The organism is Variovorax sp. PvP013 (assembly GCF_050435945.1).
In the GTDB taxonomy this organism is placed as follows: Bacteria; Pseudomonadota; Gammaproteobacteria; order Burkholderiales; family Burkholderiaceae_C; genus Variovorax.
The window spans coordinates 280,066-395,408 of the sequence record NZ_JBNDLF010000004.1; the positions used below are offsets into that span (position 1 = coordinate 280,066).

Genomic DNA, 115,343 nt, shown 5'->3' on the forward strand with positions numbered 1-115,343 from the left:
TCGACGCCCGGGCGCTGGCGCGCGACCGGGTCGTGCCGGTGGTGGCGGGCGCCGCCGATGCGACCGACGCGGACGGCGGGTCCGACGCGAGCGGCGTGCGCGTGCTCGCCGGCTGCGGCCGGCCCCTGCGCGACACCGAGCTCCTGATCGTCGATCCGGTGACGCTGCGCGGCGCCGCGGCCGACGCGGTGGGCGAGATCTGGGTCGGCGCGCCCGGCGTGGGCGACGGCTACTGGCGCCAGTCCGGACCCTCGGACGCGACCTTCGGCGCCCGGCTGGCGGACGCGCCGGCCGACGGCCGCAGTTTCCTGCGCACCGGCGACCTCGGCTTCGTGCACGGCGGCGAGCTGTTCGTCACCGGCCGGCTCAAGGACCTGGTGATCGTCCACGGCGGCAACCACTACCCGCAGGACCTCGAATGGACCGCCGAGCACGCGCACGCCGCGCTGCGCCCCGGCTACGGCGCCGCCTTCTCGGTCGACGGGCCCGACGGCGAGGCGCTGGTGCTGCTGCTGGAGACCGAGCGCCGCGTCGGCGCGGCGGTCGACGCCGACGCCATCGCGGCGGCGGTGCGGCGCGCGGTGGGCGAAGTCCACGGCCTGGCGGTGAGCGTGGTGGCCCTGGTGCGCTCGGGCTCGCTGCCGCGCAGCTCCAGCGGCAAGGTCCAGCGCCGCCTGTGCCGCCAGCGCTGGCTCGACGGCGAACTCGACGTGCAGGCGATCGCGCCGCTGGCCGGTGCCGACGCGTCCGCCGGTGCCACGACCGCCGACGCCGCGCGCGCGCTGGTCGTGATGCCGCGCGACGCCACCGAGCAGGCGCTGTGGGAGATCTGGCGCGACGTCTTCGGCCGCGCCGCCTTCGGCGTCCACGAGAGCTTCTTCGAGCTCGGCGGCACGTCGCTGCTGATGACGCAGGTGGCCTCGCGCATCGGCCAGCGCTTCGGCGTCGAGCTGCCGCTGGCCGAGCTGTTCGACCACACCAGCATCGCCGCGCTGGCGCGCCACGTGACGCTGGCGGCGGAGGCGCAGGCCGACGGCGCGCCGCAGGCCACGGCCCCGGCCGCCATCGCACGGGTGGCGCGCGGCGCACCGCTGCCGGTGTCGCTGTCACAGCGGCGCATGTGGGTGATCCAGCAGTTCGATCCGGCCTCCTCGGCCTACAACGTGGCGGTGACGCTGCGCCTGCGCGGCACCCTCGACGCCGACCGGCTGCAGCGCGCCTTCGACCTCGTCGCCGCGCGCCACGAGGGCCTGCGCACGCGCTTCGCATTGGGCACCGACGAGCCGATGCAGCTGATCGATCCGCCCTCGGCCGCGCCGATCCGCGTGCAGCGGCTCGACCTGCGCACGCACGCCGCGCCGATCGCGCACGCGCGCGAGCTGCTGTCGGCCCGGCTCGCCGAGCCCTTCGACCTCGCGCACGCACCCCTGCACCGCGCGATGCTGCTGCGCCTGGACGAGCGCGACCACGTGCTCTCGTGGGTCATGCATCACGCCATCACCGACAACTGGTCGTTCTCGGTGCTGATGCACGAACTCTTCACGGCCTACACCGCCTGGGAGGCGGGACGCGAGCCGGCCTTCGAGCCGATGCCGGTGGAGTACGCCGACTACGCCGCCTGGCAGCGCAGCCCCGAAGCCACCGCCCAGCGCCGTCCGCAGATGGACTACTGGCTCGAGCGCCTGCGCGGGCTCGCGCCGCTGGACCTGCCGACCGATTTCGCGCGCCCGCAACGCGCCGGCTTCCAGGGCGGCCGCGTGGCCGCGACCCTGCCGCCGCGCCTGCGCGACGCCATGCGCGCCTTCTGCGCCCGCACCGCCTCGACGCCGTTCGTGGTGCTGCTGTCGGTCTTCAAGCTGATGCTCTCGCGCGCCGCGCGCACCACCGACGTCGCCGTCGGCACGCCGGTGGCCAACCGCCACCGCTTCGCCGCCGAGCACTTGGTGGGCACGCTGGTCAATACGCTCGTGATGCGCACCGACCTGTCGGGCGACCCGAGCTTCACCGGGCTGGTCGAGCGCGTGCGCGCCACGGCGCTGGCGGCCTACGCGCACCAGGAGGCGCCGTTCGACGAGCTGGTCGAGGCGCTCGGCCACGACCGCGCCACGCATCCCGAGGGCCTGGTGCGGGTGCTGTTCAACGTGCTCAATGCGCCGCTGCGGCGGCTGGCCTACACCGGGCTCGACGTCGAGGAATTCGAGATCGACCGCGCCACGGCGCAGTTCGACCTCGCCGTGCACGTCGACACCGAGTTCACGCACCAGGTCCACGTCGAGTACGCCACCGACCTCTACGCGCCGGAGACCGCCGCGCGCCTGCTGGAGAACTACCTCGGCCTGCTGGAGCGGCTGCTGGTCGCGCCCGAGCGACCGCTGTCGGAGAACGCCATCGTCGCCACGGCCCAGCTCGCGCGGCTGCGCGACGGCTGGAACGCGACCGCCGTGCCGCTGCCCGCCGAGACCACGGTGCATCGCTGGCTGCCGCTGGCCGACCCGGCGCGCCGGGACGCCGTCGCCGTGAGCGACGCCACCGGGCGCATGCTGACCTACGCCGAACTCGACGCGCGTTCGAACGCGCTGGCGCGGGTGCTGCGCGCGCGCGGCATCGGCCGCGGCCAGCGCGTCGGACTGGGCGTGGCACGCGACGCGGTGATGGTGGTCGCGCTGCTGGGCGTGCTCAAGTCCGGCGCCGCCTACGTGCCGCTCGACCCCGGCTTCCCGGCCGAGCGCCTGCATCACATGGCCGGCGACGCCGGGCTCGCGGCGCTGCTGGTGCGCGGCGTGCCGCCGGACTGGCTCGCCGACGCGGGCGTGCCGGTGCTGACGCTGGGCGACGACGGCCGACCGGTCGAGGCGTCGTCGGCGACGGAGCCGGTCGGGCCGGACGACGCCGATGTCGACGCCGCGGCGCTGTCGCCCGACGCCGCGTTCGACGCCCGCGCGCTCGACGCCGCCTACATGATCTACACCTCCGGCTCGACCGGCCGGCCCAAGGGCGTGGCCGTGCCGCACCGGGCGGTGGTCAACTTCCTCGCCAGCATGGCGCGCGAGCCCGGTCTCGCGGCCGGCGACCGGCTGGTGGCCGTGACCACGCTGTCCTTCGACATCGCCGTGCTGGAGCTGCTGCTGCCGCTGGCCGTCGGCGCGCACGTGGTGCTGGCGAGCGCGGCGCAGGTGCACGACCCGCACGCCATGTGCGCCTTGCTCGCCCGGCACGACGCCACCGCCATGCAGGCCACGCCGACGCTGTGGCGCACGCTGGCTGACGCCGGCTGGGCGGGACGCCGCGCCGGCTTCAAGGCGCTGATCGGCGGCGAGCCGCTGCCCCTCGCCCTGGCCGAGCGCCTGCTGGCCACCGAGGGCGTCGAACTGTGGAACATGTACGGGCCGACCGAGACCACGGTGTGGTCGACGCTCTGGCGCGTGGCGTCGCCGCGCGCGGGCATCGTCATCGGGCGGCCGATCGACAACACCACCGTGCAGGTGCTCGACGTCGCCGGGCACCCGTGCCCGATCGGCGTGCCGGGCGAACTGTGCATCGGCGGCGCCGGCGTCACGCTGGGCTACCACCGCCAGCCGGTGCTCACGGCCGAACGCTTTCCGCCCGACCCCGAGTCGCGCGACGCCACGGCCCGTCTCTACCGCACCGGCGACCTCGGCCGCTGGCGCCACGACGGCCGGCTGGAGCACCTCGGCCGGCTCGACCGGCAGGTCAAGCTGCGCGGCCTGCGCATCGAACTGGGCGAGATCGAGTCGGCGCTGCTCGACCACCCGGACATCGCCGACGGCGTCGTCGTGACGCGCGCCCAGGGGGAGGGTGGCGGCGACGCCGGGGACGACCGCGACGTGCGCCTGGTCGCCTACGTGGTGACGCGCGACGCCAACGCGGCGGGGATCGACGCGGCCGGATTGCGCCAGCACCTGCGCGCGCGCCTGCCGGAGTACATGCTGCCGCAGCACGTGGTGCGGCTCGACGCGCTGCCGCTGCTGCCCAACGGCAAGATCGACCGCAACGCCCTGCCGGCGCCGCAACCGGCGCGCGCCGCGTCGGCGGCGGACGGTGCGGCGGTTGCCGACATCGCGGGGCCGTCTGCCCGTGCGCCCGGCCGGGGCGTGCCGACCCGGCCGGCGGAGGTCGCCATCGCCGCCATCTGGCGCCAGCTGCTCGACGTGGAGGAGGTCGACCTGCGGGACAACTTCTTCGACCTGGGCGGGCACTCGCTGCTGGCGATGCGCGCGGTCGTCGCGATCCGCGAGGCGATCGGCCGGGACGTCGATCCGCCGCGCCTGGTCTTCGAGACGCTGGAGCAGATCGCCCGCGAGCCGGGCTGACGACGGCGCGGCGGGGCGCCGCGCGGCCTATTCGGCGAAGCCGTTGGCCAGGACGAGGAGGGCGCCGAGGCCCATCGCCACGCCGGGGAACGACCAGCCGGCCTTGCCTTCGGGCGCGGCGGTCGGGGAAGAGGGGGCGGCCGGGGCCACCGGCTCGAGTTCGACGCCGATCTTCGGCCGGCGCGCGTCGACCACGCGCACGCCGGCGCCGTGGTCGCGCTTCAGGCGCAGCGTCAGGTCCGCGAGCGGACCCTGGGCCAGCATCGGCGTCACGGCGTCGCCGGGGCGGCTGAGCAGCGGCACGACCTGGTCCTGCGTCTTGGCGAACCACTTGCCGCGCCAGTTCTCGCGCGCGCTGTGGCTCACCCACTTGCTGATGCGGTGCGTCATGCGCGGCGCGCAGGCCACCAGCATCCAGTGGCGGGCGCCATCGCCGCCGACCTGGTCGGCCGTGGCGCGGGCCAGGAACTCGCGGGCATAGGCCGCGTCGTCGACGTACAGGATGATCTTTTCCAAGTCGGTCTCCTCGAGGGTTCCAGAAGCTGAAAAGTCCGGCGCCGTGCGGGATGCAGCGGCGCCGGACGCGTCGGTCATGCGTCGCGGCGGCGGCCTTCGGCCGTCATCGCGACGCGGAGGGCGGGTCTCAGACGCCCGGGGCGTGCGTGACCTTGGGACGGCGCGCGGCCACCATCTTGCCGATCGCGAGCACCAGCAGGGCACCGGCGATGCCGGCGGCGTACTTGATCGTGTCGGTCTGCGGGATCTTCGGCACCCAGGTCCAGGCGTCGGGTCGGACGACGGCCGGATCGGAGATCAGCATCGTGCCGGCGATCCAGCCCAGCAGCATGCCGCCCAGCGTGATGATCAGCGGGAACTTGTCCATCAGCTTGATGACCAGCTGGCTGCCCCAGACGATGATCGGGATGCTCACGAGCAGACCGAAGATCACCAGCGGCATCTGGTGGCCTTCGCCCGCGCCCTGCGCGGCGCCGGCGATGGCGATCACGTTGTCCACGCTCATCACCAGGTCGGCGACGATCACGGTCTTCACGGCGGCCCACAGCTTGTCGCTGCCGGCGATGTTGCCGTGCGCGTCGTCGCTCTCCGGGGCCAGCAGCTTCACGCCGATCCACAGCAGCAGCAGCGCGCCGACGATCTTCAGGAACGGAATGGCCAGCAGCGTGAGCGCGAAGAAGATCAGGACCACGCGCAGCACGATGGCGCCCGCGGTGCCCCACAGGATGCCCTTGGTGCGCTGGGCCGGCGGCAGCTTGCGGCACGCCAGGGCGATGACCACGGCGTTGTCGCCGCCGAGAAGGATGTCGATCATGATGATCTGACCGACTGCGACCCAGAATTCCGGGGTCATGAACTGTTCCATGGAGAGCGTCCTCTTAGTGTTTCGAGCCATCCCGCGCGGACTGGATCGAAGCCATCGGTCGAGGACCGGCGGGGGCCGTCGCCTGCGCGGCGGCAAGGCGGTGTCCTGGTGGCAATTGCTTCGATCAAACCTGCACAGGTCAAATCGAAGGTCTTGCTCGACCGCCCGATGAGGCGGTCCGGCAGGCCGGAAGTTTTTTGTGCTTCGTATTGACGACCTGTCGATACCCGCCGTCGGGTCGACGTTGGGCGGGAGCTACTCCCCTTCGTGGCGCGGATTAAAGCATCGGCACCGTGCCGTCGCAACAGGGATTTGTCCTCGCTTCGAGAAAAAGCGTCCTGCAGGCCTCGCGGGGACTCGTTCCGCCGCTATCGATTCGAGAGCGGACGTTAATCCCCAGAGCTTCGCGGGACTTTGCGGCACTATCATCCCGGACGACCGCCCGGGCCGTCCGTCGCCCGACCGCCGTCTCCGTTCCTCATCCGCTCTCCGTCCCTGTCTGCCCATGGCCGCCATCCACATCACCGACATCGAGGCCGCCGTCAACTTCTGGCGCGCCCGCAGCCCCTCGCCCGACGGCGTGACGCTGGCGCCCGAGCTGCGCGCGTTGGCCGAGGTGTACGCGTTGATGGTCTATCACCACGAGGACGAGGTGGCCGAGCAGGGCTTTCCGGCCGAGGCCTGGGCCGCCTGGCTGGCCTGGTACGAGACCACGCCCGACACGCCCTGCATCGCCATCTGCTCGACCAGTCAGGGCGACGAGGAATGCAAGGGGTGCGGGCGCAGCTTCGGCGAGGTCCAGCACTGGCCGGCCATGACGCCGGCCGAGAAGCGCCAGACCTGGCGCCGCATCACGCTGGAGGATTCGGCCTGGCGCTTCAACACCTATGCCGAACGCGCCCGCGAGACCATCGACGCGAAGCGGGCGGAGGAGGCGGCCGGCCTGGCGGCCGAAGCGCCGGCCGAACCTGCACCCCCCGCGATCGCCAATGCAGCCTCGGCGCCGGGCGGCGCGCGAGGCGGCTGAGCGGAACGCGCCGAACGCCCCATGCGCCGGCTCGCCCAGGCCCCCAACCTCGCCATCGCCACGCTGTGGGCGCACGCCCTGCGCGCCGACGGCATCGCCGCCACCGTGCAGCGCGAATTCCTCGGCGGCGCCATCGGCCAGCTCCCGCCCGACCAGTGCCTGCCCGAGATCTGGATCGACGACGACGCCCAGTTCCCCCGCGCCGAGGCCGCCCTGCACGACCTCCGTCACCGCCCCCAGCGCACCTGGCGCTGCCCCGCCTGCGGCGAACTCATCGAAGGCGGCTTCGAACAATGCTGGCACTGCGGCCGGATGATGGAATTCCTTCCTAGTCCCTGACCTTCGCCCTCGCCAGTGCCGTCCCCGCGCCCTGGCCGCGCGAAGCGCCGGCCGCGCCCCAGGGCACCGCGGATCCGGCTCCGCCGGTCCGCCAGTGCCGCCCCCGGAAGGGGGTTGGCGAAGCGACACGCAGTGCGCGCAGCCTGGGGGAGAGCCCGTCTACCTCCAGCGGACGGGCTCGATGTCGATGCTGTCCTTGCCGTCGCCCAGCATCAGCGCGCCTTCCTGCACCGTCGCCTGCAGCTGCATGCTGCGCTGGGCCAGGGCCGCCAGCGCCTGCGAGGCGGCCGTCGGGATGCGGTAGACGCTCAGGTTGCGCAGGCGCGTGAGCTTGGTCTCGATGCCGCGCCACCAGATCTCGGCGGCGTGGTTGAAGCAGTAGAGCAGCACCTCGTCGCCCTTGCCGCAGGCCTTGATCAGCGGCTTGTCCTCCGGCTGGCCGACCTCGATCCACACCCGCGTGCGGCCGGTGAAGTCCTTGAGCGAGACGTCCGGGTCGTCGGTGTTGGACAGGCTGTCGCCGAAGCCCAGCACGCCGTCGCCGCCGAGCACGTCCTGCAGCTTGTGGGCGTTGAGCGCCAGCGCGACCAGGCGGATCATCATCCGCTCGTCGGTCTCGCTCGGATGGCGCGCCAGCGTCAGCGCGTGGTCGGCGTAGTAGCCGTGGTCGATGTCGGCGACCGCGAGGTTGGCCTTGAAGATGGTGGATTTGAGGGCCATCGCGTGGGTCGGCCCGCTCAGACGCGCCGCGCCAGCTCGGCGGCCTTGCCGACGTAGCTCGTCGGCGTCATGGCCAGCAGGCGGTCCTTCTCCTCCTGCGGGATCTCCAGCGAACGGATCAGGCCGTGCAGCGCCTCCGGCGTCACGCGCTGGCCGCGCGTGACCTCCTTGAGTTGCTCGTAGGCGCCCTGCACGCCGAAGCGGCGCATCACGGTCTGGATCGGCTCGGCCAGCACTTCCCAGGCGGCGTCGAGGTCCTCCGCCAGCGCGTCCTGGTTCAGTTCGAGCTTGCCCAGGCCGGTCGCGAGGCTCGCATAGGCGAGCACCGCGTAGCCCAGCGCGACGCCGACGTTGCGCAACACCGTGCTGTCGGTGAGGTCGCGCTGCCAGCGGCTGATGGGCAGCTTCTCACTCAGGTGGCGCAGCAGGGCGTTGGCCAGGCCGAGGTTGCCCTCGGCGTTCTCGAAGTCGATCGGGTTGACCTTGTGCGGCATCGTGCTGGAGCCGATCTCGCCCTTCTTCAGCCGCTGCTTGAAGTAGCCCAGGCTGACGTAGCCCCAGACGTCGCGCGAGAAGTCGATCAGGATGGTGTCGGCGCGCGCCACGGCGTCGAACAGCTCGGCCATGTAGTCGTGCGGCTCGATCTGGATGCTGTAGGGCTGGAACGAGAGGCCCAGGCCGGCCGGTACCGGTGTCTCGACGACCTTGCGGCTGAAGGACTCCCAGTCGAAGTCGGGCCAGGCCGACAGGTGCGCGTTGTAGTTGCCCACCGCGCCGTTCATCTTGCCCAGCAGCTTCACCGCCGCGATCTGCTCGCGCGCCTTGGCCAGCCGCACCGCCACGTTGGCGATCTCCTTGCCCACCGTGGTCGGACTGGCGGTCTGGCCGTGGGTGCGCGAGAGCATCGACACGTCGGCGAACTGGTGGGCCATCTCGCGCAGCCGGGTGACGATGCCGTCGAGCGCGGGCAGCAGCACCTTGTCGCGCGCGGCCTGGATCTGCAGGGCGTGGCTGGTGTTGTTGATGTCCTCGCTGGTGCAGGCGAAATGCACGAATTCGGCCGCCGCGAGCAGTTCGGGGCGGGCGTCGAACTTGCCCTTGATCCAGTACTCGACGGCCTTGACGTCGTGGTTGGTGGTCTTCTCGATCTCCTTGATGGCCAGCGCGTCGGCCTCGGAGAAGTTGGCCACCAGGCCCTGGAGGTATTTGCGCGCGCCCGGCGTGAGCGGCTTGAACTCGGCGAAGCCGCAGTCCGACAGCGCCACGAACCAGGCCACCTCCACCTGCACGCGACGGTGCATGTAGCCCTGTTCGCTCATCAGCGGGCGCAATGCCGCGAGTTTGGCGGCATAGCGGCCGTCGAGGGGGGAGAGGGCGGAAACGGTGGAGAAGCTCATCGCGGGGATTTTAGGTGGGTGGGTCGTGCTGACGATTCGAGTGACAAATGCGTCTTTTTTCTTGCACGATTCTGAGTTGATTCGACTACAGCGAATGCGTATGGAGTCGCCACACTAGAATCAAAACGCTACAACCAAGTCCCCTACGGAGAGAGAAAACGCATGAAACTGATCGGATCTGCCGCCAGCCCCTACGTGCGCAAAGTGCGCGTGGTTCTGGGCGAGAAGCGGCTCGACTATCAGTTCGTCGTCGAGGACGTCTGGTCCGACGCCACGACGATCGCCAAGTCCAATCCGCTGGGCAAGGTGCCGTGCCTGGTGATGGAGGGGGGCGAGGCGATGTTCGACTCGCGCGTCATCGTCGAGTACCTCGACACGCTCTCGCCGGTGGGCAAGCTCATCCCGCAGTCGGGTCGCGAGCGTGCCGAGGTCAAGACCTGGGAGGCCCTGGCCGACGGCGTGATGGACGCCGGCGTGCTCTGGCGCCTGGAGGGCACGTGGAGCGGCCGCGCCGACGGCGAGCGCAGCCAGGCCTGGATGGACCGCCAGCGCGGCAAGGTCGAGGCCGGCATCGCCGCCATGGCCAAGGGCCTGGGCGAGAAGCCCTTCTGCATCGGCATCCACCTGACCCTGTCGGACATCGCGGTGGGCTGCGCGCTCGGCTGGATCGGCTTCCGTTTCCCCGAGATCGACTGGCGCACCACGCACCCGAACCTCAAGCGCCTCTACGACAAGCTCAGCCTGCGGCCGAGCTTCGCCGACACGCAGCCGTGAACTGAGCTCGCCCCCAGGCTGTGCGCACTTCGTGTCGCTTCGCCTACCCCCTGCCGGGGGCGACACCAGCGGCCCGGCGAAGCCGGTTCCGCGGTATCTCTGGCTTTTGAAAAGTCACGCAGCCGCGCGAGCGGGCTTGACCGCCTGCGGCCGATCGTCACCCTCGCCGCGCCAGGCCGCCATCAGGCCCGCCCAGCGCGTGCGGGCCGCCGCCAGGTTGCGCTCCTTCACGTGGCCGTAGCCGCGGATCTGGTCGGGCAGGGCGGCGATGTCGACGGCCAGGGCGTGGTGGGCGGCGTCCAGGCCGGCGAGCACCTCCTCGATGGCGGCGCGGTACTCGTCGATCAGCGCGCGTTCGGTCCGGCGCTCCTCGGTGCGGCCGAAGACGTCGAAGGCCGTGCCGCGCAGGCCCTTGAGCTTCGCCAGCACCTTGAAGCCGGTCAGCATCGACGGGCCGAACTTCTGTTTCTGCAGCTCGCCCTTGGCGTTCTTCTTCGCGATGCCGGGTGGCGCCAGGTGGTAGTTGAGCTTGAAGCCGCCCTCGAACATGCCGTTGACGCGTTCGAGGAAGGCGCGGTCGGTGTGCAGGCGCGCGACCTCGTACTCGTCCTTGTACGCCATGAGCTTGAAGAGGTTGCGCGCCACGGCCTCGCCCAGGCCGCTGCGGCCGGGCGTGGCGGTCGCTTCGGCTTGGCGCACGCGCTCGACGAAGGCGCGGTAGCGCTCGGCGTAGGCGGCGTTTTGGTAGTCGGTGAGGAACTCGACGCGGCGCGCGACGAGGGTGTCGACCGTCTCGCGGCGCTTGAATTCGATCACCTGTCCGGGCGACACGCGCTGCTGCACCGAGGCCGGGTCGTGCGCGGCGCGGCGGCCCCATTCGAAGGCGGCCTTGTTGTTGTCGATGGCGACGTCGTTGAGTTCGATCGCGCGCATGAGCGAGTCGTGCGCGAGCGGCACCCAGCCGCGTTGCCAGGCATAGCCCAGCAGCATCGGGTTGGCATAGAGGCTGTCGCCCATCAGCGAGGTCGCGGTGGCGTCGGCGTCGAAGCCGCCCACGGCGTCGGCGCCGACGATGCGGGCGATCTGGCCGGCGCAGTCGTCCTGCGGGTTGACCCACTGGGCGTTGCGCACGAAGGCCGCCGTGGGCGCGCCGTGCGTGTTGAGCGCGACGTGCGTGCGGCCCTCGCGCAGGCGCGCCAGGGTCTCGGCGTTGACGGCCACCAGCGGGTCGGCCGCCAGCACCAGGTCGGCCGCGGCGGTGCCCACGCGGGTGGTGCGGATCGATTCCTGGCGGTCGCCGATGAGCACGTGGCTCCAGGTGGCGCCGCCCTTCTGCGCCAGGCCGGCCGCGTCCTGCGTGACGATGCCCCGGCCCTCGAGGTGCGAGGCCATGCCCAGCAGCTGGCCGATGGTGATGACGCCGGTGCCGCCGACGCCGGCGACCACGATGCCCCAGGTCTGGCCGGGGGCGAGCGTCGGCACGGCGGGCTCGGGCAGCGCCGGCAGCTCGCCCATGGACGCGGTCGCCGCCGAGCGCTTCGCACGCTTCATCGTGCCGCCCTCGACGGTCACGAAGCTCGGGCAGAAGCCCTTCAGACAGCTCATGTCCTTGTTGCAGGTGCTCTGGTTGATGGTGCGCTTGCGGCCGAACTCGGTCTCCAGCGGCTCCACCGACAGGCAGTTGCTCTTCACGCTGCAGTCGCCGCAGCCCTCGCACACCAGCTCGTTGATGACCACGCGTTTCGCCGGATCGACGGCGGTGCCGCGCTTCCTGCGGCGGCGCTTCTCGGTGGCGCAGGTCTGGTCGTAGATGATGGCCGTGGTGCCCTTGATCTCCCGGAACTCGCGCTGGATCTCGTCGAGCAGGTCGCGGTGCTTCACATCCGGGTCGCCCGCCACCTTCACGCCCTGGTACTTCTCGGGCTCGTCGGTGACGATGACGACGCGCACGGCGCCCTCGGCCTGCAGGCTCTGCGCGATCTGCAGCACCGAGTGGCCCTCGGGCCGCTCGCCGACCTGCTGGCCGCCGGTCATGGCGACGGCGTCGTTGTAGAGGATCTTGTAGGTGATGTTCACGCCCGCCGCGATGCTCTGGCGGATGGCCAGCAGGCCGCTGTGGAAGTAGGTGCCGTCGCCCAGGTTGGCGAAGATGTGCTGGTCGGTCGTGAAGGGCTGCTGGCCGACCCACGGCACGCCCTCGCCGCCCATCTGCGTGAAGCCGATGGTGGAGCGGTCCATCCAGGTCGCCATGAAGTGGCAGCCGATGCCGCCCATGGCGCGCGAGCCTTCGGGCACGACGGTGCTGGTGTTGTGCGGACAGCCCGAGCAGAACCACGGCTGGCGGTCGGCGCCCTGCACCGCGCCGCCGGCCACGCCGCCGAGCTTGAGCACGTCCATCGAGCGCTCCTTGGCCTCCAGGATGGCGAGCTGGGCGTCGATGCGCGCGCGCATGTCGGCGCCGGCGCGGTCGAGCAGGCCGGTCTTGCGCAGGCGCTGTGCGATGGCGCGCGCGATCAGGGCCGGATTGAGGTCGGCGTTGGCGCGCAGCAGCGTGTGCGCGGTCGGGTTGGGCATCGACCACTCGCCGCCGGAGTAGCCCTCGGCGGCGTGGACCTCGCCCTCGTCGAACTTGCCCACCACGTTCGGGCGGACGTCGGAGCGCCAGTTGTAGAGCTCTTCCTTCAGCTGGTACTCGATGACCTGGCGCTTCTCCTCGACCACCAGGATCTCCTGCAGGCCGGTGGCGAACTCGCGCGTGAGCTGGGCCTCCAGCGGCCACACCACGCCGACCTTGTGCAGCCGGATGCCGATCTGCCGGCAGGCCGCGTCGTCCAGGCCCAGATCGATCAGGGCCTGGCGCGTGTCGTTGAAGGCCTTGCCGCTGGCCATGATGCCCAGGCGGTCGTTCGGACCCTCGACGACGTTGTGGTTGAGGCGGTTGGCGCGGATGTAGGCGAGGGCGGCGTACCACTTGTAGTGCATGAGCCGCGCCTCCTGCTCCAGCGCGTGGTCGGGCCAGCGGATGTGCAGGCCGCCCGGGGGCATCTCGAAGTCGGTGGGGATGACGATGTCGACCCGCTCCGGGTCGATCATGGCCGTGGCGCTCGACTCGACGATCTCCTGGATCGTCTTCATGCCCGACCACACGCCCGAGAAGCGGCTCATGGCGAAGGCGTGGATGCCCAGGTCGAGGATCTCCTGCACCGTCGCCGGGAAGAACACCGGCGTGCCGCAGGCCTTGAAGATGTGGTCGCTCTGGTGGGCGGCGGTGCTGCTCTTGGAGATGTGGTCGTCGCCGGCCACCGCGATGACGCCGCCGAACTCGGTCGTGCCGGCCATGTTGGCGTGCTTGAAGACGTCGGAGCAGCGGTCCACGCCCGGGCCCTTGCCGTACCAGATGCCGAAGACGCCGTCGTAGCGGTTGGTGCCCGGCGGCGAGAAGCCCAGCTGCTGCGTGCCCCACAGCGCGGTGGCGGCGAGCTCCTCGTTGACGCCCGGCTGGAAGACGATGTTCTGCGCCTTGAGGTACTTGCTGGCCTTCCACAGCGCCTGGTCGTAGCCGCCGAGCGGCGAGCCGCGGTAGCCGCTGATGAAGCCGGCGGTGTTCTTGCCCTGGCGCTGGTCGCGCAGGCGCTGGAGCATCGGCAGCTTCACGAGGGCCTGCACGCCGCTCATGAAGGCGCGGCCGTGGTCGAGCGAATACTTGTCGTCGAGCGTGACGGTCTCGAGGGCCTTGCGGATGTGCTCGGGCAGGGGGGCGTTCATCGTCTCTTGCTCCTGGTGTGGCGTGGCCTCGTGGGCCTGGCTGGGTGGATCGAGGGAGGCTTGGATCGAGCGCCGAGTCCCGTGACCGCTTGAAAGTGTAGGACCGCGAGGCAGACAGGTGCTTCCATTTTTTGGCCGGGAAACCCTAGTTTCTGGAAGATCCTTTCTTAAGATGGCGGTCTATGGAAAGCATCGACAAGTTTGACCTCGCCATCCTGAAAGAGCTGCAGGCCGACGGCCGCCTCACCAACGCCGAATTGGCCCAGCGCGTGGGCCTGTCGGCCGCGCCGTGCTGGCGCCGCGTGCGCGCGCTGGAGGAGTCCGGCTACATCAAGGGCTACCACGCCGAGATCGACCGCCGCAAGATCGGCCTGGGCGTGCTGGCCTTCGTGCGGCTGGACACCGAACGCGCCAACAGCGAGGTCACCCGCAAGATCGAGGAGGCGATCCGCAAGCTGCCCGAGATCGTCGCCTGCCACTACATCAGCGGCACCGGCATGTTCGAGCTGCAGGTGGTGGCGCAGGACCTCGACGCCTTCTCCCGCTTCGCCCTCAACAGCCTGATGAACCTGCCCAACGTGAAGGACCTGCACACCAGCTTCTCGCTGGGCGAGGTGAAGGCGGGGGCGGCGCTGCCGCTGGGGCATCTGGTGGCGAGGTGACATCGGTCCACAATCCTTCCCCGATGCCGCCCCTTTCCCCCGACGAATCCCCCATCCCTCCCATGCGCGCCGAGCCGCCCCGCGTCGGCGCCCTGGTCCCGCTCAAGCTGCCCGTCTTCCGCATGCTGTGGAGCACCTGGCTGATCGCCAACGTGTGCATGTGGATGAACGACGTGGCGGCGGCGTGGATGATGACCTCGCTGACCACCTCGCCGATCTGGGTGGCGCTGGTGCAGACGGCCTCCACGCTGCCGGTGTTCCTGCTGGGGCTGCCCAGCGGGGCGCTGGCCGACATCCTCGACCGCCGGCGCTGGCTGATGGCCACGCAGTTCTGGCTGGCGGGCGTGGCGATCGTGCTGTGCGGGGCGGTGGCGCTGGGCTGGCTGACGGCGCCGCTGCTGCTGGCGCTGACCTTCTTCAACGGCATCGGGCTGGCGATGCGCTGGCCGGTGTTCGCGGCCATCGTGCCGGAGCTGGTGCCGCGGCCGCAGCTGCCCGCCGCCCTGGGTCTCAACGGCATCGCCATGAACGCCTCGCGCATCATCGGCCCGCTGGCCGCCGGCATGCTGATCGCGAGCGCCGGGGCGCTGTGGGTGTTCGTGCTCAACGCGGTGCTGTCGGTGGCCTCGGGCTTCATCGTGCTGCGCTGGCGGCGCGAGCACACGCCCGATCCGCTCGGGCGCGAACGGCTGGTCGGCGCGATGCGGGTGGGCGTGCAGTTCGTGCGCCAGTCGCAGCGCATGCGCGCGGTGCTCGCGCGCGTCTCGCTGGCCTTCCTGCATTCGACCGCGCTGCTGGCCCTGTTGCCGCTGCTCGCGCGCGGCCTGGACGGTGGCGGCGCCGGCACCTTCACGCTGTTGCTCGCGGCGATGGGCGCGGGCGCCATCGTGGCGGTGATGTTCCTGCCGCGCCTGCGCCAGGCCTACGGGCGCGACGCGCTGGTGCTGCGCGGCACGCTGCTGCAGTCGGTCTCGACCGCGGCGATGGCGCTGGCGCCCAACGCCTGGCTGGCGGTGCCGGCCATGATGCTCTCGGGCGTGGCCTGGATCACGGTGGCCAACTCGCTGTCGGTCTCGGCCCAGCTCGCCCTGCCCGACTGGGTGCGCGCGCGCGGCATGTCGATGTACCAGATGGCGATCATGGGCGCGAGCGCGCTGGGCGCCGCGCTGTGGGGCCAGATCGCCACCGTCGGCACGCTGCAGACCAGCCTGCTGGTGGCCGCCGCCAGCGGCGTGCTGACGATGCTGCTGGCCCTGCGCTTCGTGGTGGACGGCGGCGGCGACGACGACGTGAGTCCGGCGCGCGCCGGCTGGTCCGACGCGCCCGCCGACGCGCACGCGCCGCCCGGCGAGGGGCGCCTGGTGATCACGGTCGAATACCTCATCGACCCGGCGCGCGCCGCCGCCTTCCAGAACGTGATGCAGCAGACGCGCCGCACGCGCCTGAGCGAGGGCGCGATCGGCTGGGAGCTGCTGCACGACATCGCCGAGCCGGGCCGCTACCTGGAGCAGATCGTCGACCCGTCCTGGACCGACCACCTGCGCCGCTTCCAGCGCGCCACCGCCGCCGACCTGGCCCTGCGCGAGCGCCGCCTGGCCTTCCACATCGGCGAGGAGCGCCCGCGCGTGACGCGCTACGTGGTCAAGAGATAGCTTGCGCCAGCCTCATGCCGGGCGGGGCATCCAGCCCAGGCCGTCGGTGGTGCCGCCGGGCACGGCGCCGCGGCGGGGGCGGTATTCGCAGCCGATCCAGCCGTCCCAGCCGCATTGCGCCGACACCTCGTCGACGACGTCGAACAGGTAGGAGTGGTTGAGCTCGCCCAGGTCGGGCTCGTGGCGCATGGGCACGCCGGCGATCTGCAGGTGGCCGACGCGGCCGGTGGGCAGGTACCGGCGGATCTTCATGGCCACGTCGCCCTCGACGATCTGGCAGTGGTAGAGGTCCATCTGCACCTTGAGGTTGGGCGCGCCGACGGCCTCGACGATGCGGTGCGCCTGGTCCTGCCGGTTGAGGAGGAAGCCGGGGATGTCGCGCGTGTTGATCGGCTCGATCAGCAGGTCGCGCCCGCCCGCCCGCGCCGCGCCGGCGGCCCAGCGCAGGTTGTCGACGTAGACGGCCTCGGCGGCGGCGCGGTCGGCGCCGGCGGGCAGCAGACCGGCCATGACGTGGATGCGCGGGCAGTCGAGCGCGTCCGCGTAGCCGAGCGCGCGCTCGATGCCGGCGCGGAATTCGGCCTCGCGCCCCGGCAGGCTGGCCAGGCCGCGCTCGCCGCCCTCCCAGTCGCCGGGCGGGCCGTTGAACAGCACCTGCCGCAGGCCGTTCGCGCGCAGCCGCGCGGCGAGCTCGCGGGCCTCGAATTCGTAGGGAAAGAGGTACTCGACGGCCTGGAAGCCGTCCCTCGCCGCCGCCTCGAAGCGGTCGAGGAAGTCGTGCTCCGGATAGAGCATCGAGAGGTTGGCGGCGAAGCGGGGCATGGCGGATCAGTCCTTTTTCTTCGGCAGTTCGATGCCGGGGAAGATCTTGATGACCGCGCTGTCGTCCTCGCGCGCGAAGCCGGCGGTCGAGGCCTGCATGAACATCTGGTGCGCGGTGGAGGCCAGCGGCAATGGGAATTTGCTCGCGCGCGCGGTGTCGAGCACCAGGCCCAGGTCCTTGACGAAGATGTCCACCGCCGACAGCGGCGTGTAGTCGGCCGCCAGCACGTGCGCCATGCGGTTCTCGAACATCCAGCTGTTGCCCGCGCTGTGCGTGATGACCTCGTAGAGCGCGGCGGCGTCGACACCCTCGCGCAGGCCCAGCGCCATCGCCTCGGCCGCCGCGGCGATGTGCACGCCGGCGAGCAGCTGGTTGATGATTTTGACCTTGCTGCCGGCGCCGGCGCGCTCGCCCAGTCGGTAGACCTTGCCGGCCATGGCGTCGAGCAGGTCGCCGCAGCACGCGTAGGCCGCCGGGGTGCCGGCGGTCATCATGGTCATCTCGCCGCTGGCGGCCTTGGCAGCGCCGCCGGAGATCGGCGCGTCCAGGTACAGCACGCCGAGCGCGGCCAGGCGGGCCTCCAGCGCGATCGACCAGTTCGGGTCGACCGTCGAGCACATCACGAAGACGCTGCCGCGCGGCATCGCGGCGGCGGCGCCGTCGGGGCCGAAGAGCACCGCCTCGGTCTGCTGCGCGTTGACGACGACCGAGACGACGACGTCGCAGCCCGCGGCCAGCTCGGCCGGCGAGGCGCAGGCGGTGCCGCCCTCGTCGGCGAAGGCGCGAGCGGCCTCCGCGCGCACGTCGAAGACGCGGATCGCGTGGCCGGCGCGCCGCAGCGAGCGCGCCATGCCGCTTCCCATGGCCCCGAGGCCGATCAGTCCGATGGTGGTCATGCGGCCCATTGTGGCGACCGCCCCGGTGTCGGCGCCAGCAGGAAGACCCGGGGATGGGATCGCGATCGGGCGGATCCGCGACGAAGAAAAGGGCCGCTGTCGGCGGCCCTTCGTCGGTGGCTGCGTGACGCGGCGCCCGGGGCGTCGCGCAGGTCACGGCATCGAAGGCCTCAGAGCCCGATCAATCCGCCGTCGTTGCGCGTGATGACCACGGTCGCCGAGCGCGGGCGGGCGTTGCCGCCGTCGGGCCAGTGGCTGCCGAAGCTCGCCGGGTTGGCGTAGGTCGGCGCGGTGTCCTCGCCCGGGTGCTGGATGTTGACGAACAGCGCGCGGCCGTCGCCCGACTCGGCGATGCCGGTGATCTCGCACTCCTTCGGGCCGACCAGGAAGCGGCGCAGGCCGTCGGTGCCGGGCGCCTTGCCGACGATGGTCGCCTGCGTGGCGGTGGTGGCGCCGTCGACGTTGGTGATGGTGCGGGCGCCGCCGTCGCCGACGCGTCCGGGCAGGGCGGCCAGCAGCATGCAGTTGGTGACGTCGGTGTAGGCGCCGTCGTCGGTCTCCAGCCACAGCAGGCCGGGGGCGGCCTGGCTGAACCACATGCCGTCGGGGCTGGAGAAGTCGTTGCTCGCGGCCAGGCCCGAGAGATTGACGTCGCCGGACGCCGTGGCGCGGGCGCCGAACAGGTAGACGTCCCACTTGAAGGTGGTCGCCGCCGGGTCGGCGCCGTCGTCGGCGAAGCGCACGACGTGGCCGTTGGGGTTGCCGCGCTGGGCCGTCGCCGCCGCGCCCTTGGGGTCGTTGTAGAAGCGCGGGTTGGCCGCGTCGGTCGCCGTGATCGGGCGCGAGGCCGCGTTGGTGTTGGTCAGCGTGACGTAGACCTCGCCGGTCTTCGGGTTGACGGCGGTCCACTCGGGGCGGTCCATCTTGGTGGCGCCGGCGGCGTCGGCGGCCAGGCGGGTGTTGACCAGCACGTCGGCCGCGTCGGCGAAGGCGTAGGTCGCGTTGGCGGCGGTGATGCCGTTCACGCCGAGCCTGATCTCCAGCCAGCGGCCGGTGCCGTCGGCGTTGAACTTGGCGGCGTAGAGGCGGCCGTCGTCCATGTACTTGTCGCCGGCGGCGGTGCCGCCGCCGATGTCGGCCGCGTCCCAGGCCTTCGTCGAGACGAACTTGTAGACGTACTCGTTGCGCGAGTCGTCGCCCATGTACCAGACCAGCGGCTTGCCGACCACGACCGGGCCGAGGCAGGCACCCTCGTGGTTGAAGCGGCCGAGCGCGGTGCGCTTCTTCGGCGTCGAGGTGGGGTTGAACGGGTCGATCTCGACCACCCAGCCGTACGTGTGGGCGCCGTTGCGGTAGTCGGCGACGGCCGAGGCGCCGCGCACCTCGGTGTTCCAGCGGCCGTAGAGGTCGTCGGCGGTGTCGGGCGTGACGGTGGCCCACAGCTCGCGGCCGTTGCCGGCGACGCCGTAGCGCGCGAACGAGACCAGCTCGCGCGCCGTGCGTTTCGCGTTGTCGGTGGCGGCGACGCGGCGGAAGTAACCGGCCCAGTTCTCCTCGCAGGTCAGGTAGGTGCCCCAGGGCGTGGTGCCGTTGGCGCAGTTGTTGACCGTGCCGCGCACGCGGCTGCCGTCGGCCGAGTACTTGGTCTTCACGGCGTCGGTGCGCGCGACGGGGCCGGAGAAGGCCATCTCGGTGAGGGTGTGGACGCGGCGGTTGAAGGCCGATGCCTGGCGGTAGCTCCAGGCGCCGTTGGCGCGCACGGTTTCGATGACGCTCACGCCGTGCAGGTAGAACTCGCGCAGCACCTCGTCGGCCACGGTGCGCACCTGGGCGGTGCCGCTGCCGGTGCTGGTCTGGCCGGTGGGGTGCAGGAACGACGGCGTGATGGCCTCGTGGTTCATCACCAGCAGGCCGCGGTCGGCGGCCGTGGGGCTCCAGCGGCCGTTGCCGTCGACGCCGAAGAAGGTCATGCCGTCGTGGTGGTCGCCGGCGCGGCGGTCGTAGGTCGACGCGGCGTCGGTGCCGTCGTTGGCATAGGCGGCGATGCCGGCGGCGATCGGGTCGCCCAGGCGGTAGAGCACGCTGGCGGTGTAGCCGGCGGGCACGGCGACGGCGTCGGCCAGGTTCTTGGCGACGGCGTCGAAGCCGAGCTTCTGCGCCGCTGGTGCGGGCGCGGGCGCGGGTGCCGGGGCGGGAGCCGGCGCCGGTGCGGGCGCCGGGGTGGACGTGTTGTCGTCGCTGCCGCCGCCGCAGGCGCTCAGCAGGGCGGCGCCGGCGGTGCCGACGCCCAGGCCGAACAACCGGCGGCGGCTCAGGCGCGCGGCGATCAGGCCGTTGAATTCGGGGTTGGGAGACGCGTTGTAGCCGACGTCGTCCGGGTCGATGGCCGGCGCGGCGTGGGAGATCTTCGTGTTCATCTGTGGGGTTCTCGTGGGAATGCGGGAAGGACCGGGTCCAGGGCCCGTACCGTAGGAGCGTCGTGTGACGGTTCGAAGGCAATGGCCGTTCGACCCCCCGGGACAACTTCATCCGGATGTCACGAAATCCTGGCAGGCGACGAAGCCGTGCCCATGCCGACGGCCGCTCCCCCGAGCGTTGCTCCCGATCCGATGCGGGTGCGGCCTCAGCCGCCGGTCACTTCGGCCACAGCGCCCACAGCCGCAGCGGCTGGTTCACGGTCGCGGCCAGCCGGCCGGCCTCGGTGCCGGTGCCGGCGAAGTAGTCGGCGCGCACGGCGCCCACGATGGCGCTGCCCGTGTCCTGCGCCACCACCAGGCGGTTGAGCTGCACCGACGGTCCCGGCGAGGCCAGCCAGACCGGCGTGCCGTAGGGGATGCTGTCGCGGTCGACCGCGATCGAGCGCCCCGGCGTCAGCGGCACGCCCTGCGCCCCGCGCGGGCCGGAGGAGGCGTCGATGCCGTTGAGCGACTCCTCGCGGAAGAACACGTAGCGCGGGTTGCTCCACATGAGTTCCTGCACGCGCAGCGGGTTCTGCGCCACCCAGGCCTTGGTGTCGTCGGGCCAGCGGCTCACGCGCCCGGCGCCCTGGCCGATGAGCCACTGCTGGATGCTGCGGTAGGGCTGCTCGTTGGTGGCGGCGAAGGCCACGCGCACGGTGCGCTGCGAGCCGTCGGGCTCGGCGATGCGCAGGCGCCCCGAGCCCTGGATGTGCAGCATCATGGCGTCGACCGGATCGGCCATCCAGGCGATCTCGCGCCCGCGCAGTCCGGCCTGCACCTCCGGCAGGGTCTCGATCTGCTGGCGCGTGTACCAGGGCCGGCGCGGCACCAGCCCGGCCGGGGCGGCGTAGAGCGGCACGTTGAACTGCGCCGTCGGCCGGCGCGAGGCGTCGTAGACCGGCTCGTAGTAGCTGGTGAGCTGGCCGTCGGGGAGGCCGGTGTGCGACTCCACGCGGTAGGGCTGCAGGCGCTCGGTCATCCACTGGCGCTGGGCGTCGGCGTCGGCGATGGCCAGGCGGCGCACGTCCTGGCAGAGCGGGGCGAAGACCGCGTTGGGCCGGGCGCAGTTCGACACCATCGCCGCCCAGCCCTCGTGCGTGGGGTCGTCGGCGAAGCCGGGCAGCTCCGACCAGGCGACCGGCACCCAGCGGCTCTTGGGATGCGTCAGCGAGATGTTCAGCGGCCCCGGGGGCGGCACGGCGCCCGCGCCGGCGCCGTGCGCACCGGGGGTGTTGGCGTTGTTGTCCAGGCGCGCGCCCGTCGAGCAGCCCGCCAGCGTTGCTACGATCGCCAGCCCCGCCAGCCACCACCGGAGTCCTTGTGTCATGGGTCTGATTCTGCTCGAAGCGCTCGGGGCCCTCGTGCTGCTCGGGGTCATCGTCTGGTGGACCATGTTCGCCGGCCGCCGGCGCGGCGAGATCGACGATCCGGCACCGCCCGAGGAGGCGCCCGCTCCCGTCGCCGCGCCGGTGCCGAAGCCGCCCGAAGCGCCTGCACCGCGCGACTGATCGGGCCGTCCCGCCTGTCGGGCAAGGGCGCATCGTGCCGTCGGGCAACGGTCGGGGCGCTATCGAAGAAGTAGCATCATGATCAACATCCATCGGGTTTTTCGAAGGATCGGTCTCGAAGAGGGGAGGTCGCCGACCGCTGCGCCGGAGGTCGGCGGGCCGGTTTGGCCGGGATAATCGAACGTTCGTGCTGCGGTCCGCCGCGGCGTTGTACCCCCTTCGTTTTCAGGAAAACACGCCATGAAAAAACTCGTCCTCGCCACCGCCGCCCTCGCCGTCGTCCTCACCGGCTGCGCCGGCATGACCGACACGCAGCGCAACACCGGCATCGGCGCCGGTGCGGGCGCCCTCGGCGGCGCAGCCATCGGCTCGATCACGGGCGGACGCGCCGGCACGGGCGCGGCCATCGGCGCCGGCGTCGGCGCGCTGGGCGGCTACCTGTGGTCGCAGCGCATGGAAGCGCAGAAGCGCGAGATGGAAGCCGCCACCCGCGGCACGGGCATCGGCGTCACGCAGACCGCCAACAACGAACTCAAGCTGGCGATCCCCAGCGACGTCTCGTTCGACACCGGCCGCTCGGCGATCAAGGCCAACTTCGCGCCGGTGCTCAACCAGTTCGCCAACGGCCTGCGCAACAACCCCAACGCCGAGGTGCGCATCATCGGCCACACCGACAACACCGGCAGCGACGCCGTCAACAACCCGCTGTCGGTCGACCGCGCCGCCAGCACGCGCGACTACCTGATCGCGCGCGGCGTGCCGTCCACCGCCTTCCGCATCGAGGGTCGCGGCTCGCGCGAACCGATCGCCGATAACGGCAGCGATTCGGGCCGCGCCCAGAACCGCCGCGTCGAGATCTATGTCGGGGAACGGGGCTGACCCCCAGTCTTCGCGCACTGCGTGTCGCTTCGCCTACCCCCTTCCAGGGGGCGACACCGGCGGCCCGGCAGAGCCGGTTCCGCGGTGTCCTTGGCTGACCCCCAGGCTTGCTCGCTGCGTGTAGCAGCGCCTAACCCCTTCCAGGGGCGACACCGGCGGCCCGGCGGAGCCGGTTCTGCGGTGTCCTTGGCTGACCCCCAGTCTTCGCGCACTTCGTGTCGCTTCGCCAACCCCCTTCCGGGGGGCGACACCAGCAGCCCGGCAAAGCCGGTCCTGCGGTGTCTCAGGCGAAGGCGCCATTGCTTGATTACTCCCGCACAGTGGCCGTGGTGTAGCCCGGGCTCGCGGCGATCTCGGCGTCGGTGAAGGGCATGCGCACCCATTGCTTGGCGCCGTAGGCGCGGGTGTAGTCGCCGTAGTGCGCGGAGGCCGGGTCGTCGGACAGCGAGAAGGTCAGGAAGGTGTATGCCTGGACCGTGTTCGACGGGAAGCTCACCACCTGCATGTAGCTGTTGCCTTCTGCCAGCCCGTCCATGGTGTAGCCGCCTCGCTCGATCGGATTGTCCGAGCAGGTGACGGTGAAATAGCCGATCTCGCTGCAGCCGCCGTACAGGGGAATCCTGCCGCCGCGGGTGGCATAGAGGAGGTCGCCGCGCTGCGCGTCCGGCGCGAAGCCGCCGGCCGCCGCCTTGGCGACGGCGGTGCCGAAGGCCTGCCGCAGGGCGTCGGCCGCGCTGGCCCGGAGGTCGCGCGGCGTGTCGATCGGGTTCGCCGGATCGAAGGGCACGGCGTAGAGCTGCGCGCCGGTCAGCGGGATGGCCCGCCAGAACTCGTCCCACAGGTGCGATCCGCGCGCGGTGGCGTTGCCGGTGTTGTCCCAGGCGCGCAGCGCGGCGCACGCGGCCGTCACGTCCACCGCGCCGGTGCCGGCGACGGTGATCTGCGGGGCGACGCACACCAGGTCCAGCGCCTGGGTCTTGAAGCGCTCGGCGCTGAAGACGCGGCTGTTGAGCACCATCTGGCGCACGACGGCGCTGCCGGCCTGGTTGCCCGAGTAGCCGTCGGTGCCGGCCAGGCGCTGGAGCGCCATCTGATGGCCCAGGCGGGTGCGCAGGGTCAATGCCTGGGTGCCCGCCGGGCCGAAGATCGGCGGGAACCCGGTCAGCGGCGCGCGCACGTTGGTCGACCAGTAGCTGTCGTTCATGTTGCCCACGTAGTCGTCGCGCAGCAGGCTGGGCATGCGCGCGGGGCCGATGGCGCCCGGCTGCACCGAGTCCGCGTCGGTCTTCCAGTCGCAGGCGCTGCGCGAGCCGTCGAAGAAGGGCGCGTTCGGGATCGCCGCCGCCACCGCCTGGCCGAAGGCCGTGGTGCAGCCGGCCACCTGCTCGGGCGAGACGTTGGGCACGGCGCCGATGTCGGCGTACCAGGCCTGGGCCCGGCTCCGGCCCACCGCCACGGTGTTGACCCAGGGGATGGCCGACTCCTCGCGCTGGATGGCGATGAACTCGTCGAGCGACTTCGCCTGGTTCCAGCGCAGCCAGTTGCGGAAAGTGCGGTAGTTCGCGCCGTTGATGTCGCGGATGGCGAAGGCCGTGGTGCCGTTCCAGGCCAGTGCCGGGTTGAGCGCCGCCAGGTTGATCATCGGGCCGTGCTCGGACGCGTAGAGCGTGCGCGTGACGGCGTCGGTGGTGCCGGCGGCGTTGCGCACCTGCACGGTGATGGCGCGTGGCGTCATCTTCACGTTGCGGCCGTCGCGCTGGTAGCTGGTCGGGTCGCCCGGCACCAGCTGGAGCTGGAAGAAGCCGAAGCGGCGCGCCGTCGACACCGTGTGGCTCCAGGCCACGCTGTCGTTGAAGCCGATCAGCATCACCGGCACGCCCAGGAAGGACGCCCCGCTGACGTCGAGTTCGCCCGGGATGGTGAGCTGCGCCTGGTAGAAGCGGTCCGGTCCCTTCCAGTACCAGTGCGGATTGCCGAACAGCACGCTGCTGCCCTCGCCCGTGACGGCGCTGCCGAAGCCGTACATGTTGCTGCCCACGCCCCGGGTGCCGCCGACCTCCAGGTGCGGCGGCACGGTGGCGGCGGGGTCGAGCGCGGCGAGCGCGGTGGCGCCGGCGGCGGATTTCGAGGTCGAGGTGCCGCCGGCCGTCCGGATCGCAGTGGTGGTGGCCGTCGGCGGCGTCGCGTTGGCGATCTCCGCGACGAAGTTGCTGTAGCCGCCGGCCAGGTTGGCCGCGACCATGCGTCGCCAGATGTCCTGCGTGGCGATGGGCTGCACCCAGTCGGCGGACCGGCAGGCCGCGTGGGCGCCGTTGCCGGCGCGGGCTTCCGACACGTACCGGTTGTAGCCGGCCGTGAAGCCCTCGACCAGCTGGCGCAGCCGCTCGGGCTGGGCCGCCGCCATGGCGTCGACCACGTCGGCGGCGAGCACGTGGCGGTGGAAGAAGTCCGAATCGATGTTGCGCGGCCGCGCGATGGTGCTGTCGTAGACCACCTGCGCCTCGCCGCCGAAGTAGCGCGAGCGCTCGCCCCGGTAGGTCAGGAAGGAATCGGCCATCGTGCAGAGGTTGTCCTGGGCCTGCGCGTAGCCGTAGCCGTAGCCCGCGCCCGACCAGTTCGCCGCCTTGATGTGCGGCACGCCCATCTCGGTGCGGCGGATCTCGGCGCTGTAGCGGGTGGCGGCGACGCCACCGCCGCCATTGCCGGCGCCATTGCCGGTGCCGGTGCCGGCGCCGCCGGCATTGCCGCCATCGCCGTCGCTGCCTCCGCAGGCGGCCAGCACTGCGGCGAGCAGCAGGGAAAGCGGCCGGGCGCCGCTCGTTGTCGGATGTCTCATGGTTGCAAGTCTCCTGACGCCCACCGGATCGGGGCGCGAGCAGCTTAGCGGGCATGGAGCGCGAAAAGAATCCCCGTCGCACCCGATGGCGCGCGGCGCGGCGGCATCGACGACCGACCCGGTCGTGTCCCTCAGAGTCCCCGCAGCAGGTTCGCCAGCTCGACCGCCGAGCGCACTTCCATCTTGTCGAAGACCCGCGCGCGGTGGACCTCCACGGTGCGCACGCTGATGGCCAGCTGGTCGGCGATGAGCTTGTTGGGCAGGCCCTCGACCACCAGCCGCATCACGTCGCGCTCGCGCTCGGACAGCTCGGCCACCTTGGCGCGCAGGCCCTGCAGCTGCTCGCGCAATCGCAGGGCGCGCAGCGAGGCGCCCAGCGCACGCTCGATGCGATCGACCAGGGCGTTGTCGGAGAACGGCTTCTCGCAGAAGTCGAAGGCGCCGCGCTGGATCGTCTCGACGGCGGTGGGCACGTCGGCGTGGCCGGTCAGGAAGATGACCGGCATGGTGTCGAGCAGGCCGCGCTCGGCCAGGCGGTCGAACAGCACCAGCCCGCTGGTGCCGGGCATGCGCACGTCCAGCAGCAGGCAGTGCGGCTCGGCCGGCAGCCGCGTGTGGGCCAGGTGGTTCTCGAAGGCGTCGGCGCTGCCGAAATGCTCGCTCGCCAGGCGGCGCGAGCGCAGCAGCCAGGCCAGCGCCTCGCGCACGCTGGCGTCGTCGTCGACGATGAAGACCAGGCCTTGGATCAGGGGTTGCATGGCGGAATTCTCCGTGTCTCAGGCCACCGGCAGCGTGAAGCGGAACACCGTGCCGCGCGGCGCGTGGGGCTCGAAGGCGAGCACGCCGCCGTGCTGCTCGACCACGGTGCGGCACAGGCTCAGGCCCAGGCCCATGCCGTCGGCGCGGGTGGTGAAGAAGGGCGTGAACAGGCGCCGGGCGACGTCGTCGGCGATGCCGCTGCCCAGGTCGGCGACCGAGAAGCCGAGCCAGCTGCGCTTCTCGCTGGCGCCCGAGCGCGCCACGCGCAGGCGCAGCACGCGCGTCGTGCAGTCCGGCGCGTCCATCGCCTGCATGCCGTTGCGCGCCAGGTTCAGCAGCACCTGCTCGACCAGCGTGCGGTCGCACAGCACGTTGGGCAATCCGTCCTCCAGCGCGATCTCGACGCGCACGCCGAGCTTGCGTGCCTGCAGGTGCACCAGGGGCAGCACGGCGTCGAGCAGGGCCTGCGGCGCCACCGGCTCGCGCGTGCGGTCGCGCCGGCGCACGAAGTCGTGCACGCTGCGGATGACCTGGCCGGCGCGGTCGGCCTGCTCGGCGATGCGGCGCACCGCCATCGCGACGTCGGCGCGGTCGGCGTCGGGCAGCGGCGCGCCGGGCGGCTGCGCCTCGTCCTGCAGCAGGTTGAGCGAGCCGGTCGCGTAGCTGGCGATGGCCGCGAGCGGCTGGGTCAGCTCGTGGCTCAGCAGCGAGGCCATCTCGCCCACCGTCGCCAGTCGCGCGCTGGCCTGCAGCCGCTCCTGGCTGGCGCGCGAGAGTTCCTCGATGCGGCGCTGCTCGCCGATGTCGACCACCGCGCTCATCCAGCCGGTCTGCTCGCCCTGGGCGTTGATCAGCGGCGCCTCGAAGATCAGCACCGGGAAGCGCGTGCCGTCCTTGCGCATGAAGACCGACTCGAAGCCCTCGCGCGGGGGCGTGCCGCCGGCCAGGCGGACGTTCTGGCGCTTCCTGTACTCGTGCGCCAGCTCGGTCGGCCAGTAGGGCGACTCGTCGGCCCCGGCGGCCATGATCTCGGCGGCGTCGAAGCCCACCATCTCGCAGAAGGCCGGGTTGACGTAGGTGGTGCGGCCCCGCGTGTCGCGCGCGCGCATGCCGGTGATGACCGAGTCCTCCATCGCCTTGCGGAAGGCCAGCGCGTCGGCCAGCTCGCGCTCGGCGCGCAGCCGGCGGCGCGTGTCGCTCGCCAGCAGCGCCAGCACCGACACCAGCGCGATCGAGATCGCCGTGACCAGCGCGGTCAGCAGGTTGGGGAACACGTCGGGCGCGGCGCGCCAGCCGTCCACGCGCAGGGCGAACGCGGTGCCGGCGAGGTCGATCTGCTGGCGCGCGGTGAACACGCGGCTGCCGCCGCGCCGCGCGGTGCCGACCGAGGCGAGCCGCGTGCCGTCGAGCTCGGTGAGCGACACCTCCTGGCCGCGCCGCAGGGTCGGCGCGACCAGCTCGATGAGCACGTCGCGCAGCGCGTAGATGGCCACCAGGTGGCCGCCGCCGTCCACCGGCACGCACACCGCCATCACCTCCAGCCCGCTGGTGCCGGGCAGGGGGGCGTAGACGCTGGGCGAGTAGGCCGCCACGCCGAGCCGGCCGGCGGCGCCGCAGGCCGCGAGCGCGCTCTCCTCGAGCGCGGCGTCGGCGCCGGCGACGGGCGCGCCCTCGGGCAGGTCGGCGCGCTGGATGCGGTAGGGCGTGTCGGTCACGGCCAGCCGCTTCAGGACGTCGTCGCGCCATTCGAGCCGCAGCCATTCGCGGTGGCCGCGCATCAGCGCCGCCGATTCGACCGGCCAGCGCTCCAGGGCCAGGCCGTTGGCCTGGAACGCGCGCAGCCCCTGCACGTTGCGCTGCAGCCCGGTGCGCAGGTCGGCGGCGGCGTCGGCGGTGTCGCGGTCCAGGATCTCCTGCACCTGCTCGGCCTCGTGGCGCCCGGCCAGCCAGACCACGGTGGCCAGCAGCACCAGCACCAGCACCGCCAGCACCACCCACAGGAACCAGCGCTGCCACACCGCGCGCAGGCTCAGGAAGGCCTGGCCGCCGATGCGGATCGCCAGCCGCGTGGCGAGGTTCTCGCGCGGCGGCGCGGTGGCGGGGGGAGCGGCGATGTCGGGCGGGTCCACGCGCGGCTCGCCCGGCTCAGAGCACGGCGTGCGAGAGCGCCGGCAGCCGCGTGCGGGCGGCGGCGATCGCCGGGGCGTCGAGCTCGAACGTCACCACGCCCGCGCCGGTCGCGCGCTGGGCGACGATGCGGCCCCACGGATCGATCACCAGCGACTGGCCCCAGGTCTCGCGGCCGTTCTCGTGCGTGCCGCCCTGCGCCGGCGCCGCGACCCAGGCCAGGTTCTCGATGGCGCGGGCGCGCAGCAGCACCTCCCAGTGCGCGGCGCCGGTGGTGCGCGTGAAGGCGCTGGGCACCAGCAGCAGCTCGGCGCCCCGGCGGGCCAGTTCGCGATACAGCTCCGGGAAGCGCAGGTCGTAGCAGACCGACAGGCCGATGCGCCAGCGGTGGCCGTCGCGCGAGGGCAGCTCGAACAGCACCGGTTCGCTGCCGGAGGCGACCACGCGGCGCTCGTCGTAGCGCTCGGTGCCGTTGTCGAAATAGAAGAGATGGATCTTGTCGTAGCGCGCCACGCATTCGCCCGTGGGGGCGTACACCATCGAGGTGTTGAAGACGTGGTCGGCGTCGTCGGTCGCCAGCGGCAGCGTGCCGCCGACGATCCACAGGCCGAGCTCGCGCGCCGCGCCGGCCAGGAAGTCCTGCACCGCGCCCGCGCCGGGGTGCTCGCGCAGGGCGAGCTTGTCGGTGTCGCGCGCGCCCATGACGCAGAAGTACTCGGGCAGCACGGCGAGCTCGGCGCCGGCGGCGGCGGCCTCGGCCAGCAGGGCGCGGGCCTGCGCCAGGTTGGCGTCGCGGTCGATGCCCGAGACCATCTGGATGGCGGCGACTTTCATGGCGTTCTCTCCTTGGGTGCGTCGCCGGCCGACAGGGCGCGGCGCGGGACGCGGGTGATCTTCGGGTCGACCCAGGTGCCCTCGATCTGGAACTCCTGCGTGGCCGCGGCCGACAGCGGCCGGCTCAGCAGCCACTGCGCGATGAAGGTGCCCAGGCCGACCACCGGGTTGATGGCGGTGGCCACCAGGGCGGCCGTGCCGGCGGTGATCTCCGGCACCACCACCACGCGCAGGTCCTGCGTCTCGCGCACCAGGTCGGCCGAGCCGTCCATCAGCACGGCGGCGTTGACGCCCTTCATCTGCAGGTTGTTGGTGGTGGCGCGGCCCTGCACGATGCCGGCGTCGCCGCGCACGACGTCGAAGGCGAAGCCCTCGCTGAAGACGTCGCGGAAGTCCAGCACCAGCCGGCGCGGCAAGGCCTGCAGGTTGAGCACGCCCAGGAGCTTGGCCAGGCCGGGATCGGCCTTCAGGAACTGGCCGCTGGCGACGTCGATGTGCAGCTGCCCGCCCAGGCTGGCCGTGTCGAGCGACAGCGGCGAGCTGCGCCAGTCGACCTCGCCGGCGAGCGAGCCGTGGCCGCGCCGGATCACGCCGGGCATGCCGAAGCGCGCGAGCAGGGCGCCCGCGTCGGCCATCTCCAGCCGGAAGGTCATGGCGGTGCGGCGCCGGTCGGTGCCGGCCGTCGGGGCGCCGTCGGCCGCCGCCCACGCGCCCTGCGCCGTGAAGCTCGCCTCCGGCAGCGTGAAGGCGAGCCGGTTGAGCCGCCATTCGCGTCGCGCGCCGCCGCGGTTGACGGCGTCGATCTCGGCGCGGCCCAGGTGGCGGCCGAGCAGCTCGAAGTCGTCGATCACCACGTCCAGCGCCGGCAGCGTGCCGGGCTGCTCGTCGAGCAGCGACTCCACGCCCTGCGCGGTCTCGCCCGGCGCGATCTTCAGCCGCGCCAGGCGGGCGTGCAGGCGCCCGGCCTGCGCGGTGTTGTATTCGACATAGCCGTTGAGCTCGGCGGCGTCGACGTTGGCGCGCCAGAGCGAGCCCTCGCGCGAGCCGCCGAGCACCACGTCGTGCAGCGTGCGTCCGCCGCCGACGGCCAGCGCCTGCGTCCGCACGGCCAGGGTGGTGGGCAGGTAGTCCTGCAGCGCGGCGTCGTCGTCGGCTGACGCCGTCGATGCCGCCGTCGCCGGGCTCGCCTTCGTGCCGCCCGCGCCGCCGTCCGGCCCGGCCTCGCCCGCGAGCGCCTGCCAGTCCGGCACGCTGAACGCGGGCAGCGCCAGGTCGAACAGCACGCCCTCGTCGGGCAGCGCCGGCCCGCCCCCGGTCGGCGCGCCGATGCCGATGGCACCGCGCAGCACGCGCGTGCGTTCGGCCGAGACGTCGCGCAGGTACTGCGCCGACGCCACGCCGCCGAGCGTCGCCGACAGCGTGTCGTGGACGCGCTCGACGCCGCCCGCGGTCTCGCGCAGCACCACCTTCTGCGCGATGCGCAGGGGCAGCGTCGTGCCGGCCGCCTTGGCGAGCGGGGCGGGCAGGTCCAGGGCCAGGCCCTGCAGGCTGCTCGCGAAGGTGAACTCGGGCACGCCGCCGCGCAGGGCCAGGGTGGCGTCGTAGCGCATCGCGCCGCTCGCGCGCCGCGCGACGGCGGCCAGCGGCGGCACCTCGCGCAGGGTGCGCAGGCCTTCGGCGGTCGCCTGACCCTGGGCGGTGAACGCCAGGTCGGTCCCGGCCGGACCGGCGTAGCGGCCATGGCCCTCGATGCGCGCCTCCCCGCCCGCCAGGCGCGCCTGCACGCCGGCGAGCGTGAAGCCGGTCTCGGTGAAGTCCAGGGTGCCGCGCGCCTGGCTCAGCACCGGCGCCTGCGGCAGCAGCCGCAGGTCGTTGCCGCCGAGCACGACGCCCGCGCGGACCCGCGCCTGGTCCATCGCCTCCAGCGGCAGGTCGATGCGCAGGGCGTAGTCGGCCGCGCCGGTGGCGTGCATGCGCGCCACCGCCTTGGCGCCCCCGCCCAGCAGCGGCGCGCCCACCTTCAGCAGCTCGTCGAGCGGTCCCCTGGCCCGCGCGTCGATCTCCAGCATTGGCGCGTGGTGGGCCATGTCGGCGATGCGCACGTCGGCCTTCGTGACCTCGATGCCCGGCGCGCCCGCGATGCGCCCGCGCGCGTCGCGCACCTGCAGGCCCGCGCGCTCGAAGATCAGCTCGCCCGACACGCCGACGAGCCCCGGCCACGGCGCCGCCTTGCCCGCGGCGATGGTCGAGGGCATCACGTAGGCGTAGTCGACGTCCTTGACGCGCGCGGCGATGCGGAACTCGCCCTGGCGCGCGCGGGCGACGTCGGCGGCGCTCGCCGTGCGCGCCTCGGCGGCGTGCGCGCCGGAGAACGGCACGTCGTGCAGGTCGCCCTTGACGCGGAAGTCGACGCCGGTGGCCACGCCGCGCGTGACCGTCTCGCGCACGTAGTCGCGCGTGTGCTTCGGGATCGACAGCGGCAGGTAGCGGGCCACGCGCGTGCCGTCGGCGCGCGTGAGCTGCCCCTGCAGGTCGAGCACGCCCGGGAAGCGCGAGCGGCCGAGCGAGACCGCCGGGTCGGCGGTGCGCCAGCTCGCCTGCGCCTCGCCGGCGGCGTCGGCGTTGGCCAGGCGCAGCTTCGTCACCTGCAGCTGCGCGCGCTCGCCCTCGAGCTTCCACTGCAGCTGCGCCGACAGCGTGTCCAGCGGGATCACCGGCTCCTCGAAGATGCCGGGGAAGTCGAGCGCGCCCTGCGCGATGTCGAGCGAGGCGCTGCCGCCCTGGTGGGTGGCGTCGAACGCGACGCTGGCCCCGCGCAGGCCGGGCATGCGCGTCGCGGCCTGCGCGGCCAGGCTCAGACCGCTGGCGCGGCCGCGCGCCTGGTACCTGACGGGGTCGGCGAGCGGCCCCTGCCAGGTCGCGTCGATGGCCTCGACCACGCCGCGCGGCGCGTAGGCGGCGATGGCGCGGTGCGTCGCCTCGCCCAGCGGCAGCCGGCCGGCGACCAGCGCCAGCGCGCCGAGGTCGAGCCGGTCGGCCTTGAAGGCGCCGCGCTCGGGGCGGCGCGCGCGCGCGGGCGTGTGGCTGAAGGACAGGTTGCCGCCCGGCCAGCGCAGGCCGTCGGCGGCCTCGAACTGCAGCCGCTGCGTCGACACCTCCAGCGTGCCGTCGTCGTCGCGGCGCCCGGCCAGGCGGCCGGTCACCCCGCGCAGCACCAGCGGCGACAGGCCGTCGCCGAGCGAGGCGTCGATGCGCTCGAGCGCCAGGTCGGCGGCGCCGCCCGTGGGCCGGCCGTCGCGCACGTCGACCCAGGCGCGCAGGCCGCCGCGGCCCTCGCGGATGCGCGCGTCGAGCGTCACGTAGCGGCCCAGGCGCCGCACGTCGATGCGCGGCAGCTCGGCGTAGAGTTCGCCGTCCCAGGTCTGCCAGTGGCCGCTGCGCACCGACAGCAGGGGCTGGCGGAAGCGCCCGCGCAGCGTGAAGCGCTCGCCCCAGCCCTCGGGCGGCGTGGCGTCGAGCCGCAGGGCGTGGCGCAGGCCGCCGTTGCGGGCGGCGAAGCGCACGTCGGTCAGCAGCAGCGGCTCGGCGCCGCGGCGCTCGTCGGTCCAGCGCACCGTGCCGCCCTCGACGACCACCTCGCGCTGGGCGAAGAACCAGTCGGCCGCGCGGCCCTCGCCGCTGGTGTCGGTGGTCACGACGTCGAGCCCGGCCACGTGCAGCCGGCCCTGCGCGTCCATGCGCACGTCGAGCTGCGGCCGCTCCAGGTAGAGCTGCTCCAGGCTCAGGCGCCAGAGCGAGCGCGGCGAGACGCTGGCCACCACGCGCGCGAGCCGCAGGGCCTCGCGCCCCTGCGCGTCCTGCAGGGTCACGCCGCCGAGTTCGATGCTGGGGAAGAGGCCGTCCGAGCGCGCCGTGACGGTGGCGATGCGCACCGGTACCCCGATGGCGCGTGTGGCCTGGGTTTCCAGCAGGCCTCTGATTTCGCCGATTCGCGGCACAATCCAGCCGTGTAGGACAACGACCGACAGCGCAAACAGCAACCACGCGGCGACCAGCAGACCCAGCAGCCAGCGCGCCGTCGCGGTGGTGAACCTGAGCAGCCGTGAAGGAGAGGATGCCGGGTCGTTCATTGAGGATCGCTGTGCCAGGAATTATGACCCCCAGCCTCTCCACGGGCTCCGATCCGGCAGCCCCTTCGCCCACGGGGCTTTCGGCCCTTTCCGCCCATTCCCGCTTCGTGCAGCGCCTGCGACGGCGCTATCCCGGCGAGCTGCCGCTGCTGCCCGCGGGCGCGCCGCGCCGGCCCGACATGCAGGCCACCTACGACGTGCTGCGCGCGCGCGGCGATGCCGCCGGCGTCGCCCTGCGCATCGTGCGCCAGCTGGTCATGGAGCGTCTGGTGGTGCTCGACTGCGAGCAGCAGGCGCCGCTGGCCGTCGTCACCGACGCCGTCACCGACTTGGCCGAGTTCGCGCTCGACGTCGCCTGCCGCGAGAGCTTCGCCGAGCTCGACGCGCGCCACGGCGCGCCGCTCGGCGCGAACGGCGAGCGCGCCCAGATGTGGGTGGTGGGCATGGGCAAGCTCGGCGCGCGCGAGCTCAACGTGTCGAGCGACATCGACCTGATCTACCTCTACGACCAGGACGGCGAGACCGCCGGCGGCGAGGGCGGGCGCGGGCGCGTCTCCAACCACGAGTACTTCGCCTTCGCCGTCAAGCGCATCTACGCGTTGGTGGGCGAGACCACCGAGCACGGTTTCGTCTTCCGCGTCGACCTGGCGCTGCGGCCCAACGGCAACTCGGGGCCGAGCGTGGCCTCGGTCGACGCGTTGGAGGAATACCTGCAGGTGCAGGGCCGCGAGTGGGAGCGCTTCGCCTGGATGAAGAGCCGCGTGGTGGCGCCGCAGTCGGTGATCGACGACGGCTCGGCGCAGGCGCTGCGCGGCGTGGTGCTGCCCTTCGTGTTCCGGCGCTACCTCGACTACGCCGTGTTCGACGCCCTGCGCGTGCTGCATCGCCAGATCCGCGAGCAGGCCGCGCGCCGCGCCGCCGGACGGCCCGAGCGCGCCAACGACGTCAAGCTCTCGCGCGGGGGCATCCGCGAGATCGAGTTCACCGTGCAGCTGCTGCAGGTGGTGCGCGGCGGCCAGTTCCCCGAGTTGCGCACCCGCCCCACGCTCGACGCCCTGCAGCGCCTGGCGCGCGCCGGCCTCATGCCGCAGGAGACCGCCGACGCGCTGACCCGGGCCTACGTCTTCCTGCGCCGCGTCGAGCACCGCATCCAGTACCTCGACGACCAGCAGACCCACGTGCTGCCGGTCGAGGACGCCGACGTGCGCTGGATCGCCGCGACGCTGGGCTACGACGACTGCTGCGCCTTCCTGATGCAGCTCGACGCCCACCGCGAGGTGGTGGCGCAGGAGTTCGACCGCCTGCTCGGCGGCGCGCCGAAGTGCGTCGGCTGCAACGGCGGGGCGCGCGGCGCGACGCCGGCCGTCGACCTGGAGGACCTGATGGCGCGCCTGCCGCCGGCCTTCGCCGCGCGTGTCGAGCACTGGCGCGGCAACCCGCGCATCCTGGCGCTGCGCGACGAGACGCGCGCGCGGCTGCGCCAGCTGGTGCAGCGCACCGGCGAATGGATCGGCAGGCCCGCCGCGGGCGAAGCGGCCGGCGAGGCCGCCGCCGCCGAGGCGCTGGCGCAGCGCACCGAGGCCGCGCTGCGCTGGGCCGACTGGATCGAGCCGCTGCTGCGCCGCGAGAGCTACCTGGCGCTGCTGGTGGAGCGCCCGGCCGTGCAGGCCCGCCTGCTGGGCCTGCTGGCGTCGGCGCGCTGGCCGGCGCGCTACCTGCTGCAGCACCCGGGCGTGATCGACGAGCTGGCCAGCGACGAGATGCTGGAGGGCCGCTTCGACGCCGTCGAGTTCGAGCGCGAGCTGGAGCGGCGCCAAGCCTCCCTGCGCCGCACCGGCGAGGACGACGAGGAGCGGCTGCTGAACCTGCTGCGCCACGCGCACCATGCCGAGGTGTTCCGCACCCTGGCGCGCGACGTCGAGGGCCGCATCACCGTCGAGCAGGTGGCCGACGACCTGAGCGCGCTGGCCGACACGGTGCTGCGCGTGACCGCGCGCTGGTGCTGGCGCCACGTGCGCGATCCGCACCGCGCGACGCCGCGCTTCGCGATCATCGGCTACGGAAAACTCGGCGGCAAGGAACTCGGCTACGGCAGCGACCTGGACATCGTCTTCGTCCACGAGGACGACGACGAACGCGCCGGCGAGGTCTACGCGGCCTACGTGCGGCGCCTCATCAAGTGGCTGTCGGTGAAGACGCGCGAGGGCGACCTGTTCGAGATCGACACCGCGCTGCGGCCCAACGGCAACTCCGGGCTGCTGGTCACCAGCCTCGCGGCCTACGAGAAGTACCAGCTCGGCCGCGGCGGCAACACCGCCTGGACCTGGGAGCACCAGGCCATGACGCGCGCGCGCTGCATCGACATGGCGGAGCCGGCCGCCGGCGAGGCGGCCTTCGGAGCGGAACTGGTCGCGCATTTCGATCGTATCCGGGAGGCGGTGGTCACCGCACCGCGCGACCGGGCGGCCCTGCGCCAGGAGATCGTCGCCATGCGCGCCAAGGTGCGCGCGGCGCACCCGGTCAAGGCCGGGCGCTTCGACGTCAAGCACAGTCCCGGCGGCATGGTCGACGCCGAGTTCGCGGTGCAGTTCCTGGTGCTGTCGCAGGCGCACGCGCATCCCGAGCTGGTGCCCAACGTCGGCAACATCGCCCTGCTGCTGCGCGCCGAGGCGGCCGGCCTGCTGCCCGAGGGCCTCGGCCGGCGCGCCGGCGCGGCCTACCGCGAGCTGCGGCGCATCCAGCACCGCGCGCGCCTGAACGAGGAACCGACCTCGGTCGCGCTCCCGGCCCTCGCGCTCGAGCGCGAGGCGATGCTGAACCTGTGGAAGACGGTGTTCGAGGGGCCTTGAACCGGCCGTCCGGCCGAGGACTCAGGCGCCCTGGTACTCCGGCTTCGGGCCCAGCGACGAGGCCAGTTCCTTGCGGTAGCGGTTGAGTTCCTGCACGGTCTTGAAGCTGCGGTTCATCAGCAGGCTGAGGTTGTGCAGGATGCGCTCGCCGACCTTCTGCTCCCAGGCGGCGTCGAACTTGATCTGGTGGTCCAGCCAATGCTCCAGCCAGTCCGGATCGGGCATGCGGCTCTGGATGGTGTCGTTGGGGAAATGGGCCTTGCTCACGTGCAGGTTGGTGGGGTGCAGGGCCTGCGCCGTGCGCCGCGCGCTGGCCATCAGCACGCCGACCTTGGTGAACGCGCCGCGCGCCTCGTCCCCGAACTTCTCCAGCGCGCGCTTCATGTAGCGCAGGTAGGCGCCGCCATGGCGCGCCTCGTCCTGGCTGAGCGTGGTGTAGATGTGCTTGATGACCGGCTCGGTGTGCCATTCGGCGGCGCGCCGGTACCAGTGGTTCAGCCGGATCTCGCCGCAGAAGTGCAGCATCAGCGTTTCCAGCGGCGGCGCCGGATCGAAGTCGAAGCGGATGTCGTGCAGTTCCTGCTCGGTGGGGGCGTGCTGCGGCGCGAAGCGCTTGAGGTACTCCATCAGCACCAGCGAGTGCTTCTGTTCCTCGAAGAACCAGATCGACATGAAGGCGGAGAAGTCGCTGTCGTGCCGGTTGTCGCGCAGGAACATCTCGGTGGCCGGCAGCGCCGCCCATTCCGTGATGGCGTTCATCTTGATGGTCTGGGCCTGTTCGTCCGAGAGCTTGTCGCCCTCGAACTTGTCCCAGGGGATGTCGCGGTCCATGTCCCAGCGGACGGATTCGAGTTGTCTGAAAAGTTCCGGATAGAGCATGGGGCTTCCTTCGTGCGCTGACGGAAAGAGATGAAATCACGCGACGATGCGCGTGGGAATGGAGCCGAGTCGCAGAAGTTATCAGGCTATTCCGACGATTCTGCGACGAAACAGGACGATTCCATACGGGAGAGTCCCGCTCGCGTGTGGCCTGCGACGACGAAAGGTCGTCAGTCTGGGCCGTCTCGGCGCATCGACGCGGGTCGTCGTCGAGCGCGCCGCGCAGCCGACGGGTCGCGCCGACGGCGCGGCGGGGCGGGTGCAATGCCCCGACGAGGGCCTCGGATTCCGGTCCGGGCGTCCCGGGAACGTCGCCCTACAATGCCGCTCGACGCGACCGGCTCCCGTCGTCCCGGCGGGCCGCGAGGTCCGGCACCCTCGTCGCCGACGGCGGCCACGATGCGGGCATTCAGACCCGCTTCCTCCCTTTTTCTTCTGCTGGAGATTCCCTTGTTCATTTCCTCTGCCTTCGCCCAGGCCGCACCCGCCGCTTCCACCGGTGGCGACCTGATGTCCTCGCTCGGGAGCATGCTGCCCCTGGTGCTGATGTTCGTGGTGCTGTACTTCGTCATGATCCGCCCGCAGATGAAGCGCCAGAAGGAAGCCCGCGCCATGATCGAGGCGCTGGCCAAGGGCGACGAGGTGGCCACCGTCGGCGGCCTGCTCGGACGCATCACCTCGCTGGGCGACCAGTACCTCGGCCTCGAGATCGCCAACGGCGTCGAGATCCGGGTGCAGCGCACCGCCGTGGTCCAGGTCCTGCCCAAGGGCGCGATCAAGTAAGTCTCGGCCGTCCTCCTCTCCACGCGGCGCCGCCGCAACATCGACGCGATCATGAACCGTTACCCGGTCTGGAAGTACGCGATCCTCGTGGTCGTGCTGCTGGTGGGGCTCGTCTACGCCCTGCCGAATTTCTTCGGCGAGGCGCCGGCCGTGCAGGTCTCGGCGGCCAAGTCGACCGCCAAGGTCGACGCCGGCACCCAGGCGCGCGTGGAGAGCCTGCTCAAGGCCGGCGGCCTGGTCCCCGACCTGCTCACGCTCGACGCCAACTCGGTGCGCGCCCGCTTCGCCACGCCCGACGAGCAGCTCAAGGCGCGCGACCTGCTCCAGCGCGGCCTGGTGCCCGACGCCGCCGACCCGGCCTACGTGGTGGCCCTCAACCTCGTGCCGCGTTCGCCCGCCTGGCTGAGCGCGCTGCACGCCTTCCCGATGTACCTGGGCCTCGACCTGCGCGGCGGCGTCGACTTCCTGCTGCAGGTCGACATGAAGGGCGCCATCGACAAGAAGGCCGAGTCCTTCGCCAGCGACCTGCGCACGGCGCTGCGCGACAAGGGCATCCGCGGCAGCGCCGTCAGCCGCAACGGCCAGGCCGTCGAGGTGCGCCTGCGCGATGCCGCCGGCGCCGAGGCCACCCGGCGCCTGCTGCAGGACCAGTTCCCCGACCTCGCCGTCGCCGACAGCCAGGAGGGCGGCGGCTGGCTGCTCTCGGCCACGATCAAGCCCGAGGCGGCGCGCCGCCTGCAGGACGCGGCCCTCAAGCAGAACATCACGACGCTGCACAACCGCATCAACGAGCTCGGCGTGGCCGAACCGGTGATCCAGCAGCAGGGCCTCGACCGCATCGTGGTCCAGCTGCCGGGCGTGCAGGACACGGCCAAGGCCAAGGACATCCTGGGCCGCACGGCCACGCTGGAGATGCGGCTGGTCGACGAGAGCGCCGAGGGCCGCGCCGCCGAGACCGGCGCCGGACCGGTACCCTTCGGCTCGGAGAAGTTCCTCGACCGCCAGGGCCGTCCGGTGATCGTCAAGAAGCAGGTGCTGGTCACCGGCGAGAGCCTGACCGACGCCCAGCCGGGCTTCGACTCGCAGACCCAGCAGCCCAAGGTCGACCTGACGATGGACGCCAAGGGCGGGCGCATCATGCGCGACGTCAGCCGCGAGAACTTCAGGAAGCGCATGGCCATGCTGATCTTCGAGAAGGGCAAGGGCGAGGTGCTCACGGCGCCGTCGATCAACGGCGAGCTGGGCAACCGCTTCCAGATCTCCGGTTCGATGAACGTCGTCGAGGCCAACGACCTCGCGCTGCTGCTGCGCGCCGGCTCGCTCGCCGCGCCCATGGAGATCATCCAGGAGCGCACCATCGGCCCGAGCCTGGGCGCCGACAACATCAGCAAGGGCTTCCACAGCGTGGCCTACGGCTTCCTGGCGATCATGGTCTTCATGTGCGCCTACTACGCGCTGTTCGGCGTGTTCTCCTCGATCGCGCTGGCCGTCAACCTGATGCTGCTGGTGGCCATCCTGTCGATGCTGCAGGCCACGCTCACCTTGCCGGGCATCGCGGCCATGGCGCTGGCCATCGGCGTGGCGATCGACTCCAACGTGCTGATCAACGAGCGCGTGCGCGAGGAGCTGCGCAACGGCGCCTCGCCGCAGGCGGCCATCCACGCCGGCTACGAGCGCGCCTGGGGCACCATCCTCGACTCCAACGTGACCACGCTGATCGCGGGCATCGCGCTGCTGGCCTTCGGCTCCGGCCCGGTGCGCGGTTTCGCGGTGGTCCACTGCATCGGCATCGTGACCTCGATGTTCTCGGCCGTGTTCTTCTCGCGCGGCCTGGTGAACCTCTGGTACGGCGGCAAGAAGAAGCTCAAGAGCGTGTCGATCGGCACGGTCTGGCGCCCCAAGGCCGACGGCGCCGCCGTGGCCGAGGCCCACTGACCCCACGCCCGATCAAGGACCCGTCCCAGGACCGTCATGGAATTCTTCCGCATCCACCGCACCATCCCGTTCATGCGCCATGCCCTGGTGCTGAACATCGTCTCCTTCGCCACCTTCGCGCTGGCCGTGTTCTTCCTGCTGCACCGCGGACTCCACCTCTCGGTCGAGTTCACGGGCGGCACGGTGATGGAGGTCGCCTACGCGCAGTCGGTCGACGTCGGCCAGGTGCGCGAGACCATCGGCAAGCTGGGCTACCAGGAGGTGCAGGTGCAGAACTTCGGCACCTCGCGCGACGTGCAGATCCGCCTGCCGGTGCAGAAGGGCCAGACCTCGGCCCAGCAGAGCACCCAGGTCATGGACGCGCTCAAGGCGGCCGATGCGTCGGCCACGCTGCGCGGCACCGAGTTCGTCGGCCCGCAGGTCGGCGAGGAACTCACCACCAACGGCCTGAAGGCGCTGGGCATGGTGGTGGTGGGCATCATGATCTACCTGGCCTTCCGCTTCGAATGGAAGTTCGCCGTCGCCACCGTGCTGGCGAACCTGCACGACGTGGTCATCATCCTGGGCTTCTTCGCCTTCTTCCAGTGGGAGTTCTCGCTGGCCGTGCTGGCCGCGGTGCTGGCGGTGCTGGGCTACTCGGTCAACGAGTCGGTGGTGATCTTCGACCGGGTGCGCGAGAACTTCCGGCGTTTCCGCAAGCTCTCGACGCCGCAGGTGATCGACAGCGCCATCACCTCCACCATCAGCCGCACCATCATCACGCACGGCTCCACGCAGCTGGTGGTGCTGTCGATGTTCTTCTTCGGCGGCCCGACGCTGCACTACTTCGCACTGGCGCTGACCATCGGCATCTGCTTCGGCATCTACTCGTCGTGCTTCGTCGCCGCCGCCATCGCGATGTGGCTGGGCATCAAGCGCGAGGACCTGGTCAAGGCCGCGCCCAAGCGCGAAGGCGACCCGGACGATCCGAACGCCGGCGCCACCGTCTGACACGCATGGCCCGTCCCGCTCGGTCGCCGGTCGCAGACGCGGATTGCCCCCTTGTGCGGCAGCGCATCCCCGGGCAAGCTGGCGGGACACCATGAGCATCGATCGGCCTTCCGTCCCTCCCCGGCAGATCGCCCGCGAAGCCCGTGAGCGCTTCGTGCAGGCGACCGAGAACCTCGTCGCGCCCGTGACCCGTGCCCTGCACGAGCGCCTGATCTCCCTCACCGGCGAGCCCGGCACCGCGCGCGACCTGCAGGACCGGCGCGACGACTTCCTCGCCTTCCAGGCCCAGGGCGAGCGCTGGGCCGACGCCACGCGCGCCGCCTGGCGCAAGACGCTCGCCGCGAGCGGTCCCGCGGCGACGTCGAACTCGCTGCTGCGCCTCGAACTCATCGGCGACGACGTCGTGGAGACGCAGATCCTGTCCTCGCGGCTCGCGCAGGCGATCCAGGGCAAGGCGAACTTCGACTTCAGCGACCTGCGCCTGCGCATCCAGTATCTGGAGGGCGTGTCGGAACTCGACAGCCGCGACGTGCTGCGGCCCGAGACCCTCGCCAAGGTGTGGGTCGAGCAGTGGCTGGCCGCCGGACTCAGCCGCGCCCTGTGGGTGAAGCTGCAGGACGTCATGCAGCGCGAGGTCCTGGAGTCCGTCGCCGCCGCCTATCGCGATGCCAACGCGTTCCTGGTCGACCACGGCGTGATGCCGGAGATCGACCTGAAGAGCTTCGTGCGACGCCCGCCGGGCAGCGCCTCGGGCGTCATGCCGCTGGCGCCGGGCAACGGCCGGACGGCGGGCGAGCCGGCCCGCGTGCCCGCGCCCGCTCCGGCCGGCAACGGCCATGCCGTGCCGTCGGGCATCGCGGCCGGGCTCTCCGGCCTGGCCCGCGGCGACGACGGCGCCGCGTACCCGGGCGGCGCGTCGCCGCTGACGGCCGCCCGGCAGCGGGCGCAGGGCGTCCTGCAGAACCTCAAGCGCTTCGTCGCCGCCCGCATCGGCGGCGAGGGCGGCCCGGGCGGAGCGGGGTTCGGCCCGGGGAGCGACCATGGCGGCCCCGGCAGCATCAGCGCGCGCGCCTTCGCCGCCGCCATCGCCGACGCCGGCGTCGCCTACCAGGCCTCGGCGTCGCGCTACGTCGTGGGCAACGACGCCCTGGCCGTCCAGCAGAGCGCGACCGAACTGCGCCGGCGCACCAGCGAACTCAAGCGCCGTGCGCCCACCACGGCCGACAAGGCCACGGTCGAGGTCGTCGCGCTGATGTTCCAGGCCATCCTGTCGGAGGAGCGGATTCCGTTCTCGGCGCGCGTGTGGTTCGCGCGGCTGCAGATGCCGGTGCTGCGCGTGGCCATCGCCGAGCCCGAGTTCTTCGGCACCATCCAGCACCCGGCGCGCATGCTCATCGACCGCATGGGCTCGGTGGTGATGGGCTTCGACGCCGCGGCCATCTCCGGCAGCGCGCTCGAAGGCGAGATCCGCCGCGTGGTGCAGGTGATCGAGCAGTACCCCGAGACCGGCCAGCGCGTCTTCAAGCTGGTGTTCGACGAGTTCGTGGTCTTCCTCAACAAGTACCTGACGCAGAGCGACGCCACCCAGCGCGTGATGAGCGTGGCACAGCAGGTCGAGCAGAAGGAGACGATGGCGATCCAGTACACCATCGAGCTGCGCAAGATGCTCAACGACATGCCCGTGCGCGAGGACATCCGCGAGTTCCTCTTCAAGGTCTGGGCCGAGGTGCTGGCCATCGCCGCCCTGAAGTACGGCGTGCAGGACACCCAGACCGTGACGCTCAAGCGCGCCGCCTCCGAACTGGTCTGGGCCGCCAGCGCCAAGCCCAGCCGTCCCGACCGCGCCCGCGTGATCCAGGACCTGCCGCGCCTGCTGCAGCAGCTGCGCGCCGGCATGACGCTGCTGGGCGTGGTCGGCGAGCCGCAGGAGACGCACATCAGGACCATCGGCGCGACATTGACCGACGCCTTCATGTCCAAGACCGAGGCCATCCCGGCGGCGCAGATCGAGGCGCTCGCCAAGCGCCTGGCCCACCTGGAGGACTTCGTGAGCGACGAGGGCACGGGCGAGCTGGCGCTGGACGCGGCCAGCATCGAGCTGCTGCTGGGCGTCGACGCGGCCACCATCGACGTCGCGCCCGACACCAGCGTCAAGCCGACCGAGGACATGCTGCAGTGGGCGCGCGAACTCCAGATCGGTCACTGGTTCATGCTCGACCACAACGGGCGCGCGAGCCAGGTGCAGTTCGTCTGGCGCAGCGAACGCGGACAGCTCCACCTGTTCGCCTCGGCCAACGGCCGCAGCTTCCTGATCCAGGCCGGCCGGCTCGGGTCCTACCTGCAGACCGGGCTGCTGGTGCCGGCCGAGGACGAGGCATTGACCGTGCGCGCCACGCGCGAGGCGCTGGCCAAGCTGGACGCGCATCCCGAGAGCCTGCTGAACTGATCGAGCGGCCGGCGCACGGGCCGGTCGGGACGCGTCGGCGGGCTCCGGCGCTCAGTGCGCGGTGCGCATCGAGCGGTCGTTCTGCAGTTCGTCGAGCACCAGGGCGTCGGGTTCCAGGCCGCTGCTCCAGTGCACCATCAGCAGGATGATCTTGAAGTCCTCGAGCGACACCGGGCACGACGGCGCCGCCATCGCGCGCTCGACGACGATCTCGCGCAACCCGCCCGGCATCACGCCGGCGGACTCCATGAAATGCAGGAAGCCCAGGCATTCGGCGCCCAGCATGTCCTGCTCGATGCCCGAGTAGACGCGCATGGCGCCCGCCGATGCCGGCCGCACGTCGGCCATACCCCGGGGGGCGTGGACGATGGCCGCGGAGACGTCGGTCGGGTGGGGCATGAGCGGCAGGCCCTGCGTCGCCCGGCTCAGTTCGTCGAGCCAGCGCAGCGCGACGCTGATCTCGTCGGCGTCGAAGCCCTGGGCGCTGAGCTTGCGCCCGAGCTGTTCGGACTGGGGACAGGCGTCGCCACGCCAGTAGTTTTCATAGACGAATGCGAGCACTTCGAACATGGACCCAATATAGCCCACGGCGGGATCGCGCCCGGGACGGCGCGCCGGCATCGCGCCGCGGTGGCGATCAGGCCGAGGCCCGGCGCTGGAACAGGCCGCCGGGCAGGCGCGCCACGAGGCCGTCGAGTTCGAGTTCGAGCAGCTGCGCCTGCAGTTGCGCGGCGCTCTGGCCGCTGCGCGCGCACAGGGCGTCGAGACCGATGGCGTCGAACCCGAGCTGCCGCAGCAGCGCCGGCTCCGGCGTCGGTCCGTCGTCGGCCATGGCGGGCGACGGCCTCGGCGAGGCGTGCGCGGCGTCCTCGATCGGCAGTTCCTCCAGCACGTCCTGCACCGACTCGACCAGCTTGGCGCCCTGGCGGATCAGCGCATGGCAGCCGCGCGACTGCGGCGCGTGGATCGAGCCCGGGATGGCGAAGACCTCGCGTCCCTGCTCGGCCGCCAGCCGGGCGGTGATGAGCGAGCCCGACTGCAGCGCCGCCTCGACCACCAGCGTGCCGCGCGAGAGCCCCGCGATGATGCGGTTGCGCTTGGGGAAGTTCTGGTTGAGCGGCGGCGTGCCGAGCGGGAATTCGCTCACGATCAGCCCGCGCCGGGCGATGCGGTGGGCCAGCTCGCGATGGCGCGCCGGGTAGACGCGGTCGAGCCCGGTGCCGACCACGGCCACCGTCGCCGGCCGCATGGGCGGCCCGTCGCCGTCGTCGGCGAAGCCGTCGAGCGCGCCCTGGTGTGCGGCGCCGTCGACGCCCAGCGCCAGGCCCGAGACGACCGTGATGCCGCGCTCGCCGAACGCCCGGCCGAAGGCACGGGCGTTGTCGGCGCCCTGCGGCGTCGGGTTGCGGCTGCCGACCATCGCCACGCTGCGGCCGAGCCGCGTCAGGTCGAGCGACGCCGGGCCGATCCGGTAGAGCATCAGGGGCGGGTCGGCCGTCTCCAGCAGCGCCGCCGGGTAGCCGGCGTCGCCGAGCGTCACGACGCGGTGCACGATGCCGCCGTCGTCCTCCTGCGCCAGCCATCGCAGCGTCTGCTCGACCAGCGCCGGCAGCGCCTCGGGCGCCCGGCCGAGCGCGGCGGCCTGGGCCGGCGTCGCGACCTCGCGCAGGACCGCGGCCGACTGCGACAGCACGTCGGCCGGCAGTCCGAAGGCGGCCAGCAGCCGGCGCGCCGTGAGGTCGCCGACGCCGGGCGTCAGCACGAGGCGCAGCCAGCCCGTGAGCTCTTCGCGTTCCATCGCGGCGGACGTCCGGGGACGGGACTCAGGGATTGACCAGCAGGTCGCCCACGCGCGGCGTGTCGTTGACCTCGAGCACCAGCGCGTACGACACCCGCTCGAAGGGCCGGAACACCATCAGCAGGCCGATGCGCTCGCTGGGCAGCTTGAGCGTCTCCCTGCCGCCGCCGGTGCGGTCGACGATCGCGTCGCCGTTCTTCAGGATCGCCAGCACGTGGCCGCTCTCGATGCCGTCGCGCAGCCCCTTGCTGATCGCCACCACCTGGTTCTGGGCCGCGAACTGCACGGCGTTGCCGTAGACCGAGACGATGCGGGCGTCGATCGGCGTGGCCGGCGCGTGCGGCGTGTAGCTCACCAGCTGGCGCGGCGGCTCGGGGAGCAGCCGGTCGCCGGCACGCATCTCCTCGCGCGCGGCCACGATGTCGATCGTCGCCGGGACGATGCGGGTGACCTCCTTGTCGCCCTCGCGCGCGGGCACGCTGGATTCGCCGCGCTGCAGTTGCGCCCGGCCCAGGTAGTGCGCCTCGTAGCCCAGGATCTCGCCGGTGGCCGGGTCCGCGAGCGGCGTCGCGTTGCGGAAGACGCGGAAGTTGCGCGAGGTACCCGGGACGTCGAGCAGCGGCGCGTCGGGTTCGCCGCGCGCATAGGCGCGGTCGCCCCGGGCCAGCAGCACGCGGTTGTCGTTGCCCGCCACGATGCGCGGCGCGCGCGCCAGGGTGTCGGCCTCCACCACGATCGGCTCGCTCAGGAACGGCTCGATCAGGCTGGGCTTGAGCGTGGGCAGCGCCATGCCGGCGAGCGACTCGACGCGCGTGCGCGGCGTCAGCTTGACGGTGCCGATGTCGCCGGCCGCGCCGCCGCGGCGCGTGCTCAGGCGGGCACGGCCGCCGCGCTTGTCGAGGTAGAGCATCTGGCCCGGGTAGATGCGGTGCGGATTGGCGATGTCGTCGAGGTTGAGCCCCCAGAGTTCCGGCCAGCGCCACGGTCCGCGCAGGTAGAGCCGCGAGATGGCCCACAGGGTGTCGCCGGGCTGGACGGTGTACTCGTCCGGCGCGCCGGGCGCGAGGTCCTCGACCGGGACGCCGGCCTGGGCCGCCTGCTGCGCGGTGGCGCGCTGCGCGGGCGTGACGGGGAGGGTCTGCGCGCCCGCCGTCGAGGCCACGGCCGCGGCGGCCAGGACGAGCAGGGCGCCGCCGCACAGAAGGGCGGGATGCCGCGAGGCGCGCGGCACGGACGGGGAGGGGATGTCGGAAGGAAGGAGTTTTTTCATGGTTCGATCGAACGGCCCCCGAACCCACGCCGACCTCGGGATGCTCACAATTTGCAACGAATTCTGCGCGCAAGCCCCTGATAGGGCAACGCCTTGGCCGACGGCCCGCGGCGGCGGCGCGGCGAATTGGGGAAAATAGCGACACTCACCCCCCAGTTCCCATGGCCAAAAGAACCATTCTCAGTTTTCCCGACCCGCGCCTGCATACGGTCGCCAAGCCGGTCCAGGGCGTGGACGCCCGCATCCGGACCCTGGTGGCCGACATGCTGGAGACGATGTACGACGCGAGCGGCATCGGCCTGGCGGCGACGCAGGTCGACGTGCACGAGCGCCTGGTGGTCATCGACGTGTCCGAGGACCGCGACCGGCCGCTGGTGCTGATCAACCCGGAGATCGTCTGGGCCAGCGAGGAGCGCGTCGTCAACGAGGAGGGCTGCCTGTCGGTGCCCGGCATCTACGACGGCGTGGAGCGCTCGACGTCGGTGCGCGTGACCGCGCTCGACCTGCAGGGCGAGCCGCGCACGATCGAGGCCGAGGGCCTGCTGGCGATCTGCATCCAGCACGAACTCGATCACCTGCTGGGCAAGGTGTTCGTCGAATACCTGTCGCCGCTCAAGCGCAACCGCATCAAGGGCAAGCTCCTGAAGCAGCAGCGCGAGGACGCGCGCGGCGACTCGCGCGAGGGGCGGCGATGAGCGCGGCGGGCCGCTTCTTCGGCGCCCGGGCCGGCCGGCGCGGCGTCGCCGCCCTGGCCGTGTGCGCCGCGCTGGGCCTGCTGGCCGGTTGCGCGAGCGACCCGACCCGGCTGCCGCCCGGCGCCTCGCGCGCCGAGACCCTGCAGCGCCTGGGCACGCCCACGGCCACCTACCCGCTCGCCGACGGCGGCGAGCGCCTGCAGTACTCCCGCGCGCCGGCCGGCACCGAGGTCAGCAACGTCGACGTCGACGCCGCCGGCCGCGTGGTGTCCAACCGGCAGGAACTCGACGAGCGGCTGTTCGCCGACACCATCCGGGTCGACGCCTGGACCCAGGCCGACGTGCTGCGCACCTACGGCCGGCCGTTCGAGATCCGCCAGGTCGCCTCCTATGCCGGCGTGGTCTGGACGTGGCGCTATCGCACCCTGAACGACGTGCGCCTGCTGCACATCTACGTCGATCCGGCCGGCCGGGTCACGCGCTATCACACGGGTCCCGACCTCTCGCGCCAATGGATGCGCTGGTGAGGGCGCCCGGCGCGGGAAGCGTCCGATGAGCGAGCGGATCGCCTTCGCGGGCACGCCGGAGTTCGCGCGCGTGGCGCTGGCGGCGTTGCATGCCGCCGGCTTCGAGATCGCGCTGGTGCTCACCCAGCCCGACCGCCCCGCCGGACGCGGCATGAAGCTGCAGGCCTCGCCGGTCAAGCAGTTCGCGCTGCAGCACGGCTGGCCGGTCGCGCAGCCGCGCAGCCTGCGCCTGGACGGCAAGTACCCGGACGACGCGCGCGCCGCGCGGGAGGCCATCGCCGCCGCGCGGCTCGACGCGATGGTGGTCGCCGCCTATGGCCTGATCCTGCCGCAGTGGGTGCTCGACGCGCCGCGCCGGGGCTGCCTCAACATCCACGCCAGCCTGCTGCCGCGCTGGCGCGGCGCCGCGCCCATCCACCGCGCGATCGAGGCCGGCGACGCCGAGACCGGCGTCACGCTGATGCAGATGGACGCCGGCCTCGACACCGGCGACATGCTGCTGCGCGAGACCGTCGCGATCGAGGACGACGACAGCACCGCACGCCTGCACGACCGCCTGGCCGCGCTCGGCGGCCGGATGGTGGTCGAGGCCGTGCGCCAGGCGCTCGACGGCGCGCTGCGGCCGGTGCCGCAGCCGGCCGAGGGCGCGACCTACGCGCACAAGATCGAGAAGCACGAGGCGCCGGTCGACTGGCGCCAGGACGCCGCCGCCATCGCGCGCCGCATCCGCGCCTTCGATCCGTTCCCGGGTGCCACCGGCACGCTCGGCGAAGAGACGGTCAAGTTCTGGCGTGCGCAGGCGCTGCCGGCTTCCGGAGCCGGCACGGACGCGGACGCCGCATCGGCGCCCGTGCCCGTGCCGGGCACGGTGCTCGCCGCGACGGCCGACGGCATCGACGTGGCCGCCGGCGACGGCGTGGTGCGGCTGACCGAACTGCAGCGCGCGGGCGGCAAGCGCCTTTCGGCCGGCGATTTCCTGCGCGGCTTCGGCGTCGCGGCCGGGCGGGTCTTCGGCTGATGTTCCTCGATCCGGCGGTGCGCCGCGAGCCGGCCTTCGGCGCCGGCTTCCGGCACATGGCGCCGATGGCCGCGGGCATCGGCGCCTGGGGCCTGATGACCGGCGTCGCCATGGTGAAGTCGGGCATGAGCGTGATCGAGGCGACGGCCATGACGCTGCTGGTCTACGCCGGCAGCTCGCAGCTCGCAGCCATTCCGCTGCTGGTGGCCGGGGCGCCGGCCTGGGTGATCCTGGCGACGGGCTTCTGCGTCAACCTGCGCTTCGTGGTGTTCAGCCTGCACCTGCGGCCCTACCTCATGCACATGCCGCGCTGGCGGCGCATGCTGCACGGCTATCTCACGGCCGACCTGAGCTATGCCGTCTTCACCGGCCGCTATCCGACCCCGGCCGCGACCGAGGCCGGACGGCGCGAGCAGGAGGCCTTCCTCACCGGCGGCTACTGCGTCACCTGGCTGTCGTGGATGGGTCTGAGCCTGCTGGGCATCGCCCTGGCCAACCTGATCCCGCAGTCCTGGGGGCTGGGCTTCGCGGGCGTCCTCAGCCTGGTGGGCATCCTGTGCTCGATGGCGACGACGCGGCTGCGCGTGCTGGCCGCCGCCATCGCCGGCGCCACGGCGGTGGCGGCCTACGCATTGCCGCTCAAGCTCAACATCGTCACCGGCATCGGCGTGGCGGTGCTGTTGTCGTTCTGGCTGGAGCGGCAGTTCGTGCGCGATCCGGCGGAGGCCGACGCGTGAGCGCGCAGACGGACGTCTGGACCCTGGCCGTGATCGTCGGCCTGGCGGGCGTGACGGTGCTCACGCGCTGCTTCTTCTTCATCCTCGACCGGCCCTGGGGCCTGCCCGACTGGGCGCATCGGGCGCTGCACTACGCGCCGGTGGCCGCGCTGGCGGCGGTCGTCATCCCGGAGGTGGTGATGACGCAGGGCCACCTGGTGGCGACCTGGCGCGACGCGCGCCTGTTCGCGGCCGCCGCGGGGGCCGCCTGGTATTTCTGGCGCGGCGGCGTGCTCGGCACGATGCTGGTCGGCATGGCGGTGTACCTGCCCCTGCACCTCGGACTGGGATGGTAGGCCGACGGGGCGCGCAGTCGCCGTCGATGCGCGCCCGCGGACGTGGAACCTGCGCGACAGCGCGTGCTGGAAAGCCCGGGGGTCGGGCGCAAATCGCGGTCGCAGACTTGCGCCGCCCCGGGAGCGTTGCGCATCGGCTGCCGGGTCCGGCGGTTCGACGGTCCCGCGAAGGCCCGTCCCGGTCCATTCCCTGCAGGAGACAGTTCCCATGCATTCCCACGATTCGACGAGCCCCGCCGCGCGCGCGGGCCGATGGCTGCCGGCCGCGCTGGCGCTGGCCGCACTCGCCGCCTGCGGCGGCAGCAACGATGGCGACGGCAACGGTGGTTCGGGCGGCTCGTCCGCCAACAAGCTCGAGATCCGCACGCTCTCCACGCGCGCCGACTGGGTCACCGACGGTGACGCGCTGGTCGAGCTGACGCTGCCCGCCGGCGTCGGCGCGACCGGCCTGGCGGTGGACGTCGACGGCCGCGACGTCACCGGCGTCTTCACCACCCGCGCCGACGGCCGCACCCTCGGCCTGGTCACGGGCCTGAAGACGGGGGCGAACGTGCTCAACGCCCGCACCGCCGTGGGCGCCGCCAGCCTGACGATCACCAACACCGTGCGCAACGCGCCGGTGTTCTCCGGCGCGCAGGTCACGCCGTTCTACTGCGCCACGCCGGTGCCGCAGGGCGCCACCGCCACGGCGCCCGCGAGCAACGGCAGCGGCCTGTCGGCTTCGGCCACCGACACCCAGTGCACGACGGCGAGCGAGTTCAAGCTGTACTACCGCACCACCGCCACCGGCTGCTCGTTCGGTCTGCCCGATCCGAGCCCGACCGTGGCCTACACCGACACCGCGCCGGCCACCACGGCGGCGGCGCCGGCCAATCCCTGCTTCAAGCCCTACACCGCCGGCGCCGCGGCCCCGGCCGACCTGGCCACCACCACCACCGACGCCGGCGTGACCGTGCCCTACGTGGTGCGCGTGGAGCGCGGCGTGATGAACCGCGGCATCTACGACCTGGTCGTGCTGCACGACCCGGCGAAGGCCTGGACGCCGACCGCGCCGCAGCCGCAGTGGAACGGCAAGGTCTACTACCAGTTCGGCTCCAGCACCGGCCAGCCCCGGCGCCAGGCCCGTCCGCAGAGCGCCTGGCCGTCGTTCGACGCCCAGCTCGCGCGCGGCTATCTGGTGGCGGCCAACGCCATGACCGACTCGGCCATCAACTCCAACCGGGTCATGATGACCGAGACCGTCGGCCGCATGAAGGAGCGCATCGTCGACGGCTACGGACCGATCAAGTTCACCATGGGCGCGGGCTGCTCGGGCGGCTCGATCAACTCGCACATGAGCGCTTCCATCTCCCCCGGGCTGCTCGACGGCGTGACGGTGTCCTGCGCCTATCCCGATTCCGAGACCACCGCCATCGAGGTCGGCGACTGCGTCCAGCTGGTCGAGGCCTACCGCAAGCCGGCCTGGCTGCAGCTCATGAGCGGCACCGGCGTCACGGCCGCGGCCGAGGCGGCCAAGAAGGCGGCCATCAACGGCCATCCCGACCAGACCGCCTGCCACGGCTGGTACAACGCCTTCGGCAGCAACGCCAAGGCCGGCAACTACGTGCAGAAGCTGGTGCTCTCGCCCGACGGCACGCTCGCCGCGCCCGGCACGGTGGTCAACAACTGCCAGATGCCCGCGGGCCTGGTCTACGACCCCGTGACGAATCCCGGCGGCGCGCGCTGCAACGCCTGGGACTGGGCGGTGTCGGTGTTCGGCAAGATCGCCGACGGCATCCGCGCCAACGAGACGCGCGACAACGTCGGCGTGCAGTACGGCCTGAAGGCGCTGCTCTCGGGCGCCATCACGGCCGAAGAGTTCGTCGTCCTCAACGAGGTCGCCGGCGGCGCCGACCACGACACCAACCCGCAGGTCGCGCGCACCCAGGCCGACACGCCGGCGCTGTCGGTGGCCTACCGCGCGGGCATCGTCATGAGCGGGCGCAACCTGGCCAAGACGGCGGTGATCGACATGCGCGGCTGGGACGATTCCGGGCTGATCCTGCAGCCGGGCACCACCGCGCGCAGCACCATCCCGATCCACTACGTGTGGCGCAGCTTCTCCATCCGCGACCGCCTGGTGCGCGAGTACGGCGACGCCGGCAACCACGCGCTGTGGCGCTTCGGCCGCGGCGGGCTGCTCTCGCCGGTGCTGGCGCCGCAGGCCTTCGACACCATGGACCAATGGCTCACGACGATCGTCGCCGACACCAGCGGCCGCGGCATCGAGGACAAGGTGCGCGCCGCGCGGCCGGCCTCGGCCCAGAACTTCTGCGTGCTCTCGACCGACGTCGCGCAGTCCACGCGCATCACCGATGCGGCGGTCTGCGACGCCGATCCGTTCCTGAAGGCCTCGTCGTCGCCGCGCCAGGTGGCGGGCGGGCCGCTGTCGGAGCACATCCTGAAGTGCCAGCTGCGCCCGATCGACGCGGCCGAGTACGGCGGCCGGCTCGGCGCGGCGCAGCTCGCGCGCCTGCAGGCGGTGTTCCCCGGCGGCGTGTGCGACTGGAGCAAGCCCGGCGTCGGCCAGCAGGCGGCGGTGGGTCCACTGGACTTCAGCGCCGGCCCGGGCGGACGGGCGCTGGCGGCGGCGCCGGTGTCGGTCGCGAAGTGACCTGAGTTCCCGCGGGGCGGCGCCGGAAGGCCGGGCCGCCCGAGGCGACGGGCCGGCGGAGCGATCCGCCGGCCCGTCGCTTTTGGGCGTTCTCCGAGACGCCGCTCCTACAATTCCACGTCGCGGACGCCTCGCCGCACATCCCTCCCTCTCCCGATTCCCACCGAATCCTCCTTCCGAGACCGCCCATGAACGTCATCCGCTTTTCCGATCTCTGTGCCCAGGGCCGCGTCGCCGGCCAGCGCGTCTTCATCCGCGCGGACCTCAACGTGCCGCAGGACGACACCGGCCGCATCACCGAGGACACGCGCATCCGCGCCTCGGTGCCGTGCATCCGTCAGGCGCTCGACGCCGGCGCTGCCGTGATGGTGACCTCGCACCTGGGCCGTCCGACCGAGGGCGAGTTCAAGCCCGCCGACTCCCTCGCGCCGGTCGCCACCCGCCTGGGCGAGCTGCTCGGCCGCGAGGTGCGCCTGGTGGCCGACTGGGTCGACGGCGTGGAAGTGCAGCCCGGCGAGGTCGTGCTGCTGGAGAACTGCCGCCTCAACAAGGGCGAGAAGAAGAACGACGAGGCGCTCGCGCGCAAGCTCGCCGCGCTGACTGACATCTACGTCAACGACGCCTTCGGCACCGCGCACCGCGCCGAGGCCACCACCTACGGCATCGCGCAGTACGCCAAGGTGGCCGCCGCCGGCCCGCTGCTGGCCGCCGAGATCGACGCCATCACCCAGGCGCTGGCGCAGCCGAAGCGCCCGCTGGTGGCGATCGTCGCCGGCTCCAAGGTCAGCACCAAGCTGACCATCCTCAAGAGCCTGGCCGAGAAGGTCGACCAGCTCGTCGTGGGCGGCGGCATCGCCAACACCTTCATGCTGGCCGCCGGCCTGTCGATCGGCAAGTCGCTGGCCGAGCCGGACCTGGTCGATCAGGCCAAGGCGGTGATCGAGGCCATGCGCGCGCGCGGCGCCGACGTGCCGATCCCGGTGGACGTCGTGACCGCCAAGACCTTCTCCGCCACCGCCGAGGCGACCGTCAAGGCGGCCGACGCGGTGGCCGAGGACGACCTGATCCTGGACATCGGCCCGAAGACCGCCGAGATGCTCGCCGCCCAATTGCGCAAGGCCGGCACCATCGTCTGGAACGGCCCGGTGGGCGTGTTCGAGTTCGACGCCTTCTCCAAGGGTACGGAAGCCATCGCCCGCGCCATCGCCGAGAGCCCGGCGTTCTCGATCGCCGGCGGCGGCGACACGCTGGCCGCGATCGCCAAGTACGGCATCGAGGACAAGGTCGGCTACATCTCGACCGGCGGCGGCGCCTTCCTGGAGATCCTCGAGGGCAAGACGCTGCCGGCGCTGGAGATCCTGGAGAAGCGCGCGGCCGGCTGAGGCCGACCGATCGACGTCACTCCGCGCCGAGGGGCACGCGGATGCCGCGCAGTTCGCCGAACAGGCGCACCTGCACCAGCAGCAGACCGAGATAGCACACCGCCTCGGCCAGCTCCTCGACCATCATGCGCAGGGCTTCGGTCTCGTGCGCCTCGAAGAACATGCTGCTCTCCGACAGGGTCGCCATCGTGGCGGCCCCGGCCACCAGCAGCACCTCGACCCAGGGGAAGCGGTGCCGCCGCATCAGCGCGATCAGCGGCCGGTCGAGCCGCCAGCGCAGGAAGGCGACGACCGCCACCGCCACGGCCCCCAGCACCAGCGGCTTGATGGCCATGTGGTACCAGAGCTTGCTGGAGGTGAAGTAGGGACCGTCCACCTCCATCACGCCGCGGGTCAGGAAGGTCGCGCCCCAGCTGGTCTCGCGGCCGGCGCACATCAGCCAGAACGCCATGGCGATCAGGCTCAGGCGCAGGGTCGCCGTGCAGCCGGTGGCGCGTCGCGAGGCCGGCATGCGGCGCAGGCCGCTCCAGGTCCAGGCCGCGTAGAAGAAACCGATCAGCAGGATGGCGATCTGGGTCTCCTCGACCCACCCGTTCTCCCAACTCGAGCGTTCGGGCAACCGCCGGGCCAGCGGAAGGACGGCGATCAGCAGGATCAGCAGCCCCCAGCGCGCGATGCCCAGGACCCGGGTGCGGCAAACGGAAGGGGTGAAGGAGCCGTCGGACGATGCGCAGGAAGTCATCCCGCGAACCGTACGGAAAGTCACCGGTCCGCGCCAGGGGCCGGCACCGTCTTTACACGCCCGACACGATGACGCGCGGCGTGCTGGTCGGGCGGCCCTCGAAATCGGTCCAGCATTGGCGCGTGAAGTCGTAGAGCTTGCAGGCGCGCGCAGTATCGAAATACCACTTCCAGGAGAAGCGCTGGATGATGATCCGCTCGGGCAGCAGGTGCTCGAGCATCTTCTGCGCCTCTTTGAGCTTGTAGAGCGGAATGCTCATGTCCACGTGGTGCGCGGTGTGCTCCATGATGTGGTGCAGCAGGGCGCCGACCTGCATCGGAAAGGTCAGGTGAACGGTGGTCGAGACGAAGGGCTGGGCGCGCTGCCAAGCCGCACGGTCGTCGTGCCACTGCGCCTTGACGTGGGTGTGGTGGCCGTAGATCACGAAGCCCATCATGTGGAACCAGAACACCACCGGGACCGCGAAGCCCGCCAGCAGCACCCAGCCCACCGACTGTCCGGCGGCGAGCGCGCCGGCGACCAGCGCGGCGATCCAGGCGGCGGCGAAGGCGGTCACCAGCAGGCAGTCCTTCCAGAAGATCGGCCGCATGGTGTTGCCCAGCGCCTTCCTGGTCGGGAACATCATCTTCTTCCACCAGATCTCGACCATGTAGTAGGCCCCCGGGCCCCAGCCGCTGCGGCACAGGCGCTGGAACAACCGGCCGGCGGGCGACAGCGCGCGGTACTCGGCCTGCGTCAGCGGCGCCCAGACGAAATCCACGCCCTTGAGGTTGGTGAAGCCGTGGTGGACCACGTTGTGGCCCATGTCCCAGAGGCTGTAGGCGGTGAGGGACGGCAGGAAGGCGATGCGCCCGAGCCACTTGTTGAGCCGGCGGTGCGGCGTCAGGCTCTGGTGGCAGCCGTCGTGGCCGATGATGAACAGCCGCCCGATCACGAAGCCCGCGAGCAGGCCGGCCAGCAGCTTGAGCCAGATCGATTTCACCAGCACCGTGGCCGTGATCAGCGCGCCGAACAGCAGGTAGTCGATGGCCAGCAGCACGAAGGCGCGCACGGTGGTGCGCTGGGCCAGTGGAATCAGCCACGACCGGATCACCTTGCGGTGGGGCAGGGGCGCGTCGAGCGGCAGGGGCGAGGCAACGGGTTCGGTGGGGGTCTGCATGAGACGGACGGGAAAGGGTGAAGGAATCGCGGCACGCGAGGCGCCCGCGTCGCATTCATCGGAGGACGGGTCGTGGCAGGTGGGAGCGGAAGGCGGCGGGTGGTGCCGGCTGCGTCCCGAACGGTCTTGCATGCCGTCCGATGTCACGACCTCGTGTGAGAATTGTGCCAAAAGCCACAAACCGGAGACCGATCCATGGACATCGTCCGCCTTCCCCGCCACGCCACGAAGATCGTCGCGACCCTCGGCCCCGCCTCCAACACGCCGGAGCTGCTGGAACAGATGATCCACAGCAAGGTCAGCGTGGTGCGGCTGAACTTCAGCCACGGCACGGCGCAGGACCACATCGCCCGGGCGGCGATGGTGCGCGAGGCGGCGCGCAAGGTGGGCCGCGAGGTGGCCATCATGGCCGACCTCCAGGGCCCGAAGATCCGCGTGGGCAAGTTCGCCGAGGGCCGCGTCTGGCTGGAGCCCGGCGCGGGCTTCACGCTCGACGCGGCGCGCACGGTGCCGGGCGACATCGAGGCGGTCGGCCTCGACTACAAGGACCTGCCGCGCGACGTCAAGGCCGGCGACCGCCTGCTGCTCAACGACGGCCTGATCGTGCTGCGCGTGGACGCCGTCAAGGGCGAGCAGGTCGTGACCACCGTCGTGCTCGGCGGCGAGCTGTCCAACAACAAGGGCATCAACAAGCAGGGCGGCGGCCTGACCGCGCCGGCCCTGACGGCCAAGGACATGGAGGACATCAAGACCGCCATGAGCTTCCAGGCCGACTACGTGGCCGTGAGCTTCCCGAAGAACGCCACCGACATGGAGATGGCGCGCCAGCTGTGCAACGTGGCGGCGGCCGAGTACGGCCACCGGCCCGGCATGATCGCCAAGATCGAGCGCGCCGAGGCGATCCCCAAGCTCGAGGAGATCCTGCGCGCGAGCGACGGCATCATGGTCGCGCGCGGCGACCTGGCGGTGGAGGTCGGCAACGCGGCGGTGCCGGCGCTGCAGAAGAAGATGATCCGCATGGCGCGCGAGATGGACAAGGTCGCCATCACCGCCACGCAGATGATGGAGTCGATGATCACCAACCCCGTGCCCACGCGCGCCGAGGTGAGCGACGTCGCCAACGCGGTGCTCGACGGCACCGACGCCGTCATGCTGAGCGCCGAGACGGCCTCGGGCCGTTACCCGCTGGAGACGGTGCAGGAGATGAGCCGCATCTGCGAGGCCGCCGAGCAGGCCGAGGACACCGCGCGCGACACCGACTTCAGCGGCCACACCTACGCCCGCATCGACCAGGCCATCGCCATGGGCGCGCTGTTCACCGCCCACCACCTGGGCGCCAAGGCGATCGTGGCGCTGACCGAGTCGGGCTCCACGCCGCTGTGGATGAGCCGGCACTCGGCCCACATCCCCGTCTACGCGCTGACCTCGCGGCTGGCCACCCAGCGCAAGATGGCGCTCTACCGCAACGTGCGCCCGCTGCTGATGGATTCGCACACCGACCGCGACTCGGCGCTCGACCATGCCGAGGCGCACCTCAAGAAGCGCGGCATCGTGCAGAGCGGCGACGTCTACGCCATCACCTGCGGCGAGCCCATGGGCGCGCCGGGCGGCACCAACATGCTCAAGATCTGCCGGGCGACCTGAGCGTCGCGCGCGGCCCGGCGAGGTCCTTTCGCCGGAGGCCGCGAAACCGATGGGGCCGGACTCGCGTACCCCTTCGATGACCGCACCCCTCCTGTCCCCGCGCCTGCGCCTGCTGGCGCCGCTCGCCCTCGGCGCCGCCGCAGCGCTCTCCGCCTGCTCGCCGGCCCGCCTCGTCAACGGGCTCGTCCCCTCCGACACCTACCGCTTCGAGGGCGGCGTCGCCTACGGCGCGACGCCGCGCCAGAAGCTCGACGTCTACCGCCCGCTGCCGGCCTCCGTCCCGGCCGACGGCCGCAAGCCGCCGCTGGTGGTCTTCTTCCACGGTGGCTCCTGGACCCACGGCGACCGTGCCGCGTTCCGCTTCGTCGGCGAAGCGCTGGCCGCGCGCGGCGCGGTGGTGGCGATCCCCGACTACGGCCTGTCGCCGGCCTTCAGGTACCCGACCTTCGTGCGCGACAGCGCGCTGGCCGTGAAATGGGCGCTCGACAATGCCGAGCGGCTCGGCGCCGATCCGCGACGCGTCCACGTCATGGGCCACAGCTCGGGTGCCTACAACGCCGCGATGGTCGCGCTCGACGGCCGCTGGCTGGCCGAGGTCGGCGCGCAACCGAAGCAGCTCGCCGGCTGGATCGGCATGGCCGGCCCCTACGACTTCCTGCCGATCGACGACCCGGAAGCCCGGGTGGCCTTCGACTGGCCCGCCACGCCGCCGGATTCGCAACCCTATGCGCATGCCGGTGCCGACGCGCCGCGCACGCTGCTGATGGCGGCGCGCGACGACCGGACCGTCGACACCGTGCGCAACACCGACCGGCTGGCCCGGCGGCTGCGCGCGGCCGGCGTCGACGTGCGCACGGAATCGTTCGACGGCCTGGGCCACGTCACGCTCATCGGCGCCGTCGCCCGCCCGCTGCAGTGGATCGGCGAACCGGTGTTGCCATCCGTGACGGAATTCCTGGGGTTGCCGATGGCCAAACGTTGACGTTTCAGGCCGTCGATACAATCCTGCGCAAACTTTCCTCCTCATGCCACCAACGGCTGTCAACGGCCACGAACAAGAGAGCAACGCAGTGAATCAGCAACAACTCGACCAGGTCACCACGGGCAAGGGCTTCATCGCCGCACTGGACCAGAGCGGCGGCAGCACGCCCAAGGCGCTCAAGCTCTACGGCATCGAGGAGAGCGCCTATCAGGGTGACGCCGAGATGTTCGACATGGTCCACGCCATGCGCAGCCGCATTGTCACCAGCCCCGCCTTCGACGGCCGCCGCGTGATCGGCGCCATCCTGTTCGAGGCCACCATGGACCGCCAGATCGACGGCATCGACGCCGCCACCTACCTCTGGGACCGCAAGCAGGTCGTGCCCTTCCTGAAGGTCGACAAGGGCCTGGCCAACGAAGCCGACGGCGTCCAGCTGATGAAGGAGATGCCCGAACTCGACGTGCTGCTCCAGCGCGCCGTCGCCAAGGGCATCTTCGGCACCAAGATGCGCTCGGTGGTCAACCGCGCCGACGAGAAGGGCATCGCCGCCGTGCTCGACCAGCAGTTCGCCGTCGGCCGCCAGATCCTGGCCGCCGGCCTGATGCCGATCCTGGAGCCCGAGGTCTCGATCGGCGCGGCCGACAAGGCCGAGGCCGAAGTCATCCTCAAGAAAGGCTTCATCGAGCGCCTCGACGCGCTGCCGGCCGATACCAAGGTCATGCTCAAGCTCACGCTGCCCACCGTCGACGGCTTCTTCCAGGAGCTGGTCGACCATCCGAACGTGGTGCGTGTGGTGGCCCTGTCGGGCGGCTACGCCCGCGACGGCGCCAACGAGCGCCTGGCGCGCAACCCCGGCGTCATCGCCAGTTTCAGCCGCGCGCTGACCGAAGGCCTGAGCGCCCAGCAGTCGGACGACGAGTTCAACGCCGCGCTGGACAAGGCCGTCGAGTCGATCTACCAGGCCTCGATCACCTGATCTCCGTCAGGCCGCCGGGGCCGCGCGCCCCGCCGCACCAGCCACCGCTCGCGGTGGCTTTTTTCTGCGCGCACAATCCGCCTCTCGCCATTGTTTCCCGCCGTTCCGTCCGTTCTTCCCCATCCACGCCGACCGCCATGACCACCGTCCACACCTCCTCGATCCAAAGCCTGCCCCTGCTCGCGCGCGGCAAGGTGCGCGACAACTACGCGGTCGGCGAGGACCGCATCCTGATGGTCGCGAGCGACCGTCTCTCGGCCTTCGACGTCATCATGGGCGAGCCGATCCCCGGCAAGGGCGTGATCCTTACGCAGATGGCGCTGTGGTGGTTCGAACGCCTGGGTCACCTGTGTCCCAACCACCTGACCGGCGAGGCGCCCGAGAGCGTCGTGACCGATGCCGAGGTCGCGCAGGTGGCCGGGCGCTCGATGCTGGTGAAGCGCTTGAAGCCGATCCCCGTGGAGGCCGTGGTGCGCGGCTACCTCGCCGGCAGCGGCTGGAAGGAGTACCAGGAGACGCGCTCGGTGTGCGGCGTGCCGTTGCCCGAAGGCCTGACCAACGCCAGCCAGTTGCCGCGCCCGATCTTCACGCCCGCGGCCAAGGCCGCCGCCGGCGAGCACGACGAGAACATCAGCTACGACCGCGTGGTCGAGATGATCGGCCCGGTCCTGGCGCAGCAGATCCGCGAGACCAGCATCGCGATCTACGAGACCGCCGCGCGGATCGCGCTGACCAAGGGAATGATCATCGCCGACACCAAGTTCGAGTTCGGCCTCGACGACGCCGGCACGCTGGTGCTGATGGACGAGGTGCTCACGCCCGACAGCTCGCGCTACTGGCCGGTCGAAGGCTACGAGGCCGCGCTCGCCGCCGGTGCCAACCCGCCGAGCTACGACAAGCAGTTCGTGCGCGACTGGCTCGAGGCCACGAAGATCAACGGCAAGCCCTGGGACAAGACGCCCCCGGCGCCGCGCCTGCCGGCCGAGGTGATCGAGAAGACCGCCGCCAAGTACCGCGAGGCGCTGGAGCGGCTGACGGGCTGAGGCCCATGCCGGCCCGGCGCGTCAGCGGTTCTCCAGCACCGCCAGCGTGCGCCCGCTGGCGTCGAGCAGCGTGAGCTGGCTGCTGCCGAGCAGGCTGTAGCTGGCCGTGGCCTGCAGGGCGTCGACGAAGGCGCTCTCCAGCTGACCGCGGTCCGCGTCCAGGCAGGCCATGCGCGTGGCCGCGAGCGGGCCGATCCTCAACGTGTGGCCGTCGCGCTGGTAGCCGCCGGTGATGCGGTTGCAGCCGCCCGAGCCACTCATGCGCGTGCCGTCGAACTGCACCTGGGCATCGCGCTGCGGATCGGCACCGGCGGCGACAGGCTGCTGCCCCAGGCGCGCGAGGCGCCAGACGCGCGACTCGATCGGCTCGTCCAGGCTGATGCCCGAGCCGCACGCCGACAGCGCCGCCGCGCTCGCCACGGCCATCAGCACCGCCAGGGCGCCGCGCCGTCGTGCGGGGGAGGGCGGCAGGATCGCGGGAGCAGCGTGGCGGTCGTCGAAGAAGCGCATGGCGGGGTTCCTTTGTGGCGGTCATTGTGGGCCGGCGACCCGCGCTCCGGCGATCGGGTCGAACCCGTCCGGACTCAGCTCAGGACGACGCTGCTGAGGCGGCGGCGGTAGGTCGCCACCGTCGGATCGTCCGGCGGGATCTGGCCGTCGGCGACCTTCGGGCGGGGCGGCTCGATGACGTCGAGGATGGCGATGTAGGTCTTGCGCGCCAGGTCGTCGCTCCAGGCCTTGTCGCGCATCAGGATCTCCAGCAGCTCGTCCATGGCGTCCGTCCAGCGCTGCTCGGCCATCAGCAGCCGGGCGCGGCCGAAGCGGGCGTCGAAGTCGCGCTTGGCCGTGGCGATCGTCGCGTCGAAGGCCGCCAGGGACGGCGCCTCGCCGACCACGGGACGCGCGAAGTCGATGGCGTCCATCCAGCGCGCGAGCGCGTCCAGGCGCCGCACCTGGGCCGTCTTGGCGATCACCGGCGCGAAGGCGACCTTGGCGTCGTCGACCCGATCCTCCTGCAGCAGCAGCTTCACGTAGTCGAAGCGGGCGTCGTCGTTGGCCGGGTCGGTGGCGACGGCGTGCTGCAGTTTCTCCAGCGCGCCTTCGGTGTCGCCGGCGGCGAGGGCGTCCAGCGCGGCCTCCTCCTCGGCGGCGGCCTCGACCTCCTCGGCCGCCGGCACGTGCTTGTCGAGGAACTCGCGGATCTTGTCGGCGGGGATCGCGCCGACGAAGCCGTCGACCGGCTGGCCGCCGACGAACATCACGCAGAACGGGATGCTGCGCACGCCGAACATCTGCGAGAGCTGGGACGAGATCTGCGGCACCTTGTCGGCGTCGAGCTTGGCCAGCGTGAAGCGCCCGCCGTACTCGGTCTCGAGCTTTTCGAGCACCGGGCCGAGCTGCTTGCACGGGCCGCACCATTCGGCCCAGATGTCGAGCAGCACGGGCGTCTGGGCCGAACCTTCGATGAGGTCGGTCTGGAAGTTTTCGAGGGTGATATCGATCATCGGGAGCAGGTGGGCACGAAACGTAAAATTGCGACCATGAACCAAACAATCCGGGTCGGTGTGGTGATGGGCTCGAACTCCGACTGGGAGACGATGCGCCATGCGGTGGAGATTCTTACGCAATTCGACATCGCGCACGAAGCCCGCGTGGTCTCGGCGCACCGCATGCCCGACGAGCTCTTCGCCTATGCCGAGGGCGCCGCGACGCGCGGCCTGTCGGCCATCATCGCCGGGGCCGGCGGCGCCGCCCACCTGCCGGGCATGCTGGCGTCCAAGACCACCGTGCCGGTGCTCGGCGTGCCGGTCGCGAGCCGCCACCTGCAGGGCGTCGACTCGCTCTACAGCATCGTGCAGATGCCCAAGGGCGTGCCCGTGGCGACCTTCGCCATCGGCACCGCCGGCGCGGCCAACGCGGCGCTGTTCGCGGTGGCGATGCTCGCCGCGGCCGGCGACGCCGCATTGCGCGAGCGGCTCGACGCCTTCCGCGCGCGCCAGACCGCCGCGGCCCGGGCCATGACCCTGCCGCCCCTGGAAGCCGCGTCCGAGGTCGCCGCGACGGCCGACGCGCCCAGGGCCGCGGTCTCGCCCTTCTCGCCGCAGGGCGGAGGCGCGCTGTGACCGCCCCCGCCACCCCTTACCTGGCGCCCGGGGCCACGCTCGGCGTGCTCGGCGGCGGTCAGCTCGGCCGCATGTTCGTGCACGCGGCGCAGCGCATGGGCTACGCCACGGCGGTGCTCGACCCCGACGGCGACAGCCCGGCCGGCCGCATCAGCCACCACCACGTCCACGCCGACTACACCGACATCGCCGGCCTGGCGCGCCTGGCCGGCCTGGCCGAGGCCATCACGACCGAGTTCGAGAACGTGCCCGCGCCCTCGCTGGAGCACCTGGCGGTGGCCCGGCCGGTGGCGCCGGCCGCGGCGGCGGTCGCCATCGCGCAGGACCGCATCCGCGAGAAGGCGCATTTCGTGCGCTGCGGCGTCGCCTGCGCGCCCTACGCGGTGATCGAGAACGCCGTCGGGCTCGACGCCGTGCCCGACCACCTGCTGCCCGGCATCCTCAAGACCGCGCGCCTGGGCTACGACGGCAAGGGCCAGCAGCGCGTGACCACGCGCGCCGAGCTCGTCGCGGCCTGGAACAGCACCAACGGCCTGCCGTGCGTGCTGGAGCAGCTGCTGCCGCTCGACTTCGAATGCTCGGTGATCGTCGCGCGCGGCCACGACGCGCAGATGGTGCACCTGCCGCCGCAGCGCAATTGGCACCGCGACGGCATCCTCGCCGTGACGGAGGTGCACGAGACCAACATGCCCGCCGACGTGGCGCGCCGCGCCGTCGAGGCCACCCGTGCCATCGCCGAGGGCCTGGACTACGTCGGCGTGCTGTGCGTCGAGTTCTTCGTGCTCGCCGACGGCGGCTTGGTCGTCAACGAGATGGCGCCGCGCCCGCACAACAGCGGCCACTGGTCGATGGACGCGTGCGACGTCTCGCAGTTCGAGCTGCAGGTGCGCACGCTCGCCGGCCTGCCGCTGTGCCCGCCGCGCCAGCACAGCCCGGCCGTGATGCTCAACCTGCTGGGCGACCTGTGGTTCCCCGGCCCGGCCGCCGGGGCGGGCCGCAACGACCGTGGTGATCGCGAGGTCGCCCAGGAGCCGCCGTGGGCCGACGTGCTGGCGCTGCCCGGCACGCATCTGCACCTCTACGGCAAGGCCGACGCCCGGCGCGGACGCAAGATGGGTCACCTGAACATCACCGGCGCCGACATCGAGGCGGTGCGCAAGACGGCCGACTTCGCCGCCGCCCTGCTCGGCCTGCCGATCCCGCTGTCGGAGTGAACGACGTGCCGATCGACCCGACCGCCGCGTCCGAGGACGCCTCGTGATCCGCGACGGCCGCGTGGCCACGGTCGGCACGGCGGCGGCCGAGGCCGCCCTCGCCGAGGCTGCCCAACGATTGCGCGCGGGCGCGCTGGTGGCCTTTCCGACCGAGACCGTCTACGGCCTGGGCGCCGATGCCGCGAGCGACGAGGCCGTCGCCGGCATCTTCCGCGCCAAGGGGCGGCCGAGCGACCACCCGCTGATCGTCCACATCGCCGTCGGGCCGCACGGCGAGCAGGCGCTGTCGCGCTTCGCGCAGCCGCTGCCGGCCTTCGCGCGCCGGCTCGCACAGGCCTTCTGGCCCGGGCCGCTGACCCTGATCGTCACGCGCCAGAGCGGTGTCGCCACGGCCGCGGCCGGTGGACAGGACACCGTCGGCCTGCGCTGTCCGGCGCACCCGGTGGCGCAGGCGCTGCTGGCGGCCTGCGCCGCGCAGGGCGTCGCCGGCCTGGCCGGGCCGAGCGCCAACCGCTTCGGCCGCGTCAGCCCGACGACCGCGCAGCACGTGCGCGTCGAGTTCGGCGACGACCTGCTCGTGATCGACGGCGGACCGTGCGAGGTCGGCATCGAATCGACCATCGTCGACTGCAGCCGCGGCGTCCCGGTGCTGCTGCGCCCGGGCGCCATCACGCGCGACCAGATCGAAGCGGCCTGCGGCGAGCCGCTGCGCGACCGGCACGACCTGGCCGCGCCCGACCCGCGCGCCTCCGGCACGCTGGCCGCGCACTATGCGCCCGACGCCAAGCTGCGCCTGATGGACGCGCGCACGCTGCAGGCGGCGCTCGACGTGCTGGGCGCGCAGGCGGCGCACCTGGCCGTGTGGACGCGGACCGAAGTGCGCACCGCGTCGTCGGGCGTGCTGCGGCGGCGCATGCCCGACGACGCCGGTGACGCGGCGCGCGAACTGTTCGCCGTGCTGCGCGATTTCGATGCCCGGGGGGTGCGCCTGATCTGGGTCGAGACGCCGCCCGACACGCCCGAGTGGGAGGGCGTGAGCGACCGGCTCCAACGCGCCGCGGCCGCCTGATCGCCGGTCATCGCCGGCGGAAAAACCGAGAAGAATGTCTCCTTCCTAATGCTTTGGTTTCGGTTTTTCAGGCTTTGTCTGGACCGGCCCCGAAGGCAACATCGGCAACATCGGACGCTTCAAGAACGACAAGCTTCCCGGAGGCCGAGATGACCCAGACACTCAGCAACACCGTATTGCTCGACGAGGCCCGCGCGGCCATCCTCGAGCTGATGGCCCGCATGGACCGCCGCCTCGAACCCGTGCCGCAGACGGCGACCGAACCGGCCTTGGCCACGCGGGGTCCCACACCGCTCGAGCGGGTGGCCGAACAGGCCGCCATCCACCAATACCTGGTGTCGGCGAGCCTGCTGCTCGACGTGAGCCAGACGCTGATCAGCCAGCCCGCGCGGCTCTCGCCCCAGGAGCGTTCGCGGCGCTGGACGACGCTCGTCGAGCAGACCAAGGCGGCAGGCCGGGCGGTCTACGGCGCGGCGCTGGCGCTCACCGACCCCGGCGCGATGCGGTCACCGAGCGTCTGAGGCCGGACGCCGGCGTCGCGCCGCTTCAGTCCTGCGTGGCCCAGTCCACCAGCGCGTCGAAGGCCGGGCGCGCCGCCGCGGCGTTGGGGTGGTTGGCGATGGCGACCACCACGTAGCGCCGCCCGCTCGCGCCGTCCACGAACCCGGCCACGCCGGCCGCATCGCGCAGCGTGCCGGTCTTCAGGTGCGCCGAGCCGCCCGAGCGCAGAGCGCGCCGGCGCAGCGTGCCGTCCACGCCGGCGGCCGGCAGCGAGGCCACCAGTTCCGGCATCGCCGGCGAGCGCCAGGCCACCTGCAGCATCCGCGCCAGCGCCGCGGCGCTGATGCGCTCCTCGCGCGAGAGTCCCGAGCCGTTGTCGAACACCGGCATCTCGTCCCCGCCGCCGATGCGCTCGCCCCACCACCTGCGCACGACGGCGCGCGACGCCTCCAGCGTGCCGCTGCGCTTCTGCTGCAGGCCCAACGTCAGGAAGAGCTGCTGCGCCATCACGTTGTTGCTGTACTTGTTGATGTCGCGAATCACCTCCGAGAGCGGCGGCGACGCGATCTCGAACGCCGGTCTGGAGCCGACCGGCACGCGTCCGTCGCGCACCTGGCCGCGCAATTGGCCGCCCATCTGGGCCCAGGTACCGGCGACGGCGCGGGCGGCGAAGCCGCGCGGATCGGCGTACGCCACGCCCAGGCTGCGCTCGCCGCAGTCCGCGACGTAGCCGCCGGCGAAGCGCAGGCGCGACGGATCGGCGAGGTCGGGCACGAGCACGCTCTGCCAGTCGCCGCATTCGCCGGCCGAGAGCGGCACCGTCGCCTGCATCGCCACGCCGGCGAGCGCGGGCTCCCAGCTCACGCGCGCGACCTCGGAGCCGCGGTCGGGCACGAAGGTCGCGACCACCGACTTGAAATTGACCAGCAGCGCGTCGGGTCCGGCGTTGTAGGGGCGCAGGCCCTCGCCGTCGAAGGCGGCGGGATCGGCCTCGACGGTGTCGAAGGCCCGGCGGTCGAGCACGATGTCGCCGGCGATGGTCTGGATGCCCAGCCCCTGCACCCGGCGCAGCAGCAGCCACAGGCGCTCGGCGACCAGCTTGGGGTCGCCCTGGCCCTGGAGGTAGAGGTTGCCCTGCAGCACGCCGTCGCGCACCGGGCCGTCGACGTGGACCGGCGTGGTCCAGGTGAAGGCGGGGCCCAGCAGGTCGAGCGCGGCGTAGGTGGTGACCACCTTCATGATCGAGGCCGGATTCATCGGCGCCTGCGCGCGCCAGGACAGGCGCGGCGCGCGGGCGCCGTCGGCATCGGCGACCAGGAAGGTGACGGCCTCGCGCGGCACCTTGGCGCGGGCCAGCGCGGCCTCGACGCCGGGCGGCAGGGTCTGGGCGGCGGCGGGACCGCGGAACCCGGCCAGCATCGCGATCGACAGGATGGCGCCGACCCAGGCGGCCATCCGGCGACGGCCGGGGGGTGAGGGCGGGAGAGGGGAAGCGGCGACGGGCATCGCCGAATTATCCCGGCCGGGACCGGCGGCGAAGCGCGCCTCGATAATCGGGGGATGTCGTCCGCCGTCCGCCCTCCGCCCCGATTCACCGCGCGCCAGCTGGGCATCGGGGCGGCGGTCGTCACGGTGGTGGTCTGGACGGCCTTCATCCTCATCGCGCGCGCCTCGGCCGCTCGCTCGCTCGGGCCGCTCGACATCGCCTTCCTGCGCATCTGCGGCGCCGGCCTGGTGCTGGTGCCCTGGGGCGCCTGGCAGGTGGCGCGGGCCCGGCGCGAGGCGGCGTCCGGACGCGCGGACGCGGCGCACCCGGGTCCGGGATCGATCCTCGGCCTGTCGCCGCTCGGCCTGAGGCTGACGATCGTGGGCGGCCTGTTCGGCGGCCTGCTCTACGCATTGCTCGCCTACAGCGGTTTCTTCTATGCGCCGGCCGCGCACGCGTCGGTGCTGCTGCCGGGCAGCCTGCCGCTGTGGACCTCGCTGCTGGCGGTGGCCGTGCTCGGAGACCGCATGACGGCGGTGCGCGCGCTGGGGCTGGCGCTGATCGTCGCGGGCGACCTGCTGGTGGGCGGGCGCAGCCTGCTGCAGGCCTTCGAGGGCGGACAGGTCTGGAAGGGCGACCTGTTCTTCATGGCGGCGGCGTTCTGCTGGGCCTGCTACAGCGTCTTCGCGCGGCGCCACGCGCTCGACGCGGTGCGCGCCACCACCGCCATCACCGTGTTCGCGTTCGTCGTCTACCTGCCGGCCTACGCGCTGCTGGCGGCGGCGGGCGCGGTGGCCAGCCGGCTCGATGCCGCGCCGCTGGGCGAAATCGTGTTCCACATGCTGTTCCAGGGCGTGGGCTCGGTGGTGGTCTCGGGCATCGCCTTCACCCAGATGATCCGGTACTTCGGCCCGGTGCGCTCCACCATGATCACCGCGCTGGTGCCGGGCCTGTCGGCCATCGGCGCGGTGCTGCTGCTCGACGAGCCGCTGTACTGGAACCTGATCGTCGGCTTGCTGCTGGTGACGGCGGGCATCCTGTTCGGGGTGAGGAAGGCCACGTCGGCCGCTGCCAGCCCCGTCGCGGTGACTGCCGCCACCGCCACCGTCACCACCGCGAGGCGCTGCCATGGCTGACCGGTTCCTCGCCTTCGACACCAGCACCGATCGCCTGTCGATCGCCGTGCGACACGGCGAACGCACCGTCGCTCACGACGGCCCCGGCGGCGCGCAGGCGTCGGCGACGCTGATCCCGCTCATCCGCGGACTGCTGGCCGAGGCCGGTCTGTCGCTCGGCGACCTCGACGCCATCGCCTTCGGCCGCGGGCCGGGCTCGTTCACCGGCCTGCGCACGGCCTGCGCGGTGGCGCAGGGCCTGGGCTTCGGCGCCGGCGTGCCGCTGCTGCCGGTGGACACGCTGCACGCGTTGGCCGAGGAGGCGCGCCACCGCTTCGGCACGGCGCGCGTGGTGGCCGTGCTCGACGCGCGCATGGACCAGGTGTACGCGGCGCGGGTCGCGTTCGACGGCGACGCGGCGTCGGTCGCCGACACCGAGGTGCTGGCGCCCGAGGCGGTGGTGGTGCCCGAGGGCTGGGTGCTCGCGGGCAACGCCTTCGCGGCCTACGGCGATCGCCTGCCCGGCGCCGCCGCGCGCCACGAGGTCCTGCCGACCGCCGGCGCGCTGCTGCGCCTCGCGCCGGCGCTGCTCGCGGCCGGCCGGGCGGTCGACCCCGCCGACGCCTGGCCGCTCTACGTGCGCGACAAGGTCGCCCAGACCACCGAGGAACGCGCCGCCGTCAAGGCCGCCGCGGCCGCTCCGGTGCCCGTGGCCGTTCGGGGGAGCACGGTCCGATGAGCGCTGTCCTGCAGGCGCCGGAGGCACGCCTCGCGTCGATGACGATCGGCCACCTCGACGCCGTCTGCGCCATCGAGCAGACGGCCTACAGCCATCCCTGGACGCGGGCGAACTTCCTCGATTCCATGGCCGTGGGCTACCACTGCCAGCTGCTGGCCGGGCCGGCGGACGGCGGCGCCGACACCGTCATCGGCTACTTCGTGGCGATGCGGGGCGTCGACGAGGTGCATCTGCTCAACATCACGGTCGCGCCGGCGTTCCAGCGCCAGGGCTGGGCGCCGCTGATGCTCGACGCCCTGGCCGGCTGGTCGCGCGCCCAGGGCGCGCAGTGGCTGTGGCTGGAGGTGCGCACCGGCAACGCGCGCGCGCTGCGCGTCTACGAGCAATACGGCTTCCGGCGCGTGGGCACGCGCAAGGGCTACTACCCGGCGCACGGCGACCGCGAGGACGCCATCGTCATGAGCCTGCGCCTGGACGCGCCCGACAGCGCCTGGGGCGGGTTGCCGTCATGAGCGACGCGTCGTCCGTGCCCGCTTCCGACGTCGCCGATCGCCCCGCGACGGGCCTGCGCCTGGATGCGCGGCAGCGTGCCATGCTCGAGGAGATGGGCGTCAAGGTCTGGTGGCCGGCGCAGCGCCGGTCGGCGTCCGCCGACGCGGCCGAGGCCGGTTCGCCGGAGGTCAATGCGGCCGCCGATCGCCGCGACGGTGGCGAGGCCGGCGCGGGTGGACGAGACCGCCCGACCGCCTCCGTGCCGGCCGCACGGTCGCCGGCTGCGCCCGCCCCGGCGACGCCCGCGCTGGGCGCATCCGCATCCGCATCGGCCACGCGCCCGGCGGGCACCATCGCGCCGCGCGTGCCGGACGCCACGGTCGCGCCTGCGTCCCGTCCCTCCGCGTCCGCGCCCGCCCGCGCGCCGGCCTCCGGCCCGACGCCCCCTGCGGGCCGGCCGTCGTCGCGCGGCGTCCCCGGCGTCGCCTTCGACGCGCCGCTGCGCCTCTACACCGTGCTCGACGAGGACGGCATCGCGTCGCCGCCCGGAGGCGGCTGGCTGGTGGTCGCCGACATGCCGCCCGAGGCCGACGGCCGCCATGGCGAACCCTTCGCCGGCGAAGCCGGCCGCCTGCTCGACAACATGCTGCGCGCCCTGCAGCTGCACGACGGCCGCGCGCCGGTGCACCTGATGCGCACGCACCGCGCCGCCGCGCCGGGGACCGCACCCGTGGCCGGGCGCGCCGCCGCGTCGCCGGCCGACACCGACTTCGTGGCGCTGGCCGCCGCCCTGGCGCCGCGCATCGTCCTGGCGCTGGGACCGCTGGCCGCTCAGTCCTTGCTGCAGAGCACCGAGCCGCTGGGCCGCCTGCGCGGCCGCGCCGAGCCGCTGCGCCTCGCGCCCGGCGGGCCGCTCGACGGCGTGCCCGTCGTGGCCAGCTACCCGCCCGCCTACCTGCTGCGCAATCCGGCCGACAAGGCCCGTGCCTGGGCCGACCTCTGCCTGGCGGCCGACCGGTTCGCGGGACCGCCCGCCTGATTCCTCCGCCCGGCCGCGCCGTCCCGCCCAGGCGACGCCGCGGCCCGATCCCACCCTAGGATGTCCCCCATGAACTTCATCGACAAGCTGCGCGCCGCAGAACAGAAGAACCGCTCGCTGCTGTGCGTCGGCCTCGACCCGGAGCCGAACCGCTTTCCCGCCGGCCTCCGGGGCGACGCCGGCCGCATCTACGACTTCTGCGCCCGCATCGTCGACGCCACGGCCGATCTGGCGATCGCCTTCAAGCCGCAGATCGCGTACTTCGCGGCGCACCGCGCCGAGGAGCAGCTCGAGCGGCTGCTCGACCACATCCGCCGCACCGCGCCCGACGTGCCGGTCATCCTCGACGCCAAGCGCGGCGACATCGGCTCGACCGCCGAGCAGTACGCCATCGAGGCCTTCGAGCGCTATGGCGCCGACGCGGTCACGCTGTCGCCGTTCATGGGCTTCGACTCGGTCGAACCGTACCTGCGCCACGCGGGCAAGGGCGCCTTCCTGCTGTGCCGCACCAGCAACCCCGGCGGCGACGACCTGCAGGGCCAGCGCCTGGCGAGCGTGGCCGGCGCGCCGCTGCTCTACGAGCACGTGGCCGGCCTGGTGCAGGGGCCGTGGAACCTCAACGGCCAGCTCGGGCTGGTCGTGGGCGCCACCTACCCGGCCGAGATCGAGCGCGTGCGCGCGCTGGCGCCGACCGTGCCGCTGCTGATCCCCGGCATCGGCGCCCAGGGCGGCGACATGGTGGCGACGGTGCGCGCCGGCTGGCGCCCCGACGCGCCGATCGTCGTCAGCTCGTCGCGGGCGATCTGCTACGCCTCGTCGGGCGACGACTTCGAGGCCGCCGCGCGCCGCGAGGCCACCCGCACCCGCGACGCCCTGGAAGCCGCCAAGGCCTGATCCGCCCGGGACGAGCCAGCCTGGGTGAACCCGTGACACCGCGGAACCGGCTTCGCCGGGCCGCCGGTGTCGCCCCCTGCAAGGGGGTTGGCGAAGCGACACGCAGTGCGCGGAGACTGGGGGTGAGTCTAGGACCCGAAGAGTTTGGAAGCCTCCACCGGCTTGCTGAAGAGCCAGCCCTGCGCCAGCGCGTGGGGCGCCAGCGTGAGGAAGTAGGCGGCCTGGTTCTCCTCCTCGATGCCCTCGATGACGATGCCCAGGCCCAGCACCTCGGCCATGGCCACGATCTGCGGCGCGATGGTGTCCTGGTCGCTCTGGTCGTGCAGCGCCTGCATGAAGGTGCGGTTGATCTTGATGGCGTCCACGCGCAGCCGTGAGAGGTAGGACAGGCTCGAGTAGTCGGTGCCGAAGTCGTCGATGTAGACCTTGTAGCCGGCCTCGCGCAGGCGGGCGATGGCGCGACCCATCTCGCGGCTGTTGGCGGTGGTGCGCTCGGTGAGTTCGAGGCCGATGCTCGCGGGCTTCAGGCCGGCGTCGTGCAGGCGCGAGGTCAGGAACGGCAGGAAGCTGCCGTCCATGATGTCGCTGGCCGCCACGTTGACGGTGATCTTGTAGTCGGGCCGGCGCCGCAGCTCGTCGCCCAGTTCCTGGAGCACGTGGTTGATGACGAAGCGGGTGATCTCGCCGATGAAGCCGTCCTGCTCGGCCACGCTGATGAAGGCGTCGGGGCTGACCTGCTTGCCGGTGGTGTCGGTCCAGCGCAGCAGGGCCTCGGCGCCGACGCGGCGGCGATCGGTCAGGCGCACGATGGGCTGGTAGACCAGCTTGAGCTTGCCCGAATGCAGGGCGAGCCGCAGCTGACGGCCCAGCGAGTTGGAGCGCCCGATCAGCGAGCTGAGGACGAAGCCGCCGCTCAAGCCGATCAGGAGGCCGAACATGCCGAACTCCAGCAGCACCGGCGAGCGCAGGATCGAGGGCGGCCGACGCAGGGTGGCGACGATGCAGCCGGCGTACGAGTCCGAGCAGCGCACCTCGTAGCGGCGGTCCTGGACGTCGAAGGCCTCGCCCGAGCGCAGCGGGATCGGGTCGAGTTCCAGCGCCGGGCCGTCGGAGAACAGCACCCGGCGCTTGCCGCCGGTCTCGGCCACCACGGTGTAGGACAGCCGCGGGTCGACGGCATCGGCATAGGCCCGGCCGTTGACGGTGACCACCGCGTCGCCCTGGGCGATCATGAGCGCCTGCACGTCCGGGATGCCCAGCTGCGGCGTGGAAAGCACCACCTGCCGGCCCTGGGGGCTGACGAAATCGGGCGTCGGCAGGGCCGTCGGCGGATCGACGCGCCCGACGGTGGACGTGCAGACGATGCGGCCCTCCTGCAGGCGCGAGGCCACCTTGATGTGCTGCGAGGCCAGCACGATGGCGCGCAGGCGGCCGACCTCGTCCTCCGAGCAGCGGTCCTGCGGCAGGCGGGCGATCTGGGCGAGCGCCTCGGCGGCCTCGGCGCTGATGCGGTCGGTGCGCGTGATGTAGTTGCCGGCGAGTTCCGCGGCCTCGACCTGCTGCTGGCGCTGGACCGTGAACTCTCCGATCAGCAGGGCCAGCGACGTGGCCGCGATGGCCATGCCGAGCATGCTGAAGACGGTGCGGGCCAGGGGTTTTTGAAGCATGTTCTTGGGGCGGCAGCCGAAAACCGGGAAGCTGGATTCTCGATGACGTGCGCCGTGCCCGGACGGGAGGGTGGTGGAACGGGCCCCGGCTCAGTAGTGAGGAGGCACCTCGGAGCGCGGATTGTGTCCTGCGCCGGGCCCGCCGGAACTTTCCTCGGGCAATTGGCGGCGCAATTGGTTGAGCTCGGCGATCAGGCGGTCGATCTGCTCCTGCTGGCGGTAGACCAGCAGGTTGAGGCGGTCGAGCAGGTCGTCGGTGAAGCTGGCCTTGACCTCCAGGTCGACCAGGCGGCTCTCGGTGCGGGTTTCGTGGGGCATGGCGGGATCGGACGGGAAGAAGGAGAGGCGAAATCGAAGGGTTTCAGCGGCCCAGGCGTGCCGAGACGGCGTTCGCCTGCGCCTTGAGCGCGCGGGCCACGGGGCCATCCCAGGTCGTGTCGAAGGTGCCCGAGGGGCCGATCGCCGTCATCGCCAGCACGATGGCGCCGGTGTGGTCGAACACCGGCGCGGCCATCGCGCTCACGCCGGGCACCACCTCGTTGGTCGACCGGCTCGCGCCCTGGGCACGCACCTCCTGGAGCTGCAGCTCGAATTCCGCCCAGGACGGCAGCGGTGCCGGTGGCGTGCCCGGGGCGGGCGGGGCGGCCGCGTCGGGGTCGACCGTGGTGCGTTGCTTCTCGCGCCGGCGCTCGGCGTCGAGCTGCTGGCGCACGACCTCCGGCGCCAGATGGGCCGCGAACAGCCGGCCCGAGGCCGTGCGCGTCGGCGAGAACACCGTGCCGTGGCGCAGGCTCACATGCACCGGCGAAGGCGCCTCGGCGATCTGCACGATGGTCGCGCCGCGCGCGCCCCATACGGCGATGGCCACGGTCTGGCCGATCTCGCGCGCCAGCGGCGCCAACAACGGGGCGGCGATGCGCACCGGGTCGGCCTGCTGCAGGCCGATCAGCCCGAGCTGCAGGGCCAGCGGGCCGAGCAGGTAGTGGCCGCTGGCGCCGTCCTGCTCGATCAGGCCGAGCCGCCCGAAGCTCACCATGTACGGGTGCGCCTTGGCCGGCGTCATGTCGGCCTCGCGCGCCAGGTCCTTCAGCGCCATCGGCCGGCCGTGGTGGACCATGGCGCGCAGCAGCTGGCCGCCGACCTCGATGCTCTGGATGCCGCGCTGGACGCGGTCGCTGCCGGTGGCCATCGGTGTGCCCTGTCTTTCGTTCGTTCGTGGGGTGCGTGGGGGGACAGGAGGATTAGACATGAAGCGCCGGACGCTCTAAACTCGCCGAATTCGCTCAAGGCGAATGAATTCAGGTTAGACGAACGATCTGTCCTTCCAGCCAATTCAAACCGATCCCGGAGACCGCCCCATGACATCACCCCCTCTCGCCGAGGCCGCGAAGGCTTCCCCGACTTCCGATCCCGTTGCGGACGCCCGCCCCCCGCTGCGCTACCAGTCGGGCTTCGGCAACGAGTACGCCACCGAGGCCGTCGCCGGCGCCCTGCCGCGGGGGCGCAACAGCCCGCAGCGCGCGCCCTTCGACCTCTATCCGGAACTGATCTCGGGCACCGCCTTCACCGCGCCGCGTCACGAGAACCGCCGCAGCTGGCTCTACCGCCGCCAGCCCTCGGTGGTGGCCGGGCGCTACAAGCCCTATGCGCAGCCGCACTGGACGACCGGTGGCGGTGGTCCCGCGCTGGTGCTGCCGCCCGAACCCCTGCGCTGGGCGCCGCTGCCCTTCGACGGCGGCGAGGGCGCCGAGGTCGACTTCGTCGACGGCATGCGCACCCTGGCGGCCAACGGCGACGCCGAGACCCAGACCGGCGTGGCGGCGCACGTCTACCTGGCCAACCGCTCGATGACGCGCCGCGCCTTCGTCGATGCCGACGGCGAACTGCTGCTGGTGCCGCAGCAGGGCCGCCTGGTGCTGACCACCGAGATGGGCGTGCTCGAGGTGCGCCCGGGCGAGATCGCCGTGCTGCCGCGCGGCGTGGCGTTCAAGGTCGGCCTGCCCGACTCGGAAGATGGCCAAGGCTTCTCGCGCGGCTACGTCTGCGAGAACTACGGCGCGCAGTTCCGCCTGCCGGAGCTCGGGCCCATCGGCTCCAACGGCCTGGCCAACGCGCGCGACTTCCTGGCGCCCGTGGCCGCCTACGAGGACGACGCGGAAGCCGTCGCAGGGGAGGGCGGCTACGAGATGGTGAAGAAGTTCGGCGGCCACTTCTGGCGCGCGCCGTTGAAGCGCTCGCCGTTCAACGTGGTCGCCTGGCACGGCAACCTGGCGCCGGTGAAGTACGACACGGCGCACTTCATGACCATCGGCTCGATCAGCTTCGACCACCCGGATCCGTCGATCTTCACCGTGCTGACCTCGCCGAGCGACACGCCCGGCACCGCCAACTGCGACTTCGTCATCTTCCCGCCGCGCTGGCTGGTCATGGAGGACACCTTCCGTCCGCCCTGGTACCACCGCAACCTGATGAGCGAGTTCATGGGGCTGGTCCACGGCCAGTACGACGCCAAGCCCGGCGGCTTCAAGCCCGGCGGCGCCAGCCTGCACAACCCGATGGTGCCGCACGGCCCCGACGAGGAGGCCTTCGACAAGGCCAGTCACGGCGACCTCAAGCCGCACAAGCTCGACCACACCCTGGCGTTCATGTTCGAGAGCCGCTACCGTCTCGTTCCCACCCCCTACGCGATGGGCTCTAGCGCCCTCGACGACGACTACGCCGACTGCTGGGCCGGCCTCAAGGACCAATTCAAGCCATGACCACCCCTCCCGACACCGCCCCCGGCATCGCCCTCGACGCCACCCACGACGCCGGCCTGCGCAGCTGGGTCGCCTCCGCCAACGCGGACGGCTGCGATTTCCCGATCCAGAACCTGCCCTTCGGCCGCTTCCACACCGCCGCCGACGCGACGCCGCGCATCGGCGTGGCGATCGGCGACCGCATCCTCGACCTGCGCGCGGCCGGTCTGGTCGACCATGCCGACATGAACGCGCTGATGGCGGCGACGCCCGAGCAGCGCGCCGAGTTGCGCTCGCGCCTCTCGCAGGGCCTGGCCGAGGGCAGCGACCGGCAGGCGGATTGGGCATCGTGCCTGGTCGCGCAGGCCGACGCGACCCTGCACGTGCCCTGCCGCATCGGCGACTACACGGACTTCTACACCAGCGTCCATCACGCGACCACCGTGGGCAAGCAGTTCCGCCCGGACAACCCGCTGCTGCCCAACTACAAGTGGGTGCCCATCGGCTACCACGGCCGCGCCTCCTCGATCATCCCGAGCGGCCAGCCGTTCCGGCGCCCCAAGGGCCAGACCAAGCCGGCAGACGCCGAGGTGCCCACGATGGGGCCGTCGAAGCGGCTGGACTGCGAGCTCGAACTCGGCTGGTTCATCGGTCCGGGCAACGCGCTGGGCGAGCCGATCGGGCTGGACGACGCCGAGCGCCATCTCTTCGGCGTGACGCTGTTCAACGACTGGTCGGCGCGCGACATCCAGGGCTGGGAGTACCAGCCGCTCGGGCCGTTCCTGTCGAAGAACTTCGCCAGCACCATCTCGCCGTGGGTGGTGACGATGGAGGCGCTGGCGCCGTTCCGCACCGCCTTCGAGCGGCCCGCGCTCGACCCGCAGCCGCTGCCCTACCTCGACACGCCGGCCAACCGCGAACGCGGCGCCATCTCGATCGCGCTGGAGGTGCTGCTGCAGACCGAGCGCATGCGCGCGGCCGGCGAGGCGCCGGTGCGCCTGTCGGCCACCGACATGGCGCGCGCGGCCTACTGGACGCCGGCCCAGCTGGTCGCGCACCACACGGTCAACGGCTGCAACCTGCAGCCGGGCGACCTGATGGGCTCGGGCACGCTGTCCGGCCCGGGCGAGGGCGAGGCCGGCTCGCTGATGGAGCTCACCGGCGGCGGCAAGCGGCCGCTGCTGCTGGCCAACGGCGAGCAGCGCACCTTCCTGGAGGACGGCGACACGCTGATCCTGCGCGGCTGGTGCGAGCGCGAGGGCGCCGTGCGCATCGGCCTGGGCGAGGCCCGGGGCACGGTGCTGCCGGCGGCCTGAGCGCGCCACGGTCACCCATCGCGCCGCGCGCCGCGGCGCCCCGGTGACTTCGTCCGACACGGGGCAGGGAGAGGGGCCGTCCAGAATCCGGCTGCCCGATCTCCCGCCCTTCCTTCCCCACGCGCCCCGTGTCCGACCTCCCACCCCGATCCTCCCGAGTCCGCCGCAAGCGCGGGGCGCCGACGCTGTCGATGACCGCCTGGCGGCAGTTCCTGGCCGTCGCCAAGCCGTACTGGCAGGGCGACCAGAAGAAGCGGGCCTGGTCGCTGATCGCGCTTCTGGTGGCGCTCATGCTGCTGGAGACCCAGCTGGCGGTGATGCTCAACGACAAGACCGGCGAGCTGACCTCGGCCCTGGCCGGACGCGAGGCCGACCGCTTCTGGAGCGCGGTGCGCGCCTGCCTGGCGGTGCTGGCCTTCGCGGTGCCGGTCTACGCGTTCTACTACTACATGCGCGACGCCTTCTCCAACGGCTGGCGGCGCTGGCTGACGGCGCGCTTCCTCGACGGCTACCTCGGCAGCCGCCGCTACTACGAGATCGGCGCCAGCGGCGACGTCGACAACCCCGACCAGCGCATCAGCGAGGACATCAACACCTTCACCGGGCGCTCGATCCACTTCATGCTGATCTTCATCGGCTCGCTGATGCAGCTGGTGGCCTTCAGCGCCGTGCTGTGGTCGATCTCGCACGTGCTGGTGGGCTTCCTGGTGCTGTACGCGCTGGCGGGCACGGTGGGCGCGCTCTACCTGTTCGGCGCGCCGTTGATCCGGCTGAACTTCTGGCAGCTGCGGCGCGAGGCGGACTTCCGCTTCGGCCTGATCCGCCTGCGCGAGAACGCCGAGTCGATCGCCTTCTACCGCGGCGAGTCGCAGGAACGCACCGAGATCGACGCCCGCTTCGGGCAAGTGTTCGTCAACTACGCGCGGCTGATCAAGAAGCAGCGCTCGCTCAACCTGTTCCAGCGTGCCTTCAGCCAGCTCACGCTGGTGCTGCCGAGCATCATCCTGGCCAACGACGTGCTCTCCGGCGAGCTGGAGGTCGGTCGCGCGGTGCAGGCGGCCGGCGCCTTCGCGGCGGTGCTGGGCGCGGTCTCGCTGATCGTCGACAACTTCGAGAGCCTGAGCCGCTTCGTCGCCGGCATCGACCGGCTGCACACGCTGTCCCAGCGCGTCTTCGGCGGGCCGGTGCCGCACACCGGCGACGTGGCGAAGCCGACCGCGTCGAGCGCCAAGGCGGCGCGGCGGCAGATCGTCCCCGGCGCCGAGAACGTCGCCGTCGAGGGCGCCACGGCGCCCGACGCGCCGGGACCGCGCATCCAGGTCGAGATCGGCGACCAGCTCACGCTGGCGGCGCTGACGCTCTACACGCCGCAGTTCGGCCGCCTGCTGGTGCAGGACCTCAGCCTGTCGCTGGCGCCGGGCGACGGCCTGCTCATCACCGGGCCGAGCGGCTGCGGCAAGAGTTCGCTGCTGCGCGCCATCGCCGGGCTGTGGCGCACCGGCAGCGGCACGGTGCGCCATCCGCCGCCGCAGGACGTGTTCTTCCTGCCGCAGCGGCCCTACATGCAGACGGGCTCGCTGCGCAGCCAGCTGCTCTATCCCGGCGGCGGCGACACGCCCCCCGACGACGAGCGGCTGCTGGAAATCCTCGACGAGGTGCAGATGCCGGAACTGGCCCGACGCGTCGGTGGCCTGGACGCATCGCACGACTGGGAGAAACTGCTGTCGATGGGCGAGCAGCAGCGCCTGGCCTTCGCCCGCGTGATGGTGCGCCAGCCCCGGCTGGTGATCCTGGACGAGGCCACCAGCGCGCTCGACAGCGCCAACGAGGCCGTGCTCTACCGGCGCCTGCGCGACGCTGGCACGACCGTCATCAGCATCGCCCACCGCCCGGCGGTGCTGCGCTACCACTCCCACGTGCTGCGCCTGAAGGGCGGCGGCGCCTGGGAGCTCCTGCGCGCCGAGGACTACACCTTCGACGACTGAAGGAGTTTTGCGCTTCCGTCGGTCGCGGCCTGCGGGACTGCCGCGGCCTCAGGCCAGGAACACCGTGGAACCGGCTTCGCCGGGCCACTGGTGTTGCCCCCTGAAAGGGGGTTGGCGAAGCGACACGAAGTGCGCGAAGACTGGGGGTTGGGTCAGTTCTCTGCCCGGGCGTTCCAGAAGGCTTGCAGGACGCCGGGGTGGCGCTCCAGTTGCGCGACGACCCGGTCGAGTTCGTCGGCGTCGACGGCGGTGGCGTAGAGGGTGGCCTCGATCTCGGTGTCGGTCTGGCCGAAGGCATGCTGGTCGAGGTCGCGCACCGGGTAGCTGGCCGCTTCCAGCAGTTCGGCCAGCCGGTCCTGCGCGGCGGCCTGGACGTCGCGTCGGCACACGACGTAGACCGCGTAGGTGGCCTCGGCCCGTTCCTCGTCGACCGGGCGGCGGTTGATGCGGTTGACCACGGGGCGCAGCAGCGTGTTGCTCGCCAGCACGAACAGCGCGGCGATGGCGGCCTCGCCGATCAGGTCGGCGCCGGCGCAGGCGCCCACCGCCGCCGAGCCCCACAGCGTGGCGGCCGTGTTCAGGCCGGTGACGTTGGCGCCTTCCTTCATGATCGCCCCGGCGCCCAGGAAGCCGATGCCCGAGACCACGTAGGCCGCCACGTGGACGGCGCCGTCGTGGCCGTGCAGGCGGTTGGCCATGTCGACGAAGACGGCCGCGCCCACGGCCACCAGCGTGTTGGTGCGCAGCCCGGCGGTGCGCTGGCGCACCTGGCGCTCGAAGCCGATCAGGCCGCCGAGCACGAAGGCCGTCGCGACGCTCACGAAGGTGTCGAGCAGGGACGCCGGGTTCAGGTTCTGGAGGGCTTGCAAGAAAGGACTCCGGGAAGGCTGGTCGTCGAGAAAGCAGGCGGATCAGGGGAGGGTCGGCGGCAGGGCGCGCGCGGCGCCGCCGGACGGGATGCCGCCGGCCGTGATCCGGCCGGCTTCGAGGTGTGCCCGTGCGCGCTGGGCCAACGCCATCTCGCCCGGCGTGGCCGGCGCGAAGGCGTCCACGGGCACGGGGCGCCCCTGCGCGTCGAGCGCGACGAAGACGATCAGGCACTCGGTGGCGGTCTGCATCTCGCCCCCGGTCAGGTCGCCGCTGCGCACCTCGACCGCGATGTTCATGCCGGTCTCGCCGGTGTAGGCCAGGTGGGCCTCGACCTCGACCAGGCTGCCGGCGTGGACGGGGCGCTGGAAGCGCACGCTGCCGATGAAGACCGCCACGCAGGGACGTTGCGCCCAGTTCGTGGCGCACGCGCAGCCGGCCTCGTCGATCCAGCGCAGGACGGTGCCGCCGGGAATCCTGCCGCCGGTGTGGGGAGGACCGGCTTCGGCCAGGAAACGCAAGGTGAGGGAGGACATGGGGGACGCTCGCGAATCGACAGCGGTGGGACGTCGATTATCCCGGCGCGCCGTGACGGTGGCGCGGCCACAATGGCCTGTTTCAGCCACCTTCCGATGACCCCGCCCCGCATTCCGCCCATCGCCGGCCTGCTCGCCTTCGAGGCGCTGGCGCGCCTGCGCAGCGTCACGCAGGCGGCCGAGGCGCTGAACGTCACCCCCAGCGCGGTGAGCCACCGCATCCGCCAGCTGGAGACGCAGCTGGGCTTCAAGGTCTTCGCGCGCGGCGACTTCAGCCTGAGCACCGACGGCGCGGCCTACCTGGTGCGGGTGCGCGAGGCGCTCTCGGCCCTGCAGCAGGTGCCGGGCCGGGCGCAGTCCTCGCACCTGCCGCCGGTGGCGCGGTTGCGCGTGGCGGTCACGCCGACCTTCTCGCGCCAGCTGCTGCTGCCGCGCCTGGCGCTGTTCCGCCATGCCTTTCCCGACATCGAGCTGATCCTGCAGGTGACCATTCCCGTCCACCACGTGACGGCGGAGGAGGCCGACATCGAACTGCGCTTCGGCACCGGCCCGTTCGCCGATCGCGAGTCGATGCACCTGCTCTCCGACGAGGTCTGCCCGGTGTGCAGCCCCGACTACCTGCACGAGGTCGGCCCGCTCGACGGCTTCGCGGACGACGAGACGGTGGCGCGGGCCCACCTCATCCGTTCGCCGCTGGAGCCGTGGCGCACCTGGTTCCACGCCACCGGCCTCACGCGGCCCGAACCCGTTTCCGGCGCGCAGTTCAACGACCTGGGGCTGGTGCTCGACGCGGCCGTGGCCGGCTTCGGCGTCGCGCTGATGCGGCTGCGCCTGGGGCAGGCCTGGCTCGACAGCGGCCGGCTGGTGCGGCTCTCGCGCGCGAGCGTGCGCTCGCCGCACGACTACTTCCTGTGCTGGCGGCCGGGCACGCTGGAGCGCTGGGAGTGCGCCGCCTTCGTGGACTGGCTGCGGCAGGCGCTGCGCTGACGGCGACGTCGCGGTCGGACGTCCACCGGGACGCGCCCGTCGAGGCTCAGAAGCCGACCGACAGCTGGCCGAGCACCCGGTGCTTCGACACGGGCTCCGACACGGCGTCGCCGCCGTGGGTGCGTGCGATCCACTGCAGGCTCAGGGTCGCGGTGCGCCAGCGGGCCGCGATCCCCAGGCCGGCGTCGCCGAGGCTGCGTTCGCGCGCGATGCCGGCCATGGCGTGGCGATTGCGGGCCCGGCCTTCGTCCACGAAGATGCTCGGCGCGATGCTCACGGCGTCGTTCAGCCGGAACGAGCGACTCAGCGCGAAACGCACCACCGCGCCCGAATCGCCGAGCAGTTCGCCGGGCGCATAGGCGGCCACCCCGTCCGAGCCGCTGACGGCCAGCTTCTGACTGCCGTCCAGGCTCTTCCCTGAGAGGGTCGCCTGTGCCCGCAGTCGCATGTCCAGCTGAACTTCGTACGGCAGCATCCGGCGATGCTCCGCATGCAGTCCGAGCTTCGAGAAGGAGCCGTGCGAATCGGCGCCGGTCGCATCGGCGGCCCGGGCGGTCGCATCGCGGATGTCGAGGCTGCCGAGTGTCAGCAGCGCGCCGGCCTGCGTCGCCGTCTTCGAGCCGATGCCGGCGTATTCCAGGCCCCCGGTGACCGTGGCGACCGATTTCGGCAGGCGCACGCCGGTGCTGCGGATCTCGTCCACCAGACCGGTGTAGGAGCCGCCCCCGCTGGCCGTGAGGCGGTCGGTCCCGGTCAGGACGATCGGGTACGTCAACTGACCCGACACGCTCTCGGCATGTCCGACGGCGCCGAGCGACGAATAGATGTTTCCGAGGCTGTAGGTCGTGCGCGAAAGCGCGAACTCGCCGCGCAGGCCGCTCGGCGTCAGGAGGCGCCCGTACCCCAGCCTGCCGCTGGCGAGTCCCGCGTGGCCGGTGATCAAGGCGGCGATGTCCAGGCGATCGCCGTTGCCGCCGACGCCGTCCCACGCGCCCGCGAGGCTCAGGCGGTTCCTGCCCGTGTAGACGCTGCCGTAGTTGTCCACGACGGCGGCACCGACGAACTCCGGCGTGGGTTCGGTCGCCACGTCGAAGTCGGAGGTGCCGACCCGGGCTCCCGGACTCACCGACACCCGCGTGACATGCACGCCGGGCGTGTCGTTGAGCACGAGCATGGCGCGTTCGAGCGTGTCCAGCGACACGATGTCGCGCTCCCTGGCCGTCTCGAGGATCGCCTGCGCCGTCTCCTTCTTCAGACGACCCCGATGGTCGAGGTTGAAGTCGCCGTAACGGCCCTCGATCACCCGGATGCGCACCTGCCCGTCGACGATCTCCTGGGCCGGCACGTAGGCACGGGCGACGAAATAGCCCGCGTCCCGGTAGCGCCGCGTGATGCGCGTGGCCACGTCGTCGAGCTGCGCGATGGTGAGTTCCCTGCCCTCGGCGTCCCGCACCAGCGGGTGCAGCTGCGCCTGCGTGTAGACGTCGTTCCCGGTGAACTGGAAGCCGCGGACGGCGATGCGCGGGAGGTTGCCCGGCAGCACGCTCAGCGGCCCTTCGTCGGCGGGCTTTCCTTCGATCCGGGGCAACGGCGTGGCCTTCGACGGCAGCTCCGCGGCCGGGCTCGCCTGCTGCAGCACTTCGCCGATGCCCGGGGGCGACGCCGCCGCTGCGTGGAGGGTCGCGCCGAGGAGCAGCGCGAACGTGGACATTTCGAGCAGATTGTTTTTCATCTTTTGATGCGGGTTGTTCAACGGGTCGAGGTGGCGCTGGCGAAGAACCTCTGCGCCACGCCCTTGGGCAGGCGGACACCGCCGTCGAGGATGGAGACGAACCGGGCGTCGGCGACGGGCACGGTCAGGGGCGTCTCCGAAGGCACCTGGGCGATGGAGCGGACTTCGTCGAGATCGATGCTGCGGTCGACCGATCCGGTGGGCGTCGCGTAGACGAACACGGCTTGCGAGCCCGGACCGGCCGCTTCGCCGGCACCGGAGGCCGATGGAATCGACGCGATGCGCAGCATGGCGATGCCCTCGGCGCGCAAGGCTTGCGGCACCTGCACCGCCCGCGCGATCGCGCCGTCGTCCGGGACCGGGCCGGCCACGATCGTGGCCGGGAACGTCCCGGGCACCGGGGCGACCGCCGAAGGGGGCGGTTCCACCACGACGGTGGGCGAGGGCGGGAGGATGTCGACGGTCGTCGTGACCGTGTCGCTGGCCAGCACGTAGTTGCCGGCGTCCGGGCCCGACAGGGCGAGTCCCGTGACCGTCACCGTCCGGCCGGGGCCGGGACTGCCGTCGGCCACCGTGGCCTCCCTGCGGCCGACCGCCACCACGTCGCCGCCGATCGGATCGCCGCCAAGCGCGACCTCGACGTTCCGGCCGTTGGTCAGGTGCTGGCTGGCAGCGCTGGCGCTCACGTTCAACGTGGCGGGCGTCACGGTCGTGGTGGTGTTCGCCGAGGTGCCGGCCAGGACGTAGTTGCCGGCGTCCGCGCCGCTCAGGGAAATGCCCGAGACCGTGACGGCCTTGCCGGTGCCGACGTTCTTGTCGGCCATCAGCGCCGAGCCCTGGCCGAGCGTGAGCTGGTCGCCCGCGATGGCGTTGCTCGAGAGCGTGACCACGGCGTTGCGCGTGCCGTCGTAGACCTGGATGCCGCCGGCGGCGGTGACGACCAGCGTGGCCGGGGTCACGGTCGTGGTGGCGCCGACGAAGGTGATGAGGTAGCCCTGCTGGTCGGACCAGACGCCCGTGGGCGTGGCGGTGTAGGTGCCGACGTTCCTGCCGACGCCGGCGAGCGTCGGCGTGCCGAACAGGTGCGACGGGTCCACCGGGGTCGAGTAGAAGACGGTGCCGGCGTCGGCTCGACCGTCGTAGACCTTCGTCGGCGCGATGGCGGCCGAGACGGTCAGCGGCCTCATGAAGGTGCGCAGCAGCGGGGCGGTATGGCCCTCGTACATCGCCCAGTCGTTCGTGAAGTCCCAGCCCAGCGCGGCGTAGCTGGCCTTGCTCGTCATCTGCGCGCTGGTCAGTCCGATGCCCGAGGGCTGCGTGACCGTGAAGCCGTAGGTCGGGTCGACGGTCGTGTCGTAGTGGAAGCCCACCGGACCGAGCGAGCCCGCCACGTCGGCGTTGTAGGGGATGTTGACCGCGCTTTGAGAATTCTTCGATGCCGCGCTGTCGTAATAGCCGAAGTCCGCCCCGAGCACCGCACCCACGGCATAGCCGGTTCCGTTGTAATAGGCGTTCGGGTCGTTCGCCCAGATGGTGTTGACCTTGCTGGTCGTGTAGCTGTTGGTGATTTGGCCGGTGTTCCAACCGATCAAGCCCCCGACCGAGCCACTGGAGGACGTGCCTGCGGTATTCACGGTTCCGGCGGCGTAACCGTGATCGATGCTTGCCCTGTTCGTGCCTACCAATCCTCCGATGCCGCTGGTCTGACCGGTGACGGTGGCCGTGGAGTAGACATGGTCGATGCCGGTGCTCGATCCGTAATTCTCGGCTTGGCCCGCGAGGCCACCGACGGACTGGTATCCAGCGACCGAGCCGGTGGAGTATGCGTTCGAGAGACTGCCCGCCAGGGAGCCGATCAAGCCACCCACGCTGGCGAATTGCGAGCCATTGATGGTCGCGTCGACGACGGCATTGGCAAATGCGTTGCTGATTCGGGCCGGGCCCTGTGCCGCATTGACTTCGCCGACAAGCCCCCCGATCCCGCTCTTGAGGCCGATATTGCCGTTGGTCGAGGAGACCGAGACATTGCCTGTCGCGTACACGTTGCGCATTTCGCCGACGTTCTGGCCTGCGAGCAATCCGATGTAACCCACGGCATAGGCCCCGCCGTCGATGTTGATCACGCCATTCGTCGCGCCCACGTTGCGAACGATGCCCGACGTACTTCCGAACAGACCTCGATACAGCACGTTCGCGGTGGCTGCGAAGGTGATGTCCATCTTGTCGACCGTGTGGCCGAGCCCATCGAACACACCGGCGAATCTTGCTGAAGAGGTCGAGCCGATGGGAGTCCAATTGATCCCGCTCAGATCGATGGACGAACCCAGCGCGTAATTGCCCGACAACCCGCTCCGCACGGCCTGCAGGCCGCTCGCGCTGTCGATGACCGTGAAGGGCGTCAGCACGCCGTTGACGTTCATCTGCAGCACCCCCGTGCCGCTGAAATCCAGCCGGCCGAGGAAGCCGTTGGGCCCGAGGCCGAAGTTCACCGCGTTGCTGGCCGCCTTCAGGTTCAGCCCCGCCGAACCGGTGGCCGTCATCACGGCATTGACGTTGATGTCGTTCGACGCCTCCAGCGTGAGCGTGTGGGCGCTCCAGTTGACGGCGTCGTCGACGTTCACGTTGCCGGCCCCGGAGGCCGAGCCCGCGCTCGACTGCAGCGTCACGTTGTTGGTGGCGAGCAGCCGGGTCAGCGTCGCGCCGGTCATGTCGCCGCCGCTCGCGGCCACGGTGAAGTCGGTCGGGTCGACCAGCCAGGTGCCCGTGCGGCCATCGGCCGCGGTCGTGTTGATGGCCGCGCCATCGGCCACGGCGACCTTGGCGCCCGAGGTCTCGACGAAACCGCCGTCGCCATGCGTCGGCGCCGAGGCGTCGAGCGTTCCGTCGACCTCGACGCCACCGCCCTGGCCGAGCAGGAAGATGCGGCCCGCACGGTTCTCCACGGTGCGGCTCTGAATCGTGCCGGTGTTGTTGACCACCGTGCTCATCAGCGCGTCGGCCGTGCCCGCGGTGAGCTTGACGAGGCCGCCGTCGGCCACGATGAGCTGGCGGTTGGCCACCATGGCGTCGAACGTCGGCCGATCGATCGCGACGTCGACGAGCGAGGTGCCGTTGAAGTTGAGCGTCACCCGGTCGCCGGCGGCCATGGCGATGGTGCCCATGCGCGCGAGCAACGTGCCGTCGTTGCGCACCTTCTGGCCGATGAGCGCGATGTAGCCGCCTTCCCCGGCCGCGATGCGGCCTTCGTTGGTCACGAGACCGCGCCGGGCGCCCAGCGAGAAGGTCGAGCCGCCCGCCATGAAGTCGGCATTGGGGATGTCGAGCGTGCTGGCCACCAGGCCCCCCACGTCGACCACCGCGTTCCTGCCGAAGAGGACGCCGTTGGGGTTGACCAGGAACACCTGGCCGTTGGCCTTCAGGGCGCCGTCGATGACGGAGCTTTCATTGCCGACGACCCGGTTGAGGGTGACCGAGCCGGCATCGGGCTGGACGAAATGGACCGCCGCGCTCCTGCCGACGTCGAAGCTGTCCCACTGGATGACGGCGCGCTGTGACGTCTGGCCGACCGTCAGCGTGTTGCCGCTCGTGGCGATGTGGGCGTTGCCCGCCTGCACGACGCCGCCCGTGGGCAGCTGCGTGGCCGAGGGACCGGCGTGCGCGCCGTGCGCCAGGGCCAGGGCGAGGGCCAATGGCGTCAGGCGGCATGCCAGGAGTCGGGCACCGCCGATGCTGGCGCCGGCGCGGCCGGTGTCGGAGGCGGTTTCAGGGGCGGCGACGAAGGTGCCGAGAGACGCGTTCCAGAGACTGCGGAAGGTGCGGTTCATAGGGGGTCCTCAAGACGGAAAGTGAGGGAAAAGGACGAGGAGTGGAGAGGAAGGCGGACGGCGCCCAGACGAGGCGCTGCGCGCGTCCGCAGGCGTGTCACCGGCCGTGCCACCCCGCGCGTTGCCTGCCGATGGCTGGCGTCGCGCAGGGGGAGCCCGGAGACCCCGGGCTTCAGAACTTCAGAGCGAGGCTGGCCCTGATGCCGTGGTCGGAGAAGCCCGGGCCGATCTGCCCGGCGTAGGCCAAGCCCAGGGTGAGCGTGGGGGTGAGGGCTGCGCTCACGTTGGCCTCGAGGGCCGCGACGTTGCGCGCGAGCGGCACGCCCTGGACGACGAAGCCGGCCGCGCCGGTGCCGCCGGCGAAGCCGTTCGCGCTCGAGGGCGTGGTGCCCCCGAGCACGCCGCGCCAGCCCAGCAGTGCGCTGGCCACCACCGGCACGCCGCCGATGTCCAGCGTGGCGGCCGAGCGCAGGCCGAGGGTGGCGAAGCCCACCCGGGTCGAGCCCTTCGCCACGCCCAGCGCGGCCGCGCCACCGCGCTCCTGCGTGCCGGACGTCCGCAGGTCGACCCAGGCCAGGCTCGCGAAGGGCTCCAGCGCCGCCGGCGCCAGCCCCAGCTCCGCGCCCATGCGGTAGCCCACGTCGCCGTAGAGCTGGGTCGAGCGGGCGCGGTAGTCCGCCGAGAGCTGGTCGGCGAAGCCCTCCAGGCCCACCGAGCGGCTCGTCGAGAGCTTGTGCCAGGCCTCGTTGACGCCGTAGCTCGCACGCGTGCGGTCCCACTGGGTGGCGCCGTACAGGCCCAGGCCGTAGGTGTCGACGGTGGCCGAGCCACGGCTCTCCTGGAGCGTGATGCGGGAGCGCCCGTAGCCCCCGACGATGCCCAGGCGGGTGTCGGCGGAGACGGCCGCGTCGGTGCCCGCGAACAGCCCGCCGATGTCGCGCTGGAGGCCCGCGGCGTTGCCGTCGCCGTCGTAGCGACCCGAGGCGCCGTAGGCGTGCGCCCAGACCGACTCGCCGCTGTCCTTGCGGTCCTCGCCGCCGCTGGCGTGTACCTGCCGCCGGGTGGCCTCGCGCACGAAGCGGCTGTCCTCCAGGAACACGGTCCGGACCGAGGCATGGAGCTCGCCCGAGAGCTGGTCGAACGCCCGGCGGGCGTCCGCGTCCGTGCGCAGCGAGCCGATCGCCGTGGGCAGGCCCTTGACCAGGGGCAGGCCCTGCACGCCGCGGGCCGCGGCCGTCTGGTTGATCGTGGCGGCCGCGGCCGCGAGCGGGCGCACCTGCACGGTGTCGAGGTAGACGTGGTTGGCGTCGTACGTCGCGCCCAGCGCGTAGAACGCCGAGACGTCGGTCTCGCCGGTCAGGGTGTAGGTGCCCTTGACGCCGCCCGCGGCGCTCAGGACGGTGTAGCGCGTGCCGGGGGTGTAGCCGCCCGTGCCGTATTTGGCCACGTGGATGACGGCGCCGCCGTCGAGCGTGGCGGTGCCGCCCACGGCGATCCGGTCGGAGACGGTGCTGCCGGGGACCAGCTCGGCGGCGTAGGTGGCGCCGGCAGCCTGGTGGTAGTCGCCGGCCACGCTCAGGGTGCCCGGGCTGTTGCCCGGGGCCACGGTGGCGCCGCTCTGGGCGCGCACGCTGCCCACCGTGCCCGCGCCCGAGAGCGTGGCGCCGGACTGCACCGTCACGGCGGAGCCGGAGAGCGAGCCGTTGACGGCCAGGCGCCCGGCGGCGACGGAGGTGGCGCCGGTGAAGCCCGAGGAGTCGCCCGTGACGTTGAGCAGGCCCGCGCCGGTCTTGGTCAGGGCGCCGGTGCCGGCCATGACGTTGGCGAAGGCGGCGTCGGCGGGCTGGTCGAGCACCAGGGCACCGTTGTTCTGGATCGCGCCCGAGCCGAAGCTGGTGGCCGAGCCCTTGAGGGTGGTGGTGCCGGTGATCGAGGTGCCGCCGGTGTAGGTGTTGCCCGAGGCCAGGGTGGTGGTGCCGGAGAGGGCCTGGACGCGGCCCGTGCCGTCGATGGTGGGGGCGAAGCTGTAGTCCTGGGCAGTGTGGTTGAGGACGAGGGCACCGTCGCCCTGGCCGAACACGATGTTCTTCGCGTCGATGGTGCCGGGGGCGGCGGCGGCGCTGGCGGCGTCGGCGCCGATGTTGAGCGTGCCGATCGAGCCGGTGGTGACGGCCACGGAGACGGTGCCCGCGCGCAGCGTGGCCGCGTCGGTGACGGTGAGGCTGGCGGTGCCGCCGTTCGGCTTCGACGGGTCGGACAGGTCGTTCCTGCCGAGGAACACGTCGCCGGTGGTGAGCGACGAGCCCGCGCCGGCCAGCACCGCGGTGCCGGTGGCGCCCGCGTTGCTGCCCAGGGAGGTGGTCGCGCTGGTGACCTGCGCGCCGTTGGTGATGTCCAGCGCGCCGTTGCCGGACGGGCCGACCTGCAGGGCGCCCGCGACGGCGAACGCCGAGGACGCTCCGGTGACGGCAAGGCTGCCGCTGCCGCCCGCGTTCGCGCCGACCTGGGCATCGAGGGCGACGGACGCCTGGGCACCGCCGTCCACCGTCATCGTGCCGGTCCCGCTTGACCCCACCTGCAGCCCGCCCGCGGTGACGGTCCTGGAGCCGGCCCCGGTCACGTTGAGTTGTCCTTGTGAGCCCCCGACGTCGGCGACGACGAGGTCCTGCTGCACCGTCAATCCACCGCCATCGGCGATGCTCAGCACGCCGTGGCCCGAACCTCCGATCCGCAGCGATCCGGTGGTCGTCAGGCTGGAGGTCGCCCCGCCGATTTGCACGGTGCCGGTTCCCGGGGCGTCCGCGCCGACGACCGCCGAGGCGCCCACCGTGGCCTGCGCCCCGCCGGACACGCTCAACGACGCGTTGCCCTGCACACCCACCTGCAGCGTTCTCTGCACTTCCAGCGTCGAGCCCGCGCTGTCGACCGTCACGGTGCCCACGCCTCCGGCCGCCTGCCCGATGGACGTGGACTGCGCATCGGCCTGGGCACCGCCGAGGACGGAGAGCTTGCCGGTGCCCGCGTTGCCGACCACCAGGCTGCCGGCCGCACCGAGTGTGGAGCCGGCTCCGGTCACGGTCACATCACCGACGCTCGCGCTGTTGTTGGCAACGACGATGTTTTGCAACGCACTCGCCGAGCCACCGCCGGAGACGACCATGGAGCCATGGCCCGATTCGCCGACGTGGATATCGACATCGGCCCTCAGCCGGGAACGAAGGCCATCGCTCCGGCCGTCCACCCGCACGGTGCCGGTGCCGCCTTGGCGCTCGCCGACGTAGACATTGCCGGTTTCGGCACCCGCACCGGCGAGGACGGACAACGTGCCGAGGCCTTTTCCACCGACCACCAGATCGCGGTGCGCGGAAATCCTCGAACCGGCAGCGCTGACCGTGACATCGCCCTTCCCCTCGGCTTGGTTGCCGATCAGCATGTCGACCGTGTTCAGTTTGCCGCCATTGCTCACGGTCATCCTGCCCGTGCCCGAATCGCCGACGTTGATCGCTCCCGTGAGGACGTCGAACGTCGCCGAGCGGGTGACGGTGAGGGTGCCATCGGCACCTGCATACAAGCCGACATAGGCATCGCGGTCGACGGAGACCTTCGCGCCGTCGGTCACCGTCATCGAGCCGGTGGCGACCGACCCCACCTGAAGGTCGCCGCCCGTGGTCAGGCTGGAACCGGCGTCGGTCACCGTCAGAGTGCCTGTGCCTCCGGTGCGGTCGCCGACGAAAATGGATTCCCCCGCACTCGCCTGGCCACCGTTGGAGACCACCATGGAGCCATTGCCCGAGTCGCCTAGCACGACCTGTCCTTTGACCTTCAGCGTGGAACCGATGCCATCGACCAGCACGGTACCCGAGCCGTTTTGGTACTGGCCCATGTAGAGGTCACCGTACGATCCGGCGTCAACGCCGGTCACGACACGCGCGCCATTCTGGATGGACAACTTGCCGGTGCCCGTGTCACCGACTTTGATGTCCCCGGCCAGGGACATGGTCGAGCCGGCTCCGGTGACCGTCACGGCACCTGAGCCACTTTGGTCCTCGCCAATGTAGAGGTCCCCGTACGATGTGGCAGCAATTCCGGTCGCGACGCTCGCGCCATCCTGAATGGACAACGTGCCACTGCCCGTTTCACCGACGACGATGTCCCCGGCCACGGACATGGTCGAGCTGGCTCCAGTGACAGTGACCGTGCCGTTGCTGGTGGCAGCTTCGCCGACGTGTACCTTGCCGGTCGTCGTGAACTTCGCACCCCTGGCCACCGTCAACTCCCCGATGCCCGTACTACCGACAAGCAATTCGCCCGTGGTCATCCGGGTGCCGTTGTCGGAGAGCGTCACCGTCCCCTTACCGATCGCATCTCCGCCGAGTAGGGTCGGGCCGCTGACGCTGAATGTTCCTCCATTGGACACGTCGATCGAACCGGTACCAGATTTCCCGACTTGCAACAACGCGCCCGCGCTTACGCTAGAGCCCGTGCCACTGATCTTCATCGCTCCCGCAGAGTTCGCGAAAACGCCGATGATCGTGTCGGTTTCGATCGTGGCCTGAGCGCCATTGGAAACCGTCACTGTTCCAGACCCCGAAGTGCCGACCTGCAATTGCGACTTCGTTTTCAATGCGGACCCCGTTCCATCCAAGCTCAGAATGCCTTGCGACCCCTTGTTGATCCCGACGGCGACCGCTCCGTTGGCTGTGATCGAAGCCCCTTGAAGGATCGACACATTGCCTTTTCCCGAAAGGCCCACCTGGAGTTGACTGCCGAGCGACAACTTGCCGGACGCGGATTGAACGGTCAGCACGCCCTGCGAGCCCACCGGATTGCCGAGCGCGACGACCAACGCCGTGCCCGTTCCCGTCAACAGCGTCGATTGCGGTGAGGAGGCGTTGATGTAGACGAAATCGCTGGAACCCGGTGCTACGCTGCCATTGCGAGATGACCAATTGCCGCCTGTGAGCCAATCGTTGCTAGAGCTACCATTCCAGGTGACCGTGGCCGCATTGGCCGTGGGTGCCATGACGACGATGGCCGTCAGTGCCAGACCGACGATCGTGGGGCGCAGTCGGAAGTCGGGCGTCGCGGCCGTGCGGTTGCGGGGGTTCTGTGCCTTCGATGTCGTGCCGGCTCGGCGTGCGTGTCGATTCATGGTGTCCAACGGGTGAGTTGATCCGTCCCGCATGCCGACCGAAGCGCTGTCGTGGTCCGCTTCCATGGGCGATGAGGGGCGCGAAGATGCGTGCGCGAGCGGGGGGAGGTGCCATGCGGTCGTCGCCGCATCGCGTCTTCCGAAAGCGCCGATTCGGTCGACTTGGCGCCGACCGCGACAGGACACTTTTGCTCACAAAAGAATTCTTGGTGAGTTCGTGTCCCAGCAATCCGAACATTTCTGAACGGCGTTGCGCCATGGCGTCGTGTCAGGCTCCCTTGCGATCGAGGAATGCGTTTTTCAGAGGTGTGCGCGGGTCGTGGCGATCGATGTCGACCTGTCGTGGCGCGAGCAACCTTCCGGGTTGCTTGCCGGTGCGCCGCTTGGATGCCATGCGAGCCGCTGCGGAACGGCGCGCTCACACAGAGATGTCACCCGTGGTCGCGCGGTGCATGCGCTCGGATCGATGCGATGCGATGCGGCAGACCACAGCGCATCGGATCCGAGCGAGGGTCAGAACTTCAGCGAGAGGCTGGCCCTGATGCCGTGGTCGGAGAAGCCCGGGCCGATCTGCCCGGCGTAGGCCAGGCCCAGGGTGAGCGTGGGGGTGAGGGCTGCGCTCACGTTGGCCTCGAGGGCCGCGACGTTGCGCGCGAGCGGCACGCCCTGGACGACGAAGCCGGCCGCGCCGGTGCCGCCGGCGAAGCCGTTCGCGCTCGAGGGCGTGGTGCCCCCGAGCACGCCGCGCCAGCCCAGCAGTGCGCTGGCCACCACCGGCACGCCGCCGATGTCCAGCGTGGCGGCCGAGCGCAGGCCGAGGGTGGCGAAGCCCACCCGGGTCGAGCCCTTCGCCACGCCCAGCGCGGCCGCGCCACCGCGCTCCTGCGCGCCGGACGTCCGCAGGTCGACCCAGGCCAGGCTCGCGAAGGGCTCCAGCGCCGCCGGCGCCAGCCCCAGCTCCGCGCCCATGCGGTAGCCCACGTCGCCGTAGAGCTGGGTCGAGCGGGCGCGGTAGTCCGCCGAGAGCTGGTCGGCGAAGCCCTCCAGGCCCACCGAGCGACTCGTCGAGAGCTTGTGCCAGGCCTCGTTGACGCCGTAGCTCGCACGCGCGCGGTCCCACTGGGTGGCGCCGTACAGGCCCAGGCCGTAGGTGTCGACGGTGGCCGAGCCACGGCTCTCCTGGAGCGTGATGCGGGAGCGCCCGTAGCCCCCGACGATGCCCAGGCGGGTGTCGGCGGAGACGGCCGCGTCGGTGCCCGCGAACAGCCCGCCGATGTCGCGCTGGAGGCCCGCGGCGTTGCCGTCGCCGTCGTAGCGACCCGAGGCGCCGTAGGCGTGCGCCCAGACCGACTCGCCGCTGTCCTTGCGGCTGTCGACGCCGGTGCCGGTGCTGGCGCCATTGCCGTTGCCGTTGCCGCTGGCGTACACCTGCCGCGTGGTGGCATCGCGCATGAAGCGGCTGTCCTGCAGGAGCACCGTCCGGGTCGAGGCGTGAAGTTCGCCCGAGAGCTGGTCGTAGGCGCGCTGGGCTTGCGCGCCCGTGCGCAGCGCGAGGACCTTGGTGCGCAAGGCGTCGCTGTCGGCCAGCTTCTGCAGGCCGCTGGCGGCCGCGGTCTCGTTCGGGGTCTTGGCGAAGTCCGCGAAGGTGTGCGACTGCGTGTAGTCGAGGTAGACGTGGTTGGCGTCGTACGTCGCGCCCAGGCTGAAGAAGGCCGAGGCGGCCGTGTCGCCGGTCAGGGTGTAGGTGCCCTTGACGCCGCCCAGCGAGGTGAGGACGGTGTAGCGCGCGCCGGATCGATAACTGCCCGTGCCGTACTTCGACACGTTGAGGATGGCGCCACTGTCGAGGGTCGTCACGCCACTGACGGCGATCTGGTCGGAGACGGTGCTGCCGGGGACCACCTCGGCGGCGTAGGTGGCGCCGGCAGCTTGGTGGTAGTCGCCGGCCACGCTCAGGGTGCCCGGGCTGTTGCCCGGGGCCACGGTGGCGCCGCTCTGGGCGCGCGCGCTGCCCACCGTGCCCGCGCCCGAGAGCGTGGCGCCGGACTGCACCGTCACGGCGGAGCCGGAGAGCGAGCCGTTGACGGCCAGGCGCCCGGCGGCGACGGTGGTGGCACCGGTGAAGCCCGAGGAGTCGCCCGTGACGTTGAGCAGGCCCGCGCCGGTCTTGGTGAGGGAGCCGGTGCCGGCCATGACGTTGGCGAAGGCGGCGTCCGACGCTTGGTCGATCACCAGGGCGGCGTCGTTGCGGATGGCGCCGGTGCCGAAGCTGGTGGCCGAGCCCTTGAGGGTGGTGGTGGCGCCGGTGATCGAGGTGCCGCCGGCGTAGGTGCTGCCAGAGGCCAGGGAGGTGGTACCGGAGAGGGCCTGGACGCGGCCCGTGCCGTCGATGGTGGGGGCGAAGGCGAGGTCCTGGGCAGTGTGGTTGAGGACGAGGGCACCGTCGCCCTGGCCGAACACGATGTTCTTCGCGTCGATCGTGCCGGGGGTGGCGGCGGCGCTGCTGGCGCCGGCGCCGATGTTGAGCAGTGCGGCCGAGCCCGTGCTGGTGGCCACGGAGACGGTGCCCGCGTGCAGCGTGGCCGCGTCGGTGACAGTGAAGCTCGACAGGCCACCGGTCGTGCTCGCGGGGTCGGACTGGTCGTTCCTGCCGAGGAACACGTCGCCGGTGGTCAGGGCCGAGCCCGCACCGGCGAGCACCACGACGCCCACGCTGCCCGCGTTGCTGCCGAGCGTGGTGGTCGCGCTGGTGGCCTGCGCGCCGTTGGAGACGCTCAGGACGCCGCGCCCGGACGTCCCCACGTCCAGCGCCTGGCTCACCGCCAGCGTCGAGCCCGCACCGTCGACGCCCACGTAGCCTAGGCCGGCGGCGGCCGAGCCGATCTGCAGGGCTGCCGAGCCGAGCTGGCCGCCCTGGTCGACCAGCGCGACGCCCAGACCCGCCTGACCCACGGAGGTCGTGCCCGCGACCGCGAGGTTCGACAAGGCCCCCGTCACCTTGACGGTACCGTCACCCTTGGCGTTCGTGCCGAGGGTGGCGTTGCCGCCGATGGTGCCTCGGGCGCCGTCGGCCACGCTCAACGTGCCCACACCGGACTCGCCCACGGTGACGGCGCTCGCGACACCGAGCGTGGAGCCCGCCCCGGTCACGCGCACGCTGCCCTGGGCGCCGGTCTGGGCGCCGATGACCGTCGAGACCGCGGTCGACTTCACGTTCAAGGCGCCGCCTCCGGCCACCTCGACGGTGCCGGTGCCCGCATCGGCGACCGTCAGGTCGTCGAGCGTCAGCTGCGATCCCGCGCCGGCCACCTTCACGGTCCCGGTGCTGCCGGTTCCCTGGCCGATGGACGTGGATTGCGCGTCGGCCTTGGCGCCGTTGGAAACGGACAACGTGCCGACGCCCAGTTCACCGACGGTCAGCTGCCCGGACACCGAGAGCTTCGATCCGGCACCATCGACCGTGACGCTGCCGTCGCCACTGACTGTCTTGTTGGTGGCGTTGTCGAAGTAGGAATAGGTGCCGACCGACAGGCTGCCCGTGGTCAGGGCGCCGCCATCGCTCACGATCGCCTGGCCCTTGCCGTAGAAGCCGACATAGGTGTCGCTCCGGACCTTCACGGCCGACGCGGTCACGCCCGCTGCCGGCGATGCGCCGGTGACGGTGAGGGTGCCCACCCCGGTGGCGAGGTAGCCCGCGACCAGCGTTTCGCTCTCCAGGGTGCCGCCGCCCTGCACGACCACGGTGGCCGTGCCGGCTTCGCCAATGCCGATCGTGCCGCCCACGCTCAGCTTCGACCCCGCGCCGCCGACCGTCAGCGTGCCGATGGAGCCCGCCTCCTGGCCCATCTCCACGTACGTGTTGACGGAGGCCTGCCCGCCGTCGGATACCGTCAAGGTGCCCGTGCCGGATTGCCCCACGGTGACGTTGCTCACGATGTCGAGCTTGGAGCCGGCACCGGTCACGCTCACGCTGCCCTGGCTGCTGGCCTGGGCGCCGATGACCGGCGTGAGCTCGGTCGGCTTCACGCTCATGGCGCCGCCCCCGGAGACCTCGACGGTGCCGGTGCCCGCATCGCCGACCATCAGGTTGATGAGCGTCAGCTGCGACCCCGCGCCAGCCACCTTCACGGCCCCGGTGCTGCCGGCCGCCTTGCCGACGGCCATAGATGACGCATCGGCCTTGGCGCCATTGGAGACCGACAACGCGCCGACGCCCTCGTCACCAACGGTCAGTTGCGAGGAGACCGAGAGCTTCGAGCCGGCACCGTCGACCGCGACGCTGCCGTTGCCGATGATGGAATCGTTGGTGGCGTTGTTGACATAGGCATTGGTCCCCACCGACAGGCTGCCCGTGGTCAGGGCGCCGCCCTCGCTCACGATCGCCCGGCCCTTGCCGTAGAGCCCGACATAGGTCGTGCCCTGGACATTCATGGTCGAGGCGGTGGCACCCGGCACCGGCGATGCACCGGTGATGGTCAGGGTGCCATCGGAGCCGTTACCCGCGCCGACGAATGCAGCGTCGCTGACAGAGACCTGCGCACCTTTGGCCACCTGCATCGAGCCAGTGCCGCCTGACCCCACGACGAGGACCCCGATCTCGACCTTGGAATCGGCGTCGGTCACATCCAATCGTCCTTTGCCGTTCTTGTCGGTGCCGATGTAGATGGTCTTCGCAAGCACCTTGCCGCCGTCAGCGACGGCCATCGTGCCTTCCCCCAAAGTGCCGATCAACACTGCGTTGGACGTCAACTGGGAGCCTGTGCCAGTCACCGCGACGTCGCCTGTGCTGCCTTCGTTCCTGCCGATCCACAGTTCGCCGCTGGTCAGCGCGCCGCCATCGCTCACGGTCACCTTGCCCGCGCCGTAGTTGCCCACCTGGATTTGTTCGTCCGCACTGACCTTGGAGCCGGTGCCGGTCACGGTCAATCCACCGGTGCCTTGGGGGTTTTCAGGGTTGTTGGCAAGGACGATGTCCTTCTTGGCACTCACCCGGCCACCGCCGGAGACGGTCATGGCGCCGTTGCCCATGTCGCCGACGTAGATCGATCGGCTGGCCGTCAGCGTGGACGTCAAGCCGTCGAAGGCGCCATCCACCCGCACGGTGCCGGTGCTTCCGGTGCTCTGGCCGACCGATGCATTGAGCGCGCTGGCTTGCGCACCATTGAGGACGGACAACTCACCCACGCCGGTGCTGCCGACGATCATGCTGCGCGATACCGCCAGCGTGGATCCAGCGCCATCGACCGTGACACTGCCTTTGCCGTCGCGGGTCGAGCCCATCCACATGTCGAGCGTGTTCAAGGCACCGCCATCGCTTATGGTCGCCTTGCCCGTGCTCGAAGGCCCGACGACGGTCGCGAGGCCGACATCGACGCTCGACGACGGACCGGTGATGGCGAGGGTGCCGTCGGAACCCGCGTTCGTGCCGACGTACAACCTGCTGCCGGCCGAGGCGTGGCCACCCTCCGTCACATTCATCGATCCGATGCCGTTGTTTCCTACGTAGATTTCTCGCGCCGCCGTGAGTTTGGAGCCAACGCCGGTCACGGTCAGGTTCCCGACGCTCTTGGTACCGTCGGCGGCGATGCCGTTGCCCACGACGACGTTGAATTCGGCACTCGCCAAGCCACCGCCGGAGACGGTCATGGAGCCGCTGCCCATGTCGCCGACATAGATCGACTGCTTGGCCGCCAGCGTGGACCTCGCAGGTGGGTCGTCGCTTGCGCCATCCACCCGCAAGATGCCTGAGCTGTCTTTGCTTTGGCCGACATAGACATTCTTGGCATTGGCGATCCCGCCCGCGAGGACGGACAACGTGCCGGTGCCCGCTTTGCCCACCACCAGATTGTCCGACGCGGCAATCGCCGATCCGGAATCGGTCACTGTCACGTCGCCCTTGCCTGTGGGCTGGTTGCCGATCAGCACGTCGACCGTGGTCAGCGTGCCGCCGTCGCCGAAGGTCGCCGTGCCCGTGCCCGCATCGCCGATGCTGGTCGTTCCAGCGAGGACCTCGAGAGACGACCCCAGCCCTTTGACGGCGAGGGTGTTATTGGAGCCGTCATTCAGGCCAACAGAGGCGTTCTTGCCGACGGAGACTTTCGCGGCTTCGATCACCGACAGAGATCCGCTGCCGCTCGATCCCACCTGAAGGTCGTTGCCGATCGTCAACTTTCCGGTCGAGGATTGAACAGTCAATATGCCTTGTCCCGAACTCCCCGAACTGCCAATCGTGACGGACGACGCCACGCCCGCGCCCGCGAGTTCCGTTGGTACTGGGAAAGTTAAAGAGTTAATGAAGACGGCATCACCAGAACCCGGTACCGAGCCAGAGCTCCAATTGCCGCCCGAAAGCCAATCTTTGCTGCTGCGACCCTGCCAGGTGAGCTCTGCCGCGTGGACCGAGGGCACCGTCGCGGCCATGGCCATCAGTGCCAGACCGACGATCGTGGGGCGCAGTCGGAAGTCGGGCGTCGCGGCCGTGCGGTTGCGGTGGTTCTGTGCCTTCGATGTCGTGCCGGCTCGGCGTGCGTGTCGATTCATGGTGTCCAACGGGTGAGTTGATCCGTCCCGCATGCCGACCGAAGCGCTGTCGTGGTCCGCTTCCATGGGCGATGAGGGGCGTGAAGATGCGTGCGCGAGCGGGGGGAGGTGCCATGCGGTCGTCGCCGCATCGCGTCTTCCGAAAGCGCCGATTCGGTCGACTTGGCGCCGACCGCGACAGGACACTTTTGCTCACAAAAGAATTCTTGGTGAGGTCGGTTCCCAGCAATCCGAACATTTCTGAACGACGTTGCGCCATGGCGTCGTGTCAGGCTCCCTTGCGATTGAGGGAAGGCGTTTTTCAGATTTGGGCGCGGGTCGTGGCGACCGGACATCGGCGCGTCACGTCGCCGGTTCCTCCCGGTTTGCTTCCCGGGGCGCCGCGCGATCCGCTGCGGCGGGGCGCGTTCACACAGGGATATCACCGGCCCGGCACCGCCTCGGGCCCGTGAAAATCCTTCACGCCGCGCGGCACCGAAATTCACGGTACGCGTGCGTGGTTTTCCTACAGTCGCTGGCGTGCTCGCGGCGCGCGGCCCGTGATCGGGCTTTTCCTCAATAACAACCTTCGGAGACGACGCACATGGCCTGGCAGCAGATATACGACCCGTTCGGCAACATGATCATCTCGACCGCGCTGGCGGCGATTCCGGTGATCGTGATGCTCGGCGCCCTCGGGTTCTTCCACATCAAGGCCCACATCGCCGCCGGGATGGGGCTGGTGGCGGCGCTGATCGTGGCCGTCTTCGCCTACGGCATGCCGGTGGACATGGCCGGCCGGGCGGCGCTGCTGGGCGGCTTCACGGGACTGCTGCCGATCGGCTGGATCGTGCTGAACATCATCTTCCTGCACCAGCTGACCGAGCAGAACGGCAGCTTCAAGGTGCTGCAGGACTCGCTCTCGGGCATCACCGAGGACCGGCGCATCCAGCTGCTGCTCATCGCCTTCTGCTTCGGCGCCTTCTTCGAGGGCGCGGCGGGCTTCGGCACGCCGGTGGCGGTCACGGCGGCGATCCTGATCGGGCTGGGCTTCTCGCCGCTGGCGGCCTCGGGCCTGTCGCTGATCGCCAACACGGCGCCGGTGGCCTTCGGCGCGCTGGGCACGCCGGTGATCACGCTGGCGCAGGTGCACGGCTACGACCTGCAGCAGGTGACGGCCATGATCGGCCGCCAGCTGCCGTTCTTCTCGCTGCTGGTGCCGTTCTGGCTGATCTGGGCCTTCGCCGGCTGGAAGGGCATGAAGGAGATCTGGCCGGCCATCCTGGTGGCCGGCGCAACGTTCGCGATCCCGCAGTACTTGGTGTCGAACTTCATGGGACCGGAGCTGGTGGACATCATCGCGGCCCTCGTCTCGATGGTGTGCCTGGTCGGCTTCCTGCGCGTGTGGCAGCCGAAGCAGGTCTGGACCTCGCCGGCCCTGCGCGGGCGCGACATCAGCGCCTCGGAAGCCAAGCCGCCGCAGCCGGTGGTGCGCCACTCGCGCGAGGCGCTGATCGCCGCCTGGACGCCCTGGGCCATCCTGTCGGTGTTCGTGTTCGTCTGGGGCCTGCCGCCGGTGAAGGCCTGGCTCAACGGCATCTTCGCGCCGAAGTTCCCGATGGCCGGCCTGCACAATCTGGTCATGAAGGTGCCGCCGGTGGTGCCCACGCCGCATCCGGAATCGGCCATCTACACGCTCAACCTGCTCTCGGCCACCGGCACCGGCATCCTGCTGGCGGCGCTCGTGAGCGCGCTGATCATGAAGTACAAGCCCTTCGAGATCCTGCGCACCTTCTTCCGGACGGTGTGGCTGGTGAAGTTCTCGCTCCTGACCATCGTGCTGATGCTGGCGCTGGGCACCCTGACGCGCTTCTCCGGCACCGACACCACACTGGGCCTGGCCTTCGCCAACACCGGCGTGCTCTACCCGTTCTTCGGCACGCTCATGGGCTGGATCGGCGTCGCGCTGACGGGCTCGGACACGGCGTCCAACGTGCTCTTCGGCGGCATGCAGAAGGTCGCGGCCGAGCAGCTGGGCCTGTCGCCCAACCTGATGGGCGCGGCCAACAGTTCCGGCGGCGTGATGGGCAAGATGATCGACGCCCAGTCCATCGTCGTGGCCTCCACCGCCACGCGCTGGTTCAACCACGAGGGCGACATCCTGCGCTACGTGTTCTTCCACTCGATCGCCCTGGCCTGCCTGGTCGGCCTCTACGTGACGATGCAGGCCTACGTCTGGCCGTTCACCCTGATGGTCGTGAAATGACCGGGCACCGTCCACCGAAAGCACCTTCCTTCCCATGACCGTCATCACCACCATCGAGGACCTGCGCGTCCTCGCCGAGCGCCGCGTGCCGCGCATGTTCTACGACTACGCCGACTCCGGCTCGTGGACCGAGGGCACCTACCGCGCCAACACGGACGACTTCAAGAAGATCAAGCTGCGCCAGCGCGTGGCCGTGAACATGGAAGGCCGCTCCCTGGCCACCACCATGGTCGGCCAGGCCACCAAGATGCCCGTGGCCATCGCGCCGGTGGGCCTCACCGGCATGCAGCACGCCGACGGCGAGATCCACGCGGCGCGCGCGGCGGAGAAGTTCGGCATCCCGTTCACGCTCTCGACGATGAGCATCTGCTCGATCGAGGACATCGCCGAGCACACCACGGCGCCGTTCTGGTTCCAGCTCTACATGATGCGCGACCGCGAGGCCATGGCCCGCATGATCGAGCGCGCCCGCGTCGCGAAGTGCAGCGCGCTGGTGCTCACGCTCGACCTGCAGGTGATCGGCCAGCGCCACAAGGACCTGAAGAACGGCCTGACCGCGCCGCCACGTCCCACGTTGCGCAACATGATCAACCTGGCGACCAAGCCCGGCTGGTGCCTGGGCATGCTGGGCACGAAGCGCCGCACCTTCCGCAACCTGGTCGGCCACGTCAAGGGCGTGAGCGACATGCATTCGCTCTCGGCCTGGACCAACGAGCAGTTCGACCCGACCCTGTCCTGGGCGGACGTCGAATGGGTGAAGAAGCAGTGGGGCGGCCGGCTGATCCTCAAGGGGATCATGGTGCCGGAGGACGCCCAGCTGGCCGTGGACGCCGGCGCCGACGCCATCGTGGTGAGCAACCACGGCGGGCGCCAGCTCGACGGCGCGCCCTCGAGCATCGAGGCGCTGCCGCCGATCGTCGACGCGGTGGGCGCGAAGACCGAGGTCTGGATGGACGGCGGCATCCGCAGCGGCCAGGACGTGCTCAAGGCCTGGGCCCTGGGCGCGCGCGGTACCCTGATCGGCCGCGCCATGGCCTACGGCCTGGGCGCGATGGGCGAGGCCGGCGTGACCAAGGCGCTGCAGCTCATCCACAAGGAGCTGGACGTGACGATGGCCTTCTGCGGGCACGTCGACATCCGCAACGTCGACAAGTCGATCCTGCTGGCGGGGACGTATCCGGTCTGAGGCAGGGCTTGTCCGGAGTCGCGACACCCTTTTCCATGTGTCGGCCAGCATTCTGCAGGTGCGCTGTCGTGCCACCTGTCCGAATTTCTACGCAATCATCACAGCGCCATCGCGGGTGCGCTTGATGATTGCGACAACCTGTTCGCGATGCATCTTGGCATCGCAGCATGAACTTTGTTAAGAAAGCAAGCTGAAAAAACCGATCGCTTCTCTTTACGATTTGAAAAAATCGGGAGGATTGAATCGATGCAAAACTGGAGATGGGTATTTTTTTGCGCTTTGATTTTCTTTGGTGATAGTCGAGCTGGAGAAGCGAGGACTTGGGAGCCCTTTGGATTCGTCACCCGAGAAGACCAGATACTGAATATATTCTGGAGTTCGCTCAGGCCATTGGGTGCGCAAAGTTTCTCCTCGACCCCGCAAGGTGCGTGTGCTGTCTATAGTTCGCCGTCGAGGCGGTACTGTGCACCGACTGGAGTGTCGAACAGCGGATTCACGGGGCTTGGATGGTGCACGGAAAATTCACGTCAGCCATGGGCATGCTCGGAGACGGACTTTCATGCAAACATGGAAGAAAACAACACCGTCGGCATAGTTCCAGCCTGCTTCCTGATTCCACTTCCCGGTGGTCAATTGCCTGGAAACATCGTGGGAAAAATCGTTGGGGATGCCACAGGATTCAGTTGCCATTGCGCAGTCAACCCGGGCATCGACCCAGCGCTTGCCGTGCCGGACTGGGGTTCCGGATATTGCGTTTCACCTCATCGATTGAGTCTGGCCGTATCGCGTGACCGCTATTCCATGCGGTGGGCCGACGAGTCCGTATCGGTCAAGGTGTCGGTGGAACGTCTGGATGGCTCGCCGGCGGTCAATGAACCCGTCACCTTGGCCGTGCAGCCCACATCCGGTGTCCCGGGAACCCTGACCAACAGTGCGGGAAAGACCGATTCATCCGGTGCCTTCACCACCGGTTATCGGTTTCCAAAGTTCACTGCCTTGCAGGTGGACAGGATCACCGCGACGTGCGAGAACTGCGCCCCGACGTCAGTGACGGCCAAAGTGAAGATGGCGCCGGTCGTGATCGGGTTCTTCAATGGTGTATGGAATACGGAGAAGCAAGCCCAGGACGGACTGCAAGCGCTTAAATCCTTGATAGGTCCAACGTATCGGAATTCACCGATCCGATACGAGAACTTCTACAACCAGACAGGCAAAGGCACGTCCAGCACGATGCTTCAAGACTTGGCTGAAACCTTCATCCAGCGCAGCCAGGAACTCGACGGTGTGCTTGGCAATCGTTGGGAGCATTATTGGGACCTGATCTCAGGTAGGCATGGCGATCCGAAGTCGCTGACGGGCAGTCTGCTCGGCGGTCTTGGCAACGGCGGGACTGCGCTTGCGCGATTGTTGGATGCCACCTTTAATGCCACATTGGGACAGATCGTCGCCGGCTGGGCACGCATGCTTGCTGATCCGCCGACCGCCGCTGACATGAATGCCCAACTGGTGAAGCTGCAGACCATCGCCGACGAAGGATCGGACTTTGTGCTGGTGGCGCACTCGCAAGGCAATCTGTTCTCGAATGCCGCCTACGACGGTTTGCGCGGCAGCCACCCTGACACTCACGCCGGCACCGTGCATGTGGCACCTGCGTCGCCTTCGCTGCGCGGAGAGTACGGCTTGTCCAGTTTCGACTTGGTCATCAACGGATTGCGGGCGCAAGGGATCAACAGTGTGCGACCCGCCAACTGGAACATTCCGTTCGCCTTGGCGGATGCGAGTGGCCATGCCTTCATCGAAACGTACCTCGATGCCGGACGCGAGGGGCGGGCCAAGGTCAAGGGGTTGATCGAGAGCGTCATCGATGGCCTCTGAGTTCGCAAATTCATCAGGGAGTAAATCCAATATGAAAACTCGACCGATTTCACACATGTCGCCATTCGACGTCCGTTATCTGGCCACGACCCTTGTGCTGGCACTTTCATTGACCGCCTGCGGTGGGCGCAGCAACGACAGCGTGGCAATTCCCGCCGAGACACCCAGTGCCACCGCACTAGCAACTGGCGCTGGCGCGGCGGCGCTGGTTACCGGTCCCGCCGCCACGACACAGCCTCCCACGCTCGCGCAGCAGATTGCCAGCCTCGAAGGAAGTGGCGCCCTGCCGAAGCTCGACCGCTCAAAAGACATCGCTGGACCGGATGCCAATGCCAACGGTGTGCGCGACGACATCGAGTCCTGGGTCAACTCCCAGCCGGTCAACGACAAACAAAGAAGGTCGCTCATGCAGGATGCACGCGCGACGCAGCGAACCTTGCTTGTCGATCTCAAGGATCGAGCAGCGTTGCAGACAACAAGCGAAGGCTTGGCCGCATCGTTGAACTGCGGTGGCGAGAACTTTCCGGACTACGTGGTGTTTTCCCGCCTCGCAGGAAAGATCGAATCGATGACCGCGAACACCAAAGAGCGTGCCGCACGCTACATGCAATACAACACGGCGCGCTCCGGGAGTTCAACAACAATGCCGTCCGGCGACACCTGCGAGCCTTGAACCGGCACTTTCAATGGTTGTCCCGCGGCACCCCGAAGGTCGCGTCGATGCGCTGGTACTTCACCGCCGGCTTGAGCACCATGCCCTCGGACAGCTCGCCGACGATGGCGCGCTGGATGTCCTGCCAGGGCGTCTGGCTCGGCGGGTACCGGTAGCCGCCGGCGGCGTCGAGCTCGGCGCGGCGGCGGACCAGTTCGGCGTCGTCGACCAGCATGTCGGCGCTGCGCTTGTTGAGGTCGATGCGCACGCGATCGCCGGTGCGCAGCAGGGCCAGGTTGCCGCCGGTGGCGGCCTCGGGCGAGGCGTTGAGGATCGAGGGCGAGCCGGAGGTGCCCGACTGCCGGCCGTCGCCGATGCAGGCCAGGGCCAGCACGCCGCGCTTGATCAGGTAGTCGGGCGCGCGCATGTTCACCACCTCGGCCGCGCCGGGGTAGCCCACCGGGCCGACGCCGCGCATGAACAGCACGCTGTGCTCGTCGAGGCCGAGCGCCGGGTCGTCGATGCGATGGTGATAGTCCTCGGGGCCGTCGAACACGGCGGCCGTGCCCTCGAAGGCCATCGGGTCGGCCGGGTCGGCGAGGTAGCGCTCGCGGAATTCCGGCGTGATCACGCTGGTCTTCATGATGGCCGAGTCGAACAGGTTGCCCTTGAAGTGCAGGAAGCCGGCGTCGCCCTTCATCGGCGCGTCGTAGGCGAAGATGACGTCGCGCTCGTCGGTGAAGCGGTTCTCGCAGTTCTCCACCAGCGTCTTGCCGTTGGCCGTGAGGGCCGGCTGGATGCGGCCGTGGGCGATCAGTTCGGCCACCACCGCCGGCACGCCGCCGGCGCGGTAGAAGTCCTCGCCCAGGTACTTGCCCGCCGGCTGCAGGTTGACCAGCAGCGGCACGTCGTAGCCCAGCGCTTCCCAGTCGTCGTTGTCCAATTTCACGCCGATGTGCCGGGCGATGGCGTTCAGGTGGATCGGCGCGTTGGTGGAGCCGCCGATGGCCGAGTTCACGGCGATGGCGTTCTCGAAGGCGGCGCGCGTCAGGATGGCCGAGGGCCGCAGGTCCTCGCGCACCATCTCGACGATGCGCCGGCCGGTCATGTAGGCCATCTCCTGGCGGTCGCGGTAGGGCGCGGGAATGGCGGCGCTGCCCGGCAGCGTCATGCCCAGGGCCTCGGCCAGCGCGTTCATGGTGGAGGCCGTGCCCATGGTGTTGCAGTGGCCGGTCGAGGGCGCCGAGGAGGCCACCAGCTTCAGGAACTCCTGGTAGCCGATGGTGCCGGCGGCCATCAGCTCGCGCGCCTTCCAGACGATGGTGCCCGAGCCGGTGCGCTCGCCCTTGTACCAGCCGTTCAACATCGGTCCGGAATTGAGCGCGATGGCCGGGATGTCGACCGTGGCGGCGGCCATGAGCTGCGCCGGCGTGGTCTTGTCGCAGCCGGTGGTGAGCACCACGCCGTCGATCGGGTAGCCGTAGAGCACCTCGACGAGCGACAGGTACTGCAGGTTGCGGTCGAGCGAGGCGGTCGGGCGCTTGCAGGTCTCCTGGATCGGATGGATCGGGAACTCGAAGGCGATGCCGCCGGCGTCGCGGATGCCCTCGCGCACGCGCTCGGCCAGCACGATGTGGTGGCGGTTGCACGGCGCGATGTCCGAGCCGGTCTGCGCGATGCCGATGATCGGGCGGCCCGACTGCAGCTCGTCGAAGCTCAGGCCGAAGTTCATGGTGCGCTCGATGTAGAGCGCGGTCATGTCGGCGTTGTCGGGGTTGTCGAACCACGACTGCGAGCGCAGCCGCTGCGGGCTCGCGCGCGGCGGCTGGGGCTGGCTGCGCGGGTCGGGCTTCTCGCCCTCGGGGCCGACGTCGGCGTGGGTTTCGTTGGTCATCTTTTCATTCCCTTCAAGGTCGTTCCGGCGTCGGGCCGTGCGGCGCAATCGTCGATGTACTGCCGGATGATGTCGGCGAAATTCTCATGGGGCGCGAGGCCCAGGCGGCGTGCCCGTTCGGCCGTGGCGCCGCCGGGCCAGTTGGCGACGATGCCGGCGATGCGCTCGTCGCGCTCGAAGCGCACGCGCGCGCGCACCTCGGGGCCGGCGACGGCCTCCAGCGCGTCGAGCATGTCGCTCACGCGCACGTTGAGCGCGGGCAGGTTCATGGCCAGCCGGCCGCCGAAAGCCTCGCGCGAGGCCTCGTAGACGGCGATCAGCCCGTCGACCGTGTGCGCCGGCGAGGACATCGGATGCGACACGTCCGGCGACACCGGGCAGACCGATTCCACCCCCGCCAGCGGCTCGCGGATGATGCCGCTGAAGAACGACGAGGCGGCGCCGTTGGGCCGGCCCGGGCGCACGGTGACGGTCATCAGACGCGCGGCGCGGCCGTCGATGTAGCCCTTGCGGGTGTAGTCGGCCACCAGGTGCTCGCAGATCAGCTTCTGTGTGCCGTAGGAGGTCTGCGGCGCGGGCAGGGTGTCGTCGCCGACGAGCGCCGGCAGCGGCATCGACGCGTCGGGGCCGAAGACCGCCACCGAGCTGGAGAACACCAGCCGCGCCACCGGGCCGCCGGCCTCGACGTTCGCGCGCAGGGCGTCGAGCAAGGCGCGTGTGCTGTCGAGGTTGGAGCGCAGGCCGAGCTCGAAGTCGGCCTCGCACTCGCCCGAGACGGCCGAGGCCAAGTGGAACACGCCGTCGAAGGCTTCGGTGCGCAGGGCGTCGACCTGATCGAGCAGCGCTCCGGTGCGGGCCTCGACGCGCGCGTCGGCCGACAGGTCGGCCGGCGGCGGGGCGATGTCGGTCAGCACGAGGCGCTCGATCGTCGCGCCGGCGAGCGTGCCGCGCGCGAGCAGGGTGCGGGCGAGCCGGGCGCCGACGAAGCCGCCGCCGCCGGTGATGAGCAGTTTCATGGGGTCTCCTTGGATGTCTTGGGTGTCTTCGAAGCGGGACGCCGCCGCGCGGCGATCACGCCGGCCTCGACCAGGCGGCCCTCGCCGCGCAGGATGTGCTGCGTGGCGTGGTGGCGCGCCGCCGCCGGGTCGCGCGCCGCGATGGCCTCGACCATGGCATGGTGCTCCTGCTGCACGGCGGCCATGAAGTCGGCGCGCCGGGCCTCGTTGCCGCGCGTGATGCGCATGCCCTCGCGCAGGTACTGCTCCAGGAAGCCCAGCAGCAGCCGGAACTGCGGGTTGCCGGTGGCCTCGCCGATCAGGCGGTGGAAGCCCAGGTCCTCGGCCACGCCGTCGCGCCCCTCGGCCACGGCGGCGTCGATGGACTTCAGGGCGCGGCGCATGGCGGCGATCTGGGCGCGCGTGGCGCGCTCGGCAGCCAGCGCGGCGATCTCGCCCTCCAGCACGCGGCGCACCTCCACCACGTGGACCACGGCCTGCACCGACGCCAGCACGTTCGGGTCGAAGGCCAGCGGCCGGTGCGCCGGCGGCGCCGCGACGAACACGCCCGAGCCCTGACGCGAGCTGACCAGGCCCTTGGACTTGAGCTGGTGCACCGCCTCGCGCACCACCGTGCGCGAGACGCCGTGCGCGGCGGCCATGCGCTGTTCGGTGGGCAGGCGGTCGCCGGGCTTCAGGGCGCCCGATTCGATCTGCGCGGCGAGGCGCGACGCCAGGCGGTCGGACAGCCGGTCGGACTCGATGCGAAGCGGTGGGGGAGCGGCCGGCGCGGAGCCGGCGATGACGACAGGATTCAGCACGGTGATCAGCTCATCATACAAATTCCAGCCGGATGCGGAAGCGGGTTTCCTCTTAACGGTTTGTCCGGATGGCGGGTCCCGGAGGGCGTGCCGATACTGCGCCGGTCCGCAAACCTTCCACAGGATTTCCATTCCATGGCGAGTGTCACGATCCAGGGCGTCAAGAAGAACTTCGGCGAGGTGCCCATCCTCCACGGCGTCGACATCGACATCCAGGACGGTTCGTTCACCGTGCTGGTCGGTCCGTCGGGCTGCGGCAAGTCGACGTTGCTGCGCATGATCGCGGGGCTCGAGCAGGTCAACGGCGGCGAGATCCGCATCGGCGACAAGCGCGTCAACGACCTGCCGCCGAAGGAGCGCGACATCGCGATGGTGTTCCAGAACTACGCGCTCTATCCGCACATGACGGTGCGCGACAACATGGCGTTCTCGCTCACGCTGGCCAAGGCCGACAAGTCGGTGGTGGACGCCAAGGTGCAGCGCGCCGCCGAGATCCTGGCGCTGGTGCCGATGCTCGAGCGCTACCCGCGCCAGCTCTCGGGCGGCCAGCGCCAGCGCGTGGCGATGGGACGCGCCATCGTGCGCGACCCACAGGTGTTCCTGTTCGACGAGCCGCTGTCCAACCTCGACGCCAAGCTGCGCGTGGCCATGCGCAGCGAGATCAAGGAGCTGCACCAGCGCCTGCGCACCACCTCCATCTACGTCACGCACGACCAGATCGAGGCCATGACCATGGGCGACAAGATCGTGGTGATGCGCGACGGCCGCATCGAGCAGACCGGCAGTCCGCTGGAACTCTACGACCGCCCGGCCAACCAGTTCGTCGCCGGCTTCATCGGCTCGCCGTCGATGAACTTCCTGCCCGGCAAGCTGCACCGCACGGCGGGCGCGGCCCACGTCGAGCTGGCCGACGGCACGCGGCTGGACGCCCCGCTGCACGCCGGCGGCGCCGACGGCCAGCCGGTGGTCTACGGCACGCGGCCGGAGCACCTGGTGCTCTCCGAGCGCGAAGGCATTCCCTCGCGCGTGGTGGTCATGGAGCCCACGGGCATGGACACTTTCGTCTCGTGCCGCCACGCCGGCACCGAGCTGTCGGCCGTCTTCCGCGAGCGCCACGACTTCGCGCCCGGCAGCGTCATCCACCTGCAGCCCGACCTGCAGCGCGCCCACCTCTTCGACGCCGACACCGGCGCCCGCCTGGCGGCCTGAGCGCGCCGTCACGCCCCACCGCGCGCGGACGGATGGTCGGCCCCCGCGTCGTCCGCATCCGTTTCGTTCCGCTTCAGTTCCGTTCACGACAAGACCAGGAGACAACCGAATGACCGAGTTCAATCGCCGCAGGTTTCTGGAAGGCACCGCCGGCCTGACCGCCGCCGCATCGCTGGGCGCGGGCAGCGCGCTGTTCGCCTCGGCGGCGCAGGCGCAGGCCCAGGCGCAGACGATGAGCTTCAAGCCCGAGGCCGGCGCCAAGCTGCGCGTGCTGCGCTGGAGCCGCTTCGTGCAGGGCGACATCGACGCCTACATGGCCAACGTCAAGAAATTCACCGAGACCACCGGCGTCGAGGTGCGGGTGGACAACGAGGGCTGGGAGGACGTGCGGCCCAAGGCGGCCGTGGCGGCCAACACCGGCGCCGGCCCGGACATCATCCTGTCGACCAACGACGACGCCAACCTCTATCCGGACAAGCTGCTCGACGTCACCGACCTGGCCGAGTACCTGGGCAGGAAGTACGGCGGCTGGTATCCGGCCGGCGAGGCCTTCATGCGGCCGGACGGCAAGAAGTGGATCGGCCTGCCGCTGGGCGCCTCGGGCTCGCTCATCGTCTACCGCGAGAGCATGGTGAAGGCGGCCGGCTTCGACACCTTCCCCAAGACCACCGACGGCTTCCTCAAGCTCTACCAGGCCCTGAAGGCCAAGGGCACGCCCGGCGGCATGGCGCTGGGCAACGCGACGGGCGACAGCGTGTGGTGCAACTGGCTGGTGTGGTCGCACGGCGGCAAGCTGGTGGACAAGGCCAACAAGGTCGTCATCGACAGCCCGGAGACGATCAAGGCGCTGGAGTACGCCAAGGAGCTCTACGCCAACTTCATCCCCGGCACGCTGTCGTGGCTGGACCCGAACAACAACAAGGCCTTCCTCGACGGCCAGATCAGCATCACCAACAACGGCATCTCGATCTACTTCACGTCGAAGAACTCGGCCGACCCGAAGCTCAAGGAACTCGCCGCCGACATCAACCACGCGGTGTTCCCCATCGGCCCGGTGGGGGTGCCGACCGAGTCGCACCTGTTCTTCAACCAGATGGTCATGAAGTACACCAAGTACCCGATGGCGGCCAAGGAGTTCCTGCGCTTCATGATGGAGAAGGAGCAGTTCGACCCCTGGCTGCAGGCCGGCGGCGGCTATGTCGCCCAGCCGCTGCGCTTCTACGAGAACAGCGCGATCTGGACCTCCGACCCGAAGAACATGCCGTATCGCGACTCGGTGAAGAACCTGCGCCCGGGCGGCTACGACGGCAAGCTCGGCTACGCCTCGGCCGGCGCGGCGGCCGACTTCATCATCCCCAACATGGTGGCCGAGGCGGCGAGCGGGGCGAGGACGCCGAAGGAAGCGGCCGAGCGGGCGCAGAAACGCGCCGAGCGCTATTACAAGACCTGACCCCCAGTCTTCGCGCACTTCGTGTCGCTTCGCCAACCCCCTTCCAGGGGGCAACACCAGTGGCCCGGCAAAGCCGGCTCCACGGTGTTCCCGGACTGGCTCCTGACACGGCATCGATGGTCCGCTTTATGAACGAGATTCCATGAAATTACTCGCGAGGATGCAGAACAGCCGCAACGCGCTGGGCTTCATGTTCATGCTGCCGGCGGCGGTGCTGCTGCTGCTGTTCCTGACCTATCCGCTCGGGCTGGGGACCTGGCTCGGGTTCACCGACGCCAAGGTGGGGCGGCCGGGGCAGTGGATCGGGCTGGAGAACTACGAGTACCTCTGGAGCGACTCGGTGGTGCGGCTGGCGCTGTTCAACACGCTGTTCTACACGGCGGTGGCCAGCGTGCTGAAGTTCTTCCTCGGGCTGTGGCTGGCGATCCTGCTCAACCGCAACATCCGCTTCAAGACCTTCTTCCGCGCCGTCATCCTGCTGCCCTACATCGTGCCGACGGCGCTGTCGGCGATCGCGTTCTGGTGGATCTACGACTCGCAGTTCTCGATCATCAGCTGGGCGCTGGTGAAGATGGGCCTGATCGACGGCTACATCGACTTCCTGGGCAGCCCGTGGAACGCGCGCATCGCGGTGATCATCGCCAACGTCTGGCGCGGCGTGCCCTTCGTGGCGATCACGCTGCTCGCCGGCCTGCAGACCATCTCGCCGTCCTACTACGAGGCCTCGGCCATCGACGGCGCGACGCCGTGGCAGCAGTTCCGCCACGTCACGATGCCGCTGCTCACGCCGATCATCGCGGTGGTGATGACCTTCTCGGTGCTGTTCACCTTCACCGACTTCCAGCTGATCTACGTCATCACGCGCGGCGGGCCGCTCAACGCGACGCACCTCATGGCCACGCTGTCGTTCCAGCGCGCCATCTCCGGCGGCGCGCTCGGCGAGGGCGCGGCCATCGCCATCGCCATGGTGCCTTTCCTGCTGGCCTGCGTGATGTTCAGCTTCTTCGGCCTGCAGCGCCGGGCCTGGCAACAGGGTGGAACCGACAAATGAGCAAGACCTCCGACGCCCGCGCCGACACCGTCGGCATGAGTTTCCTGGACTCGGTGCCGCGCAAGATGGTGACGGTGTACCTGCCGCTGGTGGTCTTCCTGATCGTGCTGCTGTTCCCGTTCTACTGGATGGCGATCACCTCGGTGAAGCCCGACGCCGAGCTGCTCTCGCGCGACGGCAATCCGTTCTGGGTCGTCACGCCGACGCTGGCGCACTTTCACAAGCTGCTGTTCCAGACCGCCTACCCGCAGTGGCTGTGGAACACGGTGCTGGTGTCGGTGGTGTCGACCTTCGTGTCGCTGGCGGCGTCGGTGTTCGCGGCCTACGCCATCGAGCGGCTGCGCTTCTCGGGCGCCAAGCACGTCGGGCTGGCGATCTTCCTGGCCTACATGGTGCCGCCGTCGATCCTGTTCATCCCGCTGGCCAACGTGGTGTTCAACCTCGGCCTGTTCGACACCCGCTGGGCGCTGATCCTCACCTACCCGACCTTCCTGATCCCGTTCTGCACCTGGCTGCTGATGGGCTACTTCCGCTCCATCCCGGCCGAGCTGGAGGAGTGCGCCCTCATCGACGGCGCCAACCGCTGGCAGATCCTGGTGAAGATCGTGCTGCCGCTGGCGGTGCCGGGACTGATCTCGGCGGGCATCTTCGCCTTCACGCTGTCGTGGAACGAGTTCATCTACGCGCTGACCTTCATCTCCTCGTCGGAGGTCAAGACCCTGCCGGTGGGCGTGGTCACGGAACTGGTCCAGGGCGACGTCTACCAGTGGGGGCCGCTGATGGCCGGCGCATTGCTGGGCTCGCTGCCGGTGGCCTTCATCTACTCGTTCTTCGTCGAGTACTACGTCTCGGGCATGACGGGCTCGGTCAAGGAGTGAGCCTGCCGGGAGTGACCTCGTCGCGGCAGGCGTTTTCCGACCGGCGGATGATGGGCGCATGACCACGCCATCCACTCCGCTGTCCATCCTCGACCTCTCCCCGGTCTGCGAAGGCAGCACCCCCGCGCAGTCCTTCCGCAACTCGCTCTCGCTCGCCCAGCACGGCGAGAAGCTCGGCTACCGGCGCTACTGGCTGGCCGAGCACCACGGCATGCCGGGCATCGCCAGCGCGGCGACGTCGGTGCTGCTGGCGAACATCGGCGCGGGCACCTCGACCATCCGCATCGGCGCGGGCGGCGTGATGCTGCCCAACCACTCGCCCTTGGTGATCGCCGAGCAGTTCGGTACGCTCGAATCGCTCTATCCCGGCCGCATCGACCTCGGCTTGGGCCGCGCGCCGGGCTCCGACCAGCGCACCGCGCAGGCCCTGCGGCGCGACCTGCAGTCCGACGCCGACCAGTTCCCGCAGGACGTCATCGAGCTGATGGACTTCATGAGCGACGCGCCGCGCCAGCCGGTGCTGGCGGTGCCGGGCCGGGGCCTGAAGGTGCCGGTCTGGATCCTGGGCTCGAGCACCTTCGGCGCCCAGCTCGCCGCGCACCTGGGCCTGCCCTACGCCTTCGCGTCGCACTTCGCGCCGCAGCAGATGATGCAGGCCGTGCGCCTCTATCGCGAGACCTTCAAGCCCTCGGCGCAGCTGGCCCGCCCCTACGTCATGCTGGGCTTCAACGTCTTCGCCGCCGACACCGACGCCGAGGCCCGCTTCCAGGCCAGCTCGTGGCAGCAGGCCTTCGTCAACCTGCGCAGCGGCCGGCCGGGCCGCCTGCCGCCGCCGGTGCAGGGCTACCGCGAGAACGCCGGACCGGCCGAGCGCGCGCTGCTCGACTCGGTGCTGTCGTGCTCGGCCGTGGGCTCGCCCGAGACGGTGCGCGAGCAGGTCGCCGCCTTCGTCGAGCGCACCGGCGCCGACGAGCTGATGGTGACCTCGCAGGTGTTCGACCACGCCGCGCGGCTGCGCTCCTACGAGATCCTGGCGAGCGTTCAGCACGAGCTGACGCCGGCCTGAGGGAGGGTGATCCCCTCCCGGATTCAGTGCAGTTAGTAGCGCAGGATCAGGGCCGTGCCGGAGCCCAGCACGATCAGGCTGACGATCCGCAGGAACTGCGTCCGCGACAGTGAGAGCGTGATGCGCCGCCCGATCGCGGTTCCGATCAGCATGGCCGGCAGCAGCACGGCGGCCAGCATCAGGATCCTGCGGTCGGCATAGACACCGGCCCCCAGGAACAGGAGGGCGCGTGTCAGTGTGGAAAGCCCGATCAACGTCGACTGCGTGACGCGGATGCGTTCGTTGGACTCGATGCGCCCGGCCAGGTAGATGGCATAGATGAAACCGCCGCTGCCGAACAAGGCCGAGAACACCCCGCCGACGAGTCCGAAGGGCAGCGCGGCGCGCGGGGTGAACCTCGCTCCCGATCGGTAGCCGCTCAGCGAGTACAGCGCGTAGCCGACGGCGAAGATGCCCAGCGCCAGCAGCAGCGTCTCCGGCCGGCCCCACAGGAGGATCGCGGCACCGCTCAAGCTGCCCAATGCCATCGCGGGAACGATGCGTCGGAGTTCCGCCAGATCGGCGGCCTTGCCGTCGCGCGCCACGTTCACGCCCGACGCGGCGAAATCCAGCAGGGCGAGCAGCGGCACGATGGTGGCGACCGGCACGAACTGCGCCAGGATCGGACCGGCCACGAGCGCGGTGCCGAAGCCCGCGAGACCGAAGATCACGTAGGCGACGACGATCCCCAGGCACACGGCCAAGAGGTGCGGCGGCGGCAGGGGCAGGCTGACCTGGAAGGAAGAGAGCAGGACGTTCACGAAGCACCCGATGGAGATGATGGAAGCCATCCAATCTATCGGCACCGGCTCGAAACGCCCATTCAGAATGCGGCGCGCATCGATCTCGAAATCAGCTGGACGCGCCGGCCCCGGCGCCCAGGGCCTCCCGCATCGCGCGGGTGAAGCGACGCACCAGCGCGGGAGCGTCGTGTCGCCACAGGGCGAGGACGCCGCTGGTGCAGCCGTCGCCGCGAAGGGGCACCGGGCATACGCCTTCGGGTGCCCATCGGCCCATGGACGCCGGCACGACGGCGATGCCGAAGCCCTCCTGCACCAATGCCAGCTGCGCCCACTTGCGCGAACGGACGGGAGCGGCCGACGGCTGGAATCCCTGGGCCCGGCACAGTTCCGCCACGCGGTGGCTCAGGCCTCCGCGTTCCAGGTGGGGCAGGGCGACGAAGCGTTCCTGGCGGAGTTCGGCCACCGTGACGCCGTCCCGGCCGGCCAGCGCGTGACCGGCGGGGACGGCCACGACCAGGGCCTCCTCGTACAGCGGTTCGTAATGCACGCTGCCGTAGCGGCGCAGGATGGGCGCGCGCGCCAGGCCGACATCGGCGCGTCCTTCGTGGAGGTCCAGGGCCTGATGCTCCGACGACGCCTGCGAGACCTCGATCGACACGCCCGGATGCGAAGCGATGTGCCGCCGCAGCAGCGCCAGGATGGGTGCGCCCAGCGGCACGGAAGTCGAATGCAGCAGCTGCAACGTTCCTTCGGTGCCGCGCTGCGCATGGGTGGCGTTGACCGCGGCTTCCTCGAGCGAGGCCAGGATGCGACGGGCATCGGCATACAGCGACCGGCCCCCCGCCGTCGTCTCCAAGTGGCGCGCATCGCGTTCCAGCAGCCGCACCTGCAGCGCCTGCTCCATCTCCCGCACCTGCCGGCTCAAGGCCGACTGGGCGATGAACAGGCGCTCGGCGGCCAGGCTGAAACTGCCGGCATCGACGATCTCCACGAAGTAGCGCAGCTGTCGGTGGGTGAGCATGGTGGGGTCCGGCGCTTCAGCGCCGGCCGTCGAAGCGCAACAGCTCGACGCCGTGGCGCG

General features: G+C 71.1%; 84 protein-coding genes and 1 pseudogene (2 of these 85 only partly in view). 46 read left to right on the forward strand and 39 right to left on the reverse strand.

Translation table 11 applies throughout. From position 1 onward, the window contains the following. On the forward strand, positions 1-4,331 hold the 3' portion of the coding sequence (locus ABID77_RS14155) for an amino acid adenylation domain-containing protein (protein WP_429596877.1). The gene continues 1,048 nt to the left of window position 1, outside the view; the window shows 4,331 of its 5,379 coding nt (coding positions 1,049-5,379); its start codon lies beyond the left edge, outside the window; its stop codon occupies positions 4,329-4,331. 27 nt (positions 4,332-4,358) lie between these two features. Here the strand turns inward: ABID77_RS14155 and ABID77_RS14160 are convergent, their stop codons facing one another. Both ABID77_RS14160 and ABID77_RS14165 read right to left on the reverse strand, forming a co-directional pair. Further along, positions 4,359-4,847, reverse strand: coding sequence for a hypothetical protein (locus ABID77_RS14160; RefSeq protein ID WP_429596880.1), 489 nt, complete (start codon positions 4,845-4,847; stop codon positions 4,359-4,361). Between the two features lie 127 nt (positions 4,848-4,974). After that, positions 4,975-5,712, reverse strand: a complete 738-nt coding sequence (locus ABID77_RS14165; RefSeq protein WP_429596883.1) for a TerC family protein — start codon at positions 5,710-5,712, stop codon at positions 4,975-4,977. Positions 5,713-6,217: 505 nt separating this feature from the next. Between ABID77_RS14165 and ABID77_RS14170 the strand changes: the two genes are divergently transcribed. Both ABID77_RS14170 and ABID77_RS14175 read left to right on the forward strand, forming a co-directional pair. Further along, the gene (locus tag ABID77_RS14170; RefSeq protein ID WP_429596886.1) at positions 6,218-6,739 is read left to right on the forward strand and encodes a DUF3717 domain-containing protein; all 522 of its coding nucleotides are present in this window, start codon (positions 6,218-6,220) and stop codon (positions 6,737-6,739) included. A gap of 21 nt (positions 6,740-6,760) precedes the next feature. Next, positions 6,761-7,078 (forward strand): DUF7577 domain-containing protein, encoded by a 318-nt coding sequence (locus ABID77_RS14175; protein WP_429596889.1) that lies wholly within the window; start codon positions 6,761-6,763, stop codon positions 7,076-7,078. A 159-nt stretch (positions 7,079-7,237) separates the two neighbouring features. Here the strand turns inward: ABID77_RS14175 and ABID77_RS14180 are convergent, their stop codons facing one another. After that, positions 7,238-7,798 carry a YaeQ family protein gene (locus tag ABID77_RS14180; RefSeq protein ID WP_429596891.1) on the reverse strand — a complete coding sequence of 187 codons (561 nt, stop codon included), beginning with the start codon at positions 7,796-7,798 and terminating at the stop codon, positions 7,238-7,240. A 17-nt stretch (positions 7,799-7,815) separates the two neighbouring features. After that, positions 7,816-9,195, reverse strand: a complete 1,380-nt coding sequence (purB, locus tag ABID77_RS14185) for an adenylosuccinate lyase (protein WP_429596894.1) — start codon at positions 9,193-9,195, stop codon at positions 7,816-7,818. A gap of 162 nt (positions 9,196-9,357) precedes the next feature. Here purB and ABID77_RS14190 point away from each other — a divergent pair, with 162 nt between their 5' ends. Next, the gene (locus ABID77_RS14190; RefSeq protein ID WP_429596897.1) at positions 9,358-9,969 is read left to right on the forward strand and encodes a glutathione S-transferase N-terminal domain-containing protein; all 612 of its coding nucleotides are present in this window, start codon (positions 9,358-9,360) and stop codon (positions 9,967-9,969) included. A 114-nt stretch (positions 9,970-10,083) separates the two neighbouring features. Here the strand turns inward: ABID77_RS14190 and ABID77_RS14195 are convergent, their stop codons facing one another. Next, positions 10,084-13,734, reverse strand: coding sequence for an indolepyruvate ferredoxin oxidoreductase family protein (locus ABID77_RS14195; RefSeq protein WP_429596899.1), 3,651 nt, complete (start codon positions 13,732-13,734; stop codon positions 10,084-10,086). Positions 13,735-13,916: 182 nt separating this feature from the next. Between ABID77_RS14195 and ABID77_RS14200 the strand changes: the two genes are divergently transcribed. Both ABID77_RS14200 and ABID77_RS14205 read left to right on the forward strand, forming a co-directional pair. Further along, positions 13,917-14,396 (forward strand): Lrp/AsnC family transcriptional regulator, encoded by a 480-nt coding sequence (locus tag ABID77_RS14200; RefSeq protein WP_429596901.1) that lies wholly within the window; start codon positions 13,917-13,919, stop codon positions 14,394-14,396. 23 nt (positions 14,397-14,419) lie between these two features. Further along, positions 14,420-16,048 carry an MFS transporter gene (locus tag ABID77_RS14205; RefSeq protein ID WP_429596904.1) on the forward strand — a complete coding sequence of 543 codons (1,629 nt, stop codon included), beginning with the start codon at positions 14,420-14,422 and terminating at the stop codon, positions 16,046-16,048. A 12-nt stretch (positions 16,049-16,060) separates the two neighbouring features. Here the strand turns inward: ABID77_RS14205 and otnI are convergent, their stop codons facing one another. The 4 genes from otnI to mltA all read right to left on the reverse strand — a co-directional run bounded on the left by otnI (position 16,061) and on the right by mltA (position 21,553). After that, complete coding sequence (gene otnI / locus ABID77_RS14210; RefSeq protein WP_429596907.1) at positions 16,061-16,870, reverse strand: 2-oxo-tetronate isomerase; 810 nt, start codon at positions 16,868-16,870, stop codon at positions 16,061-16,063. 6 nt (positions 16,871-16,876) lie between these two features. Next, the gene (gene ltnD, locus ABID77_RS14215) at positions 16,877-17,767 is read right to left on the reverse strand and encodes an L-threonate dehydrogenase (protein WP_429596910.1); all 891 of its coding nucleotides are present in this window, start codon (positions 17,765-17,767) and stop codon (positions 16,877-16,879) included. 170 nt (positions 17,768-17,937) lie between these two features. Further along, positions 17,938-20,184: a PhoX family protein gene (locus ABID77_RS14220; RefSeq protein ID WP_429596912.1), complete on the reverse strand. Its 2,247-nt coding sequence runs from the start codon at positions 20,182-20,184 to the stop codon at positions 17,938-17,940. A 217-nt stretch (positions 20,185-20,401) separates the two neighbouring features. Further along, positions 20,402-21,553, reverse strand: a complete 1,152-nt coding sequence (gene mltA, locus ABID77_RS14225) for a murein transglycosylase A (RefSeq protein WP_429596914.1) — start codon at positions 21,551-21,553, stop codon at positions 20,402-20,404. Here mltA and ABID77_RS14230 point away from each other — a divergent pair. Both ABID77_RS14230 and ABID77_RS14235 read left to right on the forward strand, forming a co-directional pair. Beyond that, positions 21,552-21,734 (forward strand): hypothetical protein, encoded by a 183-nt coding sequence (locus ABID77_RS14230; protein ID WP_429596916.1) that lies wholly within the window; start codon positions 21,552-21,554, stop codon positions 21,732-21,734. The two genes, mltA and ABID77_RS14230, sit on opposite strands and share 2 nt — an antisense overlap. A 240-nt stretch (positions 21,735-21,974) precedes the next feature. After that, complete coding sequence (locus ABID77_RS14235; protein ID WP_429596919.1) at positions 21,975-22,613, forward strand: OmpA family protein; 639 nt, start codon at positions 21,975-21,977, stop codon at positions 22,611-22,613. 307 nt (positions 22,614-22,920) lie between these two features. Here ABID77_RS14235 and ABID77_RS14240 read toward each other — a convergent pair whose 3' ends face one another. From ABID77_RS14240 to ABID77_RS14260, 5 genes are all read right to left on the reverse strand, one after another. Further along, positions 22,921-25,449, reverse strand: a complete 2,529-nt coding sequence (locus tag ABID77_RS14240) for a penicillin acylase family protein (protein ID WP_429596922.1) — start codon at positions 25,447-25,449, stop codon at positions 22,921-22,923. A gap of 131 nt (positions 25,450-25,580) precedes the next feature. After that, positions 25,581-26,207 carry a response regulator transcription factor gene (locus tag ABID77_RS14245; protein ID WP_429596925.1) on the reverse strand — a complete coding sequence of 209 codons (627 nt, stop codon included), beginning with the start codon at positions 26,205-26,207 and terminating at the stop codon, positions 25,581-25,583. An 18-nt stretch (positions 26,208-26,225) separates the two neighbouring features. Continuing rightward, the gene (locus tag ABID77_RS14250; protein ID WP_429597332.1) at positions 26,226-28,271 is read right to left on the reverse strand and encodes a sensor histidine kinase; all 2,046 of its coding nucleotides are present in this window, start codon (positions 28,269-28,271) and stop codon (positions 26,226-26,228) included. Between the two features lie 82 nt (positions 28,272-28,353). After that, complete coding sequence (locus ABID77_RS14255) at positions 28,354-29,169, reverse strand: carbon-nitrogen hydrolase family protein (RefSeq protein WP_429596928.1); 816 nt, start codon at positions 29,167-29,169, stop codon at positions 28,354-28,356. Next, a complete protein-coding gene (locus tag ABID77_RS14260) occupies positions 29,166-33,299 on the reverse strand; it encodes a YhdP family protein (RefSeq protein WP_429596931.1) in 4,134 nt (1,377 codons plus the stop codon). The genes ABID77_RS14255 and ABID77_RS14260 overlap by 4 nt, the downstream gene beginning before the upstream one ends. Positions 33,300-33,322: 23 nt before the next feature. Here ABID77_RS14260 and glnE point away from each other — a divergent pair, with 23 nt between their 5' ends. Then, the gene (glnE, locus tag ABID77_RS14265) at positions 33,323-36,148 is read left to right on the forward strand and encodes a bifunctional [glutamate--ammonia ligase]-adenylyl-L-tyrosine phosphorylase/[glutamate--ammonia-ligase] adenylyltransferase (RefSeq protein ID WP_429596934.1); all 2,826 of its coding nucleotides are present in this window, start codon (positions 33,323-33,325) and stop codon (positions 36,146-36,148) included. Between the two features lie 21 nt (positions 36,149-36,169). Here the strand turns inward: glnE and ABID77_RS14270 are convergent, their stop codons facing one another. Then, positions 36,170-37,027: a ferritin-like domain-containing protein gene (locus tag ABID77_RS14270; RefSeq protein ID WP_429596937.1), complete on the reverse strand. Its 858-nt coding sequence runs from the start codon at positions 37,025-37,027 to the stop codon at positions 36,170-36,172. 450 nt (positions 37,028-37,477) lie between these two features. On the opposite strand from ABID77_RS14270, the gene yajC reads away from it, so the two are divergent. From yajC to ABID77_RS14290, 4 genes are all read left to right on the forward strand, one after another. Next, complete coding sequence (gene yajC / locus ABID77_RS14275) at positions 37,478-37,810, forward strand: preprotein translocase subunit YajC (RefSeq protein WP_429596940.1); 333 nt, start codon at positions 37,478-37,480, stop codon at positions 37,808-37,810. A gap of 51 nt (positions 37,811-37,861) precedes the next feature. After that, positions 37,862-39,745, forward strand: coding sequence for a protein translocase subunit SecD (gene secD, locus ABID77_RS14280; protein WP_429596943.1), 1,884 nt, complete (start codon positions 37,862-37,864; stop codon positions 39,743-39,745). A gap of 36 nt (positions 39,746-39,781) precedes the next feature. Continuing rightward, positions 39,782-40,735 (forward strand): protein translocase subunit SecF, encoded by a 954-nt coding sequence (secF, locus tag ABID77_RS14285; protein WP_429596946.1) that lies wholly within the window; start codon positions 39,782-39,784, stop codon positions 40,733-40,735. Positions 40,736-40,826: 91 nt separating this feature from the next. Beyond that, positions 40,827-43,181, forward strand: a complete 2,355-nt coding sequence (locus ABID77_RS14290) for a DUF1631 family protein (protein WP_429596949.1) — start codon at positions 40,827-40,829, stop codon at positions 43,179-43,181. A 51-nt stretch (positions 43,182-43,232) separates the two neighbouring features. On the opposite strand, the gene ABID77_RS14295 is transcribed toward ABID77_RS14290, so the two are convergent. The 3 genes from ABID77_RS14295 to ABID77_RS14305 all read right to left on the reverse strand — a co-directional run bounded on the left by ABID77_RS14295 (position 43,233) and on the right by ABID77_RS14305 (position 46,249). Beyond that, positions 43,233-43,751: a DUF494 family protein gene (locus ABID77_RS14295; RefSeq protein WP_429596952.1), complete on the reverse strand. Its 519-nt coding sequence runs from the start codon at positions 43,749-43,751 to the stop codon at positions 43,233-43,235. A gap of 67 nt (positions 43,752-43,818) precedes the next feature. Next, entirely contained in the window at positions 43,819-44,979 is a 1,161-nt protein-coding gene (gene dprA / locus ABID77_RS14300) for a DNA-processing protein DprA (protein WP_429596955.1), read from the reverse strand. 25 nt (positions 44,980-45,004) lie between these two features. Further along, the gene (locus tag ABID77_RS14305) at positions 45,005-46,249 is read right to left on the reverse strand and encodes a LysM peptidoglycan-binding domain-containing protein (RefSeq protein ID WP_429596958.1); all 1,245 of its coding nucleotides are present in this window, start codon (positions 46,247-46,249) and stop codon (positions 45,005-45,007) included. A 161-nt stretch (positions 46,250-46,410) separates the two neighbouring features. Here ABID77_RS14305 and def point away from each other — a divergent pair, with 161 nt between their 5' ends. The 7 genes from def to ABID77_RS14340 all read left to right on the forward strand — a co-directional run bounded on the left by def (position 46,411) and on the right by ABID77_RS14340 (position 53,596). Next, positions 46,411-46,944 carry a peptide deformylase gene (def, locus tag ABID77_RS14310; RefSeq protein ID WP_429596961.1) on the forward strand — a complete coding sequence of 178 codons (534 nt, stop codon included), beginning with the start codon at positions 46,411-46,413 and terminating at the stop codon, positions 46,942-46,944. After that, positions 46,941-47,471 carry a hypothetical protein gene (locus tag ABID77_RS14315; RefSeq protein ID WP_429596964.1) on the forward strand — a complete coding sequence of 177 codons (531 nt, stop codon included), beginning with the start codon at positions 46,941-46,943 and terminating at the stop codon, positions 47,469-47,471. Before def ends, ABID77_RS14315 begins: the two co-directional genes overlap by 4 nt. Before the next feature lie 25 nt (positions 47,472-47,496). Further along, positions 47,497-48,489 carry a methionyl-tRNA formyltransferase gene (gene fmt, locus ABID77_RS14320; protein WP_429596967.1) on the forward strand — a complete coding sequence of 331 codons (993 nt, stop codon included), beginning with the start codon at positions 47,497-47,499 and terminating at the stop codon, positions 48,487-48,489. Then, positions 48,489-49,226: an AzlC family ABC transporter permease gene (locus tag ABID77_RS14325; RefSeq protein WP_429596970.1), complete on the forward strand. Its 738-nt coding sequence runs from the start codon at positions 48,489-48,491 to the stop codon at positions 49,224-49,226. The genes fmt and ABID77_RS14325 overlap by 1 nt, the downstream gene beginning before the upstream one ends. Next, positions 49,223-49,561 (forward strand): AzlD domain-containing protein, encoded by a 339-nt coding sequence (locus tag ABID77_RS14330; RefSeq protein ID WP_429596973.1) that lies wholly within the window; start codon positions 49,223-49,225, stop codon positions 49,559-49,561. The genes ABID77_RS14325 and ABID77_RS14330 overlap by 4 nt, the downstream gene beginning before the upstream one ends. Positions 49,562-49,769: 208 nt before the next feature. Continuing rightward, entirely contained in the window at positions 49,770-52,214 is a 2,445-nt protein-coding gene (locus tag ABID77_RS14335) for a DUF6351 family protein (protein ID WP_429596976.1), read from the forward strand. A 188-nt stretch (positions 52,215-52,402) separates the two neighbouring features. Beyond that, positions 52,403-53,596, forward strand: a complete 1,194-nt coding sequence (locus ABID77_RS14340; RefSeq protein WP_429596979.1) for a phosphoglycerate kinase — start codon at positions 52,403-52,405, stop codon at positions 53,594-53,596. Between the two features lie 16 nt (positions 53,597-53,612). On the opposite strand, the gene ABID77_RS14345 is transcribed toward ABID77_RS14340, so the two are convergent. Next, on the reverse strand, positions 53,613-54,338 hold the full coding sequence (locus ABID77_RS14345; RefSeq protein WP_429596982.1) for a hypothetical protein: 726 nt from the start codon (positions 54,336-54,338) through the stop codon (positions 53,613-53,615). 52 nt (positions 54,339-54,390) lie between these two features. Beyond that, the gene (locus ABID77_RS14350) at positions 54,391-55,497 is read right to left on the reverse strand and encodes a fatty acid desaturase (RefSeq protein ID WP_429596984.1); all 1,107 of its coding nucleotides are present in this window, start codon (positions 55,495-55,497) and stop codon (positions 54,391-54,393) included. Between the two features lie 195 nt (positions 55,498-55,692). Here ABID77_RS14350 and pyk point away from each other — a divergent pair, with 195 nt between their 5' ends. The 4 genes from pyk to ABID77_RS14370 all read left to right on the forward strand — a co-directional run bounded on the left by pyk (position 55,693) and on the right by ABID77_RS14370 (position 60,142). Then, entirely contained in the window at positions 55,693-57,141 is a 1,449-nt protein-coding gene (gene pyk / locus ABID77_RS14355) for a pyruvate kinase (RefSeq protein WP_429596987.1), read from the forward strand. Positions 57,142-57,217: 76 nt separating this feature from the next. Continuing rightward, positions 57,218-58,123, forward strand: coding sequence for an alpha/beta hydrolase (locus ABID77_RS14360; RefSeq protein ID WP_429596990.1), 906 nt, complete (start codon positions 57,218-57,220; stop codon positions 58,121-58,123). 88 nt (positions 58,124-58,211) lie between these two features. Beyond that, a complete protein-coding gene (locus ABID77_RS14365) occupies positions 58,212-59,099 on the forward strand; it encodes a fructose bisphosphate aldolase (RefSeq protein ID WP_429596993.1) in 888 nt (295 codons plus the stop codon). Between the two features lie 137 nt (positions 59,100-59,236). After that, the gene (locus ABID77_RS14370; protein WP_429596996.1) at positions 59,237-60,142 is read left to right on the forward strand and encodes a phosphoribosylaminoimidazolesuccinocarboxamide synthase; all 906 of its coding nucleotides are present in this window, start codon (positions 59,237-59,239) and stop codon (positions 60,140-60,142) included. Between the two features lie 21 nt (positions 60,143-60,163). Here ABID77_RS14370 and ABID77_RS14375 read toward each other — a convergent pair whose 3' ends face one another. Continuing rightward, positions 60,164-60,652, reverse strand: coding sequence for an META domain-containing protein (locus tag ABID77_RS14375; protein ID WP_429596999.1), 489 nt, complete (start codon positions 60,650-60,652; stop codon positions 60,164-60,166). Positions 60,653-60,726: 74 nt separating this feature from the next. Next, on the reverse strand, positions 60,727-61,647 hold the full coding sequence (locus tag ABID77_RS14380) for a tetratricopeptide repeat protein (protein ID WP_429597002.1): 921 nt from the start codon (positions 61,645-61,647) through the stop codon (positions 60,727-60,729). 36 nt (positions 61,648-61,683) lie between these two features. On the opposite strand from ABID77_RS14380, the gene purE reads away from it, so the two are divergent. From purE to ABID77_RS14400, 4 genes are all read left to right on the forward strand, one after another. Further along, on the forward strand, positions 61,684-62,265 hold the full coding sequence (gene purE / locus ABID77_RS14385) for a 5-(carboxyamino)imidazole ribonucleotide mutase (RefSeq protein WP_429597005.1): 582 nt from the start codon (positions 61,684-61,686) through the stop codon (positions 62,263-62,265). Then, the gene (locus ABID77_RS14390) at positions 62,262-63,479 is read left to right on the forward strand and encodes a 5-(carboxyamino)imidazole ribonucleotide synthase (RefSeq protein WP_429597007.1); all 1,218 of its coding nucleotides are present in this window, start codon (positions 62,262-62,264) and stop codon (positions 63,477-63,479) included. Before purE ends, ABID77_RS14390 begins: the two co-directional genes overlap by 4 nt. Before the next feature lie 43 nt (positions 63,480-63,522). Next, the gene (locus ABID77_RS14395) at positions 63,523-64,548 is read left to right on the forward strand and encodes an L-threonylcarbamoyladenylate synthase (protein ID WP_429597010.1); all 1,026 of its coding nucleotides are present in this window, start codon (positions 63,523-63,525) and stop codon (positions 64,546-64,548) included. A 149-nt stretch (positions 64,549-64,697) separates the two neighbouring features. Further along, positions 64,698-65,069, forward strand: coding sequence for a hypothetical protein (locus ABID77_RS14400; protein ID WP_429597013.1), 372 nt, complete (start codon positions 64,698-64,700; stop codon positions 65,067-65,069). A 25-nt stretch (positions 65,070-65,094) separates the two neighbouring features. Here ABID77_RS14400 and dacB read toward each other — a convergent pair whose 3' ends face one another. Further along, entirely contained in the window at positions 65,095-66,468 is a 1,374-nt protein-coding gene (gene dacB, locus ABID77_RS14405) for a D-alanyl-D-alanine carboxypeptidase/D-alanyl-D-alanine endopeptidase (protein ID WP_429597334.1), read from the reverse strand. Positions 66,469-66,609: 141 nt separating this feature from the next. On the opposite strand from dacB, the gene ABID77_RS14410 reads away from it, so the two are divergent. The 5 genes from ABID77_RS14410 (at position 66,610) to pyrF (ending at position 70,814) form a co-directional block, all read left to right on the forward strand. Then, on the forward strand, positions 66,610-67,671 hold the full coding sequence (locus ABID77_RS14410) for a DMT family transporter (RefSeq protein WP_429597016.1): 1,062 nt from the start codon (positions 66,610-66,612) through the stop codon (positions 67,669-67,671). Further along, the gene (gene tsaB / locus ABID77_RS14415) at positions 67,664-68,389 is read left to right on the forward strand and encodes a tRNA (adenosine(37)-N6)-threonylcarbamoyltransferase complex dimerization subunit type 1 TsaB (protein WP_429597019.1); all 726 of its coding nucleotides are present in this window, start codon (positions 67,664-67,666) and stop codon (positions 68,387-68,389) included. Before ABID77_RS14410 ends, tsaB begins: the two co-directional genes overlap by 8 nt. After that, positions 68,386-68,901: a ribosomal protein S18-alanine N-acetyltransferase gene (gene rimI, locus ABID77_RS14420; RefSeq protein WP_429597022.1), complete on the forward strand. Its 516-nt coding sequence runs from the start codon at positions 68,386-68,388 to the stop codon at positions 68,899-68,901. Before tsaB ends, rimI begins: the two co-directional genes overlap by 4 nt. Further along, positions 68,898-69,920, forward strand: a complete 1,023-nt coding sequence (locus tag ABID77_RS14425; protein ID WP_429597025.1) for a uracil-DNA glycosylase family protein — start codon at positions 68,898-68,900, stop codon at positions 69,918-69,920. The genes rimI and ABID77_RS14425 overlap by 4 nt, the downstream gene beginning before the upstream one ends. Positions 69,921-69,989: 69 nt before the next feature. Then, complete coding sequence (gene pyrF, locus ABID77_RS14430) at positions 69,990-70,814, forward strand: orotidine-5'-phosphate decarboxylase (protein WP_429597028.1); 825 nt, start codon at positions 69,990-69,992, stop codon at positions 70,812-70,814. 128 nt (positions 70,815-70,942) lie between these two features. On the opposite strand, the gene ABID77_RS14435 is transcribed toward pyrF, so the two are convergent. The 3 genes from ABID77_RS14435 to ABID77_RS14445 all read right to left on the reverse strand — a co-directional run bounded on the left by ABID77_RS14435 (position 70,943) and on the right by ABID77_RS14445 (position 73,670). Then, positions 70,943-72,481, reverse strand: a complete 1,539-nt coding sequence (locus tag ABID77_RS14435; protein WP_429597031.1) for an EAL domain-containing protein — start codon at positions 72,479-72,481, stop codon at positions 70,943-70,945. 90 nt (positions 72,482-72,571) lie between these two features. Further along, positions 72,572-72,799, reverse strand: coding sequence for a SlyX family protein (locus ABID77_RS14440; protein ID WP_429597033.1), 228 nt, complete (start codon positions 72,797-72,799; stop codon positions 72,572-72,574). Between the two features lie 43 nt (positions 72,800-72,842). Beyond that, positions 72,843-73,670: an IclR family transcriptional regulator gene (locus tag ABID77_RS14445; RefSeq protein WP_429597036.1), complete on the reverse strand. Its 828-nt coding sequence runs from the start codon at positions 73,668-73,670 to the stop codon at positions 72,843-72,845. A gap of 169 nt (positions 73,671-73,839) precedes the next feature. On the opposite strand from ABID77_RS14445, the gene hmgA reads away from it, so the two are divergent. From hmgA to ABID77_RS14460, 3 genes are all read left to right on the forward strand, one after another. After that, a complete protein-coding gene (gene hmgA, locus ABID77_RS14450) occupies positions 73,840-75,240 on the forward strand; it encodes a homogentisate 1,2-dioxygenase (protein ID WP_429597039.1) in 1,401 nt (466 codons plus the stop codon). Then, positions 75,237-76,535: a fumarylacetoacetase gene (gene fahA, locus ABID77_RS14455; protein WP_429597042.1), complete on the forward strand. Its 1,299-nt coding sequence runs from the start codon at positions 75,237-75,239 to the stop codon at positions 76,533-76,535. Before hmgA ends, fahA begins: the two co-directional genes overlap by 4 nt. Positions 76,536-76,663: 128 nt before the next feature. Continuing rightward, the gene (locus tag ABID77_RS14460; protein ID WP_429597045.1) at positions 76,664-78,520 is read left to right on the forward strand and encodes an ABC transporter ATP-binding protein/permease; all 1,857 of its coding nucleotides are present in this window, start codon (positions 76,664-76,666) and stop codon (positions 78,518-78,520) included. 152 nt (positions 78,521-78,672) lie between these two features. Here ABID77_RS14460 and ABID77_RS14465 read toward each other — a convergent pair whose 3' ends face one another. Together ABID77_RS14465 and ABID77_RS14470 are read right to left on the reverse strand one after the other, a co-directional pair. After that, positions 78,673-79,389, reverse strand: a complete 717-nt coding sequence (locus ABID77_RS14465) for an MgtC/SapB family protein (RefSeq protein WP_429597048.1) — start codon at positions 79,387-79,389, stop codon at positions 78,673-78,675. Positions 79,390-79,431: 42 nt separating this feature from the next. Continuing rightward, positions 79,432-79,923: an acyl-CoA thioesterase gene (locus ABID77_RS14470; protein ID WP_429597050.1), complete on the reverse strand. Its 492-nt coding sequence runs from the start codon at positions 79,921-79,923 to the stop codon at positions 79,432-79,434. Positions 79,924-80,019: 96 nt separating this feature from the next. Here ABID77_RS14470 and ABID77_RS14475 point away from each other — a divergent pair, with 96 nt between their 5' ends. Next, entirely contained in the window at positions 80,020-80,910 is an 891-nt protein-coding gene (locus ABID77_RS14475; RefSeq protein WP_429597053.1) for a LysR substrate-binding domain-containing protein, read from the forward strand. 46 nt (positions 80,911-80,956) lie between these two features. Here ABID77_RS14475 and ABID77_RS14480 read toward each other — a convergent pair whose 3' ends face one another. The 5 genes and pseudogenes from ABID77_RS14480 to ABID77_RS14500 all read right to left on the reverse strand — a co-directional run bounded on the left by ABID77_RS14480 (position 80,957) and on the right by ABID77_RS14500 (position 97,786). Beyond that, the gene (locus ABID77_RS14480; protein ID WP_429597056.1) at positions 80,957-82,621 is read right to left on the reverse strand and encodes a ShlB/FhaC/HecB family hemolysin secretion/activation protein; all 1,665 of its coding nucleotides are present in this window, start codon (positions 82,619-82,621) and stop codon (positions 80,957-80,959) included. Between the two features lie 38 nt (positions 82,622-82,659). Further along, entirely contained in the window at positions 82,660-86,466 is a 3,807-nt protein-coding gene (locus ABID77_RS14485) for a YDG domain-containing protein (RefSeq protein ID WP_429597059.1), read from the reverse strand. A 172-nt stretch (positions 86,467-86,638) separates the two neighbouring features. Beyond that, the gene (locus ABID77_RS14490) at positions 86,639-90,349 is read right to left on the reverse strand and encodes an autotransporter domain-containing protein (protein WP_429597337.1); all 3,711 of its coding nucleotides are present in this window, start codon (positions 90,347-90,349) and stop codon (positions 86,639-86,641) included. 48 nt (positions 90,350-90,397) lie between these two features. Then, positions 90,398-91,684 (reverse strand): annotated as a pseudogene (locus tag ABID77_RS14495) (hypothetical protein); the annotation flags it as partial. Between the two features lie 447 nt (positions 91,685-92,131). Continuing rightward, the gene (locus ABID77_RS14500; RefSeq protein ID WP_429597061.1) at positions 92,132-97,786 is read right to left on the reverse strand and encodes an autotransporter domain-containing protein; all 5,655 of its coding nucleotides are present in this window, start codon (positions 97,784-97,786) and stop codon (positions 92,132-92,134) included. Positions 97,787-98,741: 955 nt separating this feature from the next. Between ABID77_RS14500 and ABID77_RS14505 the strand changes: the two genes are divergently transcribed. From ABID77_RS14505 to ABID77_RS14520, 4 genes are all read left to right on the forward strand, one after another. Then, positions 98,742-100,403 (forward strand): L-lactate permease, encoded by a 1,662-nt coding sequence (locus tag ABID77_RS14505; RefSeq protein WP_429597064.1) that lies wholly within the window; start codon positions 98,742-98,744, stop codon positions 100,401-100,403. Between the two features lie 34 nt (positions 100,404-100,437). Next, positions 100,438-101,589: an alpha-hydroxy acid oxidase gene (locus ABID77_RS14510; RefSeq protein ID WP_429597067.1), complete on the forward strand. Its 1,152-nt coding sequence runs from the start codon at positions 100,438-100,440 to the stop codon at positions 101,587-101,589. 567 nt (positions 101,590-102,156) lie between these two features. Continuing rightward, a complete protein-coding gene (locus tag ABID77_RS14515) occupies positions 102,157-103,464 on the forward strand; it encodes a hypothetical protein (protein ID WP_429597070.1) in 1,308 nt (435 codons plus the stop codon). Between the two features lie 55 nt (positions 103,465-103,519). Continuing rightward, entirely contained in the window at positions 103,520-104,137 is a 618-nt protein-coding gene (locus tag ABID77_RS14520) for a hypothetical protein (RefSeq protein ID WP_429597073.1), read from the forward strand. 10 nt (positions 104,138-104,147) lie between these two features. Here the strand turns inward: ABID77_RS14520 and ABID77_RS14525 are convergent, their stop codons facing one another. Genes ABID77_RS14525 through ABID77_RS14535 form a run of 3 tightly spaced genes read right to left on the reverse strand, consistent with a single transcriptional unit; the run spans position 104,148 to position 107,826 of the window. Further along, the gene (locus tag ABID77_RS14525) at positions 104,148-106,010 is read right to left on the reverse strand and encodes an IlvD/Edd family dehydratase (RefSeq protein ID WP_429597076.1); all 1,863 of its coding nucleotides are present in this window, start codon (positions 106,008-106,010) and stop codon (positions 104,148-104,150) included. Continuing rightward, a complete protein-coding gene (denD, locus tag ABID77_RS14530; RefSeq protein WP_429597079.1) occupies positions 106,007-107,026 on the reverse strand; it encodes a D-erythronate dehydrogenase in 1,020 nt (339 codons plus the stop codon). The genes ABID77_RS14525 and denD overlap by 4 nt, the downstream gene beginning before the upstream one ends. Further along, a complete protein-coding gene (locus tag ABID77_RS14535; RefSeq protein WP_429597082.1) occupies positions 107,023-107,826 on the reverse strand; it encodes a FadR/GntR family transcriptional regulator in 804 nt (267 codons plus the stop codon). The genes denD and ABID77_RS14535 overlap by 4 nt, the downstream gene beginning before the upstream one ends. A gap of 135 nt (positions 107,827-107,961) precedes the next feature. Between ABID77_RS14535 and ABID77_RS14540 the strand changes: the two genes are divergently transcribed. From ABID77_RS14540 to ABID77_RS14560, 5 genes are all read left to right on the forward strand, one after another. Further along, on the forward strand, positions 107,962-109,035 hold the full coding sequence (locus tag ABID77_RS14540; protein ID WP_429597085.1) for an ABC transporter ATP-binding protein: 1,074 nt from the start codon (positions 107,962-107,964) through the stop codon (positions 109,033-109,035). A gap of 109 nt (positions 109,036-109,144) precedes the next feature. After that, positions 109,145-110,485: an ABC transporter substrate-binding protein gene (locus ABID77_RS14545; protein WP_429597088.1), complete on the forward strand. Its 1,341-nt coding sequence runs from the start codon at positions 109,145-109,147 to the stop codon at positions 110,483-110,485. 142 nt (positions 110,486-110,627) lie between these two features. Beyond that, positions 110,628-111,536 carry a carbohydrate ABC transporter permease gene (locus ABID77_RS14550; protein ID WP_429597091.1) on the forward strand — a complete coding sequence of 303 codons (909 nt, stop codon included), beginning with the start codon at positions 110,628-110,630 and terminating at the stop codon, positions 111,534-111,536. Continuing rightward, complete coding sequence (locus ABID77_RS14555) at positions 111,533-112,414, forward strand: carbohydrate ABC transporter permease (protein WP_429597094.1); 882 nt, start codon at positions 111,533-111,535, stop codon at positions 112,412-112,414. Before ABID77_RS14550 ends, ABID77_RS14555 begins: the two co-directional genes overlap by 4 nt. A 58-nt stretch (positions 112,415-112,472) precedes the next feature. Beyond that, positions 112,473-113,480: an LLM class flavin-dependent oxidoreductase gene (locus tag ABID77_RS14560; RefSeq protein WP_429597098.1), complete on the forward strand. Its 1,008-nt coding sequence runs from the start codon at positions 112,473-112,475 to the stop codon at positions 113,478-113,480. Positions 113,481-113,512: 32 nt separating this feature from the next. Here ABID77_RS14560 and ABID77_RS14565 read toward each other — a convergent pair whose 3' ends face one another. The 3 genes from ABID77_RS14565 to ABID77_RS14575 all read right to left on the reverse strand — a co-directional run. Then, positions 113,513-114,310, reverse strand: a complete 798-nt coding sequence (locus tag ABID77_RS14565) for a sulfite exporter TauE/SafE family protein (protein ID WP_429597101.1) — start codon at positions 114,308-114,310, stop codon at positions 113,513-113,515. 61 nt (positions 114,311-114,371) lie between these two features. Then, positions 114,372-115,283 (reverse strand): LysR family transcriptional regulator, encoded by a 912-nt coding sequence (locus ABID77_RS14570; RefSeq protein WP_429597104.1) that lies wholly within the window; start codon positions 115,281-115,283, stop codon positions 114,372-114,374. 16 nt (positions 115,284-115,299) lie between these two features. Continuing rightward, positions 115,300-115,343, reverse strand: the 3' end of a protein-coding gene (locus ABID77_RS14575; protein ID WP_429597107.1) for a ChbG/HpnK family deacetylase. The gene runs 868 nt beyond the window's last position; 44 of the gene's 912 nt are visible here — the last part of the coding sequence; its start codon lies off the right edge, out of view; its stop codon occupies positions 115,300-115,302.

Bases quoted from the DNA above. Each gene is read 5' to 3' on its own strand.
- ABID77_RS14570 (WP_429597104.1), bottom strand. From the start codon at position 115,283: ATGCTCACCCACCGACAGCTGCGCTACTTCGTGGAGATCGTCGATGCC.
- rimI (WP_429597022.1), top strand. From the start codon at position 68,386: ATGAGCGCTGTCCTGCAGGCGCCGGAGGCACGCCTCGCGTCGATGACG.
- ABID77_RS14520 (WP_429597073.1), top strand. From the start codon at position 103,520: ATGTCGCCATTCGACGTCCGTTATCTGGCCACGACCCTTGTGCTGGCA.
- ABID77_RS14515 (WP_429597070.1), top strand. From the start codon at position 102,157: ATGGAAGAAAACAACACCGTCGGCATAGTTCCAGCCTGCTTCCTGATT.
- purB (WP_429596894.1), bottom strand. From the start codon at position 9,195: ATGAGCTTCTCCACCGTTTCCGCCCTCTCCCCCCTCGACGGCCGCTAT.
- ABID77_RS14260 (WP_429596931.1), bottom strand. From the start codon at position 33,299: ATGAACGACCCGGCATCCTCTCCTTCACGGCTGCTCAGGTTCACCACC.
- pyk (WP_429596987.1), top strand. From the start codon at position 55,693: ATGGACATCGTCCGCCTTCCCCGCCACGCCACGAAGATCGTCGCGACC.
- dacB (WP_429597334.1), bottom strand. From the start codon at position 66,468: ATGCTGGCCGGGTTCCGCGGTCCCGCCGCCGCCCAGACCCTGCCGCCC.
- pyrF (WP_429597028.1), top strand. From the start codon at position 69,990: ATGAACTTCATCGACAAGCTGCGCGCCGCAGAACAGAAGAACCGCTCG.
- fmt (WP_429596967.1), top strand. From the start codon at position 47,497: ATGAGCGAGCGGATCGCCTTCGCGGGCACGCCGGAGTTCGCGCGCGTG.
- tsaB (WP_429597019.1), top strand. From the start codon at position 67,664: ATGGCTGACCGGTTCCTCGCCTTCGACACCAGCACCGATCGCCTGTCG.
- ABID77_RS14165 (WP_429596883.1), bottom strand. From the start codon at position 5,712: ATGGAACAGTTCATGACCCCGGAATTCTGGGTCGCAGTCGGTCAGATC.
- secD (WP_429596943.1), top strand. From the start codon at position 37,862: ATGAACCGTTACCCGGTCTGGAAGTACGCGATCCTCGTGGTCGTGCTG.
- ABID77_RS14340 (WP_429596979.1), top strand. From the start codon at position 52,403: ATGAACGTCATCCGCTTTTCCGATCTCTGTGCCCAGGGCCGCGTCGCC.
- ABID77_RS14335 (WP_429596976.1), top strand. From the start codon at position 49,770: ATGCATTCCCACGATTCGACGAGCCCCGCCGCGCGCGCGGGCCGATGG.
- ABID77_RS14240 (WP_429596922.1), bottom strand. From the start codon at position 25,449: ATGAGACATCCGACAACGAGCGGCGCCCGGCCGCTTTCCCTGCTGCTC.
- ltnD (WP_429596910.1), bottom strand. From the start codon at position 17,767: ATGACCACCATCGGACTGATCGGCCTCGGGGCCATGGGAAGCGGCATG.
- hmgA (WP_429597039.1), top strand. From the start codon at position 73,840: ATGACATCACCCCCTCTCGCCGAGGCCGCGAAGGCTTCCCCGACTTCC.
- ABID77_RS14440 (WP_429597033.1), bottom strand. From the start codon at position 72,799: ATGCCCCACGAAACCCGCACCGAGAGCCGCCTGGTCGACCTGGAGGTC.
- ABID77_RS14170 (WP_429596886.1), top strand. From the start codon at position 6,218: ATGGCCGCCATCCACATCACCGACATCGAGGCCGCCGTCAACTTCTGG.
- ABID77_RS14290 (WP_429596949.1), top strand. From the start codon at position 40,827: ATGAGCATCGATCGGCCTTCCGTCCCTCCCCGGCAGATCGCCCGCGAA.
- ABID77_RS14505 (WP_429597064.1), top strand. From the start codon at position 98,742: ATGGCCTGGCAGCAGATATACGACCCGTTCGGCAACATGATCATCTCG.
- ABID77_RS14470 (WP_429597050.1), bottom strand. From the start codon at position 79,923: ATGTCCTCCCTCACCTTGCGTTTCCTGGCCGAAGCCGGTCCTCCCCAC.
- ABID77_RS14305 (WP_429596958.1), bottom strand. From the start codon at position 46,249: ATGAAAAAACTCCTTCCTTCCGACATCCCCTCCCCGTCCGTGCCGCGC.
- ABID77_RS14380 (WP_429597002.1), bottom strand. From the start codon at position 61,647: ATGATCGATATCACCCTCGAAAACTTCCAGACCGACCTCATCGAAGGT.
- ABID77_RS14295 (WP_429596952.1), bottom strand. From the start codon at position 43,751: ATGTTCGAAGTGCTCGCATTCGTCTATGAAAACTACTGGCGTGGCGAC.
- ABID77_RS14315 (WP_429596964.1), top strand. From the start codon at position 46,941: ATGAGCGCGGCGGGCCGCTTCTTCGGCGCCCGGGCCGGCCGGCGCGGC.
- def (WP_429596961.1), top strand. From the start codon at position 46,411: ATGGCCAAAAGAACCATTCTCAGTTTTCCCGACCCGCGCCTGCATACG.
- ABID77_RS14205 (WP_429596904.1), top strand. From the start codon at position 14,420: ATGCCGCCCCTTTCCCCCGACGAATCCCCCATCCCTCCCATGCGCGCC.
- ABID77_RS14490 (WP_429597337.1), bottom strand. From the start codon at position 90,349: ATGGGCCAGTACCAAAACGGCTCGGGTACCGTGCTGGTCGATGGCATC.
- ABID77_RS14235 (WP_429596919.1), top strand. From the start codon at position 21,975: ATGAAAAAACTCGTCCTCGCCACCGCCGCCCTCGCCGTCGTCCTCACC.
- ABID77_RS14270 (WP_429596937.1), bottom strand. From the start codon at position 37,027: ATGCTCTATCCGGAACTTTTCAGACAACTCGAATCCGTCCGCTGGGAC.
- ABID77_RS14560 (WP_429597098.1), top strand. From the start codon at position 112,473: ATGACCACGCCATCCACTCCGCTGTCCATCCTCGACCTCTCCCCGGTC.
- ABID77_RS14475 (WP_429597053.1), top strand. From the start codon at position 80,020: ATGACCCCGCCCCGCATTCCGCCCATCGCCGGCCTGCTCGCCTTCGAG.
- denD (WP_429597079.1), bottom strand. From the start codon at position 107,026: ATGAAACTGCTCATCACCGGCGGCGGCGGCTTCGTCGGCGCCCGGCTC.
- secF (WP_429596946.1), top strand. From the start codon at position 39,782: ATGGAATTCTTCCGCATCCACCGCACCATCCCGTTCATGCGCCATGCC.
- ABID77_RS14255 (WP_429596928.1), bottom strand. From the start codon at position 29,169: ATGAAAGTCGCCGCCATCCAGATGGTCTCGGGCATCGACCGCGACGCC.
- ABID77_RS14400 (WP_429597013.1), top strand. From the start codon at position 64,698: ATGACCCAGACACTCAGCAACACCGTATTGCTCGACGAGGCCCGCGCG.
- ABID77_RS14540 (WP_429597085.1), top strand. From the start codon at position 107,962: ATGGCGAGTGTCACGATCCAGGGCGTCAAGAAGAACTTCGGCGAGGTG.
- ABID77_RS14445 (WP_429597036.1), bottom strand. From the start codon at position 73,670: ATGGCCACCGGCAGCGACCGCGTCCAGCGCGGCATCCAGAGCATCGAG.
- ABID77_RS14510 (WP_429597067.1), top strand. From the start codon at position 100,438: ATGACCGTCATCACCACCATCGAGGACCTGCGCGTCCTCGCCGAGCGC.
- mltA (WP_429596914.1), bottom strand. From the start codon at position 21,553: ATGACACAAGGACTCCGGTGGTGGCTGGCGGGGCTGGCGATCGTAGCA.
- ABID77_RS14230 (WP_429596916.1), top strand. From the start codon at position 21,552: ATGGGTCTGATTCTGCTCGAAGCGCTCGGGGCCCTCGTGCTGCTCGGG.
- ABID77_RS14550 (WP_429597091.1), top strand. From the start codon at position 110,628: ATGAAATTACTCGCGAGGATGCAGAACAGCCGCAACGCGCTGGGCTTC.
- ABID77_RS14375 (WP_429596999.1), bottom strand. From the start codon at position 60,652: ATGCGCTTCTTCGACGACCGCCACGCTGCTCCCGCGATCCTGCCGCCC.
- ABID77_RS14435 (WP_429597031.1), bottom strand. From the start codon at position 72,481: ATGCTTCAAAAACCCCTGGCCCGCACCGTCTTCAGCATGCTCGGCATG.
- glnE (WP_429596934.1), top strand. From the start codon at position 33,323: ATGACCCCCAGCCTCTCCACGGGCTCCGATCCGGCAGCCCCTTCGCCC.
- ABID77_RS14175 (WP_429596889.1), top strand. From the start codon at position 6,761: ATGCGCCGGCTCGCCCAGGCCCCCAACCTCGCCATCGCCACGCTGTGG.
- ABID77_RS14480 (WP_429597056.1), bottom strand. From the start codon at position 82,621: ATGTCCACGTTCGCGCTGCTCCTCGGCGCGACCCTCCACGCAGCGGCG.
- ABID77_RS14410 (WP_429597016.1), top strand. From the start codon at position 66,610: ATGTCGTCCGCCGTCCGCCCTCCGCCCCGATTCACCGCGCGCCAGCTG.
- ABID77_RS14370 (WP_429596996.1), top strand. From the start codon at position 59,237: ATGACCACCGTCCACACCTCCTCGATCCAAAGCCTGCCCCTGCTCGCG.
- ABID77_RS14325 (WP_429596970.1), top strand. From the start codon at position 48,489: ATGTTCCTCGATCCGGCGGTGCGCCGCGAGCCGGCCTTCGGCGCCGGC.
- ABID77_RS14195 (WP_429596899.1), bottom strand. From the start codon at position 13,734: ATGAACGCCCCCCTGCCCGAGCACATCCGCAAGGCCCTCGAGACCGTC.
- ABID77_RS14245 (WP_429596925.1), bottom strand. From the start codon at position 26,207: ATGCAACCCCTGATCCAAGGCCTGGTCTTCATCGTCGACGACGACGCC.
- ABID77_RS14565 (WP_429597101.1), bottom strand. From the start codon at position 114,310: ATGGCTTCCATCATCTCCATCGGGTGCTTCGTGAACGTCCTGCTCTCT.
- ABID77_RS14345 (WP_429596982.1), bottom strand. From the start codon at position 54,338: ATGACTTCCTGCGCATCGTCCGACGGCTCCTTCACCCCTTCCGTTTGC.
- ABID77_RS14545 (WP_429597088.1), top strand. From the start codon at position 109,145: ATGACCGAGTTCAATCGCCGCAGGTTTCTGGAAGGCACCGCCGGCCTG.
- fahA (WP_429597042.1), top strand. From the start codon at position 75,237: ATGACCACCCCTCCCGACACCGCCCCCGGCATCGCCCTCGACGCCACC.
- ABID77_RS14360 (WP_429596990.1), top strand. From the start codon at position 57,218: ATGACCGCACCCCTCCTGTCCCCGCGCCTGCGCCTGCTGGCGCCGCTC.
- ABID77_RS14200 (WP_429596901.1), top strand. From the start codon at position 13,917: ATGGAAAGCATCGACAAGTTTGACCTCGCCATCCTGAAAGAGCTGCAG.
- ABID77_RS14525 (WP_429597076.1), bottom strand. From the start codon at position 106,010: ATGACCAACGAAACCCACGCCGACGTCGGCCCCGAGGGCGAGAAGCCC.
- ABID77_RS14485 (WP_429597059.1), bottom strand. From the start codon at position 86,466: ATGAACCGCACCTTCCGCAGTCTCTGGAACGCGTCTCTCGGCACCTTC.
- ABID77_RS14555 (WP_429597094.1), top strand. From the start codon at position 111,533: ATGAGCAAGACCTCCGACGCCCGCGCCGACACCGTCGGCATGAGTTTC.
- ABID77_RS14180 (WP_429596891.1), bottom strand. From the start codon at position 7,798: ATGGCCCTCAAATCCACCATCTTCAAGGCCAACCTCGCGGTCGCCGAC.
- ABID77_RS14220 (WP_429596912.1), bottom strand. From the start codon at position 20,184: ATGAACACGAAGATCTCCCACGCCGCGCCGGCCATCGACCCGGACGAC.
- ABID77_RS14425 (WP_429597025.1), top strand. From the start codon at position 68,898: ATGAGCGACGCGTCGTCCGTGCCCGCTTCCGACGTCGCCGATCGCCCC.
- dprA (WP_429596955.1), bottom strand. From the start codon at position 44,979: ATGGAACGCGAAGAGCTCACGGGCTGGCTGCGCCTCGTGCTGACGCCC.
- otnI (WP_429596907.1), bottom strand. From the start codon at position 16,870: ATGCCCCGCTTCGCCGCCAACCTCTCGATGCTCTATCCGGAGCACGAC.
- ABID77_RS14350 (WP_429596984.1), bottom strand. From the start codon at position 55,497: ATGCAGACCCCCACCGAACCCGTTGCCTCGCCCCTGCCGCTCGACGCG.
- ABID77_RS14190 (WP_429596897.1), top strand. From the start codon at position 9,358: ATGAAACTGATCGGATCTGCCGCCAGCCCCTACGTGCGCAAAGTGCGC.
- purE (WP_429597005.1), top strand. From the start codon at position 61,684: ATGAACCAAACAATCCGGGTCGGTGTGGTGATGGGCTCGAACTCCGAC.